The organism is Serratia sp. D1N4 (assembly GCF_054552755.1).
The window spans coordinates 3563859-3678767 of the sequence record NZ_CM137274.1 but is presented as its reverse complement, the minus strand read 5'-3'; the positions used below and the strand labels follow the sequence as shown (position 1 = coordinate 3678767).

Below are 114909 nucleotides of genomic sequence, written 5' to 3'. Positions count from 1 at the left end.
TATTCAACATCTTCTGGCCGGTAATCCCCTTTCTCTAAACGGCTGAGGATCTCTTCTGGCGTATCACCGAGCTTAATCCCCAGATGATTGACCAACCGCAACTGACCATCGGCATCCAGCTTGGCGTACAGCGCCATTTCGGTATAGGCCGGGCCGCGTTTCACCAGTGAACCGCCGGAGTTATTGCACACGCCGCCGATTACCGAAGCGCCGATGCATGAAGAGCCGATCACCGAATGCGGTTCACGGCCATAGGGTTTGAGCAACTTTTCCAGTTTGTTCAGCGTGCTGCCGGGGAAACCGATCACCTGTTTGCCCTGATCCAGCACCTGGATATGGTCGAGCCGCAGGGTGCTGACGATCACGATCTCGCGATCGTAATCATTGCCGCTGGGCGTGGAACCTTCGGTTAAACCGGTGTTGGCGGCCTGCATGATGACAATTTTATCGGCATCAACGCAGGCTTGCAGGATCTGCCACAGTTGCAGCAGGCGGGTAGGGAACACCACGGCTAATGCTTTGCCCTCGCCGGACCGGAAGCCCTTGCGGTAGCGTTCGGTGTTGCGTTCGCCGGTCAGCACTTGCATGTTGCCAACGATATTCTTGAGCCGATCGATAAATGCTTGGTTTGTGGACTGTGTCATGGCTAGCTCCCTGTTATTATCTCGTAGCGATCTGCATACCCGGCCTGGCGCTCTTCGTCACGCAGCGTCAGGATTTCTACCCCGCTAGCGGTAACCGCCACGGTGTGCTCCCATTGGGCAGACAGTTTTTTGTCGCGGGTGACCACCGTCCAGCCATCTTTCTTCAGCTTGATGCGGTGATCGCCTTGGTTAATCATCGGTTCGATGGTAAACACCATCCCTTCCTGCAAGACCGTGCCGGTTCCCGGCTGGCCGTAATGCAGCACCGCCGGGCCTTCATGCATGGCGCGGCCGATGCCGTGGCCGCAATATTCCCGCACGATGCTGTACCCGGCCTGTTCGGCGTGGCGCTGGATCGCGTGGCCGATATCCCCCAGCGTTGCCCCAGGTTTCACCGCGCGAATGCCTTGCCACATTGCCTCGTACACGTTGTTTACCAGCCGCTTGGCGACCGGAGTGATCTGGCCGATAGCGTACATTTTGCTGGAGTCGGCAATAAAGCCGCTGTTTTCCAGCGTAATATCCACGTTGACGATCATGCCGGAACGCAGAATTTTACTGGCCGAAGGCATGCCGTGACAGATCACCTCGTCGATCGAGGTATTCAGCACGTAAGGGAAATCATACTGGCCCTTGCTGGCGGGGCGTGATTTCAATTCATCGACGATAAACGCCTCGGTGCGATCGTTAATCTCCATGGTGGTGATGCCTTCGCGGATTGCCCCATCGAGCATAGCAAACACCTTGGCCAGCAGCGCACCAGAGTGGCGCATTTTGGCAATATCTTCCGGCGTTTTGATGACAATCTCTTTCACCCGATCATTTCCTTTAGTGTCAATCTGTAAGCGATTTGTCGGTGAATTATATACGCTTTGCAGGGGAGGAGTTTGCTATTCCTCGGCACAGGAATTTTCCTGACCGCAGGATTGCTGGCACCGGCCAATGCGTTTATTGTGATTAGCGGCTTTTGTGCCATGACTTTTCAGAAGGATTTCGGGCGTGACTAAACTACGTGTTGGGGTGATCTTTGGCGGTAAATCGGCGGAACATGAGGTTTCGCTCCAGTCGGCAAAAAATATTCTGGATGCAATCGACAAAGAGAAGTTTGACGTCACGCTGTTGGGGATTGATAAAACAGGGCAATGGCACATTAACGATGCCTCTAATTTCCTGCTGAATGCGGAAAACCCGGCGCTGATTGCGCTCAATCATTCCAATAAAAACGTCGCGCTGATACCGGGGCAGGAGAAACAACAGCTGATTGCCGCCGACGGTGCCGGTGCGCTGGGCCAGCTCGACGTGGTGTTCCCGATCGTCCACGGCACGCTGGGGGAAGACGGTTCGCTGCAAGGGTTGCTGCGCATGGCCAATATTCCCTTTGTCGGCGCTGGGGTGCTGGGCTCGGCGATCAGCATGGATAAAGACGTCACCAAACGCCTGCTGCGCGATGCCGGGCTGACGATCGCCCCTTTTGTGACGCTGACGCGCGCCAACCGCCACCAATACGGCTTTGCGCAATTGACAGAGGCGCTGGGGTTGCCGCTGTTTGTTAAACCGGCTAATCAGGGCTCTTCCGTTGGCGTCAGCAAAGTGCACGACTTGGCCGAATTTGAACAGGCGATCGCGCTGGCATTCAGCTTTGATCACAAAGTGTTGGTGGAGTCGGCTATTGTTGGCCGAGAGATCGAATGTGCGGTGCTGGGCAACGATCGGCCGCAGGCCAGCGTTTGCGGTGAAATCGTGTTGAGCGATGAGTTCTACTCTTACGACACCAAATACATTAACGAGCAGGGCGCGCAGGTGGTAGTGCCTGCGGCACTCGATCAGGCGACCAGCGACAAAATCCGCGATGTGGCTTTGCAGGCGTTCAAAGCCTTGGATTGCCTGGGGATGGCACGCGTCGACGTATTCCTGACGCCAGATAATCAGGTGATTATCAACGAGATCAATACGCTGCCAGGGTTCACCAATATCAGCATGTACCCGAAACTGTGGGGAGCCAGCGGGGTGAGTTATACCCAGTTGATTACGATATTGATCGAGTTGGCGTTGGAGCGCCATCAGCAGGATCGCGGCTTGAACAGTTCGGTGTTTGATCGACCTTGATATTTTTAGAAGCAGAGAGGTTAACCCTCTCTGCCTTATCTGTTGATCCAATTAGATTTTAGGCACCTTATCAAACATGCTTTTCATCTCCTCAGGAAAACCATTGGATAGGGTGGCCCGTAAGTCACTCATGGCGGTTTCGAAGTCTTTCGGCCGTTCTTCGCTTTGCATTTTCTGATGAGCATCCACATTATCCTGCACCCCACTCAGGATTTTGTTCATATCATCCATCATGGTCTGGCATGACTGGTTCACCGATTGCATGATACTGCGCGCAGCATCTGCTCCTGACATCTCCATATTTTGCATTCCTTTCACAAAAGGCTGCTGTAGATCAGACTGGGCTTGCTGACCAAGGCCTGAACTTGACTGCATAACATCTTTTATCGTTTTTGGATCAAGCATTTGATATCTCCTTTATTACGGTTACAGGTTTTTGGGGCACGAAAATTGACTCAGCGCCTGCGACCATAGCGGGTAGTCCTTCATGGTTGAGCTGAGTTCTACTTTGAAAAATCCACTGATTGCGTTCATGGCTATTGTGAGTTCGCGGCTATTGCTGCTGAGCCTCACAGGGTTACTGGCGTCATACATGCGGAAGATGGCCCAGGGGCCGTCAAAGCTGACCGTTTCGACTTTTCCGTTCTGTGTTTTGAACGTCAGGCGGATATAAACCCCGCCTTTGGGGCCTGGCCAGTCAACGCGCATCGGTTGGCTGTAGCCGTGGCTGTAGGTGAGCACCTGCCCATCCACATCCAGCACGGCTTCCAGAATGGTTGGCGACAAGGATATCGGTCTAATAATCATAGACATAGCCATGTTGCCAGAAGCGTCAAAGAACGAGTCACGAATCTGAGAGGCGTGTTCGAATGCGCCAAGGGTTTTTGATGTCACCACACCGGCACTCTCTGGCTTAACCTTCCAACTACTGCCACTGGTATCGACATAAGGTGCCAGATTCTGGTCGAAGAAGTTTTGCATGGCACCCGCCTGGCTGAACATCCTGCTGAAATCGGCGATGCCGATCTCCTCTCTGGCGGAACGGTTGAAAGGATAGCGGCCGCTGACGGTCTTATTGCATAAGTCCGAGGCGATAGAGGAAACGCCTTTACCCAGGTTTTCCTTGCTCTGCTGCAAGCTCTGGTTTTGACCGGTAGACAGCAGATCCATCATCACGCTGCGCACCGGTTCTGGCTGGCGGGCCATGTCGATCTGCAACCGGTTAAAATCACTGTTTTTGGGCAGGATTTGGCCCGCTCGCAGCGATACTGACAGCGTAATCAGTTGGTTGTAGATCTGCTCGAAGGCACCGGCGAGAGGATCGCTGTTACTGGTTGTGGCCTGTTGTAACTGGTTGCCCAGCCGCCGCAGTAGCTCGAAGCGGTCTTCCACACTTTTCTCTGGCGTCAAACGGAAGCGTGAACGTTCGCCGGACATCTGGTCAATCACGTTACGGCGCGTCTGGTTCAGCTTGTTGCGCTGGGTGTCGAACCAACCGGCCACATCTCCCTTACTGTCGGCGTTAAGCGTGGTTTCCCGCGTAGCGAAGCGCACCAGATTGGCGAGCGGGGAGGACGGATCGGAGAATTGTCGTGCTAACAGCGCCGCATCATCCAGATTATTGATTGGGCGGACGCGGATATCATTCAGGAAGGTATCCCATTGGTTGGCGTACTCCAGCAGGTAATACTTCCGCGCTTCATCGGATAGCTTCTGTGCTGCTGCCAGCAGGTTGACCTGGCTGACGGAGTCTTTGCCATCACTGAGCACCCAGCTTTGTTCCTGGATCATGGCCTCTGCGTCGTCTTGCAGTTGGGCCAGGAACACGTCGTGATAGCCGGCTCGGGTATAAAAACCTGGGATCGCCTGATCGGTCACGGTGCTTGGGCTTTTACGACGCAGCATCAGCGCGACGCTTGGGCCTGCCATATCCGCCAGCGTAATATTTTCAATGCGCGGCGGCAGCGGTTTGTCCTGAATGCCTTGTACGACCCGAATATGGATGGGGATCCTCATGGCTTTGATACGTGCCGTGCGGATCAACTCATCGTCCATTTTGGCTTTTGGCGCGCTGGCGGAGGTGTCGTCAAACAGTTCCCGCAGATGGTAACTGAACAATTTCTGCTCGCTGAGGGTATAGCCCTGCGGGGCAAAATCATTCCAACGGTTCATGAACCAGTTTTCCAGCGCTTCCGGCGAGCGGCGCTCCGGGTGGCCGAGCATCAGATAGATTTTCAGGGTGTCGTATCCGTCGTCGTTGCCAGACAGCATCTCTTTACGTAATTCGTTGGTGACGTAATTCTCTACCGCAGGCCAGAAGATCTTGTTCAGATGGCGATGATAGGTTTGCAACATTACCCGGTTGAGCAGGCGGTGTTCAAAGTAGGGGGTCAGCAGCGGAGGGGAGCTTTCCAGGAACTGCGTGCCGATATAGCCCAATTGCTCAAAGGCGGCGACCAGATCGTCATTGATTTGGCTGGTTAAAGGAATATCTCGCACGATACGTTTGGTCTCTTCAAACCGCGCCGAGGCGTAAGCAATATAGTCGTACTCCCAGAAGTAGCGGGCGCCCAGCATCAGCAACGTCATGCACAGCAGCAGGAGAACCAGCAGATAGCGGCCAATCAGCATCAGGCGATTACGCAACGGCAGCGGCCCTGAAGAATGCAGGATCCCACGTTCGGTAATGGCATGGCTTAGTGCGGGGTGGTAGATCGGCCCGATTGGACGCGTTTCTAAGGTGTCTTCCCAAGAAGACAGCGTCAGGGTACTGCCAAACCAGAATTGCCGCAGGCAACCGGAATAACCCATCGGGGTGGCGGGGAATACCTGTTCGAGTAAATGAAACAGTGGCTTTTGCAGTGCGCCCAGGCTTTCTGTAAACAACAGCAGTTGCTGGCGCACTTCAGCGTCTGGCGCATCATGGAGGATTTCCAGAACGTAGCGGCTGACTTTTGCCTGCAACTCACGGTAGCGGGCTTCATCGGCCGCAAAGTCATTATGATTCTGTTCGTTGCAGGTCAGGCTGATACCGAACCCTTCGGCCAGAATGTCTTCGCTCATCAGGGAAAGGAATGCCTCACTGCCTGGCAGGTTATCGATATTGTTCAGCAGAAGATAAACGGCGATATCCGTATGGAAACTGGCCGCCACTTCTTGAATGCGCACACGTAGCGTATCCGCCAACGACTTGCGCTCGGTCAGGGAAGCATGCAGCAGCATTTCGGCATCCAGGCACAGAATGATCCCGTCGATTCCGGGATAACGCCGATGCTTGCGGATCATCGAGAACAGTTTTTGCTTTGCGAGACCTGCTTCTTCACTCTGGCCGTGTAACAGGATCCATTCGCCAGCCGTATCGATATAAACCGCACGGTCTGTTAGCCACCAGTTACAGTCTTGAGTGGGCCCCACGTCGCTTGTTTGTGCCAGGCCATACTGTTCCGACAGCAAAAAGTGTTCGCCGCTTTCATAGATCAGCGAGGTTTTCCCGCATCCCGGTGGGCCCATGACCAAGAACCAGGGTTTCTCATCAATATAGTGGCGCTTCCTGCGTTCGCGCCAGCGTTGCCAGCGTGTTTTCTGGCCTGCCAGGCTGACATGTTGCAGTGTGCGCAGAGCATCATAAAAACGCGTGGAAACGCGATCCAACTGCACCGTTTTTTTCTTGCGCTGTGGCAGCGGCGCTCGGACATGGCGGAAAACCCAGCCCAGACAAACCGCGACGAAAGGCCACAATGCCCAACACAGGATAAGTATGATAATGATTTTACGAACCCAAACTCCGCCCAACGGGAAATAAGGGCCAATAGCAATCAGTGGGCCCACCCACCAAACGACATAGCAGAGCACCAGGGCGATCATCAAAATCAGAAGTCGGCGTATCATAACGATCCCTATTGTTGTCTATTGGTATCCAAGAGTACGGGGGTACTGCCATCGATGAATTCCTTCATCGCCTGTTCGGCATCGCGTTGGCCGATTTTCCACAGGATGTCGACACGCCGGTTGCGGCGGCGACCCTCTTCCGTGGCGTTGTCGGCAAGCGGCTCACTTTCACCACGCCCGATAGCGCTGATCTCACGTTGATGTGTCTGATTGATATTGGTGGACTCCCGCAGCTTGTCAGCCACCACGATGGCCCTGGCTTCAGAAAGTTTGATATTTGAGTTACCTGAGTTATTGCGGAAAGGCTTGTTATCCGTATGACCGATAACCTCCAAATCGCCAGGCCATGGCGCCAAGGCTTCACCCAGACGTTCGATATTGCGTTTGTTCAGGAATTCTTCTGAAAGCTGTGCCTGGCCAGTGCGGAATGCGCCGTCCGACGTAAAGATCAGCAGCCAGCCGCGGGGATCTTTACGTACTTCCAGCCAGCCTTCGCTCAGGATTTTTGACAGAGGATTGGGGAGTGTTTCCATAATATTGATCTTGCGGGGTTCCGGTGGCACCCACGCCAGGATATCGCTGCGGATCTTGCTCGATTGCTCGTGCAGATACCAGGCGCTGATACCGTAAGCGCACAGGCACACCATCAGCCCATAGCAGAGAATTTTTAACGCTTTGACGTAGGTTCGCCGTGGCGAGCCTACGTCGGCCTGCGCGATAGCCAGTGACTCGGTGGCATTCTGTGCATAGAGCAGGGTATGCAGACGGTTACGCAGATCCATCAACAGCATCGCACCGTGTTCAATCATCAGGAATTTGCCCTCAAATCCCATTGATAGGATCAGATCGTAAAACTCCAGTACTTGCCGGTTCTGTTTCGGTGATGCCAGATACCCTTGCAGATGTTCAAAGCAGTCCTCTCCGCCCCAGGCATCACGATGGAATTCCACCAGCAAACTTTGGTTGAACGATTCAGAGCTTTGCAGGCCCGAGAAAATACCGTCGATGTAGGTACAACACAGATAAGAGAGGTGGTGAATATCGTCCACCGGGCAGTTTTTTTTCTGCAAATGCTGCTGAAAATACTGAATTTCCCTGACGATAGGTGGCCTGATTTCGGCCACTCTGGTTTCGGAATGTGAACGGAAGCGTTCCACCAGCAAGAGCAGCGGCATCGCAGCGGCGATATAGGGGTTATCCCAGGTCCCGGATACCACGCCAGGGCGATCGGGGATCACCCGGTAGTTTTTGGCCTGCGACGGCGGCATTCTGGCGATGTTGCCGGTGGTGGCAACATCGTTATCGGCTGAATAACCGGCCATCGTCGGTTCCACGGCTTCGCTATCTTCTTCCCCTACGTCAGGCTGTGAACGTGAAGACTGGCTACTTTTCGGGATAATGCCGCTCAGCGATGACACGCTGCTTTTGGCTTGCCAGATCGGGTTGGTTAACGATTGTTCCGCATGCCGTGCGCCATTGCGCGCGGCTGAAATCGCCTCACGGATCTGGCGTTCAAAATCATTCATCCGATCCTCCCTTGCCTTAATCCCCAGGCTTCAAAACGTAATTCAGGGAAGTCACCAACGATACTGAGTGCGATGGCGGTGCCCGACATCATCTCCTGATAGATCGGGTCGGAATGGTCGACCTCAAAATAGACACTGTTGGGGTAATAAGGGATATGCCTTGGCGGCGAAGCCATTGGCATCATCCTGGCGCCGGGGAGTTGCAGGTCGATCAACTGGACGATTTTCTCGACGGGGCCCAGTTTGGTTTGTGCCGGGAAGTAGGTACGTATGGTGTCCGCGGGCAGTTTTGCGCTGACGGTAAAGACCAGTTTCTCCAGACGCAGTTGGGTATCGTTCTGGCACAGATAGATGTTATCGCCGCGTTCAACAAAGGGCAGAGCGACCGCCGGGGCTTCGATCACCAGCGACAGCGCGCGGCGCAGGGCGGCAAAGAGAGAGAAGTAGCCATTATGAGGTTCGTGATGAGCATAGAGCAAATCTGGCCGCGCCCAGGGTTTCTCCCCCCCCGGAATGGTACTCAACCGGCCAAGCAGCCCCAACAGTAGCTGGAATAGCCATTCTGGATGAATCTGGCGCTGCGTCAGAATATGCGAGAGTTTTAGATTGTATTCACTGAGGGTTTGCAGCAATAACAACTCCAGCAGTTCGGACAAACCGCCCATGGAGAGCGGGACATCCGGGCGGTAGACCGCTTCCAATCGTTGTACTATCAGGCCAAGGAGTTCGGTGGTGGCATTTTCCAGCCAGCCTGTCGCCCGGAAATCCAGCATCGGTGGCAGAAACTTGTCGTCCAGAATCAAGCGGCCATCCCGGGTACGTTCCTTGATAAAGGCGACCGGCAGCATGGACTCCGCATCACTGACCGCGCCGCGCAGATTCAGCCGGGTCTGGAGCTGCCCGAGCTGTAGGGTAGCGACCAGCGGTGTCCCCTCTGCGGCAATGCCATGGTTACGATCCTGGACTTCCGCATCCAATGCGGTAAATCGGCTGCCCTGTTTGCCCCCGGTCAGATCGATGTAGGTGTTGCCAGGGATATCCATCAGAACGGAAAGACAGATCACGTTGCCTTGGCAGTTCTCTCCGGGCTCAAAGGGCAGCGGCAGCGGCTCGCTGTCCCCCATATGGAAGGGGGTGCCGTCAGGGAACACACCACTGGCCTGGTTCAAGGCGAATTTGCCCTGATCCAGCAATCCTTGATTAATACTCAGCGCCTGGAACCCCCAGGCTAGCGCACCCATACTGCGTGCGCGCATATCGATGAGATGTTCCAGGTAACGTTCCTGCTGCTGGAAGTGCTGGGGTTCCATCAGCATCCCTTCTACCCAGGCAACACGTTGTTTAGGCAACATATTATTCTTCCTTTGAAACGTCTGTGGCCAGGTTCGGAAGCAGCGTCAAGTTACTGCCATCCACGCGGACCACGGGCTTGAAATCAGTACGGGCAACGGACTTCAATTGCATGAGGTTTTTCCCTTCGTTCATGTTTTGAAATTCAGCGGCAATCACCAGCCAGCGATCCTGATCGAAAGGGACTTCTCGCAGATATTGGCGCGTCTCCAAGGGCGCCAGGATGTATTGACTCACGCTGACAACCTCACCGCCGGTATTGATAGCGGTGCAGGGGGTCCCTTGGTACAGATCTGGTGGTGACCAACCATCGAGGTTGGTTTCGATGATGCAGATTTTTACCGGCTGTGCCCGGCCGTTTGGCCCAGGGTTAATGATAGGGGCGGCATTCAGTTGCATCACGATTTGCCGCTGCTGCGGCGGGATTTCCGGTGCGGAGGAAAACCAACTGCAACCGCTGAGTAGTGCCCATCCGGCCAGGGTGAATAAATGAAGAGGTCGTAATGGGTTATGCATTGATAAAGCACTTAGTTTGGCTGGGTACCATTTGAGTCGCCACAGCGTTGCAGTTGTTGGTGGTACCTGAGTCTCCCAGACGTGTGGCATAACTCCCTCCGTAAGTGACTTTTGCCGATCCATTAAGCGGCGTGTAAGTACTATCTCTTGTCCCACTAGCGGTACCCTGAACTGCGCCATAGTCCACGGTGGACGGGCGATTCGAAGTTCCAGTCAACGGATGTCCGCCTGATTGGTAATATTTTGTTGCACTGGAGACCGCCATAGTATTAGGGGCATCGTTTGGCCCCGGTGTTATGGTCATGGGAGAAACGGCGTTATGGCTCACCCCGGCTTTATCGTTATCGCTCGCAGTCATTTGGCTTACCCCATATGGATCTGCCCGCCGTCAATTCTCAGCACGGCAGAGGCATTTAATGAACCGATTCGGCTATTGATGATTAAGCTTTGCTCCGCCTGCTGGTTGATATGGCGGGCCTGGACTTCATCGGTATTTTCCACCTGTCGATGGGCATGTTTCGCCTTAACGAACAGGCTATCGACCACCTGATGCAGGGTTTTGGCTACCCATTGGCTGGTGTGCGCCAGCAAGGAGAAGTGACTGGTATGGATTTCGACGCGCTCAGGGCTGTGGATCTCCAAGGCCGGCACCAGCAGGTGCAACGGCACGTTGCCACTGTTCAGCATCAAGGGGGTTTCCGGCTGTTGGCGTTGCAGAACGGCGGTGACAAACGCTTGACGCTGACATAAAACGGCGCTCACCAGATCGCCAGCCTGCGGTTGCACCAGGCAACTGGCTGCCGTCACCAACGCTAACGCCGTATGATGCTGAAGACAGAGCTGGCCGCGATCGTCCTGCGTGACATGGTCTGTGACGATGATGGGCATCAGATGTACTCTGCCGATCCTTTTCCGCAGGCGTGAAGGCCGGGGAACGCTGTTGATATGACGGGGTGTGACAGTGGGAATCAGTTCAGACATAGCGGCTAGCTCCTGAAGGAATAGAAGATGATTGGGTTTGCGGCCCCGGTTGGTGTAGGTCATACCAACTGTCGATCTGCACCAGTAACGGATCCGGCAAGGCGAATGGCGTATCCAGCGTTTGTAGCTGTGCGCCGTGCAACCGGGTTGAGCGTATTTTGCAGGCTTGCAACGATGAGGTGCGCAGGTTGCAGCTGCGCAGATCGGCCCGGCTTAGATTGACCTGGGTTAAATCACACCGTTCCAACTGGGCACGCAGCAGTGAAGCCTGTTGCAAATTGGCGGCATTCAGGCTGCAAGCGCTCAGTTTGGCATCGACAAAGCGGGCTCCTTGCAGTTGTGCCAGCGTAAAGTCACAGTGTTCGAGGGTGGCTTCACTGAACCGTGCCGAGTTAAGGTTGCTCTCGCTCAGTTGGCACTTCATCAACAGGGTCTTGTGGAAGCTGGCATTTTGCAGGGGTAACTTGCGCAGATCGGTTTGCGTCAGTTGGCAATCGCTCCAGACCAGGGTCTCACCGCTGATCTCCTGGTAGCGGCACTGGTTCAGCGTGCAACACCCCATCACCTGGCGGAGAATATTCACCCGTTGCCAATCGGCCTGCGACAGCGCATTACCATACCAACTGGCGTCTTGCAGGCTGCCATCGAGCACCTTCAGATCGGTGATAAGCGTATTGGCAACGGTCAGATAGGAGAGTTGAAGATCCTGCCAGTGGATCTGCTCCATCTGGCAATTGGCCAACAGCCAGCTTTCAATCTGGCAGCGGTGCAGCGCACACTGCCGCCATTGGCTTTCTACATAGCTCAGTTGATAGGCAGACAAGTCACTGGCATCAATCTGGTGCAGATGGCTGTAGCGGAATGTGCAACGCTCCAGGCTGCCAGCCTGCAGTTTAATCTGGGTAAAATGGCAGTTTTCAAAATGGCAATCGCGGATTGTGCCGCCGTTGATGACGAGATCCGAGAAGCTGCAATCAGTAAAATTGACCTTTGAAAGCAGCAAGTGATTCAGCGTGCGCCCCTTGAAATGTTTGCCAACGATCCGCCGTGGTTCTTTCGGCGGGATCGCCGTATTTGCTAACTCGTTCATCCTGTTCTCCTGTCAGAAGGCCAATTTATGCGGGCACTTTGTAGCGCCGAGGAAGCCAATGGGTTTTCTCAAGCAGGCATTGTTCAAAGCGGGTGGCCAGGTTCTGGCTGGTCATGGCCAGGCTGGCACCGATCAGGTTGCAATGCTGAAAGCAGGTATCACGCAGATCGGCGTTATACAGCAAGCTCTGTTGCAGACTGGTGGCTTGCCAGAGGCTGCGCGTCAGACAGGCATCCTTCAGGCGCAGCAGTGCCATATCACAAGAGGTAATGGTGGCCTGATCCAGGTTGGCTTTATCGCAGCATCCTTCCAGCAGCGAGCAGTGGCTGAAGGTGCTGGCCTGTAGGTTGGCTTTAGTGAATCCCACCTTTTCCATACTGCATTGCTCAAAGCGGCTTTCTGATAAGTCGACCCCAAGGCCGGTGGTGAAGCTGTAGATCTGGCAGCGGGTGAAGCTTATTCCTCGCCAGTTACTGTCGATAAACGAGCTTTTCTCCAGCGTGCTGTCGACGAATTTGGCCTCTAAGCCGCTACATTGCTCGAAAATGCACGAGGTTAATAAACACCCGTTATGTTGGGATTGGTTGAACAGGGTCTCAGAGAAAAAGCTGCCGTCCAGCGTGCATTGCTCGAACTGGCTGCGAGTGAAATCCCCGTGTTTGACAGTGCAGTGCTGCCAGCGAAAATCGGTGAAACGGCACTGGAGGAACTGGGCGGATTCCATGGTGACCTTTTCATACAGACAATGGTCGAGGTGGGTATTTCTGAAGACGGTGTGGTTGATAAAACACCCGACCAGATGCACGTTGCGCCACTGCGCCTCTTCGATCTGACAGTATATGAACTGGCAAGACTCAAAGGTGCAATCGGCCAGCGTGGTACCCAGTAAGCGGCAGTGATTAAAGGTGCAATAGCGAAAACGCCGGTTTTGCAGCGTCAACGCCGAGAAGTCGGTGCCGCTGAAGGTGAGATTTTCTGCGCTGTCCTCATTGCGCTGTAGCCACAAGGTTCCTGCCTCTCCGTCTGTTGCAGGCGGTGCCTGGACGCTTTGAGGGAGTTCTGGTTGCTGTTGCTGCTGATTTTGCTCGATGGCTTCGCGTATCTCCTGATAAAAGCGTTGACTCACTTCTGCGGGTTGCGGGGTGGCTTGGTAACGTTTTGAATAGGGATGATCGGCCAAATCGCGGATGACGTTCAGCGGCATGTCAACGGGCATCAGTTCCTGATCGTTTAGGAAGGCAAAACCCTGCGCGCCTGTTACGCTACGGCGGGCGTAAACCTGTTGATAATGTTCAGCTTCACGCAACGACTGGACGCCATCCAGCCCGACCAGCAGGGTTTGCACCGGTTCATCAAACAGGTGGGTGAGTGGCACATTGCCGGTAAACACCAACAGGCCGACGTCCTGATCCGGCAGTAACCACAGGGTTTTGCGCTGTAGCGGCAGCTCCTGTGGCAGAGATTCGTTTTGCGGCCAGATAAAAGCTCGAGCCCGCACGGCAGGGAAGCTGCCTGCCAATACCGCGCCGTTGGGACGAAAACCCTGAAGTTCATAAGGAACGCTATCGGGCCATTCGGCGGTGTTCAGCCACTGTGACGGTGGTGCCAGCTGGAAATAACGGTGATCGATACCCGGCGGCAACCCAGGAAAATAGGTTTCCAGATAACGCTTATCCTGCATGGCAGAGGAGACGTTATCCAGATAGGTTTTACGTAACTGAAAATCATGGGGGATTGGGGTCGGTGCCGCCAGCGGAGAACGGACGATCGCTGCCCCGTCAAAGCCTATCGACATCAGCGTAGGGTTGCTGCTGTCGCTGTAGCCACGGCCCAATGGGTTTTCTTTACAGCCTTTTCCGCCCCAGCTCTGCGTATGATCCATTGGCATACGGCTAAACGGTTTGGTCTGTATGCCTGCTTTATGACTTTCGCCTTCAATACGCCAGCGACGCGACAGTGACCCTACCTTAACCTGAACATCCAGCGTTCGAACCTCTTCGCCAATACCGGCGTGCCCGGCCAATAAATATTCGGCAAACGGCTTGGGTTCCGCGCAGTCCAGCATCTGGAATGAACGGGGGGCGGTCTGCAAGGCATGCCAGATCTGAGGGGAAGTCACGAAGTGGCCGGGTTTTGATAAATAAAAACCGGCGACAACGCTGATACCCATATGGCTTTCCCGCCCGATCTGGTAGCTGTTTTTCAGTATCACCAACTGTTGTGGATAAATGGTGCGCATCTTTTTCCCTTGTTCAATTCTTCATCTGCATGCCGACGGTCTTCAGATCGACACCCTTGTCCGAGTACTGCATGCCGGTATAACTGATGCCCAACCCGGTATTACTGATGCTGCAACCGGTGTTGCTGATGCTGTTGCCGGTGTTGCTGATACTGCAACCGACCGCGCTCACGGTGCTCCCGGTGGTACTGATGCTGCTACCGACCATATTGACGACGCTTCCTGTGGTATTGACGGCACAACCGGTGGTATTGATGCTGCTACCGGTCATACCGACGCTGCAGCCGGTAACACTGGTAACAGATCCCGTAGTATTCATGCTGATACCGGTCTGGCTGGTGCTGCTTCCTACGCAGCTGAAAGCGACGCCGGTAAAGGAGGCGCTTTCACCGGTCATGCTGGTACTCTCGCCGGTCTGACTGGTATTTTTACCGGTGATGCTGCTGTTCATACCGGTGATGCTGTGGTTGCTGCCGGTGATGCTGTTACTGCAACCGGTAAAGGAGTTGCTATTGCCGGTCAGTGAGGTGTTCATGCCGGTCATGCTGGTATTCATCCCTGTGAAGGAGGTACTCAGGCCCGTGAACGACGTATTCACTCCGGTAAATGAGGTATTAACGCAGGTAAAAGAGGTATTAATCAGGGTTAGACTGGTATTCAGGCCGGTTAAAGAAAAATTGACGCCAGTGGCGGAAATACCCATCCCTTTGGCAGACACATCAAAACCGGTTACCGAAAAGTTGACGTCTTTATACGAGACATGATTGCTGAACCAATCGGTTTTGGTGCGCTCTACCGTTTCGTATTGATCCTGGCCAACGGCGGTGGCGCAGTTGCGCTCGATGGTTTTCTGTAAATCGCGCTCGGCATGCAGCATGACCCGCTCGCTACCGCGTTTATCATCGAAGGTCAGTTGGCTGGCATGTTGTGGCTGGCCAAAGCGCAGCGAACGGGAAACAAACCCCGAGTAATTGATCTGTTCAGGTAAGCGGTAAGGCGGTGGGTTTTCCCCGTTGTAGACGATCCCTGTGACCATTGGCCGATCCAGATCGCCATCGACATAGTTGATCAGCACCTCCTGGCCGACGCGCGGCATGGCCAGTACGCCCCAGCCTTTACCTGCCCAGGCCTGGACCACGCGGATCCAGCAGGAACTGTCTTCTTCGGTGGTTTTATAGCGATCCCAATGGAAGTGAACGCGGATGCGCGCAAACTTGTCGGTATGAACTTCCGATTCACGCGCGCCAACCACGGTAGCGCTCTGAACGCCGGGCACCTGCGGGCGAGGGGTAACACACAGCGGGCGATAGACGATATCGTCATTAAGCGCCATAAAGCGGCAGACAACATTGCGCCCATGGCTGCCGCTGTCAGGCCCGTCCTGTAGAAAACTGTAGTCACAGGCCAGTAACTTGAAGGCGCGGTTGCGGCTATTGTCTGGGTGCTGTACCAGTGAGAACGACTTTCCTGCCATCAGGCCGGTGGCGTTACTTTCACCGGAAAGCAGCTGACCGTGACTTTGCATTGCCTCCAAACGCAGACGGGCAATATTTTCGCCGTGCTGGGTATCGGTATAGCCAGCGGCATAGTCATACCATTCCAGAGGAACCCCTTGCAGGTGCTGGCGGGATTCTTCGATATGGGTCTGCAAGGTATTACGTGGGTTGAGAAAATCGAAATCACGCAGGACGACTTCGCTGGCATGGATGCGCTGCGAGCGCTGGAGACGTTGCACGCCTTCGCGAATAGCGCGCATTTCCTCGCTGTCCGGCAGGAAGCTCAATTGGGCATAGTTGCCTTCCAGCGCGGCAAACTGCTGCCGATCGGTAATAACCAGCGTGTGTTTTTCATCACTATGCTCGAAGTAATACCAGACCCCTTCGTCTTCCAGCAGCCGGTTGATAAAATCGAAGTCGGTTTCGGCAAACTGCACGCAATACTCGCGCAGCGGGTAGCTATCTGCCAGTTCAAAGCGGTAATCGGCAAAGTTATAGCGGGTAAATATCTGTTCAATAATGCTGACGATATTCAGGTCCTGAAAGATCCGGCAGTTACGGTTCTGCATCAGGAACCACAGCCAGGTGCTTAGCTCCAGCCGATAAACAAACTGATTCTGCCGCTGACCTTCATCGTTGCCCGCCACCACATAGGTGAAGAAAATTCGGTAACCGGCAGAATCAGGCAGTTCGATTCTGACCTTGATAATCTCGCCCAGCAGGCTGACCAGATCGATGTCTGAATCGGTAGCCTGAAATTCCAGGCTGTATACCGGATTCTTCGAAAGCCGTTCCTGTGTGGTAAAGCTGAGAGGGAAAGCATCAAACCCCGACAACAACTCATTTTCTATTTCGATTAAAGGCATAACGACCTCGTTTTCAAATAATGTTTACGTGATGGCCATGAGTCGCGATCAGGAAAATTCCAGACTCAGGTTGGCGTCTTCGATCATCAGCCTGATTTCTTTCAGTGGGCTGGCCTCATGCTGTCGTCGTAATACTTCGTTGCCGATCGCGGGCAATACCGTTTGGCGCAGCAACTCTTCGACGGCGCGGCCCCGGTTCGGATGGCTTGAGATCCGTTCGGCGATCCACGCAGGAATATCGCCCTCGGTTAACAGCGTGGCATCAAGCTCTTTCGCCAGGCGCTGTTGCAGGCGCGTGAGATAATGGGTGGCGATCTGCGCCAGAGCGCTTTGCTGTAGCGGCAGATAAGGGATGATATTGACCCGCGCCAGCAGGGCCGGAGCAAAGCGGGGCAATAGTGCGTCGTAAAGGATGGGTTTCAGGGCTGAAAGCTTGATGGCGCTGTCGGCCAGGCAGGCCTGCTCAATTTCCTCCGCCCCCTGATTGCAGGTCAGTAGAATGAAACACTGCCGGAAGCTGACGATGCGGCCTTCCGAATCTTCCATCCAGCCTTTGTCGAACACCTGATAAAAGGCGTCATGGATATCGGGGTGGGCTTTGTCAAACTCGTCCAGCAGGATCACCGAGTAAGGCTTGCGTCGCACGGCTTCCGTCAGCTTGCCGCCTTTGCCATAGCCGACGTAGCCGGGAGGGGCACCTTTCAGCGTTGACAGGGTGTGTGCTTCCTGGAATTCGCTCATGTTGAAAGTGATGAGATTGTGGGCTCCGCCATACAGCATATCTGCCAGCACGTTGGCGGTTTCCGTTTTGCCGGTGCCCGTCGGCCCCGCCAGCAGGAAGATCCCCAAAGGCCGTTCCTGCGACTGAATCCCGGCTCGCGCAATGCGGATGGCCTGAGCGATCTCCTTGATGGCGTTTTCTTGCCCGAAAATACAGCTCCCCAGGTGTTGTTCAAGATTCAGCACGCATTCAATGTCGTCTTGTAACATTTTGCCGCTGGGGATCCCTGTCCAGTCAGACAGAACTTCGGCGATGGTCTGTTCATCAACCCACGGGTAAACCAGCGGGGTATCCTGCTGTAATTCCACCAGTTCTGGCCAACGAGCATGCTCGGTAATCACGCAGCCCGAGCTCTCGTCCGGCAATAAGGCTTTAACCAATTCCTGTTCGTGCTGATTGCGTTGGCGTAGCACTGCCAACTCATCCTCCAGCCGTGGGATCGTCTCTTCAACTTCCGCTAACCGTTCATCAACGGCGGCACCCAATTGATGCTCTCTTTGCAGGTAGAGACGCTCTGTCTGTAGTACGCCAAGCCGGGCAGCCAACTGCTCGATGGCCTGGGGTTGGGCATGTTGGCTTAGCGCCACGCGGGCGCAGGCGGTATCCAGCAGGCTGATGGCTTTGTCCGGTAATTGGCGTGAAGGCAGGTTACGCAATGACAGACGCACCGCCGCCAGAATGGCGCTGTCGCGGATAGTCACATGGTGATGCTTGGCAAAATGGGGAGCGATGGCGCGTAGCATATCCACCGCAGTAGGCTCATTCGGTTCGCTAATCAGCACCCGCTGGAAACGGCGGGTGAGCGCCGAGTCCGGCTCAATAAACTGTTTATATTCCGACCACGTGGTGGCGGCGATCATGCGCAGCGCCCCTCTGGCCAGCATCGGTTTCAGCAGATTGACTGCATCACCGGTTCCCGCCTGTCCTCCGGCCCCCACCAGCGTATGGGCTTCGTCACAGAACAGGATGATGGGCGTATCACACTGGCTGATGCCATCGATCAACGCTTTCAGGCGCGACTCAAATTCGCCGCGCATACTGGCTCCTGCCTGCATGCGGCCGAGATCGAGCGAAAGCAGCCGGGCTTCACGCAGCAGCGGCGGCACATCGCCACTGGCAAGTTTTCTGGCCAGTGCTTCAACCACGGCGGTTTTCCCTACCCCCGCTTCCCCCACCAGAATGGGGTTGTTCTGGCGGCGGCGTGACAGGATATCGATCATCTGGCGTAATTCGGTCTCGCGACCAATGACGGGATCGATCTCACCGGCTACCGCCTGTTTCGTGAGATCGACACACCATTTATCCAGTGCCGCGCGGCCTTCTGCTGTCTGCTTGCCGAGGGGGGAGGCGGCCTGCATGACATCGTCTTGCAGCGCATCTTCGTGTTCTATCGAATCACGCAGCAGGCCTTCATATTCCTGCGCAATTTGCGGAATGGGCAATTTTTTAAATTCATCGCACAGGCGATAAAGCCAGCGTTGATGCTGTGTATCTTGCAGCAGCCCGAGCAGGATATGCGCAGTACGGATCGAGCGCTGGCTCCCCATTACTTTGCTCATCAGCAAACCGGACTCCACGGCAGACTCCAACCGTGAGGAAAGATCCTGCACCGCCGTATTGCTGTTGGGCATGTGCTGAATGATGTTGTCCAGCCGTGCAGCGATGGCCGCCTGATTAAGCCCGTAATGAGTAAGGAGAGCAGGGACATCCCCTTTCTGTTGGTCCACCAAGACTTTCAGCCAATGCTCAAGCTCGACGTATTCGTGTCGGTAGCTGCGGCACAGCCGGGTTGCCTCAACGAAGGTTTGATAGGCGAAAGCGCCGAGCTGGTTAAAAAGACGTTCACGCTGGTACATCGTTATCGCTCCTGAAGTTAAGTCGCCGTTCTATAAAGGGATTGGATACGTAAAGCCGAACCTGGTTTTAACCAGCAGTGACGGCTAAGGTTGCCTTTACCGAGACGGCAGGCCATCTCGGGGGTGGTCTGGATCAGCAAATTCACATCCAGTACCATTCGGTGCCGCACGAAGTCATGGCACAGGTGCACCAGGGTTTGCAGGCGCTCGCTGCCACGTTGGTAATTGAGATAGTCGGGCTCAGAGACCGGGCCAATGTTGACGACCAGGCTGTGCTGAACATCGAAAAAACGCCGACCCATCCGCGTTGCGCCCAGCTTTCCCATCCGTTGGTTTTCAGTGTTGAGAGCATCGTCGATCCACAATCCCTTGTGGGGTTCGAGGCGGATGGATACGGAAAAGTAATGCGTCAGGATTTCCTGCAGTTTCTGCAGTGAGCCGCGCCCCGGCAGATAAGCACCTGGAAACAGCGTGCGAACGCGCGCGACGTGCGGTGTCAGCGCCTGTTTAGAGGTGACACCGGCGATTTGACGTATATGGTGCAGGAACGGGTTAGCTGCGGAGCGATCGTGCCCTACCGCAACGTTTAGCTGCGCCCATGAGCGGTAATGCAGGATCGCCATCCGTTGGCTGAGGATGCTGGCAAAATCCTGAAAAGCCTGATTTCGCTTGGCCAAGGATTCATTACGCGCGTGTTCCGTCACATGAATAGGCAACGGCCCATAGGGGGCGAACAGCCCGAAATGGCGGCAAGAGATCGTCACCAGTGGCCCGTTGCCATTGTTACTTGGCCGTTGCCTGACATCGGCCACCTCGCGGGGCGCGAAGGCCATATCTGCGGGCTGGACGATCCTCAGTTGCCGATGACTACGCGCGCCCGACGTCCCCAGCCGCGGCTCTTGTGGTGTTGCCCGCTCAATGCGGCGCAGCAGTTCGAAGAAATCCTGACTGGCGGAGAGGCCAACGATCAATGCCGGTGTACTAGACATGGCTGATGGGCTCCCATTGTGCGAAGGTTTCGCCGTCAACGTTGACGTGCATCCGCAGGGTCTGCCCCAGTTCACAATATTCGGAGAGCGCGTGATGCAGGATCCTGGCGAACAGCAGAACGCCCTTATCGCTGTGGTGGTGGCTGTTGAGATCGAGAGTGGCTTTTACTCCGCGCCCCCAGGCAATCGGGCCGGGGAGGGTGTAACGCTCGAAGTTGTGACTGATGCTGGCATGGTTGAGGCTGGTAATGCGTTTATGTTGGCTGGCCTCACCGAATTGGCAAAACAGTGACAGCCAGTCTTTTAGCAGCGAAGAACAGTCTTTGACTTCCGGCAGTGCATAACGTAGCGGATTATTGGCAATCAGCTGTAGCGCGCGCCAGGCTTGGGCCAGATCGGGGACGCCTTGCGGCCGGGAAGGCGAACGCAGCATTTCGATAGGGCCAATCGGCAGGGCGATATCCAGTTGGAACTGTGAATGCTGTAATTGACTCGGGATCAAATGACGTTCACAGACCATGGTTTCGATCGACAGCGATTTTACGCGGTCGATATCAAAACCGGTGTTGCCGGGAGACAGGGAGATAAACAGGCTGTCATGTGGCATCGGTGACGCTTTCTGATGGTTTTTTTCTCTGAATTCGCGCCGCCGCCGGATGCTGTAACCGCCCAGGTTGTCATCGTCTTCAAAGCGTCCATGGCCGTAGAGGGGCGAAAAAGGCATAGTGCCGCCATCGGTCAGCAGCCCGTTGACGCTTAGTACGTGGTGAATTTCATACAGGCGCGGATTGAGTTGATCGACAATGATCGGGTATTCAATATGTTCATGGTTAACAAGCACCGGGCTACAGCGACGTTTATAGAGATTGATGATCGGGGTAGCAAACAGCCGGAAATCCTGTGGGTTGACCCGATCGATCAAATGGAGTGGCCGCTGGTTTAAGACGAACAGGATTTCGAAAGCATGTACCCGTTCACCCTGCTTTAAAAAGTCATTCAGCCCGTGTAACTCAAGGCTGAAAAAGCGCGAAGGCGCAGCAAAATACTCGCGCAACAGGCGGCTGCCCGGTAGCTCACTGATATTGGTGGGCAGCAAGGCTTCGTCCTCGTTTAACCCCCCTTGGCGCAGTTGCGCTTTATCGAGCACTTTTATCAGCGGACGATCTTCTGTTTTTGCCCAGACGACAATGCGCAGGGTGTTATTGAGCAGCGTGGTGATCACCTGATTCGAATGCACAATATCGCCCGCCAGCGTCAGGTTCAGCGGAGCGAGATCCAATTCGGACAAAGAGACGACGCCCTGAGTCGTGAGGCGAAGCGCCAGATGTGCCTGCCCATCGCTTAGCTGGTTGGCCACGGCATGGGGCAAATGCGCAGGGGGAGTGTTGCTACAGTTGGCATGTTCAATGGTGATCGGTTGAATTTTCAGATCACGGCCGGTAGAAAAATTGGCGCGTCGCTGGTTAAGCGAGTTATCGCTTAACGTAACCCGGCTTCCTTTGGGCAGCGTAACGTGCGAATGCCACTGAGGAGAGGTGAGGTCGGGCGTCATCGCAATGGTTGCGATGGACGGTAACGGGGTGTACCACAAGGGGGCCAGGCGTCCCAACATTTGCAGGGCGAATTCTGGATTTTCATTATTTAGACGCTCCTGAATGCGGGAACTGAGAAAAGCAGTGCCTTCCAGCAGGCGCTCTACGAAAGGGTCGAGCACGCCATCAACGTGCAGCCCAAGGTGCTGTGCGACCTGAGGATGCATTTGTGCGAAGCGTTGCCCATCCTCACGCAGATAGCGCAACTCTTCGTTGTATAAAGCGAGAAAACGTTCGCTGAGCATGACGGCCTGTTCCTTTTATCGGTCTGTGTTGTTCAGAGAACGCGTACCATTCCATAGGAGTAGTCGAGAGCGATGCGTAGGTTCATCAGTTGCTCTTCACCGGGCAAATTACACTTGGCGTGAATATCAAACAGAATGGCCAATACCCAGGTGTGGTCTTTGTCTATCAGCGGAACCACCTTGATCGAACGGGGATCAAGACGGGATTCAAACGTGGCAATAATGCGTTGTATATGACGTGCGAGCTCCATCAGATCGGTATTCATCGGAACTTGCTGGCTTAAGGAAGGCAGGCCGTAATTGATGACGGAGGTTTCACAATGAGGATGAGGCCCCAGTTTCAACGCGGCGCTGTGAGCCGAGTCATTCAGCAAAAACTCGATATCCCGCAACAGCACTTCGCGCCAGTGCGGCAGGCGAACATGCTCATGGCGCAGGCTCAGTTTGTCGAAAAGTATCGGGGTCGAAATGGTCATGTTTAGCCTTCCCAAGCACAGTGGAAAGACTGCCCTAGACTCTAGAGCAGCCTGGTGAGTATCGCTAAATTCGGGAGTTCAGTTTCAGGTCGTAACCTGACTTGATCACCGCGCCCATCGAACCGTCGTTCTTCTGTTCTTTGTATTCAATTTCAATGCGTGCAAAGTTCAGACTGATCACATCGGTTGGCAGGACCGTATCGGTATCGAGTTTTTCTCCCACGCCCAGCGGCAGGTTGCCGACGGTTTTGAAAGCAGAAACCAGACAGTTGCTGAAGGTGACGGTCAGGAAGTCCTGCTGACCGCTTCCTGACTTACGGCAGACCAGTTTGGCCTGTGGAACGTGTTCGCCGGTGGCGCACATCAGGAACAGTTTTGGTGAGGCTTTGTTGCTGACCATGCGGAATTCGAAATCTTTCATCTCGACTTTGCCGGAGCCACCACCGCTGCCAAAACCCCAGCGACCCGCGTTCTCTTCTGACCATTGCCAGGCTTGCAATTGGATCCAGCCGGCATAGTTCTGATCGGGAGATTCCCCGTCGACCCCTTCAATTTTTAGAAAGTAATCCACTAACGCTGCCATTGTTTCACTCCTGAATTAATGTCATTAAGGTTGGATGGGTATTTCTTATTAATGCATTGATTAATTTAAATAAAACTTCACCTCCTTAACGGATTGGGGGTATTCCCGTCTGCATGCCATGTTCAGTTCTAGGCTCATCAACCACGTTTTTAGGAGCCCGGTTTGGTTTTAGCCGCTACTTTTCTTTGCCTTCCTTACTGGATGGAAGTTTTGAGACCAACCGCAGAGACACTGTCATGCCTTCTAATTGGTAATGCGGGCGCAGGTAGAAGTGAGCCCGGTAAAAGCCCGGATCGTCTTCCACTTCTTCAACATGGACTTCTGCGGCAGCTAACGGCCTCTTGGCCTTGGTGGCTTCGGTGGAAATGGTTGGATCGCCGTCAACGTAGTTCATCAACCAGTCGTTCAACCAAATCTGCATGTCATCGCGGGAACGGAACGAACCGATCTTGTCGCGGACGATACATTTGAGGTAATGAGCGAAACGGCAGGTGGCGAAAATGTAAGGTAAACGTGCGGAAAGCTTGGCGTTTGCTGTCGCATCAGGATCTTCATACTCGGCGGGCGCATGCAGCGTGCATGAGCCGATAAATGCAGCAAAATCAGAGTGTTTTCTGTAGACCAGCGGTAAGAAACCGGCGTTGGACAACTCATTTTCACGGCGATCGGAAATCGCTAATTCAGTCGGGCAGGTCAGTTCGTACCCACCTTCGTCAGACGGGAAAGCATAGGCAGGCAGTTCCTCGACCGAACCGCCGGATTCGATGCCACGGATCCTCGAACACCAGCCGTATTCATTGAAAGCGCGGTTGATATTGACCCCCATGGCATAGGCCGCGTTGGCCCAGGTAAAATCTTCAATGGCGTAGGGGCTGACCACTTCTTCAAAGGCAAAATCATCGATTGGCAACGTTTTGGAGCCATAAGGCAAACGTGAAAGGAAACGTGGCAACGTCAGCACCAGATAACGGGAGTCATTGCTTTCACGCAACCGGCGCCAGGGCGCATATTCTGGCGTGGTAAAAATTTTGCCAATATCGCGAGGGTTGCCCAGTTCCTGCCAATTGTTCATCTGCATGATGGTGGGAGAGGCGGAAGCGATAAAAGGGCAGTGCGCGGCGGCCGCGACTTTGGCCAGTTCCGTTAACAGGGCGACGCTTTGTGGGCTGTGGTCGAACTCATAGTCGCCGATCATGCAACCAAAGGGTTCGCCACCAAACTGGCCATATTCATGTTCATAGATTTGCTTGAAGATCGGGCTTTGATCCCAGGCAGAACCCCGATAGCGCCTTAGCGTTTTCGCCAGTTCATCCTTGCTGATATTGAGCACGCGGATTTTCAGCGTTTCGTTGGCGTCGGTGTTATCCACCAGGTAGCTTAAGCCACGCCAGGCGGACTCGAGTTTCTGAAACTCTTTATGATGCAGAATATGGTTCATCTGCTCGGAGAGTTTTTCATCGATCTCGGCAACCAAGGATTCGATGGTCAGAACGACATCCCGGCTGACCTTGACTTTGCCTTTGTTGGCGTAGGCGGCAAGCGTACCTATTGCTCTGCGCACCGCAAAAGAAGCCTCGTCGGTACGCGGGCGGAATGAACGTTTAAGGATTTCGTCCAACTCATTGTCAACAAAGGCTACCTCAACGTCCGGTAAGCTATCGGCAGGTGCTTGTTGCATATTTTCCACTATTCATCCCCCTCAGTGGCTTCGTTATCCAAGTCCTTGCTGAGGCTCGTCACGGTACTTTGGGCATCAACAGCCAGGCGCTGTAAGAAATCGGGTTGTTCAAGCAGTCGCTTAACCACTTCTTCCGCGCTGGCCTTGCCGTCCATATAGGTAATCAGTTCAGCCAAGTGCGTTCGAGCTTCAAGCAGCTTTTCCATTTGAGGGATATGGCGAGCAACGGCACCCGGCGAAAAGTCATCCATCGATTCGAATTCAAGTTCGATATCCAACAGTTCTTCATCGTCGCTCAGTGTGTTATCCACATAGAATTTGAGCCGTGGTTTGATGGCGCGCATGCGGGCGTCAAAGTTATCTTGGTCAAACGTCAGAAATTTACGCTCTTCAATAGCGGCAAGCGGTTTATCACGGTGGCCCGAAAGATCGGCCATCACACCGGTAACAAATGGCAGCTCTACTTTTTTATTAGAGCCATAAATTTCGACGTCATACTCTATTTGCACCCGAGGGGCGTTATTTCTGCCAATAAATTTTTGTGAACTTGAATCTTTGGCCATCTCGATGTCCTCATTAAATCACTGGGGATGATTTTCCGGTAAACTGTTGTAACGTCATCACAGAATCAGGAAGCAGGTCTTCTACGATAGAAATAAAATCCATGCCAATCATCTGCTTGGTACGGCGTATAAATATCGGAGCGGGATGGCTGGGTTCGTAATGTTTGAAATACTCTAAAATGCGATCGAGCATAAGTATGATCTCTTGACGCGAGCGTATATTTGTCTTGTCAGCGTTAAGCGTTGTTTTTGACGGTGAGTCAAAAGAAATTGCCATATGATTGATATCAGTACTATTTACATTGGAAGCTGACTGTGAAAGGAACGTAATGCATTTGGCTAGAAAAATATGAAGTTGATCACAATCTAATTGGTAACCTTCGGAATACTGGTTGGCATAATCTTCAATTCTTTTTACTGTTTCCGCTACGGTAATGAATTGCTCTAACAAATCGGGGCGGCCGTTTTGTTGAAAGTAACTATTAACTGTCATTAATTGTGTGGATAATGCCAATTGAGTACTGTTTGATTCATCGGTGATAGATTCTGTATTGAATAACTCTTGTACACTATAAGGATGTTCTGTTGTTAAATGCGCAGATTTCAACTCTGCAATACATTGTGCAGTCGATAGCCAACCTAGTGCGGCAGCATGCCCACTATTTGCTGGGTTCTCCTCCGAAATGGGATAGATGGTGTCCTGATTTCTGGCAATCTGTTCATCCAGACTGACCAAGCCACGAAATAACGCATATACACCTTCCTGATGCATATCTGCTCTGATTAGCCACAGCGCGACCCGTAAATCGTAGCACTGCTCAAGCAGCTTTCCTGATTGTTCTGCAACCAGCGGCCAGTTGATTTTTGGGGGTTCATTCGGCATGGACAGCGGATCGGAAGACTCTTCCTGTTGTGCAAGAGTCGCCTCTATTTCGCTGTATAATGGGTCGAATTCAACACCGAATAAATTGGGGGTAAATGTATTATCCATATTTCCACCACTCCTTTTATTGCCATGCGCTAATTGTTGTTGTCTTGCAAGTAATCTAAGAATATTCCCTATGTGCCAAATTGAGATTCAGACATTAACACTTCTATTGTGAGGGGTTTAAATAGGTATAGTTAGGGTAGCGTGTGATGGGATTATGTGTAGGGACAAAATTTAGATTTTATTTTTTCACCCTTCTAATAGAAAAACATAAAATCATTACTATGCTTTGCTTGCAGTGGATATTTCAAATCAAAGGATGTCACCATGGAAGAAAAAGTATATACTGATTTTGCTTGGGAATGCTTGAGAAGAAATCCTCGATATATCAGTGATTGGAAATTAGCTATGGAAGGAGAGCGTGCTGATGAAAATGAAATATTTGACGATACAATAAGAGCTCAAAGTGCTTTAGACCTGATTGCTGAGAAAAAATGGGGTTTAATGAAGTATGTAGATCCTGAGAATCCGGATCCGATAGATGTTTTTTGGTCTATCCGCTTGAGCAAGCGATCTATTCGGTTAGCACTCAGCACCTGTGGTGATTTTACCTGGGGCCACATTGCCAGTAAACCAGGGGTACATCAACGTAAACTCAGACTGCTGGATGGCACACTCTGTATAAAAATATTCAATGACAACGGTTACTTTCAGTTTTTTACTGACAGTAATACCGTGCTAAATGATAACGCGAGTTTATTTTTGTACATTCCGTTGAGTTTGCAAACGGATATGATAAACAAGAATATTGATATTATAAAGAGCATTATTAATAACCGAGGCGAAATCGATGAATCCGATGATTTCGATGAAAAAGAAAAAAGTTACCTGGTTTTTCTGAAGTTTATTGATGATATAAAACAAGGGCTTACACATAAAGATATCGCTTCAGAAATATTTGGTGAGGAAGTGGTGAAAAATGAATGGTCATCAGATAGTTGGCTCCGCGCCAACATTCGCTATCGGTTGAAAAAAGCAAATAATCTGATTAACAACGGCTATCTTGATTATATCTAGTCTGTCATACCCTATGGGCTAAGGATGGCCTCTTGTAATTTGTACATTGATTGTTGCATTGGGGGGATTCGGCAACGTTGAACCCCGTTTTTTTGTCAGTGCTCCATATTACCCCTCTTGCTTTAACCGTCGACACCTCATCAGCCCCCGCAAGGGGGGCGACGAGGTTTCGCACCGTTCCGTTCAGGCGTAAATGTCTACTTCACCGTCACATCAATATCACCAAAATACTTCTTCGACAGCTCGGTAATGGTCCCTTGTTGCTTCACTTTGGCGATGGCTTCGTTCAGCTGTTTCAGCAGCGCAGCATCGTCTTTACGTAAGCCGAAAGCGATCCCTTCGCCCAGGATTTTGTCGTCCTGCACCGCATTGCCGACAAAGGCAAAGCCTTTGCCGTCCGGGTGCGCCAGGAAACCGCTCTGCCCGGCAGGAGCCATGATCAGCGTGGCATCCAGGCGGCCAGAGGTCAGATCAAGATACACCTGGTTCTGGTCTTGGTAAGACACCACGTCAACGCCCTGCGGAGCCCAGTGCGCATTGGCATAGTTTTCCTGAATCGAGCCTTGTAAAACCCCGACGCGCTTACCAGCCAGTGATTTGGCATCCGGTAGCAGGCCGCTGTCGGCTTTGGCGATCAACCGGTTAGGCACCTGATAAATCGAATCGGTAAAGGCAATCGCCTGGCGGCGCTGATCGGTAATGTTCATCGCTGAGTTGATCGCTTCGAACTTACGCGCCTGCAACGCCGGGATCAGGCTGTCGAACGAGGTTTCTACCCAGCTGCACTTCAGTTTTGCGGCGGTACACACGGCGTTGCCCAGATCGATATCAAACCCTTCCAACTGGCCGCTGGCGGATTTGGATTCGAACGGTGGATACAGCGCTTCAATACCAAAACGCAGGCTGTTTTCTGCCGCAAAGGTGGATCCAGCTGCCAACAGGCAGCCCGCAGCGATCAGCGTGTTCAATGTTTTTTTCATCAATGCCTTTTTCCCATGGTCAAAAATCAATGGATTACACCTGGCACAGGCGGCGTGCGCCTTCCAGCAGGGTGTCATTATCTTTCGAGAAACTCAGCCGGATAATGCCGGTATTGGTGCCATCGCTGTAAAACGCCGACAGCGGGATGGTGGCCACCTTGGCTTCACGGATCAAACGCACCGCAAAGTCATTGTCACTTTCGCTGCAAAAGCCGCTAAAGCGAGCCAGCATAAAGAAACTGCCATAGCTTGGCAGTAATTCAAAGCGCGAATTCTGCAAGGCGTTGGCCAGTAAATCGCGCTTCTGCTGGTAGAAATCTGCCAGCCCCAGATAGCTTTGCGGGTGATTCAACGCAGCGGCAAAGGCATACTGCATCGGGGTATCGGCAGAGAACACCATAAACTGGTGCACTTTACGGATCTCATCCATCAGCGCCGCCGGTGCCATGCAATAACCCACGCGCCAGCCGGTGACGTGGTAGGTTTTACCGAACGAGGAAACGATCACGCTGCGTGCCGCCAAGGCCGGGTGGCGCGCCATGCTGTGGTGGATACCGCCGTCGAACACCACGTGCTCGTAGACCTCATCAGACAGAATGACGATGTCGGTGTTACGCGTCAGCGCGGTCAGGCGTTCGATATCATGTTCGCCGAACACGCTGCCGGTGGGGTTATGCGGGCTGTTGACGATGATCATGCGCGTTTTGCTGTTGATCGCCGCGGCGACTTCGTCCCAATCGATCTGCAAATCTTGCAGCGAAAGCTTGATGGCGACCGGTGTCGCGTCCTGCAGGCGGACGATCGGCGCGTAGCTGTCGAAGGCCGGTTCAAAATAAATCACTTCGTCGCCAGGATGCACCAGCGCACTGATGGCGGAATACAGCCCTTCGCTGGCGCTGGCAATCACGGTGATTTCGTCGTCAGCGTCGTAACGCGCGCCGTACAGGCGTTCAACCTTTTCTGCCAGAGCATGACGCAACGCGGCGACACCGCTCATCGGTGCGTATTGGTTATGACCTGCGCGCATGGCTTGGGCAACGCCTTCCACCAGTAGCGGATCGCAGGCAAAATTCGGTGCGCCCTGGGACAGATTCAGGGCCTGGTGTTCGGCACTCAGTTGGCCAATCACGGTGAAAATGGTGGTGCCGACGTCTGGCAGTTTCGAGCGTTGAGAGCAGGCGCTCTGCATGATGGGCTCCGGGCAAAAGAATGAAGTGTGGAATGATTAAGCATGAGTTAGGATCGGCGAACAAGAGAAAGTTCATCATGCCAGCCATGCGTTTTGCTCATGCCTGAGCAGAGGTTTTGCGTTAATAAAGAGGTTAATGTATGCAGACATCGCTGCCGTCGCTGGACGTGCTGAAAACGTTTGTGGTGGTGGCGCAGCGCCTCAATTTCACCCATGCTGCGCAGGCGCTGCATCTGACGCAGGGCGCGGTCAGCCGTCAGATCCTTGGCCTGGAGCAGCAATTGGGCTATCCGCTGTTTAGCCGCAGAGCGCGTGGGCTGGTGTTGACCGCGCAGGGTGCGTTGTTGCTGACGCCGGTGCAACAGGCGTTGGAACAACTGGGTGAGGCATTGGTGCGTGTTGGAGCGCAACCGGGGACGCTGCGGATTAAATGCCCGACCTGCGCGATGCGCTGGGTGCTGCCGCGCATTATCCGCCTACAGAATGAGCGGCCGGAGATGCATATCGAACTGACCGCATCGGTATCGCACGGCGTGGATTTCGGCACCGAGCATTTTGATGCCGCCGTGGTGTTCGGTGAACCGCAGAGAAAACGGCTGGTGGTGCAGCATCTGTTTGACGAAATCCTGACCCCGGTTTGCACACCTACTTATCTGCCCGCGCTGGATCGGCCGCCGGTGCCCGCCGATCTGGTGCAGAAAACCCTGCTGCACCCAACGCGCGATCGCCGCGATTGGCTGCTGTGGCTGAAAGCGGCCGGGCATGAAGCGTTGCCTTCCGCCAAAGCACAGCATTTTGATACGCTCGATCTGGCGACGAGCGCGGCGTTGCAAGGGTTTGGCATTGCGATTGGCGATCTCAGCCTGCTGGAAGAGGACATTCAGGCCAACCGCATTGTCACACCGTTCCCGCTTAGCGTGCTCAGCGGCGCGGCCTACTATCTGGTTTATCCTGAACGCGCGGTAATACCCGCCGCATTGACCGAACTGGTGGATTGGCTTGGGCAAGAGGCGCAGGCCAGCCGCGCCAGATTGGAAAAATACCGCCCTGTAGCCTAATGCCGGTCAGTTAAGCGCAAAAGGGCATAATCATGCACAATGGCTAAAAGAGTCGCCCCCGTGGGAGAGGCCCGGGGTAAGGGGCTGGTAGTGCGGTGTTCATCCCCCCTAACCCCGAGAGAGAGGGAACTGGTTAGCCTTAACCGACCGGCATTACGCCCCGTAGCACTTTTGCTCTGACAGGGTAAAGAAGCCTATCAGCCGCTACTTCTTCATCATTGCTTTCAGATTGGCGAACGGGTTATGTGTTGCTAGGCCAACGTCTTTCTGCGCGTCTTCGCCAGCGATAACCGTTGTGCCGTACTGATCGGCTTCGGTGTATTTGGAGTGTTCGTGATCGTGGCAATACAGGCATAACATCTCCCAGTTGCTGCCATCTTCCGGGTTGTTGCTGTGGTCATGATCGATATGGTGAACCGTCAGTTCACGCAGGTTGGAATAAACAAACTCCCGCGAACAACGCCCGCATACCCACGGGAAAATCTTCAACGCTTTTTCGCGATAACCCACTTCCAGCTTCGCGTAGTTTTTTGGAATGTATGCCATGTGATGCCTGCTGTTGAGAACAAAGTTACGGTTAATATTATCACAAACCGTCGGATTGCCGAGCGTGGGCCGCTACGCACCTTTATAACCCTGGCGCTTTCCACAGCGAGGTGGTTAAACCGTGATCGACCAGCGTGAGCTGATCGGCATACACCTCTTGCCAGGTCAGGGTTTGCTGGCGATAAAGCTCGTGGTTGGCGCTATTGGGCTGATATTCACGCTCCCAGCGCACCAACCGCTCGCCGGTTTCTGCCAGCGATTCGTACAGGCCGGCACCGACACCTGCGGCAATGGCGCAACCCAGCGCGGTGGCTTCTTTTACCACCGGTACTTGTAGCGGCAGGCCGGTGACGTCGCTGAGGATCTGGCACCACAGTTTCCCATTCGAGCCCCCACCGGCGAACACCAATGAGCGTGGCTGCACGCCAGAAAATGCGGCGATTTGCGCCAGATTACAGGCGGAAACGATCGCGGCATTCTCCTCTAGCGCACGAAACAGCGTCTGTTTATTGCAGCGTTCCGGGTCGATCGACATATTGATAAACGACGGTGCGGCGTGATACCAGGTTTTAAAATGCATCGCGTCAGAGAAGATCGGCATTACGCCATAGGCCCCCGCTGGCACGCGTGCGGCCATCTCTTCTAGCAGGCTGTAGGCATCCACGCCGAGCCGTTCCGCCAGCAGTTTTTCTTCGGCACAGAAGGCGTCACGGAACCAGCGCATGGTCAGCCCGGTAAAGAAGCTGATGGATTCTGCCTGCACCATACCGGGGATCACGTGCGGGTTGATGCGGATGTTCATGTCTGGATCGGTGATCGGCTGCGGCAGGTTGACGATCTGCTGCCAGAACGTACCGCCCAGCACCGCCGTCTGCCCGGCGTGGACGATGCCCAAACCCAGGCAGCCAAGCTGCACGTCGCCACCGCCCATCACCACCGGTGTTCCGCACAGCAGGCCGGTTTGCTGCGCCGTCTTGGCGGTCACTTGGCCCAGTAGCATACCGGTTTCCTTCACCGGTGAGAGCAGGTCGGCACGCAGACCTGCCATGTCCAGCAGTTCCGGCCGCCAATTGCGGCTGACCAGATCCAGCATGCCTGTAGTGCCCGCGTTGGAAGGATCGACCGCCAGTTCGCCGCTGAGCATATTAGCCAGCCAGTCACTGATCATCGTCACGGTGGCGGCCTGGCGATAAATATCTGGCCGGTGATGGGCCAGCCACAGCAGGCGCGGCATGGCGCTAAGCGCCAGCGTCTGGCCGGAGTAGTGATAAACCTCTTGCTCGAAGGTGAAGTTATGCAGCTCTTTCAGTTCGCTGACTTCACGGCTGGCGCGGGCGTCGACGTTAGCGCAGGCCCAGATGGGCGTGCCTTGGCGGTCATACAGCACAATCCCCTCGCGCATCGAACAGCAGGCGATGGCGCGGATCTGTTGTGCGCTGGCATTGGCGCGTTGCAATGCCTGACGGATACATTGGCAAACCAGTTGCCAGTTATGGGCAAGATCGAACTCCATAGAACCGGGAACCCCCTCTACCGCCAGGTGTTGCCATTCCGCCTGGCCGTGCGCGATCTGGTTGCCCGCCAGATCAAAAATCACCGCGCGAATGCTGCCTGTTCCTGCGTCCAGTGCCATCAAATAGTTCTGCATAGTTCACACTCTCAGGGGTTCAGATCTTAACTATAGATGCCGCTCCTCAGGGATGCGGTGGCTGCGTGGCAACGATCTGTGAGCTGTGCTGCAAAATTGCCGCCAGAGAGAGGCAACGGGTGTAAATCCGCCCTAGGGTTGGTTTATCGGCAAGGTTGAAAAAAGGAGCAGTTATGCACGTTACGTTGGTGGAGATTAACGTTAAGCAGGACAAGGTTGACGAGTTTCTTGAGGTGTTCCGCGCCAATCATCTTGGTGCTATCAACGAGCCGGGTAACCTGCGCTTTGACGTACTACGCGATGAACAGGTGCCGACGCGGTTTTATATCTACGAAGCCTATAAGGATGAACAGGCGGTAGCCGCGCACAAGCAAACGCCACATTACCTGCTGTGCGTGGAAAAGCTGGAGGCCTTGATGACCAGCCCACGTAAGAAAACCACCTTTATTGGCATAATGCCGGTGACTTAAGCCAAGAAAAACACAACAATACGCTACGATCTTTAAGGTGTGAGGCAAGGATGACATTGCGCGATCGGTTGTTGGCGTTGCTGGTAGTGATTATCTGGGGGATGAATTTTGTCATTATCAAATACGGTTTGCAGGGGATGCCGCCGTTTTTGTTGGCCGGTTTGCGTTTCTTACTGGTGGCGTTTCCCGCGATATTCTTTGTGCCCAAGCCTAAACTGCCATGGAAATGGCTGGTACTCTACGGCCTGACCATGAGTTTTGGGCAATTTGCCTTTCTGTTTTGCGCCATCAAGGTGGGAATGCCTGCGGGGTTGGCCTCGCTGGTGCTACAAGCGCAGGTTTTCTTCACGTTACTGTTGGGGATGCTGGTTTTTGCCGAACGGCTGCGTGTGCATCAGGTTATCGGAATGGTAGTTGCCACCTTGGGGATGCTGTTGCTGGCACAGGCCAGCCTGCGCAATCAGGGGGCGTCTGCGGTGCCTTTGGCCGGATTATTGTTGACACTCGGTGCGGCCTTTTCATGGGCCATCGGTAACCTCACCAACAAAAAAATCATGGCGATATTTCCACAACAGGGGATCTTACCGCTGGTGGTGTGGAGTGCGCTGATCCCGATCGTGCCGTTCTTGGTTTGCAGTGCGCTGTTTGACGATCGCCAACAGGTACTTAACAGTTTGCTGCATCTGCAAATGAGCAGCGTAGCGGTGATCGTCTATTTGTCGTTTGCTGCCACCCTGTTGGGTTATTCCATCTGGGGCAGTCTGTTGGCGCGTTACGAAACCTGGCGTGTGGCACCGCTGGCGCTGTTAGTGCCTTTGGTGGGGTTGGCCAGCGCCTGGCTGCTGATGGGGGAGGCGCTGTCTTCCCTGCAAATTGGCGGAGCACTGCTGGTATTGATGGGAATGGCGGTGAATACCTTCGGCTTGCCGCGTTGGCGAGTGGCTGCCAGAAAATAATCGGCAGCAGGGCAATTCCGTTCAATACTCTCTCGCTGCGAAGCGGCACGCTGGCACCTGTGAATTTTTTACAGGTGCTGAATATGACGCTTTATCTTTCTATGGCCGCTTTTGCTCTGGCCTCTTCCATTACTCCCGGCCCGGTGAATATCGTGGCGCTCAGCAGCGGGGCGCAGTTTGGTTTTAACGCCAGCCTGCGCCACGTTACCGGATCGACATTGGGTTTTACCTTGCTGCTGGTGTTGATCGGCCTCGGTTTGCATGAGCTATTGGCGCTATGGCCGGGGCTGACGCGGCTGATCCTCTGGGCTGGCGTGGGTTTTCTGTTTTATATGGCCTATCAGCTTGCGGCTGACGACGGGCAACTGGGGCGGGGCGATCGGCAAAAAGCCCCTTCTTATTGGCATGGTGCGTTGTTGCAATGGCTGAATCCGAAGGCCTGGTTGGCTTCGATGGCCAGCATGGGGGCGTTTGTCGGTGACGGTGAGATGCAGTTGCTGTGGCAGTTTGCGGCGATCTACTGCGTGATTTGCTACGTTTCGGTGGCCTGTTGGGCCTATACCGGTGCGATGCTCAGCGGCCTGCTGCAAAGTGCGCGCAACGTGCAGCGTTTCAACCGTTTGATGGCGCTGCTGTTGGCGGCCAGCGCCTGCTACTTATTGGCCGAAGGGGTTTGATACTGGCCGGGTGTGGCCGCCAGCAGTTGTTTGAAGGTGCGCTGAAAGTGCGCCTGATCGGCAAAGCCGCTTTCGCTGGCGGCTGCGGCGATGGGGAAGCCGCGTTTCAACAGCCGGTGGCCATACTGGATGCGCTGATTGACCAGATAGGCGTGCGGCGTCATGCCATAGCGCTTCTTGAACGCGCGGATCAGGTAGGAGGGCGACAAGGTTGATGCCTGACAGATCGCCTCCAGCGTCAGCGATTGGGTGCAGTGGCTGCGGATAAATGCGGCGGCCGTTTCCAACTTGGGGTTGATCTCTAGCGCCGAGGCTGGTGCGCTTCCTAGGCGCAGCGGCAGTTCGCTGAAGTAATCCACCAACGCGATCTGTTTTTCCAAGTGGCTGCGCAGCGGATCGATCAGCAAGGCATAAAGGTGATTTAGGCCGTTGAATAAGATCGGATCCTGGCTGGCAATGGCAGTCAATGGGGTAAACCCTTGTTGCGTATCGCGCGCATTTTCCTGCTGTAAACTGGCGAGCCAATCGGTATCAATATAAAACATGATATAGGCCCAGCGCCGATCGCCAATCGGGTTACAGCCATGTGCTTGCTGTGGGTTGATGATCACCACGTCACCGGTTTTTACCTCCAGACGCTGTTCACCATTGAGGTAGCTACTGGTGCCAGCGGTAATAGCGCCGATAGAGAAAAACTCATGGCTGTGCATTGCATAACAAACTTTACGGCCATCGGCGATGGCACGCGCTTCAACAAATGGCAAGCGTGCGTCACGCCAGAATTGCGGGGAGTGATCGGCCATGCAGTTTTCCTTGGCTGCTGGAGAGGTGTGAACTGTTATAGCCTAAAGTGCCAGGGCAGGGGAATGATCATGTTAATCTTTGAGGCGTATTCTGTAAGCCTCTTCAAATTCACTGGATATAGGGAATGCGACACAATGAAAAAATGGACTCACTGGCTGACTCTGCCGCCGGTGGTGCTGGTGGCCTGCGCTGCGAGCATGTTGGGCACGCGTAGCCTGTCTGTTGAGGGCTGGCAGTGGCATCTTCCCACCCTGTTGGTAGCCACGGTGCTGTTGCTGGCCTCTGTAGCCATCACGTTCAGCGCTTGCCTGCATTTTTTCCGTGCAGGAACCACGCTGCATCCAGAAAATCCGCAGCAGGTTAATGCACTGCTGGTCAGCGGTATTTTCCGCTTTAGCCGCAATCCGATCTATCTGGGGCAGTTACTGCTGTTGGCCGCTTGGGCTGTGCTATTGGGAAGCATCGGCGTTTGGCTGTGGTGGTTACTGTTCTTCATCTATCTGCACAAGGTGCAGGTTCCGCGTGAGGAAGCGTTTCTCAGTACGCGTTTCGGGGCTGACTATGCGGCGTTTTGCCAGCGGGTGCGGCGCTGGCTGTGACGCTGCTCAGGCAGAAACTCCCCGGCGGTTTGCCGGGGGAATGGATTACTCTTCGTTTTCGTTACGCGCCAGCAACTGGCGCTGATGTTCATCGCTGGCGGCCTGGATTTCGTCCAGTACCGAGCCGACATCGGCGCGTTTGTCGCTTTCGATAAACTTACCGGTCAGTTCGGTTTCCGGCGTCAGATTCCCTTCCTGATAAAGCGCCCAAATCTCTTTAGCGTACTTGCTGCCCAGCAGTTCCGGCGCATATTGGCCGTAATACTGAGTCATATTGTTGATATCGCGCTCGAACATGCTTTTGGCATGATTGTTGGCAGCCGCGTCCACCACCTGCGGCAGATCGATAATCACCGGCCCGTTTTTATCCATCAGCACGTTGAACTCGGAAAGATCGCCGTGCACCAAGCCAGCGCACAGCATGCGCACCGCATAGTTCATCATCAGCGCGTGATCGTTGAGCGCCTGTTCAGGCGTTAAGGTCACGTCGCTCAGACGCGGAGCCACCAGGCCTTCGTCGTCGGTGATCAGCTCCATCAGCAGCACGCCATCCAGACAGATGTCCGGCTGTGGCACGCGCACGCCGGCTTTAGCCAGCAGGTACAACGCATCCACTTCGGTGTTCTGCCAGGCTTCTTCCTGCTGCTGACGGCCGAATTTTGAGCCTTTGTTCATGGCGCGTGCATCGCGGCTGTTGCGTACCTTGCGGCCTTCCTGGTAGTGCACGGCCTGCTTGAAGTTACGTTTTTCGGCTTCTTTATACACTTTGGCGCAGCGGATCTCTTCACCGCAACGCACGATAAATACGTCGGCTTCTTTGCCACTTTTCAAACGGCGGATGACATCGTCGATTAAACCATCATCTACCAATGGCTGGAGTCGTTTTGGAATTTTCATGCAGCCTTGTACCCTATTTAGGCTCTGGTGTGAATGGTTTTGCTTATGCTGATACCGTATTTATACCCTTTATACTTCAAGTTGCTTGGGTGTTGGCCGCGCTCTGTCGCCCCAGTCACATAGTGGCCTATGCTCCTGGGGTCTCCAGTGCTTGCCGCCTACAAGCAACTCGAATTATTTTGGGTATAGACCAGAAAGGCAAAAGTGAGTTTACCGCCGGTATGATATCAAATGCTGCCACACCGGCCAGAGTTTACATTGATTCTGCCAATACCCACAGGCTGACGCTGCCACCGTTGACCGGGAAGGCTGCGTTACCCTGTTCGTCGGTCATGATATCGTCCTGACGGTTACCGAGGAAGTCACGCCAGGATTTATGCGCAAAATTTTCGCCCAAGGCGATGGTTTTGCTGCTTGCTACCCCGTTAGTCAGTATCACCACGCAGCCCGGGGCTTCGGCAGTGCCACTGCGGCTGAAGGCGATGCAGTTTTTATCGTCAAAATAGTCGATCTGCGCGCCGTTGGCAAAACGCTGGCGCGCCTGGATCAGCTTCTCCAACTCTGGGATGACGGGGAGCTGGATATGATAATCATCGCCATCATCACCTTTGTCAGTATAACTGGCACCGTACAAATCCGGATAAAACACGCAGGGAACGCCTTGTTCACGCAGCAGGATCAGGGCATAGGCCAGCGGTTTGAACCAGGGTTCGACCGGTGTTTCCAGCGCCTGCAACGGCTGAGTATCGTGATTGGCGACCATTGTCACCGCATGGGTCGGATCGGCGGCGGTAAGCGTATCGGTGAAGATCTGCCTCATATCGAACCGATCGCTCTGTTTCGATGCCAGATGGAATTTCAGGTGCAGCGCCACATCGAACAGCATGACTTTACCATCTATCAGTTCCAAATACTGTTGCAGCGTCGCCAGATCGTGTGACCAGTACTCCGCCACGATAAACAGATCGCGCTGTGCCACGCTGCGCACGTGATCGACCCACTCCTTAAAGAACCAGGCCGGGATATGTTTGGCGGCATCCAAACGGAACCCGTCGCAGGGCAGCGTTTCCATCAGCCAGCGTGCCCAGTATTTCAGTTCCTCGGCGACGGAGGTGTTGCGCAGCTCTACGTTGGCTCCCATCAGGTAATCAAAATTGCCTTTCTCGCCGTCAACCTGATCGTTCCAGCCGGTATCGCCATAGTCATTGGCGATCTTGAATACGCCTTTTTCTTGCGGTTGTTCGATGTAATCGACACCGCTGAAGCATTTGTAATCCCAGATAAAACTAGAGTAAGCCCCTTTTCGCCCAGGGAAGGTGAAACGGGTATAGGCCAGAGCATCGATGCCTTCGTCGGCGATATCGTTACGATTATTGGGATCGACCTTATAGACATGCACTAATTCTTTTTCATCGGCGCCGATTTTGTGGTTGAACACGACGTCGTGAATCACCCGTATACCCTGATCACGCAGCACGGTGGCGGCATGAACCAGCGCCTGTTTATCACCATATTTAGTGGCGCGGGTGCCTTTTTGCTCAAACTCACCTAAGTCGAACAGGTCGTAGCTGTCATAACCCACAGAATAACCACCGGAGGCCCCTTTATAGGCCGGTGGCAACCAGAGATCCGTGATGCCCAACTCGGCCAGAGCGGGTGCCCGTTCGGCGGTCTCTTGCCACAATTTACCGCCACCAGGGTAATACCAATGGAAAAATTGCAGCAGCGTGGTTTTTTTTGTCATGAGCCAGCATCCCAGTTAGCCAAAAAATAAGCGCGGTTAAAAACCGCTATCAGGCTTTAGCATGAGCTAATTTAGGTCAAAGGGGAATAAGCGCATGGCTACTTGGCAGCACCAGGTTATTACGCCGGGCGAGATAAGAGCATTTGCACCAGAGGTAAAGCACTCTTTATCTATCATGGCCCACGCGTAATGTTATCTGACTTTAGCGGCGGTATGTTGGCCCGCTCAATGGCGCTATCGCCGAGGAAAACATTTTTTCACGATGAAATCCAGAATTTTACTCTCGTTTTCAAGCATTTTATTGGGGATGGTTTTTAACAGTTCCTCTTTCTCTTTGGTTCTTACAAAGAATAACGAGGTGTTTGAGAAGTAAGACGGTGTTACCAGATAAATAGAAACACCATCGTTGTACAGTTCCATATAGTTGCTACCGATAAGTGATTTCTTCTTTATGACTTCAGTGTATTTTTTAGTCAGAGTGGTACTGAGAATACCAAAGTAATCACTTTTAAATTGCATTTCTAACGCGATTAAATCCTTATTCTGATCAAACAAGACATAAACATTTCCGAGGTCTTCAAAAACGATGTCTCTACGTACATCCTTATTTTCGTTAGGTGACTCCCTGTAGACATTACCATTCAGGTCTTTATTAAAACCTATTCTTACGGCATTAGGGTGACTTTCCTTATATGAATCCTCCGTTGTCTGGCCAAATTTTACCGTAAGTGTACCTGTACTGACCGCACTTACGTCACCACAATAAAGGTAACTTAAGGAGAGAAGCAAAAGGGAGTTTAAAAAAAACCTCACATTCATAACAAAATCCTATGGTTATAATGAAATTTAATTAATCTTTATCAGTTTTTGGAAGTGGCGCAATCAGAATATTTGATACCACCGGTTCCACTATTTGGTTTTTAACTGCCCTATTATTTCGATTTAATCTGCTATGCATTCTCCATTAAGTAATATTGCTGACTAATGATTTCTGTCTAAGATGACTCTCTTTTTTCTGAATGAGCGTATCTATTTAGTTACGTTGGCATTAAAGATAGAGTGCTGTCAATATGGGGTTTATAAAATAACATTACTCGGTGCCTGGTAACGTGTTTAATACCAGTCTGATTGATTTCAGCGTCTAAATATTCCTTACGATAACCACTTGGGGTGCGCTAAAAATGGCGGCAGACCACTTTAATATGAGGCAGTATGGCTCGTCGAACTGTGAGCGCCTTCACCGAACGGCCGTTGTCCTTGTGTAAATATACAACCTATTGATAACAAAAGAACAACGTAAACAGGGAGTAACGGGCATGATGTGGCACCCGATGGGAGTTTCTGCGTTGGTCACCCTGCTGGTGATCGCGCTGTGGGCGACGTCCCGTCTGCCGGAATACCTGGTGGCGCTGCTGTTTTTTGCCGCAGTCATGCTGTTACAACTGGCACCCGCCGGTGTGGTGTTTTCTGGGTTTGCCTCTTCGGCATTTTGGCTGGTGCTGAGTGGCTTTGTTTTGGGTACTGCCATTCGCTCAACCGGGTTGGCCGACCGGTTTGCCAACCGCATTTTGCCTCATCTGGCCGGTTCCTGGTTACGCTTGGTGGGCGGCGTGGTGGCGATCAGCTATGCGCTGGCGTTTGTCATGCCATCGAATATGGGGCGCATTACCTTGCTGATGCCGATCATTATGGCGTTGGCAGAACGCGCCGGGCTGGCGGAAGGCACACGTGGCCGCTTTGGTTTGGCACTGGCGGTAGGTTTTGGCACTTTCCAGCTGTCTGCCAGCATCTTGCCTGCCAACGTGCCTAATCTGGTGATGAGCGGGGCGGCAGAAAGCGCCTTCGGCATTCATTTCACCTATATTGCCTACCTGATGCTGCACGCGCCCATACTTGGGGTAGCAAAGGGCGTGTTGTTGACGCTGTGTATCTGTTGGCTGTTTCCTGCTACCCCGCAGAAAGTGGAGAAAATGCCGGAGCAGACCGCGCTCAGCGCGGCGGAGTGGAGGTTAATCCTGTTGTTGTTGGCCACGGTACTGCTGTGGCTCACCGATCGCTGGCATGGTATCGCTCCGGCCTGGATTGGCCTGGCCGCTGCCTGTTTCTGTTTGTTACCGCGCATTGGTTTCCTGACCGGTGAGCAATTTGCTGCCGGGGCCAACATCCGCACCTGTATTTATGTGGCGGGTATCCTCGGGTTGACGGCGCTGGTGAGCCATTCCGGGCTGGGCGATTGGTTAGGGAATGCGTTGCTGGGCGTGATACCGCAAAATCCGGATCGGCCATTTGTCGCTTTTGCGTCACTGATTGGCATCACCACCATGCTGAATTTTGTTGTGACGGCCAACGGTGTACCTGCCTTGTTTACCCCATTGGCGCAGGTGTTGGCGGATGGCAGCGGCCTGCCGTTGATCACGGTGCTGATGACGCAGGTGATCGGTTACGCTACGCCGCTGCTGCCGTATCAGGCATCGCCGATTGTGGTGGCGATGGGCATGGGCAGAGTGCCGCCGCGTGAAGGATTGAAGCTGTGCCTGCTGCTGGCGGCATTGACCTTTGGGCTGTTGGTGCCGTTGGATTACCTGTGGTTCAGATTATTGGGCTGGATGGGCTGAACAGAGAAGGGCGGTGGGATGGAAGTGCTACGTGCTGCGATTGAAAAACAGGTGCTCAGCCTGACCGGGCTGGCACTCGGCGGAGTCGATTTTGAGAACCCGCCCGGCGATCCAGGGCTGTTTGGCCCGCAGTCGGTCACCTGGCAGGTTCACAGCGACTTTACCTCAATGCTGTGCGGTGGCGTCAGCGCGCTGCTGCTACAGATGCTGCATCCGCTGGCGTTGGCCGGAGTCTGGGATCACTCCAATTTCCGCGAGGATATGCTGGGCCGCCTGCGCCGCACCAGCCAGTTTATCTCTGTCACCACGTTTGGCCCGACGGCGGAGGCCGAACGTCTGATCGCCAAGGTCAAAGCCATCCATTTGCAGGTCAAGGGGACGGGGAGCCATGGTGAACCCTATGCCGCCAGCGATCCCTATTTGCTGACCTGGGTGCATGTGGCAGAGAGCAGCCGTTTTCTGGCTTCACACCTGCTTTACCGGAACCCGCATCTTTCCCTCACTCAACAGGATGAGTATTACCGCGAAGCCGCCCGCGTCGCCGAAGCCTTGGGCGCGCGTGAGGTTCCCACTTCCTGCGCCGCGGTGGCCGATTATCTGCAACAGATGCGCCCGCAGCTGGTCTGTGATGAACGTACCCTGGAGGTGGCACGTATTCTGTTGGCGGCACCGGCTCCCAGTGCGCTGGCGCGGCCGTTTGGTGCTTTGGTGATGCAGGCGGGCATCGATCTGCTGCCTGATTGGGCGCAGCAGCAACTGGGGTACAATCCGGGGAGTCTCAAACGGCGGCTGGTACGCGTTGGGATCCGCGGTGTCGGGCGGGTGTTGCGATCGGCGGTACGCAATGGCGCTTACCCGCGGGCGTTGCGGCGGATGGCGAAAACGGCGGGTTAACGCGAGTGACACTGAAACCATCTCGGCCAGCAGAATCTGTGCCACACCGCTATATTTGGGTATAGTGCACAGCATTATTCTGCGCCCTAATCTGATCGAGGTGATATGAACGAGTCAACCCTACTTGCTGAAGTGAGTAATGAGAACCAGACACTGGTCGCAGTGGTTCAGCAAGACAGTCGTGCCGCCTATTTTTATATCTACCCTACGGAGGAACAGGACGAGCGTTTTCAGGTGCGGGCCTGCTGGCTGCGTAACCTGGGTCTTGCTCCGTTGCAGGAAGATCGCGCTGCGATGGAAGCCGGACAGCCACCGATGCTGGCCGCAGAGTATTGCCGCAATCCGGCCGGTGAAGCGCCGCTGGAGGCAGAAGGGCTGACGGTGATCTGGACGGAAAGCGATGATGGTGCCGCATTGTGGTATCACGGTCAGTTGCTGGCGGTGATACCGGGTTGGAGCCTGTATATCGATCACTCAGTGTGCTACTCCGCCAGTTGTATCAAAGAAAGCGCGCTGGTTTACCCGCTGGGTTGTGCCTCGACCAATACCCAATATGCGCTGGCGGATAATACCCGGCAGTTCTGGCGTAGCTGGCAGCGTGAAGAGGGCAACCCGTGGCCGAAAATGCAAAGTGAGTATCAGGCGCGCTACGCACAGCATTTTGGCCCTTCGGTGAAGTATTACGCTATCGATCAGGGCAAGTGGCCGCCGATGGCCATCACCCAGCATGAGCGCGACGGTATTTACTATTTTCTGACCATTGGGGTCAGCATCCGGCCCATGCCGTGGGTGGAGATCCTGTTCAATGACGATGCCCCACAGCATCGCCGCATGGAAATGGGCATCGCCGTCGATGGGCAGTATCTGACCGAAGAGTATGCCATTCAGATGGCCAGTGCGTTGGCCGGTTTTGCTCATGTGCCTTGGGCGAAGCTCACCTGGTTTGGCGAAGGGCATACGCTGGTGTCTGAAGTGGCTCCGCTGGGCTATGAAGGTTATGTGCTTTCGTCCTCGTTTTACCCTGACAGTGAGCGTTTGGTGCTCCCACCGCAGTATGGCGATCCGGTGAATATTTTCTGGGCCAGCCCGGTGTTTGTCACCGAACGTGCACGGGCGCAGGCCACCCCGAACGGCGGGCACGAACTGGTGAACAAGCTGCGTGAGCAAGGGGTTGACCACATTTTCCGCCCACGCCAGCCGCTGGCGTGATCGCCTGAAGTGCAAGAATCACCAAATAAACCACCCGCCTGAGTGCCGGTGGTTTTTTACTTTCTGGCCGATCGTGATTTGGCATAGTATGAGGCAGGCATAAAACTAACGGAGAGGGTCATGAAATCAGCGCTGTTGATTATTGATGTGCAGAAAGGGTTGTTTGTGCCGCCACCGGCTGAAGCCGATGCGGTTATCGCGCGAATTAACCAACTGAGTGAACGTGCCCGTCAGGCTCGGGTACCGGTGATTTTTATTCAGCACCAGACCGCGCATGACGAACTGCTGCATGGCAGCGACGCGTGGCAAATTCATCCCGATTTGCAGGTGCAAGCCAGCGATCATCGCATAGAAAAAACCACGCCGGATTCATTCCTGCGTACTCATTTGGGCAAACTGCTGATTGCCAACGGCGTGACGCAACTGGTGATCTGCGGCTATTCCACCGAGTTTTGCGTCGATACCACCACCCGCCGTGCCGCTGGGCTGGGGTATCCGGTGGTGCTGGCGGCGGATGCGCACACCAGCCACGACAAACCGCACGCCAGCGGGCTACAGATCCGCGCTCATCACAACGCGACGCTGTCGAATATTCAAAGTTTTGGCATCCCGATCCGTGCGGTTCCGGCAGAAGAGGTCCGTTTCTGATCATCGGCCAGGTCATTATGGAGCAGTCGCGTAGGGCTATTGCTCCCAGTTTCCCGTTGCTCATGCTTGCTGTGTTTTTTATCGATAAAAAACGCCAAGAGTTCAGGCGATGTGCTGTTGAATAGAATTAATCATCGACTGCTTTGCCGTATCGAGGTGGCAGTGTAACTCGCGGGCCGCATCCTGATCGTTGCGACAGATCAGGGCGCTCAAAATAGCCATATGCTCTTCAATCGCAATGATATTTCTTTGTTTGAGATCGGACTCGTCCCACTGGTAGTGAAAATGGAAGATCATCGAGATGATTTCCAGCGACTGATTGAAAAACAGGTTATTGGCGGCTGACAGGATCAGCCCATGAAAATCCCGATCCAGCAGGGAGAACAGACGGTAATTGTCGCTGATGGTATCGCGCAACTGGCGGTGACGGCTCAATAACTCCTTGGCCTGTAACCAGCGTTCGTCATGCGCAGGCAGGTTGATAAAGCGTGAAAGGGCGTGGGTTTCCAGCATCTGGCGCAGTTCAAAAAGCTGCTCGGCATAGCTCCGGTCCAGCCTTTTCATGCACCATTGGCCGCGCCGCACGTTGTCGATCAGATTGTAGCGGCTAAAGCGCAGCAGGAACTCCCTGACCACCACCGGGCTGACGTTAACCGTGCGAGCAAGTTGCAGTTCGGTAAAGGAATCACCAGCCCGCAACTGCTTTTGATTAATCATCTGAAAGAAGGCTCTCTCAAAGACCTTGGCCTGATCGTCCAGAGAAGAGTTTATACATTCAAAGCCGTCTGCAACCTGGGGCATACGCCGGATCACATAGCTATCGTTAACCTTTTCCAGTACGCCCAACTGAGAGAAATAGGCCAGCGTGTGGCGCACCGTGGTACGGCTGATGTTGTACATCTCTGCCAGCGCGGCCTGGGAAGGCAGTGGCGAACGGATATGGCCCTGCACGATGCCATCAATCATCTGATTCACCACGTTCTGTCTTAAATTTTGTGTTCTGCTCACGCTGCTCTCGGCGGGGATGACTTTTTACGCATTTAAACCCTATTTAAACCGGTTTATTTTGTGCTGAATCACAAATACTTGCGATCGGGCAATCCTTCCCGCCGTTTTTCATTGATAACAGCTGCCAACTGAGCCGCTTCGGGGCAGAAATACCCAGTGGACGAGAATAATCACCGGTTGCAAGGAGCCACAATGAAACAGTTGAATCGCAAAGAATTTCCTGGCGCACAATATCCCGATCGTATTATCCAGTTTGGTGAAGGTAACTTTTTGCGTGCCTTTATCGACTGGCAAATCGACTTATTGAATGAGCACACCGGCCTCAATGCTGGCGTGGTGGTGGTTCGCCCGATCGACAGCGATCAGCCCCCTTCGCTGAATACCCAAGACGGCCTGTACACCACTATTATTCGTGGGCTGAACGAGCAGGGCGAGGCAGTTTGCGAGCCGCGCGTGATTCGCTCCGTCAACCGTGAAGTGAACGTTTATCAGGATTATGCGGGTTACTTGGCGCTGGCGCGTGATCCGGCGATCCGCTTTGTGTTCTCCAACACCACGGAAGCGGGTATCACTTACCTGCCGCAAGACCGCTTTGCGGATGCGCCTGCGGCCAGTTTTCCGGCTAAACTGACGCGCCTGCTGTATGAGCGCTTCAGCCACTTTGCCGGTGCCGCCGATAAAGGTTGGGTGCTGCTGCCATGCGAGTTGATCGACTATAACGGCGAAACGCTAAAAGAGTATGTGCTGCGCTATGCGCAACAGTGGGAGCTGCCGCAGGCGTTCAGCGATTGGCTGAATGAGTGCAACACCTTCTGTTCTACCCTGGTGGATCGCATCGTCACCGGTTATCCGCGCGGTGAAGAAGAGCAATTGCAACAGCAGTTGGGCTATCAGGATCGCTTCCTGGATACCGCTGAGCATTTCTATCTGTTCGTGATCCAGGGCCCGCAGTGGCTGGCGAAAGAGCTGCACTTGGATCAGCTTGATTTGAATGTGCATATCGTCGACGACATCAAGCCGTACAAAGAGCGCAAAGTGGCGATCCTCAACGGTGCACACACCGCGCTGGTGCCGGTGGCGTTTCTTGCCGGGTTGAATACCGTGGGTGAGGCGATGAGTGATAAGCAGGTGGGTGACTTTGTAGCACGTACCATTGCTGAAGAGATTATGCCGGTGCTCGATCTGCCGCAGGAAGAGCTGCTGCCGTTTGCCGAAGCGGTGCAGAACCGTTTCCGTAACCCGTTCATTCAGCACCAACTGTTATCCATTGCGCTGAACGGGATGACCAAGTTCCGCACGCGCATCCTGCCGCAATTGCTGGCTGGCCAGCAGAAGAACGGCGTGCTGCCAACGCGGCTGACCTTTGCGCTTGCGGCGCTGATCGCGTTTTACCGTGGTGAACGGCAACTGGGTAACTACCCGCTGCAAGATGATGCCCATTGGCTGGAACGTTACGCCACACTGTGGGCGGGGGTGAAGCACCGTGATATCCCGCTCACTACGCTGGTGGAAAGCGTGTTGGCTGATGAAAACCATTGGGGGCAAAACCTGAATGCGGTGCCGGGCCTGACCGCAGCCGTGACCGCCAATCTGCGGGTGATTCTGGAAGACGGGATGCGCACCGCGCTGTACAGTCTCGGAACGCATTAATCGGCACGCTTCACACAGGGAATGGCGTTTAGCGCCATTTCCTGGTCTAAATCGCTTCTGTTTATGGAAACAGCGGAACCATAGGATTCAGGCCCAGTAAACTGTCCGTGGAAATCCGATTGAGAAACCCCTGCCGGATCCCTATACTGCCGCACATGCAAGGTGTGGCAACATCTACACCTCCCCGGTTGATAAGCTAAAGGCAATTCCATGATCAATAATGATGTGTTGCGCAGCGTGCGCTACATGCTGAGTATTAACGATGCGAAGATGGTTGAGATCGTCAAGCTGGACGGTTTTGACGTCAGTGTTGCAGCCATGTCGGCCTACCTGATCAAAGAAGGTGAACCGGGTTTTGAGCAATGCCCAGACGAAGTGATGGCCCATTTCCTCAATGGCCTGGTGTTCTTCAAACGCGGTAAGGACGATAAATTCCCCGCTCCTGAGGTAGAACTGCCGATCACCAACAATCTGGTGCTGAAAAAATTGCGTGTGGCGTTTGAACTGAAAGATGTCGACCTGCACCAGATTTTCACCGCGGTGGAGTTCCGTATTTCCAAGCCGGAGCTGAGCGCATTGTTCCGCAAACAAGGCTCCAAAAATTATCGCCCGTGCGGCGATCAAATGCTGCGTTACTTCCTGAAAGGGTTGACCCAGCGCATCCGCGGCGCATAATTTTCCGCATTGCTGAATCAGGCGCCTTCATTGAGGGCGCTTTTTTTTGCCCGTTCACCGCTTGCCCTGTCTTTTGCGCACTGAGGTTTTGTGGATCATACTGTTTACGAGACGGGTTCAATGCTGAGCTTGATTAGCTGGGCACTGGGTAGAACATCGCATGATGACTGTGGAATTAAGATAATAATATGACAACTGCGCCAGTGGATATTCAGCAAAAACTACACAGTACTGAAATAGAACAAAAAATACTCAAACGCTCAATCTACTGCACGCTATTTATTGCCAGTGCTGGGATTGTGTTTGGCATTGTCTGCGGTTCCATGTCGATTGTTTTTGACGGCATGTTTTCTGCACTGGATGCCGGGATGTGTTCATTATCACTGCTGGTATCGCGCCTGCTCGGGCAACCCTACAGCCGCCGTTTTCAGTATGGATTCTGGCATGTCGAGCCGCTGGTACTGGCATTTAACGGCAGCTTGCTGACCTTGCTGTGCCTGTACGCCTTTGTGAACGCCATCAAAGGGATTGCCGACGGTGGGCGCGAATTGGAGCTGGGCTGGGCGATGGTGTATGCCGTCACCGTCAGTATTTTCTGTTTCACGCTCTATTTTAAACAGCGTCGGCTGAATAAAAAGGTGCAGTCAGAACTGATTGCGTTGGATACCAAAAGCTGGCTGATGTCGGCGTGCATCAGTTCCGCGCTATTGGTGGCATTTATCCTCACCTGGCTGATGGAAGGCACCCGCTACGAGTACCTGAATGTGTATACCGACCCCTTTGCGCTGGCGGTGTTGACCCTGGTGCTGATCCCGATCCCGATACAAACGGTCAGAGCAGCGGTAAAAGAAGTCTTGCAGATGGCTCCCGACAGCCTCGATTGCAAAATTGAATCCATTATGGCGCAGCTGACGTTGGAATATGGCTTCCTGGATTATTCCAACTACGCCACGCGCATGGGGCGCGGGCTGTTTATTGAGATCCACATCGTGATCCCTGAAAGCATGGAAGACAGCGGAATATACAAATTTGATCAAATCCGCGACAAAATTGCCGATGCCATCGGCGAAGATAGCCCTCACCGCTGGCTGACCATCTCTTTTACCCAAGATCCGAAGTGGCTGTGAGTGGCAGCGTTTTAGCCATATACCAGAGTTCAACCGACTGGCTGGCGGTGGTAAAGCGATCCTCGCCAACGATCGCCATCCCCTGCCGCTGATAAAAGCGCTGAGCGGCAACGTTGGTTTTCAGGACGTCCAGCCAGAGCAGGGTTTGCCTGTTTTCGATGGCCCGCCGTTGTACTTCGGCATATAAACGTTCGCCATAACCGCGCCCGGCAAATCCCGGCAGGAAATAGATTTTCTGCAGTTCAGCGCCGCGAGTGGCGGTTGCCGCCAGCGGGCTGTCGAGATTCAGCCGGGCGAAGCCCACCGGAGTTTCATCTTCATAAGCTAACAGCCAGCAAACCTGCTGGTCCTGCAAACTCTTGCTCAATGCAGAGACAGAAAAATCGTTAGCGAGAAAATCCGCCATTTCGCTCTGGTTGTGCCAAAGCGTGCCGAAATGGGCGATATAGCTGGCGATCCCAACGTCTCGCACGATAGTTAAATCAGCGAGTTGTGCCTGACAGACGGTGAACATAAGCGTATCCATACTAAGGGAAAGAGGGGGGAATTATACCCTCGGTTTCAGCGCTACGGTATCCAACGGCGCAGAGATATGCCCCACCGCGTAGCACTGCGTCTGAGCATTAAGGTGCTGCGGCAGTTGTTGCCACAGATGGAAACTGACCAACTGCCAGTGTGCCGGATCGAACGCCACGATGCTGGCTAAAGCCAATGTATTAGCCTGTTGCTGCGCGCGTAACAGGGTGAGATCGCTATAAGCAGCAATCGGCTGGCATTCCAGCGTGGCGTAACGGGCCTCGGCGAGGTTTTCTGACACCATCTTTACCACCCACGGCAGCCAATGGCTAACCTGTGGCCAACCAAACGCCTGACTGACTCCCCGGAATCCGTTACCGGTGAGGAAATCACTCATCCCGTCGCTGCTGTTCCACAGATAAAACGGCGCATAGCGATTATCGTTGCCGTGCCCGCCTTTCAGCGCATAAAGGTAGGCTTTCATGATTAACTGCGGATGGTTATCCATCAAATGGCCAAAGTCAGCGATGCGCTGGCGGATAATACCCATATCGTAGTCGGCGGGCAGGGGGAAAGTGTATTGCATGGCGATCATGGCGGTGCTCCTGAAAACAATTGACCGCCACAGAGTGGCACGGCATCTTTATCGATAAAATCGGTATTATTAAGATAAACGGTTCGAAAAATCAGGATGGTTAGCATGGGGCGAATAACCTTCGATCTCGACGACTTGCGCAGTTACGTGGCCGGCATTGAACTGGGCAGCTTTGCTAAAGCGGCGGAGCGCCTGGGGCGTTCGACCTCGGCGGTCAGTGCGCATTTGAAAAAGCTGGAACAGCAGGTGGGTGTGCCTATCTTGCGTAAATCCGGGCGTGGCATGGTGATGACCGAAGCGGGCGAAACGCTGCTGAGCTACGCTCGCCGCTTGCTGGAGCTGAATGACGAAGCGGCGGCAGCGGTGCGCGGGCTGGATTTGCAGGGCCGGGTGCGCCTGGGTCTGCAAGAGGATTTTGGTGAAACCTTTTTGCCGCAGGTGCTGGGCAGTTTTGCCCGCGCGCATCCAAAAGTACGTATTGAAGCGCGCATTGCCCGCAATGCGGAGCTGATCGACTGGGTGCTGAAAGGGCAACTGGATCTGTCGCTGGCCTGGGACGGTGGGAGCAGCACGCCGTTTCAGCAGGATTTGGGGCAGCGCCTGATGCAGTGGATCGCTGCACCCAACTTTGATTTGGCCCAGTGGCGTGCCAGCGGTGAAGCGTTGCCGCTGGTGATGTTCGATGCACCTTGCTTGATGCGCAGCGCGGCGACCAATGCATTGGATCGCGCCGGGATCCCGTGGCGTATCGCCTTTACCAGCCGCAGCCTTAACGGCATCTGGGCGGCGGTCAGCACCGGATTGGGCGTAACGGTGCGTACCGATGCCGGGTTGCCACCGGGGTTGGCCCAGTTGGCCCCCGAAGCACTGCCCGCGCTACAGCACATTGGCGTGAAACTACATCGGGCCGAGGAACAGCCGGATGATGCCATCCGGCAATTGGCGCAGATTATTATTGAGCGATTACGCGAGTAAGTTAAGCATCACCTAGTCTTGGGCTATGGGTTGGTTGCCGCTCAGCAAACCCCATTCGCTCCAGGCACCGTCATACAATTTCACCTGATGGGCATCCAGCGACTGTAGGCCCAATGCCAGCACGGCGGCGGTAACGCCAGAACCGCAACTGACGATGGTCGGCGCGGTGATATCCACCCCTTTATCGAGGAAAGTTTTTTTAAGCGCCGCCAGTGATTTGAAGCGGCCATCTTCCAACAGATCGCCATACGGAATATTGATGCTGCCGGGAATATGGCCACGGTGTAAACCGGGGCGCGGTTCCGGTGCTTCGGCATGAAAACGTGGTGCCGCGCGGGCGTCGAGGATCTGCACCTTATCATGCATGGCTTGTTCAACCTGCTGCATATTGACCACTGCATCGGCGTTAAAGCGGGCGTTGAAGGTGGCAGGTTTGGGATTAGCCGCGCCGGTTTCCAGCGCATTGCCACGGGCAACCCAGCCGTTTAAGCCTTGGTCCAATACGTAGACGTTTTGCACGCCAAAATTGCGGAATGTCCACCAGCCGCGCGGTGCGGAGAACTGGTTGCCTTCATCATAGAAAATCAGGGTATGTTGTTCACTGATGCCGAGCTTACCGACTACGGCGCTGAATTCTTCCGCCGTTGGCAGCATATGGGGTAGCGAAGTATTTTTATCGGCCACGTCATCAATATCGAAATAGACCGCGCCAGGAATATGGCCGCGTTCAAATTCGGCCAGCATATCCTTTTTGGGCACCAGGCCGACCGGAGACATACGGACGTCGACCACCGCCAGATTTTCATCATTAATATGTTGTTCAAGCCACTGCGCAGTCACCAAAAATGGAGAATTCATTGCTGTTATCCGCCTGTTATCAAATTGGGTTTTTACTATACACCAGCGCCAAGGCGACATGTGCAAGATGAAGAGGATATGATGTTTATGGATAGAAATTTGAGAGTAAATGCGGATGATTGACCACGACTTTGGCGGTGCGAAAATCGCACTGCTGTGCGGTGATAATGTGTTGGTCTACCAGCGTGACGAAAAGCCCGGTATTCCGTGGCCCGGCTGCTGGGATCTGCCCGGTGGCGGGCGCGAAGGGGGCGAAACGCCGCAGCAGTGCGTACAGCGCGAAACCCTGGAAGAGTTCGGCATTCGGCTCCCGGCGCGCCAGATTCTGTGGCAGCAGCGTTACGCCGGGATCTACCCTGGCTACCCACCCACCTGGTTTATGATTGGTGAAATCACGCTAGGGCAGATCGCCGCCATCCGTTTCGGCGAAGAGGGGCAGCGCTGGCAAATGATGCCGGTGAGCGAGTTTGTGCAGCACCCGCAAGGGATCGCTCATCTGCGCCAGCGGCTGGCGGACTATTTGGCACAACGCTAGGCGTGTTCAGCGGCCTCGACGCGGGCGATCAACCTTTCAACCTGATGTTCAGAAAAAACCTCAATGCCGTTCTGGCGCAACAATTCTGCGGTAACACCGCTGCCGGGCTGTGTCTGGCCGCCGAATGAACCGTCATAAATCGTCTGGCTGCCGCAGGAAGGGCTGCGATCGCTAAGCAGGGCGAAGCGGCAATTGTGCAGGCGTGCGGTATCCAGCGCCAGATGCGCTCCAAGCAGATAGGGTTCGGTCACATCGTTACCGCCAGCGTCGATCACGCTGGCCTTACCGGCAATCACCTCAGCACCGTTAGCTGCGGCAGCAATTTCAGCCGGTGGGCGCGGTGTGGAAAATCCTGCCGCCAGTTCGGGGCAGCAAACCACCAGCCGACCCTCCTGCTGCCAGCGTTCCAGCGTGGAATTGACTACCGTTTTATGGGATGCGTTATAACGCACGTTGAAACCGGCCAGGCAGGCACTGACTAATATCTTGGGGTGCATACTGATCTCCCGGTAAAAAAATGGTGATAATTTTTCACTCTGGCGCGCTGAAGTCCAGTTGTTTTACGGGCTCGGACTGGCTCTGCATAATCTGCGCAATGGTCATACCAATCTGCTGCACCGCGCGTTCAACGTCGGCGGTTAGTTTTTGGGCGTAGTTGATGCGCAGGCAGTTACGGTATTTGCCTGCGGCGGAAAAAATACTGCCGACGGCAATTTGTACCCCTTTATCTTCCAGGTAGCGGTTCAGACGCAGGGTATCAAACTCCTCATGCAGTTCGATCCACAGCATAAACCCGCCACGCGGTTGGCTGACGCGGGTACCGGCGGGGAAGTATTGGGTGATCCAGCAGGTCATCAGGTCGCGGTTTTGCTGATAGCGGATACGCATACGGCGCAGGTGCTGTATGTAGTGGCCGTGGCGGATAAATTCGGCAATCGCCAGCTGCGGCTGAGTGGCCGTTGCGCCGGTGCCGATAAATTTCATGTGCAGCACGCGTTCAAGATAGCGGCCGGGGGCGATCCAGCCAATGCGCAAACCGGGTGCCAGCGTTTTGGAAAACGAACTGCACAGCAGCACCCGCCCGTCATCGTCGAAAGATTTGATGGTGCGCGGCCGAGGGTAGCTGTAGGCAATATCGCCATACACGTCATCTTCGATAATCGCCACGTCGTAACTCTGTGCCAGCCTCAGCAGGCACTTTTTACGGGCATCCGGCATGATGTAACCCAGCGGATTGTTGCAGTTTGGGGTCAGCAGGATCACTTTCACCGGCCACTGTTCCAAGGCCATCTCCAAGGCTTCCAGGCTGATGCCGGTCAGGGGATCGGTTGGGATCTCCAGTGCTTTCATACCTAAGCCTTTCAACGTTTGCATGGTGCCGTGATAACAGGGGGAATCGACCGCGACGATATCCCCGGCTTGGCAAATAGCGCGCAACCCGGCGGAAATCGCTTCCTGGCAGCCGGTGGTGATCATCAGTTGTTCGGCATCAAGCTGGCAGCCGGAATCTAGCAACAAGCGGGCGATCTGCTCGCGCAGGCTGGCTACACCTTGAATGTTGTCGTAATACAAGCTGCGCAGATCGCCGTGGCGGGCGGTGTTGCTTAGCGCCTTAAGCAGTGGCTTGATCGTGGGTTCGCTGACGTCTGGCATCCCGCGCCCAAGTTGCACCAGATCGTTACGCGGTTCGTTACGGATTAGCTCCAGTACCTGCTCCCATTGTGAGATATCCACCGGCCGTTGCGCCGGGCGGCTAACCGCGGGCAGTTCTGCGATCAGATGCGGCCTGCGCACGAAGTAGCCTGATTTTGCCCGTGGCTCAACCAACTGATGCTCTTCGAGCAGGCGATAGGCCTGCTGCACGGTGCTGATACTGACGCCGTGCTCCAGGCTGAGCGTGCGTACCGAAGGCAAGCGCTCGCCTGCGGCATACAGCCCTTGTTCAATGCGTTGTCTGAGAATGGCGGCCAGGGTGGCGTAGCGTGTCATACAGATGTCCAGGATTGTGTTAACCAGCAAAAAACCGGTACAGATAGTTTTAAACTAGACCATTCAGCGGCCTGAAAACAGCCTTTGTATGGAAAAAATACCACTTTGTTGAATCTGTATTCTTTTCGGCTGGCGGCGCATCATCAACCCAGGTGATAAACATAGGGAGATCATGATGATGACAATATCCGCAGCACGGCAACCCGCTCAACGCATGACGCTACTGCGCCGGTTACAATCTTGTCTGCAACGTTACCAGACACGCCGAGCGCTGCTGCTATTGAGCGATGAACAGCTGGCTGATATTGGCCTAAACCGGGCGCAGGCGCGGCATGAAGGGCGTAAACCTTTTTGGCGCAAATAAGGGGGATCGATTAACGCTTTTGTCGCCAACACTAGGTATCTATTGCATAATTTGAAATAAATATTCAATCGACATCGTCTTCTGCGTTGTGTTTTGCAAGGCTAAATTCGCTGTTACATCAAAGTTGGCAGTGTTCTATGAGGGCTATCACGAATATCAGGTTAACTCTCTCTCGAGCTTGTTATTGAAATTTAAATTTCATATATATAAATATAAGAAAATTAATTCCATTAATGTGGTATCAGCGAAGAGTGGCCGAGGAGAAAGTGATGAAACAGGTGCGCGTTGGATTGATTGGCACTGGCTATATTGGCCGGTGCCATGCTATTGCCTATGCCCAGGTAAACACGGTGTTCCCGTTGAAAGGGGAACTGGTGCTGGATATGTTGGCAGAGGTCACCCCTGAACTGGCTGCACTGCGGGCAGCGGAGTTTGGCTTCTCGCGCTCAACCGCCGACTGGCGCGAACTGGTGGCCGATCCGGCCATTGACGTGGTGGATATCTGTGCGCCGAACTTCCTGCATAAAGAGATGGCGTTGGCCGCCATTAGCCACGGCAAGCACGTGTACTGCGAAAAACCGCTGGCGCTGAATGCGCAAGATGCCGCCGAAATGGAGCAGGCGGCACGGGCCAAAGGGGTAAAAACCCTGGTGGGTTTCAACTATATGAAAAACCCGACCAGCCAGTTGGCGCGGCAGATTATCGCCAACGGTGAGATCGGCGAAGTGGTGCATTTCTACGGGACTCATAATGAGGATTACCTGGCCGATCCGCGCACGCCGATCGACTGGCACTGCCGTAAGGCCACCGCCGGGCTGGGGGCATTGGGCGATCTGGCGGCGCATATCGTCAATATGGCGCATTATCTGGTAGGGGAGATTGTGGCGGTTTCTGGCGATCTGCAAACCTTCATTAAACAGCGGCCCGATCCTAAAAACCCGGCTGTGCTGTGTGAAGTTGAAAACGAAGATCAGGCCAGTGCGCTGCTGCGCTTTGCCAACGGCGCGATGGGCACCATCGAGACTTCACGCATTGCCTGCGGGCGCAAAATGGGCCTGGGCTATGTGGTTACCGGCACCAAAGGCACGCTGAGTTTTACCCAGGAACGGATGGCGGAGCTGAAACTGTACCGGCACGATGAGCCAGCGGAACGCCAAGGGTTCAAAACCATTCTGGTGGGGCCGCAGCACCCGGATTACGCCGCATTCTGCATCAGCGCCGGGCATGGCATCGGCTTTAACGATCAGAAAACGGTCGAGATCCGAGATCTGGTTAACGGCATCGCCGCCGGGGAGAAAATGTGGCCAGACTTTGCCGAGGGCTGGAAAGTCTCCTGCGTGCTGGATGCGATCGCCGCTTCTGCCGAACAGCGCCGCTGGCTGGAGATTAATCACGGCTGATGCATACGGGCCCAGCGTGCTGAGCCCGTAATGTTAGTCAAAACGCAAAACAAGAACAGCCAAATGCGCCCCAGAAGGCATTCTCATCAGAAACGGGAATGCTGGAGCGGCGGGCGACATCATGCTGATGGGCATGAACACCGCAAGGGCCGCAGCATTGGTGTGCCTGGCTCAAGATACCCACTCGGCTGGTGGCCGCTGGCGGTGCCGAGCGATAATGCCCCGGTACGTTGACCACCGGTGACCACTCCGGCAGCACCGGTAACGGCGGTGGAGAAAACGGGGAGAAGCTGCCAGCAGCATAGACAATTTTACCGTCTACCATCGTCATCACCGACTCAATCCCTTTGATCTGCTCTTCCGACACGCTGAAGTAATCTTGTGACAGCACCGCCATATCGGCCAGTTGGCCCACTTTGATCTGGCCTTTCTTACCCTGCTCGGTAGAGAACCATGCGCTACCCTGTGTCCACAGCATTAGCGCGGTTTCACGATCCAAGCGTGCGCTGTCGTCATACATCGCCATACCGCCAACCGTGCGGCCAGAAACCAGCCAGTACAAGGCGGTCCACGGGTTGTAGCTGGCGACGCGGGTGGCATCGGTGCCTAATCCTACCGGCAGTTCTGCCGCCAGCATTTTGGCCACCGGCGGAGTCTGCTTGGTGGCCTCAACGCCGTAGCGCTCGGCAAAGTATTCACCCTGAAACGCCATACGGTGCTGCACGGCAATGCCGCCGCCGAGGGCTTTCACCCGCTCGATATTACGTTCAGATATGGTTTCTGCATGGTCAAAGATCCAATGCAGACCGGCAAACGGTATCTCGCGGTTAACTTTCTCGAACACGTTCAGCATACGGCTGATGGATTCGTCGTAAGTGGCGTGCAGGCGGAATGGCCAACGGTGCTCTACCAAATGGCGTACTACGCGCTCCAACTCATCTTCCGTCCCCTGTGGCAAATCTGGCCGCGGTTGCAGAAAGTCTTCGAAATCAGCGGCGGAAAATACCAGCATTTCACCCGCGCCGTTATGGCGGTAGAAATCCGTGCCCTGGCCGGGTTTGAGCATATCGGTCCAGAGCTGAAAGTCCTCCAGTTCGTGCTTGGGCCGCTGGGTAAACAGGTTGTAGGCGATACGAATGGTCAGTTGCTGTTTCTGGTGCAGTTCCGCAATTACCTGATAATCTTCGGGATAGTTCTGGAAACCACCACCTGCGTCGATCGCACTGGTCAGGCCCAGGCGGTTCAGTTCGCGCATAAATTGGCGGGTCGAATTGACCTGTTGCTCCAGTGGCAAGCTTGGCCCTTTGGCTAAGGTGGCGTAGAGCAGCATGGCGTTGGGTTTGGCGATCAGCATGCCGGTTGGGTTACCGTTGCTGTCACGTTGAATTTCTCCTCCCGGCGGGTTTGGCGTGTCTTTGGTGTAGCCCACCACTTTCAGTGCCGCACGATTCAGCAGGGCGCGATCGTACAAATGCAGAATAAACACCGGCGTGTCCGGGGCTGCGGCGTTGATTTCATCCAGCGTCGGCATACGGCGTTCGGCAAACTGGAACTCGCTCCAGCCGCCGACCACTCTGACCCACTGCGGGCTTGGTGTGCGCAACGCCTGCTCTTTCAGCATCCGCAGGGCGTCGGCCAGAGACGGCACACCCTCCCAGCGTAATTCCAGGTTGTAATTCAATCCACCGCGGATCAGGTGCAGGTGAGAGTCGTTCAGGCCAGGCACCGCCGTGTGGCCGTGCAAGTCGATCACCTGGGTTTCTGGCCCGGCGTGCTGCATAACGTCGCTTTCGCTGCCGACGGCAACAAATTTACCGTCTTTGATCGCCACCGCTTGAGCGGTGGGGTTCTCGCGATCAACGGTATGAAATTTACCGTTGATGATGATCAATGAAGCTGTGTGACTCATAACGTTTTCCTTTAATGGCGAGTGAGCCATTGATGAAACAGGCGGGTGACGAGCGGCATCCACAGGAACACCACCAGGGCAACCACGCTGGCATCGTTCAGCAAATGCCCGGCCAGCGAACCGCTTAGCCCCGGTAATAGTTGATGCCAAAACCAGGGCACCAGATTGGTCGAAGGGAAAATCACCAGCAGGGTGATTAAAAACTGTTTCCACTTGGCGGGTGGGCGTACGTTGACGCTGGTTGGCGTGAACCAGAACTCGGCACCAGGGCGGATTTCGATATGATCGCTGCCCAGCAGCAACGGCGTGACTTGCTCGATGTACTGCAAGCGCTGCGGGGAGTGGATCCAGCGGTACAAATTGTCCAGATTATCGAAACGCACCAGTATCGTATAAGCCTGCTCGCTGCCGGAAGGGCGGATGACGTTCACCCCCAGGTGGCCGGTAAAGGTAGCCGCATCAGGCATAATGCGCTTTAGCCAGGCTTCATAGGCCTGTTCCTGGCCGTGTGCGAGATGGTGAGTAATAACCAGCGTAACGTGTTGCTGATGGGACATGGAACCGGCTCCTGAAAAATCCCGGCCGCTTGGGCCGGGTAAGGTTTATTTCACATTGCGCGCCGGGGCGTGATGCACCAGGGTATAGGCATAGTCAACGCCCATACCGTAGGCACCGCTGTGTTCGCGCACCAAATCCATCACTGCGTCGTAGGTTTCTTTGCGTGCCCAGTCGCGCTGATACTCAAGCAGCACCTGTTGCCAGGTTACCGGGATTGCGCCAGCCTGTACCATGCGATCGATCGCACGTTCATGAGCATCGACGGAAGTGCCGCCAGACGTGTCGGTGACCACATAAACTTCATAACCGGCTTCCAGCGCCATTAAGGCTGGGAAGGTCAGGCAGACTTCGGTCCACAGGGCAGAGATCACCAGCTTTTTGCGGCCGGTGGCTTCTACCGCTTTCACGAACGCGGCATCTTCCCAGGAGTTCATTGAGGAGCGCTCAATCGGCGTGATTTCAGGGTGAATCGCCAGCAGTTCCGGCCAGATATAGCCGCTGAAGCTTTCGCTTTCGACCGAGGTGAAAATCGTGGGTACATTAAAAATTTTGCCTGCTTTTGCCAGCGCAACCACGTTGTTTTTCAGTTGCTGGCGATCAATATTGGCAACGCCAAAAGCCATCTGTGGTTGGTGGTCGATAAAAAGCAGTGCGGAGTTTTTCGGATCAAGCAATTGAAACTTAGACATAATTTACCTTCCAAATAGGGTTTTCGTGAATAAGGCCGACAGGCTGTATCAGTGAAATGCATGGTAGGTAGATGCCGTTTTCAAAGATAGCGTAGAATTTTTGTCTTCTTGTTAAGTTTTTTTATACGCAGGGGAACGAAGTGAGAATAAACCTGGACGCATTGCTGATCCTGGACGCTTTGGAGCGTCACGGTTCATTTGCCGCAGCGGCGGCTGCGCTGTTTAAAACGCCGTCTGCCCTGAGCTATATGGTGCAGAAACTGGAGAGCGATCTGGATATCACGTTGCTCGATCGTTCTGGGCACCGGGCAAAATTCACCGATACCGGCAAGCTGATGCTGGAGAAGGGGCGGATATTGCTGCGCGCCGCGCAAGATCTGGAGCAACAGGCGCGCTATGTGGAAAGCGGTTGGGAGAGTGATCTCACCCTGGCCGTGGATGCGTCGTTTCCCTTTGAACGTCTATTGCCGCTGATCGACGAGTTTTACCGTCATCATCATCACACCCGGCTGCGTTTTAGTCATGAGGTGCTGGCTGGTTCCTGGGAGGCGCTGGTTTACGGCTGTGCCGATATCATTATTGGTGCGATCTGCGAGCCGCCTTCCCGCGCGGGTTTCTCTTTCAGCCCGCTGGGGCGTTTGGAATATATTTTTGTCGTCGCCCCGAACCATCCGCTGGCGACGATGCCGGAACCGTTATTGAAAACGACTATCCGCCAGCATCGCGCGGTAGTGGTACATGACACTTCGTGTGTTAATACGCCGCAAAATCTGCACGTGCTTGATGAGCAGGATCAACTGACGGTATTCAGCTTTGAAGCCAAGTTGCAGGCGCAACTGGCCGGGTTGGGCTGTGGCTATCTGCCGCGTTATCTGGCGGAGCCTTACCTGAAAACGGGCCAACTGGTAGTGAAAAATGTTGAGGCAGAACGTTACAGTGATACCGCGTATTTTGGCTGGCGCGAAAGCGCGACCGGCTTGGCGGCAGCCTGGTGGCGAGAGCGTTTGCAGGCCTATGTCGAGGCTGGCTCCATTTATTCGGGCCTATAAGGCAGAAAATAATGGGGACAGCTCGCTAATGCCAGTCAGTTAAGCACAAATCTGCATCATTATGCAGCAGGTGCTAAAGGTGTGGCCTCCCTCTCCCTGCGGGAGAGGGCCGGGGTGAGGGGCTTTAGTTCAGTGATATTCCCTTCACCCTAACCTTCCCCAAAGGAGAGGGAACTGGTTAGCCTTAACTGACAAACATTAGGACAGCTCGCTAAATTTTAACTTTGCTTTGCCACTTTGGTTATTTTGCCCGTCGAACCGGTTCGCAGATACTGAGGGAAATCTCTCACTGCGAGCCGGAAAATGTCTTCAAATCACTCACACAGTGTTTATCTGCACGGCGTACAGCGCGCCTGGATCCAACAGCTTGCCCGGCAATGGTCTTGGCGGCTGGAATTGCCAACCTGGGGCATCATCGCGCTGGTGTATGGCAGTTGGTTCGGCGTGGTGCATTACTGGCCACTGCTCGGCCCCTGGCTGGGCACGCCGCTGCTGATCGTCGCCACCGCTGGTTATATGTCGCTACAGCATGAGCTGATCCACGGCCATCCGACGCGCTGGCCGCGCCTGAATCATCTGCTTGGCCTGCTGCCGCTGGCGGTGTGGTATCCTTACGGGTTGTATCGCGATTCCCATCTAAAACATCATCGCGATCAACATTTAACCTTGCCGGAAGAGGATCCGGAAAGTTACTACTTCAGCCAGGCACAGTGGCAGCGTTGGCCCATATGGTTGCCGCTATTGACCAAGGTACGTAATACACTGATTGGGCGGATAGTGCTTGGCCCGGCATTGGATATTGCATCTACGCTGATCAACGCGCTGAGAGCCATTCTGGCGGGGAATGTGCGTACACTAGCGATGTGGCTGGTGCATGGCGCGCTGCTGGTACCGATGTTGTTCTGGCTGCAAGCGCACGGCCTTTCTGCCGGTTTTTATCTGCTGGTGGTGAGTTATCCGGCGCTGGGTCTGACGAAGGTCAGATCGTTTTTTGAACATCGAGCCGTAGAAGCCCCGCAGGCACGTTCTGTTATTAATGAAGCATCTTGGCCATGGCGCTTGCTGTTCCTCAATCTGAACTATCATTTAGTGCACCATGATTTACCCGGCTTGCCGTGGTACGGATTGCGCAAAGTGTATCTGGCGGAGCAAGAGGCTTACCGCCAGCGCAGCCAGGGGTTTGTGGTAGCAGGATACGGCGTATGGTTGACTGAAAATGCTTTTACGCCGATTGCCGTTGAGGTGCATCCGTTTGCCGCTAAGAATTTGGCAGAGGGTGTGCAGAACGGCTGGCCAACCCTATCGCTTGCGCGCTGGGCCGGTACTGCTCAGGATTTTCCAACCGATCCGGCGAAATAGCCGGAAAGTTTAATTGAAGAGGAACAGGCATGGCGATTAGCTCATTACGTGGACGTTTTCTGGCTTTGGCGCTGACCATGCTGACGGCGGGTGCCGCGCAGGCGGCGGATACGGTGCGCGTTGGCTCCAAGATCGATACCGAAGGATCGTTGCTCGGCAACATTATCGTGCAGGTGCTGGAAGCTAACGGCATCAAAACCACCAATAAACTGCAACTGGGCACTACCAAGGTGCTGCGCGGGGCGATCACCGCCGGCGAAATTGATATTTATCCGGAATATACCGGCAATGGGGCTTTCTTCTTTTCAGACGAAAAAGATCCGGCGTGGAAACAGGCCAACGCCGGATTTGAGAAGGTGAAAAAGCTTGATTACGACAAAAATCATATCGTCTGGCTGGATGCCGCACCGGCGAACAATACTTGGACCATTGCTGTCCGTCAGGACGTGGCGGAGGCGCATCATTTGAAAACCCTGGCGGATCTCAGCCAGTGGATCAACAGCGGCGGTAAATTCAAACTGGCTGCGTCGGCAGAGTTTATTGAACGCCCGGATGCCTTACCGGCTTTCCAGAGCGCCTATGGCTTTAAGCTCAATCAGGATCAGTTGCTGTCGCTGGCCGGTGGCGATACGGCGGTGACCATCAAGGCGGCGGCAGAGCAGACCTCAGGAGTGAATGCGGCGATGGCGTATGGCACCGATGGCCCGGTGGCGGCTTTGGGGCTGCAAACCCTGCAAGATCCAAAGGGTGTGCAGCCTATCTACGCACCAGCCCCAATTATCCGCGAAGCCACGTTGAAAGAGCATGCCAATATTGCCGAGTTGTTGAAGCCAGTTTTCGCTACGCTAGATGGCCCAACGCTGCAAAAACTGAATGCGCAGATCGCCGTGGAAGGGCAGGATGCCAAACAGGTAGCGGTAAACTACCTTAAAGAGAAAGGGCTGATTAAGTAGCCTTATCTTTCAGGAACTGGGCCGTTAAAACGGCCCTACGGGTAATGGAGCGGGGAGTCGCTTTGATTATTGCTTTAAAAAACCGCGTACTACTGACCTTATTTATCATGCTGCTGCTGGCGGCCTTTAGCCTGCCGTTTCTCAGTTATGCTCCCAATCGCCTGCTGTCTGGCAAAAGTCTTTCCCTGATATCGCTGTTACACGGCCCGGCGCTGTGGCTGCTGTTACCGCTATTGGTACTGGCCGCTCTCAGCCTGTTGGCCCCGGTGCGGCGCTATGCGTTGCTGACGGCGTTAACGGCCAGCGCATTGCTGGCGCTGATCTTTTGGCTGAGTGGCCATGCGGCGCAACAGTTGGCACAGCAGGGCTCACCGCTGGCGCGCACGTCGTGGGGCAGTGGCTACTGGCTGATGGCGGCGCTCTGCGGGTTGATTGCCGCCGATGCCATGACGCGAATTACCCCCTCGCATCTGTGGCGCATGCTGGGCAATCTGTTGGTGATGCTGCCTGCGCTATTGCTGCTGTTCAGCGGCCAGTTGGATCAGCTTTCGCTGCTTAAGGAGTACCACAACCGGCAGGAGGTGTTTGACGCGGCGCTGTTGCAGCATCTGACCATTTTGCTGGCCACCATGGTGCCAGCATTGCTGATCGGCGTGCCGCTGGGCGTGTTGTGCTTTCGCTCTGAACGCTGGCAAACGCCGATTTTCTCTACGCTGAATATCATTCAGACCGTGCCTTCTATCGCGCTGTTCGGCCTGCTGATTGCCCCGCTGGCCGGGTTGGCGGCGGCGCTGCCGTGGCTGGGGATCAGCGGTATCGGCCTGGCCCCGGCGATTGTCGCGCTGGTGCTGTATGCCCTGTTGCCGCTGGTGCGCAGCGTGGTGGCGGGTTTACAAAGCGTTCCCGCCAGCGTGATCGAATCGGCCAGCGGGATGGGGATGACACGTGGGCAGATTTTTTTCTGCGTGCAACTCCCTTTGGCACTGCCGCTGTTCCTCACCGGCGTGCGTATTTTGGCGGTACAAACCGTAGGTATGGCGGTGGTGGCCGCACTGATCGGTGCCGGTGGTTTTGGTGCCATCGTATTTCAAGGGTTGCTTAGCAGCGCGCTGGATCTGGTGCTGCTCGGGGTACTGCCGGTGATCGCCATGGCGGTGATCCTGGACTCGCTGTTCAAATTCATAATTTCACTGCTGGAAGTGACACGCTGATGATTCGCTTTGATCGGGTAAGCAAGATTTTTCAGGGTAAACCGGCGGTTGATGACCTGTCGCTGAATATCGCCGAGGGGGAGTTTACCGTGCTGATCGGTACCTCCGGCTCCGGCAAGTCCACCACGTTAAAGATGATCAATCGGCTGATTGAACATGACGAAGGCAAAATCTATTTCGCCGGTGAAGAGATCCATAAATTCAAACCGCAGGATCTGCGCCGCCGCATGGGCTATGCCATTCAGTCGATCGGCCTGTTCCCGCACTGGACGGTGGAAGAGAATATCGCCACCGTGCCGCAGCTCTTGAAGTGGCCACGGGCGCGCATTCGCGATCGGGTTACTGAACTGATGGAACTGCTGAATCTAGAGCCGGAACGTTTTCGCCGCCGTTATCCGCATCAGCTTTCTGGCGGGCAGCAGCAGCGGGTTGGCGTGGCGCGTGCGTTAGCCGCCGATCCTGAGGTCTTGCTGATGGATGAGCCCTTTGGCGCGCTCGATCCGGTTACCCGGCTGACTTTGCAAAATGAAATTGCGCGGATTCATCAGCTTTCTGGCCGCACCATTGTGCTGGTGACCCACGATATTGACGAGGCGCTGGGGTTGGCGAACCGCATTGTGTTGCTCGATCAGGGGCGGGTGGTGCAACAGGGCACGCCGTTGGCGCTGCTGACCGAGCCGGTGAATAATTTTGTGCGAGACTTTTTTGGCCGCAGCGATCGCGGCATCAAGCTATTGGCGTTGGGAACGGTCGCCGAACGGATGCGCCCAGGCAGCGTCGAAGGGGAACCGATTCAGGCGGCGATGAGCCTGCGCGATGCGCTGTCGGTATTTGTTGCCCGTGGCAGCGAACGCCTGCCGGTGATTGGCGAGCAGGGTGAAGCGCTTGGCGTGCTGCATTTCAGCGATCTGATCGCGCAAAAGGCACTGTCATGAAAGGTGTGTGGCGCGATCCGCTGCCGTGGACCTTTGCCCTGTTGCTGGCGCTGGTGTTTGGCATGAACCATCTGCACTGGCTGTTTGCTGCCTGGTTCCCCGAGCTGGACAGGCCGGTGTATCAGCAGGACAGCTTTTTCTCACTGGTCGAGGCGCATTTGCTGCTGGTGGCAGTATCGAGTTTTATCGCTGTGCTGATTGGCGTCACCGCCGGAATCGCCGTGACGCGCGAGGCTGGGCGTGAGTTCCGCTCGCTGGTGGAAACGGTAGTGGCCGTCGGCCAGACCTTTCCGCCGGTGGCGGTGCTGGCGATTGCGGTGCCGGTGATGGGCTTTAGCGAACAACCAGCGATCATTGCCTTGGTGCTGTACGGCCTGTTGCCGATCCTGCAAGGAACGCTGACCGGGATCGAGTCGGTACCAGCCGCCACGCGCGAGGTGGCGCAGGGGGTGGGCATGAGCCGCTGGCAGATCCTGTGGCGCGTTGAGCTGCCGCTGGCGGCACCGGTGATTGTGGCGGGCATTCGAACTTCGGTGATCATCAATATCGGCACGGCGGCGATCGCTTCTACTGTGGGCACCAAAACGCTGGGCTCGCCAATCATCATCGGGCTGAGCGGTTTCAATACGGCTTATGTGATCCAAGGGGCGGTGGTGGTGGCGCTATTGGCGATCATCACCGACATGCTGTTCGAACGCTGGGTGCGCTACCTGACCACTTGGCGTGCGGTGTCATCTTCTGCGGGGTAACTAAAATGCTGACAGTCTCTTTGCCCATGTATGGCGTCAATCATCAACAGGTTGAGCCCTTCTGGCTGGCGTTGCGTGATACATTGCAGCAGCTTGGGATGGCCGAGGTGCCGCAGGCATTGAGCTGGCCGCAGGATCTGTTGGCACACTGGCAGAGCCCGGATCTGTTGCTGAGCCAGACCTGCGGTTATCCGTTGGTGGCGATGCTGCCGCAGGTGCAACTGGTAGGCACCTACCATTATCGCGTGGAAGGGTGCAGCGGGGCGAATTACAGCAGTTGGCTGGTAGCGCGAGATAACGAGCCGGGGGAACGGCTGGAGGATTTCCGTGACCGGGTTGCGGCCTATAACAGCCTAGATTCGCAGTCCGGTTACAACAGCCTGCTGGCGCTGATTGCGCCGTTGGCGCGGCAAGGGCGGTTCTTCCGGCAGGCGATCGCTTCCGGTGCTCATTATGAATCAATAAAGATGATCCACAGCGGGCAGGTGGATATTGCGGCGATCGATTGCGTCAGCTTTGCCTTGCTCAAACGCGCACGGCCGCAGGCGGTGGCCGGGCTGAAGATTATTGGCCGCACCGCGGCGGTGCCAGGATTGCCGCTGATTACCTCAGCTAGCACAACGCCACAGCAACTCGCGCTGCTGCGCGCGGCGGCCAGCGCGATGGTCAGCGATCCGGCCAGTGAAAGCCTGTTGATTGGTGATTTCAGCCTGGTGCCGCGTGAGGCCTATCAGGTCATCACTGAACACCGACAGCAGGCGGCAGCGCTGGGCGTGACGGCGCTATAGCAGCACCGTCATTTGCTCTGAAGAGTGGCTGCCGGAGCAGTGCTGGTGGGTGCTTCGCTGGAGACCGGGGTTGCTTCAAGTGGGGTAGTGGACCGGGTATAGATATTCAGCCCGGCCAGGAATACGCCGCCCAGAGAACCAAAGGCGCACAGGGCGATGATGATGACGAACGCTTTTTTCAGCATGAGTTATATTTCGCAGGTGAGTCAGAACAGCGAGAATTATAGCCCCTTCCTCGGGTGAAACAATCATCGTTTATCTTACTCGGGCGTTTTCGCTGCCTCAACGCGCTGCACTTTGGCCGAGCGGGTGAACAGGTACTTGCCCAGCGTGACCAATACCACCGCAGAGACGATCACCACCAGAGCCAACCATTCACGCGCAGCCAGCGTCTCACCGGCAAAGCCGACGCCAAGCAATACCGCTACCACCGGGTTCACATAGGCGTAACTGGTCGCCACGGCCGGGCGCACATTTTTCAGCAGGAACATATAGGCGCTGATCGCCAGCATTGAGCCGAATACGATCAAATAACCGAGGGCCAGAAAGCTGCTGAGGCTGGGCATGCTATCAAGATGTTCGCCGCTCAGTTGGCTGGCAACCATCAGCACCACTCCTGCTACCAGCATTTCTGCCGCACCGGCCATTGGCCCGGCAGGAAGAGAAATACGCGAGCTGAGCACCGAGCCAAAGGCCCAACTGGCCGAGGCCAGCAGGATCAACAGTGCGCCGGTCGGGTTGCCCACCAGGTTGTTGCCGGTATTGAGCAGCACGATGCCCACCAGGCCGAGCGCGATGCCGGTCCACTCCAGCCTGGTATTGCGCATTCCCCATAACATGCTGAAACACAGGGTAAACAGTGGCACCGTTGCTACCATCACGGCGGCAATGCCGGAGGGCACGTTCTGATGTTCTGCCACCGTGACCAAGCCGTTGCCGACCGCTAACAACAGGATGCCGATGGTACCGGCGGCAATCCACTGTTTTAGCGATGGTAAAGCGTGGCCGCGCAGCACCAGGAAACTGAACAGGATAATGCCCGCCACCAGAAAGCGGATACCCGCCATCATCAGCGGTGGCCAGCTTTCAACCCCAACACGAATGGCAAAATAGGTCGATCCCCAGACAATATACAGCGTGAACAGCGCTCCAATTAATGGCAGGAGATGACGGTTTTTTTGGCTCAGCATGGGTTCTATATTCGGTAGGGGGTGATTTATTAGGGCACTCAGTAAACCCTAACGTGGGGAGGATAAGCAATGCATTTTTGTGCCTGCGGCAGGAGTGGGGAAAGGGGCGTTATTGGGGAGTCATGCCACATAAGGCAGCCCTCTCCCGGTAGGAGAGGGCCGGGAGTGACTATTGTTTTTCAAAAAATAGCGTCACTTTAGCGACTTCTAGCCCAAACTTGCGCAACGATGTCACGTTAAACAGACGCTTTTCATCCTGGCGAAACAGCCAGTCGTCAAAGTGCAATTTCACCGTGCCATTCTCGGTTTTCACGTCCATATCGTAGCGCCAGTTGAAGGCGTTGCCCGCGGTATTACCCTGCGCGACGCCGATGATATCGCCAGCCGTACCCTGATAGCTGCCATCCTCATTTCTGATGATGCGCCAGACGCGGGTTTGACGTTCGCCATCGTCATACACGAACTTTTCGTTCAACGTCAGGGTATTGCCGACGACATCACCCTGGATCACCACTTCAAAGCGGCGGATTTGTTTGTTCTGATAATCCTGCACCATGCCCCAGGCGCGAGTTTCGCCGCTGAAGTAGCCGAACAGGTCGAAAGTAGGCTTATCGTGCTGATAGTCACTGATCTCTGTGCTGCATCCTGCCAGCAAAAACAGCAACGCCAGTAGCAGATGTTTGATTTTCATTACGAATCTCCGGTCAGTTGTTGCCGTAAGTTGGGGTATTGGGTAGCGGGTGACAGCCATATTGCGAGAAAAGCGTCGCGGAAAGCACCGTCGAAGCGCTCGCCGATCGGTTGGACCGGGTGGTCCGGTTGTGGGCGATAATAGAAGCGGCCTCCGTCATGGTCGCCGACAAAGGTGAGCTGGCTACCGGGTTGCACCGAGGGCCAGATGGCACTCATCTGGCTGAGCCAGCGCTGCTGCTGCGCAGCTGGCACCGTTATTTTCATTGCCTGCCACTGTTCTTGCGTGGCTTTGACCAGTTCATCGGTGCTGATACTACGCTGATAATTAATGCTTAGCGCCTGCGGCCAGTTGCCTGCCTGATAACGCCCGTCTGGCGTGCGTAATACCGAAAAATAGATGTCAAACGGCCCCCAGCGCAGCGTGGCGCTACCTACCGTCGGCCACGCGGCCCAGTCGCTGGCCTGTGCCGCCAGGCTGCTCAGGCAAAACAGCAGGGTCAACAGTATCTTCATGGTGCTCTCCTAAGTAACATTAGCCAACTGATGGCGGGCAGATAAATTGCCCAACCGCAGGCCAGGGTGAGGATCATCATTTCCGGTGCCATCAGCGGTGTCATCGCGTTGAGCTTCCAACCGATCGTGTAAGCCAGTGGGCCGCTAACTGCGCCTAACAGCACCAATATTGGCAGCCTCAGCCTGATCCGGCTCAGCAACCAAGACCACCAGCAAGCGAACGTGAGCCACAATGCACACATCCACAGCGGCACGCCGGTTTGGCCGGTAAATTCGAATAGGCCGAGGTAGCACCACAGGGCATCCATGACAATGCCAAGCAGCGCCGCCAGCAGCACCCATTTGCGCCGCCAGGCTGGGGTGAAGGCCAGCGCCAGCGCTGCACCGACCAACAGCAAAGGAAGCCCGCGCTCGCGCCAGAGGATGGCCAGCGTCCAGTAGGCATTGAAGCCCAGGCTGGTCAGCCAGAATCCTGCACCTAATTTCATCGGCGTTCCGCGCTAAGCTGTACCGTGCTGATGGTGCGCGCCAGGAAACCTGCTTCGCAGTAGCACAGGTAAAAACGCCACAGCCGCTGAAAACGTTCATCAAACCCTTGGCTGTGCAGTGAAGGCCAGTGGTGTTCAAAGCGCTGCCGCCACTCTTGCAGCGTGCGTGCGTAGTCGCGGCCAATGTCGTGCAGATCGCACATCACCAGATCGCTGTGGCGCGTCAGGGTTTCGCATAACGCGGTGACGGAAGGCAAAAAGCCGCCAGGGAACACGTAACGCTGGATAAAATCCACGCTGCGGCTGTATTGCTGGTAGCGTTGATCGGTAATGGTGATCGCCTGCAACACCATTTTGCCTTTGGGTTTCAGCAACTGCTGGCAGCGCTTCACAAACAGCGGCAAAAAGCGTTTGCCCACCGCTTCGATCATTTCGACCGACACCAGCTTGTCATACTGGCCGGTGAGCTGGCGGTAATCCTCAAACAGCAAGGTGACGCGATCTTTCAGCCCGGCTTGCTCGATGCGCTGGCAGGCATAATCGTACTGCGCCTGTGAGATGGTGGTCGTGGTGACCCGGCAGCCGTACTCGCGGGCGGCAAATTCTGCCAGCGCCCCCCAACCGGTGCCGATCTCCAGCAGATGATCTTCCGGTTGCAGATCCAACTGTTCACACAGGCGGCGCATTTTGGCCTGCTGTGCCTGTTCCAGCGTCATTTCGGCTTCGCGGTATAACGCGCTGGAATACAGCATGTCGCGATCAAGAAACTGTTGATAAAAATCGTTGCCCAGATCGTAGTGCGCCGCGATGTTGCGCCGCGCCTGGCGGCGGCTATTGCTGCGTAGCAGATGCACCAGACCGTGCCACGGGGCGGTCAGCCAGCTCAAACGCGCTTCCAGCTTATCTACTACCTGCATATTGCTGGCCAACAGCTGTAGTAGACTGGTGAGATCGGGGCTGCTCCAGTCACCGTCGATATAGCACTCCCCTGCGGCGATGCTGCCGCCCAGCAGCATCCGCCGGTAAACGCGCAGGTCATACACTTCGACTTCCGCCTGTAGCGGTGCGTTGGCATCACCAAACTGGATTTCACCAACGCCGGATTCACGCAACAACAGGCCGCCGCCCTGCAACTGCTGCAATAAGGTAAAAATAATGCGGCGTGCGCCTTTACTGCGGCCGGAAATAGCCGTGTTGCTGCTCAGGGAGTATTCCGGTGAACTCATGGTTTGTCCTTGCCGCCAGAGGCGGGGTGAGGGTAGATGGGGGCGCGTTTTAGCCATAATTTTAGTGCCTGCCAGTAAATGGCAGCGGCAGTTTTCACCGTCATCAACGGCAAGCGCCACAGCTGCTGGCGCAGGGTGGCGCGCGTCAACGGTTGCCGGTAAAGCAGTAGGGTGGCGTCGAACTCGCGGCTGGCTCGGTGATTTTCGATATGCACACGCAGCCGCTGCGCAGGGGGGGAGAGCCGCCAGCGGTAGGTCATGTCCATCGGGTTGAACGGCGAAACGTGAAAGATTTTGTCCACCGGCAGCGTGCCGTCTGGCTTCACCGCGTAGGTATGACGCTCATTCCACGGGGTATTGCGCACCTCGGCCAGCAGCCAGCGCAGTTCGCCGTCAGCGTTATACAGGTAATAAAAGTTAACCGGGTTGAAGTAACAACCCAAATAGCGCAGCTGGCACAGCAGCATAACGCGGCCGTTCAGCTTTTCGCCGGTCAGTTCGGCAATCCGCTTCTGCGCCTTGGTTTTGATATCGCCGCCGCCCAGATAGTCGCGGCGATAAAACGACGCCGGAGCAAAGCGTTCCAGCGCAATGCCGAGAGCAGGCAGTTGCGCCAGTTCGTCGAGATCGATAAGCGGCATAAACAGGCGATAGTCAAAGCTGTGCAGCACCGGGCTGAAGCGGCGGTGGCGCACATGGCCGACGTACAGGGCGCTGTTCATGCGGCTTTCACCTGCAACAGCGCCTGCGTGACGTCTAGCGCGCTGCGTACGCCATCCTCATGAAAACCGTTGTACCAGTAAGCTCCGCAGAACCAAGTGTTTTGCTGCCCGTTTATCAGCGTGCGTTGCTGTTGTGCCAGCGCGCTGGCCTGATTGAATACCGGATGGTGGTAGCTGAAGCTGCGCAGGATCAGCTTGGGATCAATCGGCTGTTGCGGGTTGAGGGTCACGCAGAAGGTGTGCGGCGCGTTGAGGCCTTGCAGGATATTCATGTTGTAGGTCACGCTAGCCCTCTGGGTTTCTGCATGCTCGCTGTTGGCGGGCAGCAGATAGTTCCAACTGGCCCAGGCACGGCGCTGGCGCGGCAACAGGCGCACATCGGTATGCAAGATCACTTCATTGGCCTGATAGGGCAACTGAGTCAGAACGCGTTGTTCCAGCGGGCTGGCATCGGCCAGCAATTGCAATGCCTGATCGGCATGGCAGGCAAAGATCACCTGATCGAAATGCTGTTCACCTTGGGCGCTGTGGATCACTACCTGATGCGGCTGGCGTTCCACCCGCTGAACCGGCGTATTCAGATGCAGAGTCAGGTGGCCCGCCAGTGCTGCCAACATGCGGCGCACATACTCGCGTGAACCGCCGGGCACCACAAACCACTGCGGGCGATTGGCGATATCCAACAGGCCGTGGTGATCGAAAAAGCGCAGGAACAGCGCTAACGGGAACTGACGCATGTCCGCCATGGAAGAGGACCAGATCGCGGCCCCCATCGGTAGTAAGTAGTGTTGGGCAAAATAGTCGGTAAACCCAGCCTGTTGCAGGAAGTCGTCCAGCGTTTCGCTGCCGACGCCGCCAGCGGCCAGGCGTTTTTTACATTGGCGATTAAAGCGCACAATCTCTGCAAGCAGGCGATAAAAACGTAGGTTAAACAGGTTACGGCGCTGGGCGAACAGCGTATTGAGCGTATGGCCGTTGTATTCCAGCCCGCTGTGGGGATGGGTGACCGAGAAGCTCATTTCCGTCGGCTGGCCGCTGATGCCTAACTCTGCCAGCAGCGCAATAAATTGCGGGTAGGTGCGTTCGTTGTAGACAATAAACCCGGTATCGATGGCGTAGCTGCGGCCTTCCAGCGTGACGTCCACGGTAGCGGTGTGGCCACCAGGGTAATCGTTGGCTTCAAACAGCGTCACCTGATGTTCAGGGGCCAGTTTCCAGGCACAGGTCAGGCCGGAAATTCCGCTGCCAATAATGGCGATTTTCATTAAGTTACCTCACCATGCGCGTGGCGAGCCAGCGTTGCACGGCCTGTGGTAGTAAGGCTGCCAGCCGTAATAGCGCGGCGAACAGCGGGGGAAAGGCGATTTCGGCAGCCCCTTTTTCCAGGCCACGGCGGATATAGCCGGAAGCCTGCTGGGGCGTGATGATCATCGGCATGGCAAAATCGTTGCGATCGGTGAGCGGCGTAGCGACAAAACCGGGTAGCACCAGCGAAATACCGATACCGCGTTTCGTTAAGTCTACGGCCAGGCTGCGGGCAAAATAGGCCAGGGCGGCTTTTGAGGCTCCATAGGCTTCGGCGCGCGGCAGGGGGATCAGACTGGCGGTTGAACCCACTAGTGCAACCCGCGCACCGGCTGCCAGCTGCGGCAGCAGGGCATCCAGACAATTGACCGGCCCCAGCAGGTTGGTACTGAGCACGCGGGCCATCTTTTCCGCCTCCACCACACCGTTATCCAGATATTCACAGGTTCCGGCGCACAGGATCACTAACTCGGCCGGGCACTGCGCCAGTGCTTCTCGGGTGGCCGCCAGATCGGTAATGTCGAAACGACGCGAGACGATGTTGGGGTTTTGTACGCTGAGCGCTTCAAGCCGGGCAGCATCGCGCCCGCAGGCAATTACCTGCCAACCCTCGGCGGCATAGTCGAGCGCTAATTGCTGCCCAATACCCGAACTGGCGCCGGTGATCAGCACGCGTTTCATGATTGCAACCTCTTCTTGATGCTGAGCACGGCTTGGCCGAGCAGCGGTATGTGTTCATAAAGCATGGCACCCATATCATAGTAGTCACGTTGAAACACGATGCGCTGTTCGGCAAAGTGCAGTTGGCTGACGCCTTCCAGGGTGAGGACGCTGCCACGGCGCAGACGTGGGTGGGCATAGGTCATATGCCAGCACACGTAGGCCTGTTGTTCATTGTGCTGAATATCGGTGATGTTAAAGCAGCAATAGTTCAGATTGCTGAGCGAATGGCGAAAATAGGCATCCAACGCCTTTAGCCCCAGATGTTCACCAACCGGATCGATAAAACGGATGTCGCGGTGATAAACCTCGGGCAGATCGACCAGTTGGCCCTTATCCAGCCGGGTATAGAAGCGTGAAAACCGCGCCAACAGTGCCTCAGGGGTGCTCATGGTGCTGCTCCATGGGAATGGTTAGCAAAGCGTTGTTGTCGATCAGCGTGATATCCAGCCCGGCTTCACGCCAGGCGGCCAGTTGCCGCCGTTTGGCGGTATTGAGTACGCCTTCGGTATAAATAAAGTAGCGTTCGGCTTTGAGCATCGTCAGTTGCGGGTGTTCCAAGGGATCCGGCAGGATATCAACGCGCATATTGTTTTTGACCAGTAGGATGGCGACCATCCACAGTTCGGTGCGATCGGTGTTTCCCCAACTCAGCAGTAACGCGTTCACACCGGGTTTTTTACGTGCTCCGACCATGCAAAAGGCGGCGTACTCAATGATCACGCCATCCAGCAGGCTGTGCAGCATGTGCAACAGTTCGTGGTGATTTTTGAGCTGCGAGCGCAATGGCCGCAGAACATTTTCGATCAGGGCTTGGGGAGGATACTCGCGCCCTAGCTCAAAGATGCGGCTACGCAGTTTGGAGGGTGAAGGGATCTGCAACAGGGCCAGTAGCTCTCGTTGCAGCGTTGCCCAGTTAGTGCTGTGGTCGGGTACTGCGGAGCCGTCCAGCAAAGGTTTGATTTGGCTGACCGGTACGCCGCGCTCGATCCAACGGAGGATATTGTGGATACGGGCCACATCTTCTTCGTTGAACTGGCGATGGCCGCCTTCGGTGCGTTGTGGTTTCAGCAGTCCATAGCGCCGCTGCCAGGCGCGCAGCGTGACCGGATTAATGCCGCAAAGTTGTGCAACTTCGCCAATCGTGTATAACGCCATTTCATTTTCCCTGCTTGGAACACTCACTACATTAACCATAGCGGCTTAATGCAAAGTTGTACAAGAAAATAAAACTTGTACAACTTTATCAAAGCAAGAAACGACAGAAGCAGGGTTACTGCGGTAAAATCCGGTAAGCGCAGCGGCGTGCACCCGCTAGAATATGTTCGGAACGCTCAACCTGCGCTTGCAGCACCTCGGTGAACACATTCAGCTCTGCCCTGCAGAACGCTTGGCAAACCCGGGCGGCGGTGCAAATGGGGCAGTGGTTTTCCACCAGCAGAAAGGTACCGTCTTGCAACTCGCTCCATTCGGCCATATAGCCTTCGTGGCAGCGAATGGTCGCCAGGCGTGAAACGCGCTCACGTAAATCGCTAGCCCCGGCCATCGCCTGTTGATAATTGCTGCGGGTTTCCTGTTCGCGGCTGTCGATCAATAAGTCTAGTGCCTGTTCCCCCAGCTTGTTGCGTACGGTGCGCAGCAGTTGGGCCGTCAGTTCGGCATGAGCATCAGGAAAGTGGGCATTGCCTGCCGGGGTGAGATACCAGAGCTGCACCGGGCGGCCAACGCCACGCGTCTCGGCTTTCGCTTCAACTAACCCATCTTTCGCCAGTTTAACGAACTGCTGACGAGCGGCCTCGCCGGTAGTGCCAAGCACTTTCCCGGCTTCCGAAGCCTGCTGTGGGCCGCAGGTTTTCAATAGCTTCAGCAAACGGTCACTGACCGAATGGGCTGTGCATTCGCCATTTTCCAAGTTAATTCTTGACATATCACCTCACCTCGGTCTTACTTATTCCAAGATATTCCTTGTTAAATTTAACGCAATCACGCTGCTAACTCAATGTCATTCCTCTGAAAACAGGACGATAACGATGATATCCGACGATAAAAGCCAGTGGAGCGATCTGTTTCGCGGCAAAAATACCGCTATTACCTTTGCTCTGTCACTTGGTGTTGCGCTGCATGCGATCAATATTCTGGTAGCAACCACCATTCTACCCTCCGTAGTAAAGGATATCGGTGGGTTAGATCTCTATGCTTGGAATACCACACTATTTGTAGTGGCTTCAATATTAGGATCAGCGCTGTCGGCACGTTTGCTGAGCCACAACGGGGCGCGTAGTGCCTATCTGGTAGCATCACTGTTTTTCATCGTTGGTGCCATGCTGTGTGCGTTGGCCCCTTCAATGCCCGTGATGCTGATTGGGCGTACGATACAGGGCTTTGGGGGTGGGCTTATTTTCGCCTTGTCATACGCGATGGTTAATCTGGTGTTTGAACAGAAACTCTGGCCACGCGCCATGGCGTTGATCTCTGCCATGTGGGGGATCGCCACGCTGGTGGGGCCTGCGGTCGGTGGGATTTTCGCGCAATTGGATGCCTGGCGTTGGGCGTTCGGTATTCTGTTGCCGATCATGGCGCTGTATGCCGCCTTTACTTTCTTTGTTCTGCCGAAAAGCAAACCGCAGCAGCAGGTTGCTGCCCCGTTACCCTTGATGCAGCTTTTACTGCTGACAGCAGCCGTGTTGGTGGTTTCGGCAGGCAGTCTGGCAGAGAGTAGCTGGGTCAATATGGGCGGTATTGTCTTGGCTTTGCTGTTGATGGTGTGGTTGATGCGCCGTGAAAAATATTCCAGTGCGCGCCTGTTACCCTATGGAGCGCTACGCCGGGGTTCGGCACTTTCCTCTTTGTATGCCACGTTATCATTGCTGGTTATCGGTATGACCAGCGAGATTTTTGTCCCTTATTTCCTGCAAACTTTGCATGGTCAATCACCACTGATTTCTGGCTACATTGCTGCGACGATGGCAGCAGGCTGGACGTTAGCAGAAATCCTCAGCTCTGGCTGGCGCGGTGTGGGGATACGGCGGGCGATCGTCAGCGGGCCGATATTCGTCCTGCTCGGGTTGCTGGTGCTGGCGATGCTCATGCCAATACTCTCTGATGGTCATTGGCTGGCATTGTGGCCGATTGTGCTGGCCCTGACGCTGGTAGGTTTTGGTATCGGTCTGGGTTGGCCGCACCTGTTGACTCGCATTTTGCAGGCAGCGCCTCAGGCAGACAGAGATATCGCCGGAGCCTCGATCACCACCGTGCAGCTGTTTGCCACGGCGTTGGGTGCGGCATTGGCGGGTATGGTCACTAATATTGCAGGATTTAACTCACCAGGAGGGACTACTGGTGCGGCTTCTGCAGCCTATTGGCTGTTCCTGTTGTTTGCTGTGGCGCCATTACTGGCGATCTACAGTGCCTGGCGCAGTGCCGCGATGCCGGTACCCGAAAATGAGGTAGACCATGCCGTACAAACGCCTAATTCCAGCGAGTGCTAGGATGGCGTGAGGCTTGGCGATTTATATTGAAATAAATACGCAAGCAGATGCAATACTCATGGCCTTTCCTGCGTTATTCTGTTTCTTCGAATGAAGGAGAACAGAATAATGACTTATCAATCAACTCTCGCAGAGCCGCCAATGCTGCGTTTGCGCCCGGCGTTGCAGGGGGCGGTGGCGATCTTGCCGTTATGCCTGGCGGTGTTGCCCTGGGGGATCCTGGCGGGCTCAATGGCCATCCAGAGTGGCATGACGGGGGCCGAGGGGCTGGGGATGTCGGCGATTGTTTTTGCCGGGGCATCACAGTTGGTCGCTATGGGAATGATCAAGAGCGGAGCCGGTTTGCTGGCGATCCTGGTTTCCACCTTTTTTGTTACCGCCCAGCATTTCTTATATGGGTTACGCCTGCGCGAATGCATTGCTCCGCTGCCATTGAGATGGCGTGTCGTGCTGGCTTTTCTGCTGACCGATGAACTGTTTGCCCTGACCGGTAATCAGGGCCCAGCGCGCTTTAACCGCTGGTATGCGTTGGGAGCCGGGCTGGCGTTTTATCTGTGCTGGTTCTTTGCCACGCTGCTGGGGGTGGTTGCTGCCAGTAGCGTCAGCAATCTCGACAGCTACGGGCTTGATTTCTCGATCGCTGCCACCTTTATTGCCATTGTGGTGCCGATGATCCGTAACCTGCCGGTGCTCGCCTGCGTGCTGACGGCGCTGGTGCTGTCGATCGGCCTGCACCATTATCAGGTGCCGGGAGCGTTGATTATCACTACCGTGGCGGCCATGGTGGTTGGGCTGCTGTGCAGCAGGGGGCAGGCATGATTTGGCTGACCATTGTGCTGATGGGCGTGATCGTCTTTTTCAACCGTTATTGCTTTTTAGCGCCGAGCCTGCCAGTGCGTTTATCGCAACGCATGAGAACTCTGCTGAGTTTTTCTGTACCTGCGGTGTTGACGGCTATCTGCGGGCCGATCATTGCTTTCAACGGTGATGAATGGCGGGCGTTGCCAGAGAACCCTTATCTGTGGGCCGCGGTGTTCGCAGTTGTTCTGGCTTTCTTCCTGCGTAATATGCTGGCAGTAGTGGTGTTGAGTATGCTGATGTTTACTCTGTTACGTGCTTTGTTCTAAATTCTATGCATCTGGCCCTGAGCCAGCCCATTACACCCTTGTGATCTGTAGGCCATAAACATGATTGAGATACAGCAACTGGATGCTAACGCAGCGCAAATCGCCATTCCTGAATTGGCCGAGATATTACATGCCAGCGTCTTACAGGGAGCCAGCATTGGCTTTGTACAACCCTTCAGCCTTGAGCAGGCGGCCGCTTTCTGGTTGCGTCTGCTGCCAGCGATCGAGTGTGGCGATCGGGTGATGCTGGTGGCGTGCGAAGCAGGCCGGGTGGTCGGCACTGTCCAACTGTTGTTGGATATGCCGGATAATGGCCACCACCGGGCAGAGATCGCTAAATTGATGGTGCATCCGTATGCTCGGCGTAAAGGGATTGCCCGCCAGTTAATGCAGCAGGCTGAGCGCTTGGCGATTGCCCATCAGCGGCAGCTGTTGGTGCTTGATACCCTGAGCGGTGATACGGCTGAAGGGATGTATCGCTCGCTGGGGTACCAACTGGCTGGCATGATCCCGCACTACGCCCGCGCCAGCAACGGCGCGTCACTGGAATCGACCAGCTATATGTATAAATTGCTGTGATATTTAAGGACAGGGAATGAACATTGAAGTGATCAGGGCCGATTACGCTAACCCGCAGCACGCAGAGTTAATTGTCGAATTGCTGGATCACTATGCTCGTGACCCTATGGGGGGCGCGGAGCCGCTGAGTGACTATGCCCGTACCCATCTGGTGGCGGAGCTGGCAAAACGGCCGTTTGCTCTGACGCTGCTGGCGCTGGTTGATGGTAACGGAGCCGGGTTGGCCAACTGTTTTGAAGGTTTTTCCACCTTCAGTTGCCAACCGTTGCTGAATATTCACGATATGGCGGTTTCCTCTGCGTTCCGTGGTTTGGGCATCAGCCAGCATCTGCTGGCGGCGGTAGAGGCTGAGGCGCGCCAGCGTGGCTGCTGTAAGATCACGTTGGAAGTGCTGGAGGGGAATACTGTGGCGCAAGCCAGCTACCGCAAATTTGGTTTTGCCGGTTATCAATTACAGGAAGCGGCGGGGAGTGCTCTGTTCTGGCAGAAAACACTGTCATGAAAAAAACCGGGCGCAGCAGCCCGGTGAAATAATTCAATAAGAGAATTTGCAGTGGTGGTTAGGGATTAAAACTGATAAGTCAGAGCTACGGCAATCACATTATCCGTTTTCAGCCCCAGCTTATTATCGCTATTGAGTCGATTGATTTTATAATCCACATAGGTGGACATGTTTTTATTGAAGTAGTAATAGCTCCCGACATCAAAATATTTTACCAGATCGGTATCGCCGATATTTTCAATATCTTTAGCTTTGGACTGTACGTAAGCCAGTGACGGGCGCAGGCCAAAATCAAATTGATATTGGGCAACCATTTCCACGTTCTGGGTTTTATTGGCAAAACCACTCACTTTGCTGGCGGCATTATTAATAGTCGCGGTGCCTGAAATGGCCGTCAGGTTATGAGTCTCGGCATAGTTGGCCGCCAGATAGACGCTGTTGGCATCGTACTTCAAACCGGTAGCCCAGATTTCAGCCTTTTCACCCTTGCCGTAACTGCTCAACTTCTGGCCTTCGGTTCGGTTAGAGGCCGCATAAGCGGCAGCAAAAGTCAGGCCATCAATGATTTGATAGCTGGAGGACAGACCGAAGCCATCGCCGTTGGTTTTGCTGAGGTTGTCACTGCGATCATTCTCGTTTTTCCCCTGATATTGCAGGGCAAATTTCAGGTCATCGACCATGCCAAAGAAGTTGTTGTTACGGTAGGTAGCAACGCCGGTGGTTCGGCCGGTCATAAAGTTGTCGGTCTTGATAAACGAGTCTGCGCCAAACTCCGGCAGCACGTCGGTAAATGAGCCGACATCATAAATAACGCCGTAGTTACGGCCATAATCAAACGAGCCAAAATCTTTCATTTTCAGACCGGCAAAACCGAGGCGGGTTCTGGTGTCTCTTGTGCCATCAGCTTCGCTGTGGTTGGCCGCAATCTGATATTCCCACTGGCCGTAACCTGTCAGCAGATCGTTAATTTGTGTTGCACCTTTAAAACCGATACGGACGTAAGTTTTATCACCGTCGCTACCGGTATCATCAGAAAAATAATGCAGTGCTTTTACACGACCATAAAAATCAAGCTTATTGCCGTCTTTATTGTAGATTTCTGCTGCCTGTGCGGCCTGAGCAATTAAAAGTGCCGGAATAATAACGGCAAGAAGATTAGGTTTCATGGTTTTCCCTGCTTTATATGATTGAAAGACGCTTATCATCAGTTGTGTTACGGCTTTAATGTGCTGCTTGATCATTCGCAACGCAGCATTTTTACCGTAGTTGTGTGATCTATTTATGACAGATTATTTATATCTGTATGGCAGGGGGGAAATAACGCGTCGGGCGGTGTTTTTTTCATCGGATAAGAGGTGTTCTGGGTTGCTCAGTCAGCATCCTGTTTTTGGTGTTTCACCAGCCGATCTTACGCTGAAATCCGAAAAACATCGTGCTGCCTGAATGAAAGGAACTTGTCAGAATACGTAGCATCCAACGCTATGATTCAGGCAATTGACGCTGCTATTTTGCAGATATACAGGAGTTTTTCCGTTATGAGCACGACAAATCGTTTATTGCTGGCGCTAGCCATGACCACCGTGATGGCTGCAAATACCGCTCAGGCGGCCGGGTTGATGGATACCCTCAACAGTGCCGCCAGCCAACTGGGCAAGTCTGGGGGCAGTGCTAACAGTGAGGGCATATCCTTGTCTTCACTGACCGGGTTGCTTAACGGAGGGGATAAAGCGCTGAGCGCCGGTAGCATGACCAATGCGGCAGGGATCTTGCAATACTGCGTGAAAAACAACCTCCTTTCTGAGAGCGGCACCGAAACCGTAAAGGATACGTTGCTTGGTAAACTGGGCATCACCAGCACGGCTAACGCCAAGAGTGAGGATTATCAGCAAGGCCTTGGCGGTTTGTTGAATACCGGTGACGGCAATAAACTGGATCTGAACAGCCTGGGTACCTCGGAAATCACCGAGAAAGTGAAGCAGAAAGCCTGCGATCTCGTGCTCAAACAGGGCAAATCCTTTATTTCCTAATCCACTCGGTGCGTGCCAACGTTCGGTTTCGCTGCCAAGGTGTTATCAGTGTGATAGTCATTGCCTCCGGGTTAAAGCAGTTTTAACTTGGGGGTGATAGGCTGTTGCCCGCGATCCTGAACGACGTTTTACCCATTATCCCTAGCATTGCGCGTATCAACATAATGCAACTCTGGCATGAGCGGACACATAACGTTCGTCAGCGTCTGAAAAATTCACCTGTATGCCCAGGCTCTGATCGAAAGCCGTACTATGCTTGATATATCGAGCCATCGAATTCAGCCTCTAAAGGCGTGATATATCACACAGCCTTTTGTATATTCTCCACATTCAACACGGACTGATGATATGACGCATGCAGTAAAAGACACTAGAAAACGTTCGACCGAGCTGCTCGTACTGATTTATTTTCTTGTTGCAGTGGTCGGCATGGGATCGGTGCTTGGCGTTTTAATCGGCCCCGATGTCTGGTATGCCAATCTGGTGAAACCCTCCTTTAACCCGCCTAATGCCATATTTGCGCCCGTTTGGACGTTACTCGATATGATGATTGCGGTTGCTGGCTGGCGGATCTGGCGGCTTGCATCCAAGAGTCTCGCAATGCTTTTATGGGCGATGCAAATGGCACTGAACTGGCTGTGGTCCCCCGTGTTTTTTCTGGAGCATCAGCCTGATAAGGCACTGATTATTATCATGTTACTGCTGGTTACGGTGTTGCTTTTTATTATTCAGGCGCAAAAGCACGACAAAATAGCCTCATGGTTGTTTATTCCTTATGCGGTATGGGTTGGATTCGCCACGATCTTGAATGCAGCAATTTACTGGCTCAATTAAAAATGTTTCCACTTTGGGAATTATCTCGGGTCTGGGGCATGGAGCGAGCGCTTGCCGAATAATTCCTTTTAAAAAGAAAGACATCCTGCCCACTTGCGGATCACCGGAGGAGGTGGCGCTATTTACATGGGCTTGATATTCAGCTTATTTGAACTCAACAATGCTGATAATAAAAACATGTTCTTAAAAACAGTATTGACATACATAGAAAAGAACGTAGATTAACGTTCAACGGCGGCACATTAATGGTTCGCTGTTTATATAAAGAGTTTTTAATACGTGTTCCAATAATTTATTTAGTGTTTTTGCGATAAAGGCCACGAAACATTTTTTGTATGGGATAATTGCAGCTGAGTATAATTAACCTACTCACTCAATAATGTTCTAAGGCCATGGAGTCAGTATCGACAATCGCAGGGTGTGTACGATAACGCGATGATGTAAGGCTATGTTTTTATGGTTTGTTGATGTTGCGATTTGTTAAAGAGATGTTGTAAAAATATCGCAACGAAAGTAAGGCTATGCATCAAAAGTTTTATATCGCGATGGGGAATGTGCCAGTTTAACCTACTCTTTCTTTAGTTACCGTTCTGTGGTGAGTAGGAATTGTATCAATCAGCCAGTATATGGGAGGATGTAGTTAGTTTCTTAGTGCCCAATATTATCTGTGATAAACGAGTGCATTTTAAGTAGTATCGAAAGTAGTACGAAGTCAGTAAGTTGATTAATGTTAAAACTTAAATCTGTAGTACCCTAAAAGCCCTGACTGCAATGGTCGGGGCTTTTATCATTTATAGCTAAGCTGAACACAGTGTTCAGCGCATGCAGCTAAACCCTCCAGAGGGTTCATTTAGTGCGGGGCGCTGCGCATTGTTGGCAAACCTGCCGTAACTTGGGCTGACGCAGCTGGCAGTCTGTGGGACAATAGCTTCATCATTTCGTTTAGATAAGAGTTGAATGGCGCTCTCCTCCGCAGTTAAAGATCAGATCGGCCAATGGTACAAAGCCCTGCAACAACAAATACCGGACTTTATTTCCCGTGCCCCACAGCGGCAGATGATTGCCGAAGTAGCGAAAACCCTTGCCGGTGATTATCAACGCCATCTGGCGATCGAAGCCCCGACCGGCGTGGGTAAAACGCTCTCGTACCTGATTCCAGGCATTGCCGTTGGCCGTGCAGAGAGCAAACCGCTGGTGGTCAGCACCGCCAACGTGGCGCTGCAGGATCAGATCTACAGTAAAGATTTGCCGCTGCTGAAAAAGATCATCCCGGATCTGAAATTCACCGGCGCATTTGGCCGTGGGCGCTATGTTTGCCCGCGCAATCTTGCGGCGATGAGCACCGACGTGGCTGAGCAGGGCGATCTGATGCTGTATCTGGATGAGAATGAGCTGGCACCGTCCAATGGTGAAGAGCAGGCGCTGTGCCAGAAGTTGTCGAAAGCGCTCAGCCGCCATGAATGGGATGGCTTGCGCGATCATTATCAGTTATCGATCGACGATCCGCTGTGGGTCAAACTGAGTACTGACAAGGCCAACTGCCTGGGCCGCAACTGCCATTACATCCGCGAATGCCCGTTTTATATTGCGCGTAAAGAAATCGAAACTGCCGATGTGGTGGTGGCTAACCATGCCCTGGTGATGGCGGCGCTGGAAACCGAGTCGGTGCTGCCGAACCCGAAAGAGCTGCTGCTGGTGCTGGACGAAGGCCATCATCTGCCGGAAGTCGCGCGGGATGCGCTGGAGATGGAAGGGGAGATCACCGCGCTGTGGACCAACCTACAGCTCGATATGATCGTGCGCCAGGTGGAACAGTGCATGACGCAGTACCGACCCAAAAATCCGCCAGGGCTGGCGAACAGTGAACGCTTGAAAAACCACTGCGAAGAATTGCGCGAGTTAATCCAGATTTTTGAGCACCAGGCTAACGCTTATTTACCGCCCGACAGCAGTAATGCCGAGCACCGTTTCGAAATGGGTGAACTGCCTGCCGAGATGGTCGAGATCTGCGCGCGCCTGTTTAAACTCACCGACGGGCTGCGTGGCCTGGCCGAATTTATCCTTAACGATCTCACCGAGCAAACCGGCAAGCACGATATCGTGCGTTTGCACCGTTCGATCATCCAGATGAGCCGCACGCTGGGCTATCTGGAGGCAATGAGCAAGCTGTGGCGGCTGGCGGCGTTGGATAAATCCTCCAACGCGCCAATCTCCAAGTGGGTGGCGCGTGAGTTACGCGATAACGTCACGCATCTTTATCTGCACTGCGTGGGCATCCGCGTCAGCGATCAGTTGGAAAAACTGCTGTGGCGCAAAGTACCGCACGTGGTGATCACCTCTGCCACTTTGCGATCGCTCAACAGCTTTGCGCGCCTGCAAGAGATGAGCGGGCTGAGTGAGAAGGCGGGCGATCGCTTCGAAACTCTGGATTCGCCGTTTAACCATGTTGAACAAGGTAAGATCGTTATTCCCAAAATGCGCTTTGAACCGGCGATGGCCAACGAGGCCGAGCATTTGGAAGAGATGGCGCGTTTTTTCCGTGGAGAGCAGGCCAGCGGCAAGCATAAAGGGATGCTGATCCTGTTCAGCAGCCACCGGGCCATGCAGACCTTCTTGAGCTACGTGACCGACCTGCGCCTGATGCTACTCGTGCAGGGCGATCAACCTCGTTATCGGCTGGTGGAGGAGCATCGCAAACGGGTGGAAAAAGGTACCGCCAGCGTGCTGGTAGGGTTGCAGTCGTTTGCTGAGGGGTTGGATCTGAAAGGGGAACTGCTGACTCAGGTACATATTCACAAGATCGCTTTCCCGCCGATCGACAGCCCGGTAATCCTGACCGAAGGGGAATGGCTTAAATCGCTTAACCGCTATCCATTTGAAGTACAAAGCCTGCCGAGCGCGTCGTTCAATCTGATCCAACAGGTGGGGCGATTAATTCGCAGCAATGAATGTCACGGGGAAATCGTGATTTACGATCGTCGCCTGCTGACCAAAAGCTACGGTTCGCGGCTGCTGGCGGCGCTGCCGGTATTTCCGATCGAACAGCGCAACGTGCCGGAGGCCGATAAGGCGCATCTGGCGGCGCTGAAGTCCGCCGCCAGCGCAGCGAAAAAAGAGAAAAAGGGCAAAAACCCGTTCGCCCGCCGCCGCGCGCGTTGATTAGATCGGGGGTGGATCGGCTGGCGTTTGGTCACCACTTGGTAATGCTGCAGTTTGCCGGAGCGGCAATAATTCTGCTGGCCGCTGCTGGGATGAACCTTCTGGGGGATGGGCGTGCGCGGCGGCTTAAATATGATAAGCCGTCAGTTGAGTCGTAGAAATAAGCCGCTTTGGGGCTTTGGTAAAAAAACATAGCCCGGTTAATATTGGACTTTCGTTTTCAAGCTATATCATCTGCCAAGGTAAAATATGATTGACGCTCCCACATTGCTATTGTTTACGGGCGCCTGTTTGGCGCTGACGGTGACTCCTGGCCCGGATATGCTGCTGATCGCTTCTCGCAGCCTCAGCCAAGGGCGGCAGGCCGGTTTTGCATCGCTGGCGGGTATTCAGTTGGGGACTTATTGCCATGCGTTGGCGGCGGCGCTGGGTCTTTCGCAATTGTTTGTTGCCGTGCCGTTGGCCTATGATGCGCTACGTTTGTTGGGGGCGGCCTATCTGCTGTATTTGGCATGGAAAACGCTGCGTTCGGGCAGTAACTTGCAGCTATCCACTGGGTTACAGGCCATTCCAGCAAGCCGGATCTTCCAGCAAGGGCTACTGACCAATATCCTCAATCCTAAAATGGCGCTGTTTGTGCTGGCGCTGTTTCCGCAGTTTATCGATCCACGGGCGGGTTCGGTGGTGGTTCAGATGCTGGTTCTGGCAACTCTTCTTAACCTGATGGGTTTGGTAGTCAACGGAGCGGTGATCGTGGCGGTAAGCAGGATGAAAAGCCGCTTTGCTGGCCAGCGATTCAGCGCCCGCTGGCCAAATTATCTGTTGGGCAGCGTTTTTGTCGGGCTGGCCTGCAAGCTGATTTTTGATAGCCGCAAATAATCGTTTTGTAGGTAAAAGTGGATTGATTCAGCGCCACGCCGCTTTATTTTGGCGTGGCGCAATTTTTACCAGCCGCCGCCTCCACCTCCACCAGAACCGCCCCCTGACGATCCGCCGCCGGAAGAACCCGAACCACTGGAACCTGAGCTCGAACTCGAGCCTGAACGGCTGGTGGGGGTTGCCATAGAGGATGAACGGCAGGATTGGCTGAAGTGATGCACGTTATCCCAATCCGCATTGGCAAACACCTCCGACATGGCCCCGGTGCTGCTTAGGTATTGCGCGAAGGTATTTGCCCAGGTTTTACCCACACCGAGCGCCAACGCATAAGGGAGCATACGTTCAAAGTGGGAAACCAGTTTGTCGGGCGGGTAAAGTGCCTGATAGCGATGTTTTTCTGCCGCGCCAAGGTACAGTTTCAACCCTTGGGCCGTGGCTAAATGATTCAACCCTTGCTGTGTGTAACGCGGTACTGCACAGAAAAAGATCATGCAGAGCAGGATCGCGGCCAGCAGAGCACCAACGTACCCAGCAGGAAATTGCGTCAAAGGCAACATGGCAAACATGAAAATGCCACTAAAAAAGGTGGTGAAAGGCCCAAATACCAGCGCTAGAAACAGCGGGATACCGCCCCAGGTATTCAATATTTTCCTCGGGCTAAATAAGAATCTCAGCGGTAAAGAAAGTAATGTCATACCTAATAACAAGAGCAATAAGGCTGGAATGGTGACTATTGCCACGCCAAGGTTGAATAGCGAGCCGCAGATAACGGGTACCAGCAGCATGAGGTATATGCCGTGCCGTAGAGGTTTAGCCCATTTACTGAATAATAGATCCCGCTGCTCTTTACAGCGTTGCTCCAACTCCTTACGGGCGTTCTGCATTGGCCGCTGATAGGCCTTGCTGAGATTAATGTTTTTGCGATTACTGATAAACAGCGTACTTAGCAACTTTTTGTCATTAGCATTTAACCGCTCGCTACTTTCATCGGACTGTAGCGATAACCACTGTTCTTCCACAGTACGGCCTTTGGCAAACCAGAATCCTTTCGCTTGAGTTTGTTTTACCTTAATAGCCACCGCGCGTTTAGCCACGAGGTTCAGCAGATCGCTACTGAAAGCAACGTCATCGTACTTACGCCGAGTGATATAGCGCAGATAACCCGGCGACATATCGGCAGGGAGCGCGTACAGCGGCACAATTGGCGGCATTTTCAACCCGGTGGCAGTCACATTCTTACGCCACCAAAGCAGGTAGTAACCGACCAGAAGAAACGCTGGTATCCATAATGCGCTGGTTTTCGCGGTTGGTAACAACAAGTGCACCAACGGTGAAGCGGCTTCCGGTGCTGGCGCGCTGGCAAGAATGCTGCGTGGCCAGGTGTAGGCGACGGTCAGCCCTTCGCCCTGTTTTAGCGGTTGCACGGTTCGCACGCTGCCATCGGGCAGGATCCGAGCATTTTGCCCTTTGGCACCCCGCATACCGGTATAGATATCAATGGATCGCAACCGCGAGTCTTTACCTGCGCTGTTCAAAAATGCGCTGGCTTCGGGCAGTTCCAGATGAAAGCTGGCTTTAGTGATGGGATATGCCCAGTCGTTGCCGGTCACGTTCCAGTAAAGCTCATCCCAATCGGGGAAGCGGCTGAAGTGGTTACGAATTTGGTACTGGATCTCATAGTTGTAAATGCCGGGTTCCAAGAAATGTTCAGCATTGCCAATGCGGACGGTGAGCGTTTTTCCTTCTTTAACTACGCTGAAAGGTTCGGCTACGCCATCGCGTAAGACGTTCTTGATCTGGTAGTCGACGCTGAAAATTTTACCGTCCTGCCGGTTCCAGCTTAACGGCAGCGTACGGAAAATCCCCCGGCGTATTTGTTGGCCCAGAGACAGCACTTTGATGCTTTCGCTCATCAGCATGCTGCCGTCGGTATTAAAACGCGCACGGGCATCGAACGATAAAATATGCTCATAAGCACGTACGAGGCCTGAAGGATGCGGTGCCTCGCTCTCACTTGCTGCTGCGACGCTGATGTCAATATTATTGCTTGCAGCCTGAACGCTCCCTACAGCAAACACCAAAAACAGCCAGAAAAAGCGCAATCCTCTACTAAGCCAGCTTGCCATTCGGTTATTCCATCCGTGGTAACTTGGCATCTTCAGGGTCCTCAAGCTCAAAAAATGCGTCCACGTTAAAATTGAAGGCGCGGGCCAGCAGTAAGCTTGGGAAAGATTCCACCAGAATATTGAAATCGCGCACCGTACTGTTGAAATAACGACGCGCCATCTGCAACTGTTCTTCTATTTCCGCGAGGGATTGTTGCAGAGACAGGAAATTCTCGTTGGCCTTCAGCTCTGGATAGGCTTCTGCCAGGGCAAAGATACGCCCCAGAGTGCCGGAATATTGCCGCTCGTTCTCGGCAATCTGGCGCGTGTTGCCCATAAGGTTGCTACGTTGGCGGGTGATTTCTTCCAGTAACTCTTTCTCGTGCTGGGCGTAGCGTTTAACCAGGCTCAACAGATTCGGTGCAAGATCGTGGCGGCGCTTGAGTTGCACCGCAATCCCGCTCCAGGCTTCATCTTTGAAACGGCGCAGGGAGATAAAGCGGTTATAGGTGATGATTACCCAGATCGCTACCGCAGCAATGACGGCTAAACCGATATAAATTTCCATTTTTTTCAATCCATATTTGGCAGAAGCAACATAATTCCTTGGAATGTCTATGGATATTATCTCACTCGAGTATCTGCGGTAAATCGTGATACATATATAAAAACTCTCTTGATGATAAGGACGTTATCCGCCATGTATCAACCCGCCTCATTCCGTGAAGACGATTTCGAAACCCAACTGGCATTAGTGCGTGCCAACCCGCTGGGGCTGTTAATCAGCTACGGTTCTCAGGGGCTGTTGGCGGATCCGGTGCCTTTTCTTGCCTATGTTGATCCACAAGGGCAGGTGACATTGAGAGCCCATGTGGCACGTGCCAACCCTCATTGGCAGGCGCTGCAAACGGCGCAGGAGTGCCTGGTGGTGTTTCAGGGGGCGGAAGGTTATATCTCGCCGGGCTGGTATGAAAGCAAACGCCAGAACGGCAAAGTGGTGCCAACCTGGAATTATGCTGCGGTGCAGATGTGGGGCGTGCCAAGGGTGACGGATGATCCGCTCTGGCTGCGTCAGCAGTTAGACGGGCTGACGAACTTACACGAAAGTAAACAGCCGGAACCCTGGAGCATTGACGATGCCCCTGCCAACTATATTGCTGGCCAAATGAAGGGCATCGTCGGGATTGAAATTGTTGTTACGCGGCGGGAGGGCAAATGGAAAATGAGCCAGAACCGTAATGCTGAAGATGTCAGCGGTGTGATCGCCGGGCTGCGGGCAGGTGACAGCGCGCAGCAGCAGTTGGCCGATGAGGTTGAGCGGTGTCGTGAATAAGTTATGCTATGGCGAAATGAATCATACTCGTCATACTACGAGTTGCCTGGGTGTTGGCTGCGTCCGTTCGCACCCGCCACATAGTGGCCTATGCATCTTGCAACTCTCGCCTACATGCGACTCGAATTATTTAGAGTACTGCGGAACTGAATGATGGATTACACCAAAATTATTAAAGAAATAGGTCGTGGCAAGAATCATGCACGCGATCTGGATCGGGAAACCGCGTTTCAGCTTTATCAGGCGATGCTGGCGGGAGATGTCCCAGAATTGGAATTGGGCGGCATACTGATCGCCATGCGTATCAAAGGAGAGGCCGAGGCTGAAATGCTCGGTTTCTATCAGGCGATGCAGCAGCGGGTGATGCGCTTGCAGAAACCTCAAGGCCGCCCGATGCCGGTGGTGTTACCGAGCTACAATGGCGCGCGCAAACAGGCTAACTTGACCCCGTTGCTGGCTTTGTTGCTGGCTCGAGTAGGGTTACCGGTCGTGGTGCATGGCGTGTTGAATGATAATACGCGCGTCACCAGTGCGGAAATTTTCCGCCTGCTTGGCGTGCCGTGGTCTGAAGACTCTTGTCATGCACAGCAGCGGTTGGAGAGCGGTCAGCCGGTCTTTATCCCAATATCTGCGCTTTCCACCCCAATGGAAGCCCAGCTTGATCTACGCTGGAGGATGGGCGTGCGTAATAGCGCCCACACCTTGGCTAAATTGGCCACGCCGTTTGCTGATGAAGACGTGCTGCGTCTTGCCAGCGTTTCACACCCGGAATACGTTGGGCGTGTGGCGTCGTTTTTCCGTCAGATCGGCGCGCGTGGCTTGCTGATGCAGGGTACGGAAGGTGAAGCCTACGCCAATCCACAGCGTGGCCCACAGATTCATTATATCGTTGATGGCGAACAACGGATTCTGTTGGAGCGGCCGCAGCAGGATGTTCCGGTTGAGCTGCCTGCGGCTAAAGATGCGGAAACCACTGCACGCTGGATTGAACGCTGCCTAGCGGGTGAGGTAGCGATCCCAGAACCCATCTCTCGGCAGATCGCCTGTTGCCTGCTGGCAACCGGTGAGGTGAAGACTCTGGATGAGGGGTTGGCCCGCCTGCGCTGAGAAAATCACCTATTATTTTTGCGCACCCAGTGCCGAAAAATGAGCTGAGATACGGTAAGGCTCTGGGAGCAACGTCAAATAATGGTGAATTGAGACGGTATTTGCGGTGTTCTATGGTTTATCGGCAAGAAAACTTTAAAAACGCAGGTGTATAACTTTACAAAAGTGGATTACACTCAAAAAGCCATTTTGGGGTAGTAGGGGGTATCTGCCTGATGAAACTCGAAATACATCTACCTGACGAAGAGAAATCCCCCAGCGTTGAATCATTCAATGTTGTAAAACAGGGTTCGCAGACTAATATATCTAAAACGCATGAGAAGGGGCTCTTAAATGCTTGTGCAGTAATGTATGCGTATTTGGGATGGTGAATCACATTTTCAGCATGGGCTATTTGCATGCATTGCATAGAATGCGAAGTCTAATCTTATAGGTATGGATGATGAGCAAATATGATGATGTTCAGCAGTTCAAAAATAAAATCAATATGAAAGATATTGATTATAAAGAATTTCCTAAGGACGATGGCTCATCGGCTCTGCACCGTTGGGCTATCGTTGAGCAGGTGGCTGAAGGGGGTAATGGTATTTCTTCTGGCATCGAGCGCAGCATGCAACCGACGCCGGTGAGCGCCACCGAATTCTCTCCTGCTCCGTCATTGAGTTTGAATCAACCCTCGCAGCCGAATGTTGCTCCAACCCAAAATCAAGCATTGCCTAGGCATGCTTCCCATGATTTTAAACAGACGATCCCTCCGGTTTCTGAGCCAAATAGATCTGAACAGTTTGCAGCACCGGTAGTCTCCTCTGCGCCGCCGTCTTCTCAACCGCTGGATACTAAACGTTTTAAAAAAATGTTCAGCAAGAAAACGCCTTCTGCTGGAAATACTGGCCGTGATACGTTACTCAAGCCACTTTTAGAGATGATTGCCTCATGCCGTTAGTCTGCGTTTGTTCTCCCAAGGGAGGGGTAGGGAAAACTACCGTTGCCGCTAATCTGGCTTATGCTTTGGCTCGTAGCGGCAGTAAGGTGTTAGTGGTGGATTTTGATTCGCAGAATGCCTTGCGCCTGCATTTTGGCGTACCTATTGCCGATAATCGCGGCTTTGTTGCTCAATCAGGAACTTTGTCTGATTGGAGTCAATTTATCCTCAAAGTCGGGCCAAACCTGTTTCTTTTACCCTGCGGTGAAGTGACAGAAAACGAGAGGATCCTGTTTGAGGATAACCTGATGAATGAACCGATGTTCATTCAGCGTGGCCTCAGCGCAGTACTTCAAATTCCAGATATGGTGGTGATTGCCGATATGCCTCCGGGCCGTAATGCTGCGCTAAAAGCCATGGAAGCAGTGGCAGACATGCGCATCTTTGTCCTGTTGGCCGATACTGCCTCTCTCAGCCTGCTGCCGCTTATCGAACAGCATAAGTTTATGAACAAACCGCTCAATAATAAAATGGGCGAGTATTATGTGGTTAATCAGAGTGATATGAGACGCACTCTGAGCAGGGACGTCACGCATTTTTTTGAGCAGCGCTTACAGAATAAATTGTTGGGCACGATTCATCGCGATGAGTGTGTACCTGAAGCCAACGCATCACAGCGCGCGATAATGGACATCAGTCCTGTTTCGGCGGCCGCATTCGATCTTGATCAAATTAGTAAAAAAGTAGCAGTTATTTTAGGGCTGAGTGTGGGAGATGGTTCTTATCATCATACTGCGTCTATTTATGGTTCTTAGTAAGGACAGTTTGGTCAGCTATGAATAAATTACTTTTTTCTTTCTTACTGCTGTTGGCCTTACCCTTGATTGTTCTTATTATCATTGTGCCAATGAGCAGTGATAATCAATACATCTTTGGTTTCATTTGTATCGCCATCGTATTTATTCTCGGGGTGAGTAAAAGTAAAAAAATCACCCTGATCATGATCGTCATGTCAACGCTGATGTCATTGCGTTACATATATTGGCGTGCGACAGAAACCCTGCATTTCAATTCGACCCTGGAAGCAGTGCTGGGGATCGCCTTGTTTATGACCGAGTTGTACGCTTTGGTTATTTTGCTGTTTGGCTATATACAGACCACCTGGTCATTAAAAAGAACCATTGAACCGTTGCCTGATGATGTTTCACTCTGGCCGACGGTGGATATTTATATTCCTACCTATAACGAAAGCATGGATGTGGTGCGTGATACGGTGCTGGCAGCACAGTGCATTGATTATCCCAAAGACAAGATGAAGATTTATGTGCTTGATGACGGTAAACGTAATGAGTTTGCCGTATTTTGCGCCGACGCTGGTGTGGGATATATCACCAGAAATGACAACAAGCATGCCAAAGCGGGCAACCTTAATAGTGCAATGAAGGTGACTCAGGGTGAATTGATTACGGTGTTTGACTGTGACCACGTAGCCACCCGGGCTTTTTTGCAGGCCACGGTTGGCAGCTTTTTGATTGATGGGCGCTTGGCACTGATCCAGACCCCGCACTATTTTTATTCGCCCGATCCTTTCGAGCGCAACTTATCTGAAGCGAGCAAAGTGCCTAACGAAGGGGCACTGTTTTACGGGCCGGTACAGCAAGGTAATGACAACTGGAACGCGACGTTCTTCTGCGGTTCCTGTGCGGTTATCCGCCGGACGGCGTTGGAGGAAGTGGGCGGATTTGCTGTTGAAACCGTTACCGAAGATGCCCATACTGCACTGAAAATGCAGCGTCTGGGATGGGGCTCGGCTTTCCTGGCACTTCCTCTGGCCGCGGGTCTGGCGACAGAGCGTCTGGGGCTGCATGTGGTACAGCGAACTCGCTGGGCGCGCGGAATGACGCAAATTTTCCGGGTAGACAATCCTCTATTTGGGCGCGGCCTGACCTGGCAGCAGCGTTTGTGTTATTTGAATGCCATGCTGCATTTTCAATACGGTTTGCCTAGGGTGATATTCTGTACCGCACCGTTGATTTATCTGTTGTTCAACCTGAACATTATTGCGTCATCGGCGGGATTAATTTTCGCTTACGTGTTACCTCATTTGGTGATGTCGATTTATATCAACTCCAGAGCAACGGGCCGATACCGTTATTCATTCTGGGGGGAAGTCTATGAAACCGTCATGTGTTTCCATCTGGTTATTCCTACCATGCTGGCGATGATTTCGCCAAAACATGGCAAGTTCAACGTAACGGATAAAGGGGCATTGCTGGACGATAACTATTTTGACTTCCATATTGTGCGGCCACACATTATTGCCGTATCGCTGCTGCTTTTGGGTGTCACATGGGGTGTTATTCGCCTGTTTATGCCCGAACACTATGGTGCAAACCCCCAGGTTATTATGCTGAATATCGGCTGGGCCAGTTTCAGTATGATTATACTGCTCGCTTCCATTGCGGTGGCGCGGGAAACACGCCAGGTCAGAAAAACTATCCGTGTTGATGCCACCATTCCTGCCGTTCTCCATTTTGCCAGCGGTGCAGCGATGCGTACCGAGACGCTGGATCTTTCAATGGGCGGGGTCAGGCTCAAAACTCCGGATGAGCGTTTTCTGGATGATCCCATTGAAGAAGTTGAGCTGGCCCTGAAATCTGGCGTCGTCTCTTTCCCGGTGGAAGTGATTGATGTCGATAAGTCGGTTACCCGGCTGATGTTTCAGGAACTGCCGATCGAAAAACGCCGAGAACTGGTGAGAGTGGTTCTGGCCAGGGCTGATGCCTGGATCCGTGATAAGCCCCATGCGCCCGATCGGCCATTGCGTTCATTCCTTGGGATCCTTCGCTGTATTTTTGAGTTGTTCTATTTCTCTTGGCAGGATCGCCGGGCAAAGAAACAGCGGCGTAAGAACCAGCCTGATGTAAAACAGAGCCAGGAAAAGGAACAAATAATATGAGTGTAGTGGGAAGAACGCTACCAACCGCCATGGTTCTGGCAAGCAGTCTGTTTTTGTGGTTCTGCCTGTCTGATTCATTGAAGGCGGCGGAACCTGTGGTTCCCGCTCCACCTAGCAGCGAAATTCAGGGCTTGCCGCTGTTACCCCGGCCGGTTGATCCCCCTGTTCAGCCAGAAGGGGTGCCGGAGAGTGGGGATCAAACCGCCGCAGAGAGCACTCCGGCTGATGGTTCTGCGGTACAACCCGCTCTAGCTCAAGCTGCTTTAAATCAGTCGGTTGAATCGACTATCAGCATTACCGACATGGGGCAACCGGCTGGATTAACGCTGAGCAACTGGCAGCCGCAATCGGGGATTACGTTTACCTTGCCGTTGGATTCGGTGGTGACCGCTGCCAACCTGTTGCTGGATATTGAAGTCTCACCTGCTTTGATGGAGGGGGATACCGAACTGCATCTGATGCTTAACGGGCAACCTCTGAGCCAGCATTTGCTGAACAAACTTCATCAGGCCAAAGTGACCTATAAAGTCTCTATCCCGGCAGCCATGGTAGTGGCGCATAACAATTTGAGTTTCAGTATTAAAAATAGCAATGACGCCGCCATGCTGTGTGAAAAAGGCGTCTCCAATAAATACTGGATAAAAGTGTTGCCGACCAGCCGTTTGCAGATGGAAGGTCAGGTGTTGAATATCGGCCAAAACCTTGGCCGTTTCCCGCGCCCATTTTTCGATCCCCAGGCTATGCAACCTTCGGTGGTGAATATCGTCTTCAGCCAGGCCAAAAGGCCAGAGGATGTCGGCGCAGCGGCGATGGTCAGTTCTTACCTGGGTATATTAACGCGTCATGACAATCTTGATTTTCAGGTATTACAGGATGCACTTCCTGAGCACAACGGGATTATTTTCGCCCGACCAGGGGAGCAGATTGGCGAATTGACGTTACCGCAGGCCGATGGCCCCACGCTTCAGGTTATCGATAATCCGCTGAACCCGGTTTATAAGCTGTTGCTGGTGATGGGGAATAGCAGCGCCGAGATGCGTCAGGCTGCCTACCGCCTGGTCAGCCAGCCGTTGCCAGAGAAAACGCCACTGTTGGCGGTGAAACCGGTGACGATCCCTTTGCGTCTTCCTTATGATGCCCCGCGTTGGATCAACACCACTCATCCGGTCAAATTTAGTGAGTTGGTGGCGGATGTTGATGAACTGACCGTCAGCGGTGTCTCTCATGACGCGGTGCGCATTGCTTTCCGCGCGGCACCGGACCTGTTTATCTGGGACGGCAGAAACGTCCCGCTGCAAATCAATTACCGTTTCCCTACCGATAGTTGGATTGATGAAAGTAAGTCACAGTTGAGTGCTACGCTGAACGGAACTTTTTTACGTAACTTGCCGGTAAATAAATCGGGGTTGCTGGAACTGCTGTGGCGCGAATTTGGTGGGGATACCCGCCAAGAGAGCTACAGCCTGCCTTTGCCACCCTATCTGATTTACGGCGATAACATGCTGGAGCTCTATTTTTCTATCGTGCCTAAAGATAGCTCCTCTTGTAATCCCGCAGACAGCGACAGCATCAAGAGCCGTATCGGCCCCGATTCTTACATTGATCTGAGTAAAACGTATCATTTCACCGAGCTGCCAAACCTTTCTTATTACGTTGGTGCCACCTTCCCATTCACCAGGCTGGCTGATTTTTCTCAGACCGTCCTGTTATTAGCTGAAAAACCGACTATAAATGAGATTCGGGCTTTGCTTAATCTGACGGCTCGGGCAGGCGCTGCCACCGGAAATGCCATCAGCAATGCCGACATCAGATTCGGGTTGAAAGGCAATGAAGTGGACGATCCTGAATTCAAGGGGCGGGATGTGCTGGTGGTGGCCTCGCTGGTCCAGTCAGCGTTTTATCAGCGGCTGCTGCAAAATGTGCCGTTTGCCCTCGATCCCAGTGGGGCGCTGACGGTTAAGCCACAGCCAATGAGGGAAAAACTGCAAGCCTACCTGAAAGGCAACTGGCAGACGCAAGGCATCGATGCGGATCGCTACCTGTCCTCACTCTCTGACTGGCGTGGTTTCTTCAGCTTCCGCTCCGCTTGGGATCCGCAGCGGGTGGTGGTGGTGGTCAGTGCTACCGATGATGGTGGGATGAGCAAGATTTATACTGACTTGAAATCATTGAAGATTAACGCCGGGATCCGTGGCGATCTGGCGGTGATTACCGATCAGAACGGCGTGAACAGTTTTCAGGTTGGCGCTCAGTTCCCTAGCGGCGAGCTTCCTTGGTATCTGATCTTGATCTGGTACGCCAGTAAACACGTGGTGCTTTTGTCTCTGGTTGGCTTAGTGATTTCCGTGGTGTTGGGGTTGAGTCTTTATGTTCTGTTAAGAAGACATGCAGCCAAACGTTTAGGGAGAGATGCAGAAGATGAAAATTAAAACATGTCTCGCCCCAGAGTTATACAGGAGCTGTCCATGGAGTATAACCAATTGAACTTATTGCTGAAAAAGAAACTGTACTCGGTCTCTTTGGCCGGTTTGACGGTATTCTCAGTCTCTGCGATGGCCGATGACAGCAATCCGGCGCTGAAAGCCCTCTTTGAACAGGCCGCATATTGGCATGATAAATCTCATGACGATCTGGCCCAGGGGGCTTTGCAGAAAGTTCTGCTGATGGATGAGAACAATACCGAGGCGATGTACCTGTTGTCTTTGTATGCCATGCAGGGCGGAGATAAGGCCAAGGCTGAACTATGGCGGAAGAAACTGGGCACTGTAGCGCCCAACGATCCGCGCCTGAAGGCGCTTGATGGCAATACTGTGGCCCAGTCGCCAGCGGCTAAGAATTTGTTGGCTCAGGCTCGGCAGTATGCGGCGAAGGGGAATTTCCCCCAGGCGATTGCCAGTTATCAGGCCATTTTTAATGGCAAAACCCCGTTAGACAACCTGGCCAATGAGTATTACCTCACTTTGGCGGGAACGCCTGCGGGCAGGCAGGAAGCGATTGATGGCCTGAAGCAGCGCCTGGCTTTGCAGCCCAGCGACTCTCAAACCCAGGTGGTGCTGGGGAAAGTCATGACTTATCAGGAGTCGACTCGCCGGGACGGGATAAATCTGCTGGCTACCATTGCTCCTACCAATGCTGATGCCGATCAGGGCTTGAAGCAGGCTCTGCTGTGGTTGGCACCGCAACCTTCTGATAAGCCACTGTACGATGCCTATCAGCAACGGCATCCGGCAGATAAAGCCGTTGCGGCCTATTACCAGCAGAATATTGCCGGAGCCGCGAAGAGTGCCGGGTACGCCGAACTGAATAAAGGGGAGTTGGGGGGAGCGAAGAGCCAATTCGAAAGTATTCTGGCCAGTGACCCTAATGACCGGGATGCCTTGGCAGGCATGGGGTTTACCGCTATGCGCAGCGGTGACTTCAGCCAAGCGGAGAGTTATCTCACTCAGGCAGCGAAACAGGGCGGCCCGCAAAGTGCACAGTGGAGCGCCTTAGCCCAGGATGCCAATCTCTATGGCTCATTAGCCAAAGCCAAGCAGGCGGTCAGTGCGGGTAGGCTGGACGAGGCTTTGGCTCTTACCGCGCCGCTGGTCAATGCTACGGGCGATAAAGGCAATGCCATTACGCTGTTCCGAGCGGACGTTTCCCGTAGAAAAGGGGATTTCGCGGCGGCAGAACAGGATTATCGCGGGTTGCTGGCGCAGAACCCGCAGAATAATGATGCGAAGCTGGGGCTCTATTATCTGTTACTGCAACAGCGTAACAAGACGAAAGAGGCAGAACTGGTTCTGCAGACGATCCCGGCCAATCTACGGCCTAAAGTTATGCAGGCGGTTGCGGGTGTTAACGTCGAGCCATTGCGTAAAGAGGCCGCCTTGGCGGTGCAGAGCAATGATGCCCCGCGTGCGCTGATGATTTTGCAACAGGCTTTGGAAAAACAGCCATCGAACGTTTGGGTACGTTTGGATATGGCGCGCATTCTGTATAAACAAGGGCAAGAGCTTCAGGCGCAAACCTTGATTTCCCCCATGATGCAGATGGGAGCCCCGACAGACGGGCTCTACGCTGCTGCCTTGTTTGCTTCTGAGCGCAATGACTGGCTGAACGTTTCTACGCTGATGGCGCGCATTCCGGCCTCGAAGCAGACTCGTGATATGCGGGAATTAGCCGCAGTGGCCTCCGTCAATCAGCAGCGTGCCACTGCCGAAAACTACCTTCGCCAGGGCAATACCGCCAGTGCAGCCGTGATCCTGCGCCAGATGGCGCAAAAGCCGCCAACTGAGCCGGCAGCGTTAGGGGAGTTGGCTAAAGATCTGATGGCGGTTGGTGATACCTCTACGGCGGTGCAACTGGTGCGTGAGAATATGCGCCGCGGGGTTAAAGGCAGCGCTGGCGATTATGCTGCTCAGATCGCGGTGCTTAATCAGGCCGGGTTAAGCCAGGAAGCCGATGCATGGTTGAACAATCCGGCATTGCTGGCAAAAAGTTCTACAAGAGAGATTGGTCAGTTACGCAGCGGTGGCGTGATCAATGAAGCCGATAAACTGCGTCTGCAAGGGCAATATGGTGCCGCCTATGACAAATTGATCGCGGCACTGCAGAGCGACCCGCAAAATGCCGACCTCATGTTAGCCATGGGGCGTCTCTATCAATCCGGTAAAATGAATAAGGAAGCCGGGCAGGTCTATAACTATCTACTGAGCCGCAACAGCCTGAATCAGGGAGCACGTGAAGGTGCTGCCGGTATTGCTTTGGCTGATGGGGACGTCAGCAAAGCTAAACAGTTGGTCGGTGGATTACCGGCGGTAAAAACATCAGATCAACTGCTGCTCGCCGCTCGCGTTGCCAATGCTGATGGCAATTACACGCAAGCCATGTCCCTTCTACGCGAAGCGAAAAGCCGCTTAAATGGCGTGAGCACCCAGGCAGGTAGCGGGCAGGCGGCAATGATCGGCGGGCTGAGAATGGCCGATAACCCCTTCGCCGGGCAGACATTTTCGCCATCCAACCTGAGCACTACACCTTCTGCCTATGGTGAGGTGTTACCTTGGCAGGTAGCGGCACCTGGCCTTGCTGGCAGTTACGCGACTGGCGCACCACGCTTACCGGGAACCATAGCCGTAGCCAAGAATCCTACGTTGCAGCAGATCGAGCAGTTAATGGATGAGGTGCAAAACAAAACGGCGACCTGGGTACAGGGAAATCTTGCGCTGCGTGATAACAGCAGCGGCGAGAGCGGGCTCAGTAATATTACGGAAATAAAAAGCCCAATCAGCGTGTCGGGTATGCCAATCGATAATGGGCGAGTCACCTTTAATGTGACCCCGGTGATGCTGAAGTCAGGCACCCCGTCTAACAGCGCCAATGTTCGCTTTGGTACCGGTGCTTTGCAACAGGCCAAGGCCGTAGAGGCGGCGACGCAGGCATCGATTATTGCCTCGCAGAATTCAATTGCCGCAGCGCAAGCAGCCGACCTGCGTTATCAGGAAATTCATGCAACGCGAGATCATCTGTGCTCGATCGACTCTACCTCGGCAGAATGTGATGCTGCGACGATTGCGCAGGAACAAGCCTATGCGGATAAGCAATTGCTTGATGGCCAGATCACTCAGCCGCAGAAATATAACCCTAATGACTTCTATGCTGATTCCCCAGGGCAACAGCAGGAAACCGGCGTTGAATTGGCGTTGGCTCTGAGCGGCGACAGTTACAAAGTGGATGTAGGCAGTACGCCTCTTGGTACAGGGATCAGTTCGGTCATTGGTGGCTTGAAGTGGTCGCCCAAAGTCGGTGCTCACTCAACGTTGGATATGACGATTGAGCGGCGGGCGGTTGCCGATAGCCTGCTCTCTTATGTTGGTACTGAGGATGTCATCACCGGCAAAAAATGGGGGGCAGTCACCAAGAACGGCGGTAGCCTGAATCTGGGATTCGATGATGGTACTGTCGGTGCTTATGGCGGGGCGGGTTATTACAGCTATATGGGTGATAATGTTGCCAGCAACAAAAGTATCAATGCGATTTTAGGGGCTTATATTCGCCCTTATAAAGATGATGAAGATGAGCTGAAAGTTGGCGTCAACGTCAATTATATGAACTTTGACAAGAACCTGAGTTATTTCAGCTATGGTCAGGGGGGATATTTCAGCCCGCAGGATTATATCAGTATCTCGCTGCCGGTTGAATTTACCAAGAAGCAGAATGATTTCACTTATATGCTGGGTGGAAACGTGGGTTATCAGTCTTATCACAGTAAAGAAAGCGAGTATTTCCCCAATGACCCTGATCTCCAGTCACAATTAGAGGGCTTAGTCAGCCAAGGCTATGGTAAAGAAGCCATGTATGCCGCTGAAGATAAAAGCGGTATTGGCTACAGTGTGAAAGCTGGGGGAACTTATAAGGTTACGCCAGCTATGTTGGTCGGAGGGCAGTTGGGTTATGACACTTTCGGCAGCTATTCCGAGAGCTCTGCTTTGCTCTATTTTAAATATCTGTTAGATGGGAAATAACCATGCAAGATATTAATAATGCGTCCTATGAACTCGATTATTATCGTCGCCAGCAGTTTAAGCCGGGTTGGCAAAGCCTGACAGACGTGATTTTCACTGGCATTTTTGCTTCTGCCGATGATGTGGATGGTCGCGATTTTCTACGTTTGATGGGGAGTCATCTGGCGGAGAAAACACCTTTACCCGATGCACAAACGGTGGGTGAACTTGAGGACGGTATCAATGCGGTGCTGGGCCATTTCGATTGGGGGATGGTACAGGTTGAGGCAAGTGAGCAGGAAATAGTGCTGACGCATTATGCTTATCCGCAGGCGCCGGAACCTGACAATGAGCCGATGTGGAACCTGTCTTTTGCGACCGTGCTGGAAGGGGCGTATGCAACCTGGTTGCAGGCTCAGGGCGGCGCGCCCCATGTTTCTCTGCGCCAAAGCCACCAATCTGAAGAGCGTACCTTGGTGTTTAGCTACAGAAATGGGCAATAAAGGTGAATGTTTTGGCGAAATATCCTCAGGGTTGGATCAGAATATTGGTTGTGCTGACAGGGTTATTGTTTTCCTTCTGCACCCTTGCAGAAGATAGCGGTTGGGCACAGTATAAACAGCGATTTTTATTACCTGATGGACGAGTGGTTGATACCGGCAATAATAACATCAGCCATACCGAAGGGCAGGGTTATGCCATGTTGCTGGCGGTATATAATAATGACCGGCAGGCTTTTGACAGTATGTGGCAATGGACTAATGCGACGTTGTACCGCAAAGATATCGGGCTGTTTTCCTGGCGTTATGAACCTGGCAAAGCCGTTCCAATAGCGGATAAAAACAATGCCACCGATGGCGATATTTTTATCGCCTGGGCATTGTTAGAGGCAGGGAAAAAATGGAATATCCAGGAGTATCTCAGGAGCTCTTCTGACATACAGCGGTCATTGCTGCGGAATACGCTGGTAAAATATGCCGGTTATAACGTTTTGCTGCCGGGCGTCACCGGTTTTAAGCAAGCTAACTCGATAACCGTGAATCCGTCCTATTTTGCTTTTCCAGCTTGGGAAGCATTTTACGAATACACGCATCTGCTGGTGTGGAAAAACCTGAGTGACGATGGCCTGGCTTTAATCAATAAAATGTCATTTGGTAAAGCGCGGATCCCGACGGATTGGGTCACATTATTTGCCGACGGGCGAGTGGCCCCGGCGAATGGCTGGCCGGCCCGTTTCGGGTTTGATGCGGTGCGCATTCCCTTATATATCCACTGGTATCAGGACAATAACCCGGCGCTCGCCCCTTTTGTCAGGTTCTGGCAGGGCTATGATCATCAAGCCGTTCCCGCTTGGGTTGATGTGATGAGCGGTGCGCGTGCCGGATATAACCAAAGCCCCGGCATGATGGCGGTCAGGGATCTGGTGTTGGGTGCCGGAGGACAATTAACCAACCGTTTGGCCGCTGACGAAGATTATTATTCTGCCAGCTTGTATCTGCTGACCTATTGGTCGGTGGCCAGCCAGCGTTAACTCTGCTGAGTGTTCAGCCTGTAATGGCAGCAGGCTGAACGCTGAGCTCTAGGGTTTACGTACATCCGGGCGCACCAGATCAAAGCGGTGTTGTTCGGAGATGCCGTAATAGGCAGTAGGGCCTCCGGCGCGCAGTACCGGCTGTGCGGCTGCGGTTTGGTAAACGCCATGTTCATCCAGCAGCGCCGGGTCAATATGCACCGCCACCACTTCCCCCAAGATCAGCCAGGTTTCGATGTTTCCCCCAGCGGCATTTTGCAACTGAATGCACTGCGTTAAGCGGCATTCAAAATTCACCGGGCTTTCCGCGACCAGCTCTGCTTTTACGCGTCGCCCAGGGATTGGCGTTAATCCGGCGAAGGCAAATTCGTCTTCACCGCGCGGCAATGACGCCGAGCTGTTGTTCATGGCCTCTGCCAATGGCCGCGTTGTCAGGTTCCACACAAACTCACCGGTTTCCACGATGTTGGCAACGCTGTCTTTCCAGCCGGTGCTGGCAAAACCGATGATTGGCGGGCGATAGTTGAAGCAGTTGAAGAAGCTGTAAGGGGCCAGATTGCGTTGGCCTGCGGCACTGAGGGAGGAAATCCAGCCAATCGGGCGTGGGCCGACGATGGCGTTCAGCGGATCGTGCGCCAAGCCATGGCCTGCGGCGGGTTCATAGTAATAACGCGGTGTGCTGCTCATAATCGCTCTTGTAGGGAGGGGGCAAGACTCCATTTTGACGTTTTTCACCCCGGCTGCAAGCGCCTTGCCGCTCTTTTTAGCGGGCTTTGTGCTATCTTACGCGCCAGAAAACCCTTTCAGAGAGCCCTCCACGGTGGAAAAAAAGAAAAGCTTCCCGCAGCAGAAAAGCGGCCTGCACCCGCGCAATCGCCATCGTTCACGCTATGATTTCCCGGCGTTGATTGCCAGTTGCCCGGCGCTGGAACCTTTTGTGAAACCCAATGCCTGGGGCGATATCTCGGTAGATTTCGCCGATCCGGCGGCGGTAAAAATGCTTAACCGGGCGTTGTTGCAGCATTTTTACGGCATTGAGCACTGGGACATTCCTGCCGACTATCTCTGCCCGCCAATTCCTGGGCGTGCCGACTACGTGCATCATCTGGCCGATCTGCTGGCAACCAGCAACGGGGGCGAGATCCCACGTGGCAAAGGGGTGGCAATCCTGGATGTCGGCGTCGGTGCCAACTGTATTTACCCTATTGTTGGCCAGCGCGAATACGGCTGGCGTTTTACTGGTTCGGAAACCGATCCGGTTTCTTTGAATGCAGCCAAAATGATTGTCGCCATGAACCCGACGCTGAAGAACACGGTACGCCTGCGTCAGCAAAAGCAGCCGGAGTTTATTTTCACCGGCATCATTGGCGTTGCGGAACGTTTTGATGCCACGCTGTGCAATCCGCCGTTTCATGGTTCTGAACAGGAAGCGCGCGCCAGTACGCGCCGCAAGCTGCACAAACTGGGCAAGGGGGAGGTGGCGGATAAACCGGTGCAAAACTTTGGCGGCAAGAATAATGAATTATGGTGCGAAGGTGGGGAAGAAGCCTTTGTGCGCAAGATGGTGGAAGAGAGCGTCAGCAAAGCGCAAAACTGCCTGTGGTTTACTTCGCTGATTTCCAAGAACACCACGTTACCGGCGATCTACGCTGCGCTAAAGCAGGCCGGGGCGGTTGAGGTACGCACCATCGAAATGGCTCAGGGGCAGAAGATCAGCCGCTTTGTGGCCTGGACCTTCCAGAACAGCGAGCAGCAAGCCGCTTGGGCGGCAGAACGTTGGTAATAAAAAAGCGGGCACGTTGAGTGCCCGCTGGTTTGCTGTAATCGATCAGGAAACGTGTTGCAGGAACTCGCGCAGGCGCGGGCTTGGTGGGTGGTTGATCAGATCGTGTGGGTTGCCATCTTCGGCGATTCGCCCTTTATCGATAAAGATCAGGCGTGAGGCCACTTTTTCAGCAAAGCCCACTTCGTGCGTGACGATCACCATCGTCATGCCTTCTTCTGCCAGATCCTGCATCACCTTCAACACTTCGTGGCGCAATTCCGGGTCGAGGGCCGAGGTAGGCTCATCGAACAACATCATTTTCGGCTTCACCGCCAACGCACGGGCAATTGCCACGCGCTGCTGCTGGCCGCCGGAAAGCTCGGAAGGGTAGTGGTGAGCACGCTCGGCCAACCCAACCTTCGCCAACAGTTCACGTGCCAGCTTTTCAGCATCGGCCTTTTTCAGACCACGTACGCGGGTCGGGCCGAAAGCCACGTTTTCCAGCGCGGTCAGATGCGGGAACAGGTAGAACTGTTGGAAAACCATGCCCGCTTCCTGGCGGATCAGGCGATCGTCCACTTTCGGATCGTTAACCTTCAGGCCATCGACGATCAATTCACCGCTGGTGATTTCTTCCAGCTTATTGATGCAGCGCAGCAGGGTGGATTTGCCGGAGCCGGAAGGCCCGATAATCACGACCACTTCGCCCTGGGTAATATTCAGGTCGATATTGTGCAGCACCTGGGTTGGGCCAAAGTGCTTGGAGACGTTTTTAAATTCAATCACAGGATTTTCATCCTTCTTTCCAGCCGACGCAGAACGAAGCTCAGCACCAGGGTAATAATCAGATAAATAACTGCCACGGCGCTCCAGATTTCCAGCGCGCGGAAGTTACCGGCAATAATCTCCTGGCCCTGACGGGTCAGTTCCGCCACGCCAATCACGATAAACAGCGACGTGTCCTTAATACTGATGATCCACTGGTTACCCAGCGGCGGCAGCATACGGCGCAGCGCCAGCGGCATGATCACATAGCGGATGGTTTCACGGCGCGACAGCCCCAGCGCCAAACCCGCTTCGCGGAAACCGCTGTGGATCGACAGCACCGCACCGCGAGTGATTTCCGCAATATAGGCACCGGAGTTGATCATGATGGTCACCACGGCGGCGCTGAGCGGATCAATGCGTAAATTGCTGAACGCCATCGGCAAGGCGAAGTAGATAAACATCACCTGTACCACAATCGGCGTACCGCGAATCACTTCAATGAACACCAGCGCCACGTGGTTGGCAATCCAACCGCCGTAGGTACGGGCAAAACCGGCAACCAGGCCGATGAACAGGCCACCAATCAGACCGAGGACCGAAATCCACAGGGTCATTTTGGCGCCTTCTAACAGAATGGGGATGGCAGGCCAGATGGCACTCCAATCGAACTGCATGGTATTTTCTCCCGGTGATCCCAAATGAGGGAATCAGATACAACAAAGCGCAGGGGTGGGTACACCTCCCCTGTGCTTAACTTAATGACTAACCAATTTAATCAATTATTTAGGCTCGGTACCAAACCATTTTTTGTAGATTTCGTTGTAGGTGCCGTTGTCACGCAGGGTTTTCAGCGCGGCGTTCACTTTTTCACGCAGCTCGTCGCTGCCTTTCGGGAATGCGATGCCATATTGCTGAGCTTCCAGCGATTCGCCTACGGTTTTGAACTTGCCAGCGCCAGCGGTTTTGATGAAGTACAGGATGTTTGGCGTGTCGTGCAATACGGCATCAGCACGCTGGGTACCCAGTTCCATATAGGCGTTGTCGATGTTCGGGAACTGACGCAGGTCTTTGGTTTTGATGTGCTGCTTGGCGTAATCCACTGAACCGGTACCGCTCTTCACCGCCACTACTTTGCCATCCAGATCGGCAATGCTTTTCACGCTATCGTTATTAGCATTAACCATCAACAGCAGGCCGCTCTTGTAATAGCCATCGGAGAAGTCGATCGCTTTCTTACGTTCGTCGGTGATGGTGATCCCGGCCAGAGCCAGATCGATATTCTTGGTTTGCAGCGCAGGAATGATGCCGCTGAAGTCCATTGGCTTCAGGGTGTAATCCAGCTTCAGCTCTTTGGCGATTGCGGCCCAAAGGTCGATATCAAAGCCAACATATTGGTCACCCTGCTTGAATTCGAATGGAACGAAAGCGGTGTCAGTGGCGACAACCAGTTTGTCTGCGGCGTGGGAGCTTACGGCGAAGGCCAGGGAAAGTGCGGCCAGGGAAACTTTAAAAATTGACTTCATGAGAGGAATTCCTGTACAGGTTGCGGATTACCCATTTTTTATGTTGCATTTAGTGCTATGGAAGAATCGTGCCAAGTTTGCAATCATTTCAAAAACAAATGGTTATGTCGTAATATTATATCCAGAAGGATATATCTTATTATTATGCACCATTATTGGGCACCAAAAAGGTGCAATGTAACTACTATGGTGCGCCGGGCTATCATTAACCAAAGAATGGGTGTGAAACAACCTATAATTAACAGTTATGCTTCAATATTGATAACTAACTCTAACTTTGCCCCTGCAACATGTTTATCTCTGGTGCAGGAATGTTCGAACCGCACGGCAAATGGGATCGGATATAGCCGCCCACCTTTCAGTGTAATGTGGGTTGTTTATTATACAATCCAGGCTTCAGATAAAAGAAAAGCCAGCGGAAAATGGCCCACAAGTGCTTATTCTCGCGTGGTATTTTCCTTTGTGGATCCATATTGATAGCGAATGACCACTCCGATAAAATTTCCTGCCCTCCAACAAGCAGGCCAAAGAGATGAAAGTTAACGTAGTGGGCACCAGCGGCAGTGGTAAAAGCACCGTGGCGCGTCAGTTGGCGCAAAAACTGGCGGTGCCTTATATCGAAATGGACAGGCTCTACTGGCGGCCTGACTGGCAAGGGACACACGGCGACGAGTTTCTGGCGCGGGTTAACGCGGCGTTGGCAGAAGCCGCTGCGGGCTGGGTGCTTGATGGCAACTATACCCGCACCAAAGCGATCAAGTGGCGCGAAGTCGACTGGGTGGTCTGGGTGGATTACGGTTTCTGTCGCACGCTGTGGCAAGCCGTGCGCCGAGCGATACTGCGGTCTTGGCGGCAGACTGAATTGTGGCCTGGAACCGGAAACTGCGAGAGTTTCCGTCGTTCCTTCTTCAGCCGGGAATCGATCCTCTGGTGGACGTTAAAGACCTATCACCGAAATCGTAGAAAGTATCTGGCTGAAATGCAGGATACCGGTAACCGCCGCATTCGTTTTATCCGCCTGCGCTCACCTGCTGAAACGGCCACCTTTCTCGCTAACCTACCTTAATTGGCTTTATCGTTTCAGCTTTAGCTGAGCGCTTTCATTACACCGCTTGCTCTAGCTGAAATACTTCAGCTTTCTTGCGTGACAATCACGATCAAAATCAAATTATTCTGCAAGTATAAAAATCATTTCACTAGTAAACGTGATAGTGGCTAAAAAATTCACGTTATCCATAAACGCACCATGGGAAAAGTGACCCATCTCGCATTTTAATCTGAGCATAAAATCTACTTTGTAACGGCATTAGCTAAAACCATTCAGCTAGACAAAAAGGATTGATAAATGAAAAAGCTTGTTGCAGTTGCGATTGCTATCTCTTTGATTTCTGGATATGCCGGTGCACAGACTATCGTGTTGACCGACGGTGAAAACGGTATTGAATTGGGCAACTGGCAGATAAACAGCCAGAAGCTGAACATTCCGGGGCCAAGCTTCAGCTTACAGCAGCAAGTATTGCATGGTGGCAAGCAGGAAGGCTCCAAGGTGATCACTCTGACTAGCCCTGGGTTGACCATTGCTCTCAGCCCGACACGCGGTATGGATATCTTGCACGTGAACGGCTCAGGCGTCAGGTTGGGGTGGGATTCACCGGTGGATGAGGTGGTCAACCCGGCCTATATCAACCTGGAAAGCCGTAATGGCTTGGGTTGGCTAGACGGTTTCAACGAAATGATGGTGCGTTGCGGTTATGAATGGACCGGGCACCCAGGCGTGGAGAACGGCACGCTGTACACGCTGCATGGCCGTGCCGGTAATACTCCAGCCTCGAAAGTAGTGGTGGAGATTGGCGAAAAAGCGCCTTATGAAGTTCGCATTCGCGGTTTGCTGAAGGAGAATACCTTCAAGAAAAGCAATTTAGAAACCTGGACTGAATTGCGCTATGTACCCGGAACCCAACAGTTCACGGTTCACGATCGCCTGACCAACCGCGCCGACTATCCACGTGATTACCAGATCATTTATCACAGCAACTTCGGGAAACCTTTGCTGGAGCAAGGGGCGACATTTAGCGCGGCAATCAAAGAGATCTCACCGTTTAATGATTATGCCAAGAGTGGCCTGAAGGATTGGCATACCTATCTGGGGCCGACCAAAGGCTTCGACGAAATGGTGTTCAATATCGTGCCGTACGCCGATGCTCAGGGGAAAACCCTGGCGATGATGAACAACAAGAATGGCGATCGCGGCGTGGCAATTGGTTTTGATACCCACCAACTGCCGGTGCTGACGTTGTGGAAAAATACCGATGCCGATCGTCAAGGCTATGTGACCGGTATTGAACCGGGCACCAGCTATGCCTATCCGGTAAAAATTGAGCGTGAGCAGGGGCGCATCAAACAGTTGCAGCCGGGGCAGAGCACCGATTTCGAACTGACCTACACCTTGCTGAACAGTGCTGAAAAGGTGAAAGAGTACCAGAACAAGATCAAAACGTTGCAGGGCGATCGTGAGGTGAAACTGGTGGAAACCCCGATTGCTGTCGAGTAATTTCCAAAGGGGAGTGAGCCGGCCAACCGACCGGCTCAATACCGCTACAGCAGTAACTCGTAATGCACTTTCACCACCACTTTCTTGATGTTTTTTGCCCCATGCACCTGGCATCCGGGCTTATGCGGTTCCAGCGGGAAGAAAATCACATACATACCGGGGGTGAGGTTTAAAATTTGCGGGCTGCGTTTGATGTCCAGCATTTGCAGGTCTTTACTGGCATCGTAGGGGTCATCGCTATCCCAACTGCCTGGCAGACCATAGTCAATCCTTTCCTCGCCACCGATCAGAATTTGAATGTCCAGATACTCCTGGTGAATCTCTGCGCGTTTGCTTTCAGCGGGTTCTGTCACTACTTCCATCACATTCATAAAAACGCGGTCGCCATCGATCTCGTGCCGCCCCAGCGCTAGGCCGGGTAAGTCGTATTGGCGAACGGTATTGAGGATATTGGCTAAAACGGGTGAAAGGCCGCGTCCAAAGCGGGGATTGTACAAACTACCGTATATCATCCTGATTCTCCGTAATGAATTATACCCTCCCTTCTCTAAGCTGCGGCGTCGTTGTTGTTGGCGCAACTTGCAAGCTCTTGGGCATATAACGTAATGAAATTAGAAAATTACCACAAAGGTCCTGCTGCAAGTATGTCCATTGTCAAATTCAAAAACAGTTAAGCCGATTGCAATCATGCAACAGAATCAGGATTTATTTTCCCGCAGCAAAAGGTTAAGAGAGGCTCTCAATCTGCGGCTTGGGTTTAATGGTCAAGGTCGCACCTATTGAAGCGGCAATAATGGCGGCCAGTGCCAGCCATTGCACATTGGTGAGATGCTCGTTGAGAAAGATCATGCCCGAAAGCGCGGCCAACGCGGGTTCCAGGCTCATCAGCGTACCAAAGGTGCGTGCAGGGATTCTTGGTAGCGCGATAATTTCCAGCGAATAAGGTAGTGCGGTAGAGAGAATGGCTACGGCTAGCGCCACAGGCAGAATATCCACGTTCAGCAGCGCGCTACCGGCCTGCCAGGCACCGATTGGGCAAAACACGATGGCCGCGACTAACGACCCGACAGCCACGGTGCCAGGCCCGTGATCTCCCCCGGCTCTCTGGCCGAAGATAATGTATACCGCCCAACAGGCACCGGCACCCAGAGCGCATGCGGCACCGAGGAGATCGATACTGCCCATGTCGTGGCCGAACGGCAACAGGAACGCCAGGCCGATAACCGCCAGTGCCACCCAGACAAAATCCACAGGGCGGCGTGAAGAAAACATCGCCACCGCCAGCGGGCCGGTAAACTCCAGCGCCACGGCGATGCCGAGCGGAACTGTGCGCAGGGAAAGGTAAAACAGGTAATTCATTGCGCCCAGCGACAGGCCATAGATCAACAACGGTAGACGGCTGCCGGCAGCAAAACGCATCCGCCAAGGGCGGAAGATGATAAACAGAATCAACGTACCGATGCCCAGGCGCAGGGTGGTGATCCCTTCGGCACCCACCAGCGGGAACAGGCTTTTCGCCAGCGAAGCACCGCTCTGGATCGAAATCATCGCGATGATAAGCAAGCAAACAGGCAGCAGCGTGGAAGACGCTTTAGCAGTGGCAGAAGAAGACATCCATTCAAGCCTTGTGGGGGCTTCCCAACTCTTGAGAAAGCATAACGAAAACAGGTGAGCGTAAGTGTAAATGAATTGGTGTCGAGGTGTCTGAGAAAAGCATGTTATCGCAGTGAAACTGTCAAAATTTTGCACAGAGATTGAGCTAATGTGTAAGAAATAACCTCACCTCAAACGTTTTATCACGATTGAATAGGTGATTTTTGTCACAAAAACGCGTAGGATGCGATTGAAAATATAGGCAAATTAAACGTATGCAGTGTTCTTGTAATTTTCTGTTACACGATACAAAGCTTTAGACACTGTTTTAAAGGCAGAGTTTCACGCTGATTTTTGCTATATTTTCAATGTATGAACAAATGGTAGTACTTAATAATAAAACGTGTTTGAGGTGGTTTATGAAAAAAATTGCATGTCTTTCCGCAGTAGCAGCTTGTGTATTAGCAGTTAGCGCCGGTACCGCATTCGCCGGTGAGAGCACTGTGTCCGCTGGTTATGCTCATGGTGATTTCCAAGGCGTTGCTAACAAAGCCGATGGTTTCAACCTGAAATACCGTTACGAGTACGACAATAGCCCGCTGGGTGTGATCGGTTCCTTTACCCATCTGGAAAAGAACGGTACTGAAAGCGGTTTCTACGATAAAGTTCAGTACAGCGGCATCACTGCTGGTCCTGCTTACCGTTTCAACGACTGGGCAAGCATCTATGGCGTGATCGGTGTGGGTTACGGTAAATTCACCAGCAACGCTAAAGACGGTTCTAACAACAACAGCACCAGCGATTACGGTTTCTCTTACGGCGCAGGTCTGCAATTCAACCCAATGCAACAAGTTGCTCTGGACTTCGGTTACGAGCAGAGCCGCATCCGTAGCGTTGACGTTGGTACTTGGATGGTTGGTGCTGGTTACCGCTTCTAAGTTTTATCCACGCCGTTGGGCGTGAGCGTGTGGCCTTATGCTGCACCTGTTGAAAAATCCGCCTCTGGGCGGATTTTTTTTACCGAAAAATTATATAAAAGGGGGGATTTACTCAGCGCTGGTGGGTGCAGACGGGCGTTAATGAGAGATCGAGCTCGGCATTAGCCATCGCTGCATCACCACAACGGGTCGTTGGTGATACTCACTGCGGTGGTTTTCCACAAAGCCAGCCTTTTTGGCCAGCCCAAGCGACGGACGGTTTTCTGGCGAGATAATGCAGACCGTTTTCCCCTGCGGGAAATGATCTGTTGCCCAAGCCAGCGCGGCCAGCAGTGCTTCGGTGCCATAGCCTTTACCCTGAGCGGCGGAGTTCAGCACCCAACCCATTTCTGGCGCATCCAGCGCGGGATCGATCTCGCGATGAAAATCGGCAAAACCAATATCGCCAATATAGTTGCCACTGACTTTTTCACGTACCGCCCAATAACCGTAACCTAACAATTGCCAGTGGCCAATGTAACGCAACAGGCGGCCCCAACTGTCTTCCTGGCTGCGCGGTGTGCCGCCGATATAGCGAACAACGGCAGGATCGGCCCACATGGCCGCCAGATCGGCAAAATCCTCTCGCCGGTGGGCATCCAGTATCAGGCGTTCGGTAATCAGCGTTGGTGCGGTAGTGATGGGGGTCATGATAATCTTCCTGAACAAGGGATGTGGCTTAAGCGTAGGGGCGAATAGATTCGCCCCATTAATTTACCTCATATAGCGTTTTGGCACATCATCAGCACGTGGTTAGACCGCCAGCCACAGCAGCCAGGTGAAGACGAAGCCGCTCAGGCCGAGCAGGGTGGTCAATACCGTCCAGGTTTTCAGGCCATCAGCCACCGAAAGGCCCAGGTATTTGGTGACAATCCAGAAACCAGAGTCATTAACGTGGGATAGCCCCAGGCCGCCAAAGCAGGTGGCGAGCGTGACCAGCACCAGCTGTAGCTGATTAAGGCCGGTAACCGCTTCGGAAAGCAGCCCGCCGGTGGTCAGGATCGCCACGGTGGCAGACCCCTGCGAAGCGCGCAGCGCCAGGGAGATGATAAACGCCGCCGGGATCAGCGGCAGGCCGATGGTGGTGAGTACTTCCGCCAACGCTTTACCCACGCCGGATTCCACCAGCACTTTACCGAACACGCCACCGGCACCGGTGACCAGGATCACCACCGCCGCAGTAGGCAACGCAGCGCCCATGACGTCACTGGTGTGTTGCAGGCTCCAGCCACGGCGCATTGCCAGGAAGTAGAACGCCAGCAGCAGGGCAATCATCAGGGCCACGGCCGGTGCACCGATCAAAGAGAGCACGTCACGCAGTGCCGAACCCGGTTCCAGCAGCGTGGCTGAAACGGTGCCGAGCATAATGATAGCGATAGGAATGACGATCAGCGCAGCAATCAGCCCGGCACTTGGCGGGTTGATGCGATCGCTGAGCGGTGTTTTGCTGTCAGATGTGGATTCAGGCGCAGCCAACTGCAACTGCTCCAGCACTTCAATGGAAAGCGGATAGGCTTTACGGTTCAGGTATTTCGCCGCGAAGTAGCCAATAATCCCTACAGGAATACAGATCAGCAGGCCAATAATGGTCAGCCAACCGATATCCGCGTGCAGCAACCCTGCCGCCGCCACTGGGCCGGGGTGCGGCGGCAGTGCAACGTGTACCGTCAGCATTACGCCAGCCATCGGCAGGCCGAATTTCAGCGGCGAGACTTTGGCCACTTTGGCAAAGCCGTAGATAATCGGCGCCAGAATAATAAAGCCGACGTCGAAGAACACCGGAATGCCAAGGATAAAGGCGGCAATGGTCAGCGCGGCGATGGTGCGTTTTGGCCCCAGCGCTTTACTGAAGCGTTGTGCCAGCGATTCGGCACCGCCAGAGTGTTCGATCATCCTGCCGAGCATCGCACCCAGGCCGATAATGATGGTTACCGAACCCAGCACGCCGCCCATACCGGCGGTCATCACTTTCATCACTTCACCGGTTGGAATGCCGCTGGCCAGTGCGACCAACAGGCTGACGACCAGCAGGGCGACAAACGGCTGAACTTTGGCCTTGATCACCATCAGCAGGAGCAGCAAGACACCTAATAAGGCAATGATCAGTAGCATAGAGGTAGACATGGTATAGCCTTTATTCTGATAAGAGTCCGGCACCGCGATCGCCCTGAGGCGATACGGGTGCGTTTGATTTTTATGTTGTTAATCACTGGTGTTGGTGAGGTTCCTGCCTTACAGGTACGGCTTCACCCAACCGAGCCCGGCGTTGGTTTCACCACGTGGTTTATATTCGCAGCCGATCCAACCCTGATAGCCCACCTCGTCCAGCAGCGCGAACAGCCAAGGGTAATTCAGCTCTCCGCTATCGGGTTCATTGCGATCCGGCACCGAAGCAATCTGGATATGGGCATAGCGCCCGGCCAGCGAGGTGACCAGATTGCTGATGTTGCCGTCCACCAATTGCGCATGGAAGAAATCGAACTGGATAAACACGTTTGGCCGGTCGATCGCAGCAACCAGATCCGCTGCCTGATGCTGGCTCGAGAAAAGATAGTTGGGTTTCACCGGCGGGCTGAGCGCTTCGATCAACACCTTGATGCCATGGGGAGCGAAGCTATCGGCGGCATAGCGCAGATTGCTGATGAAGGTTTCCCGGTAACGGGCGCTCTCCTCACCCGGCGGCACCACGCCCGCCATCACGTGTACGCACGGGCATTGCAATGCAATAGCGTACTCCAGTGCCCGGTCAATATCTGCGCGGGCATCTGCTTCGCGCCCGGGCAGCGCCGCTAGCCCCCACTCACCGGCAGCAGTATCGCCAGGGGCGGTATTGAACAGCACTTGCTGAAGCACATGCTGGCGCAGCTTTTCTGCCAGCAGATCGGCAGGATATTCATAGGGAAACAGGAATTCTACCGCTTTGAATCCGGCTGCCGCTGCGGCGGCAAAGCGATCCAGAAACGGCAGTTCGGTAAACATCATCGATAGGTTGGCAGCAAATTTTGGCATTTTTCAGCTCCGTAATTCGGCAATTTCATCATCGGTTAAATAACGAATTGGGCGGTCGCCGAGGGTGAAAATCAGCTTCGCCGCATCTTCCATTTCTTCGGTATTGTTTGCTGCTTCGCGCAGGCTTTCGCCAGTGACGACCGGCCCATGGTTGGCCAGCAGGAACGCTTTATACGCCGGTGCCAGCTTGGCGAGATCCTCCGCCAAACGTTGATCGCCGGGGCGGTAGTAAGGCACTACCGGCACTTTGCCGACGCGCATCACCACATACGGGGTAAAGGGCTTGATGGCATTTTCCGTATCCAATCCTTGCAGGCAGGAGAGGGCGGTAAGGTAAGTGCAGTGCAGATGCACCACGGCCTTGCAAGCCGGGTTGTGCTGATACAGCGCACGGTGAAAGCTGATCTCTTTCGAAGGCTTATCACCAGAGATCCACTCACCGCTCAGGCTGACTTTTGACAGCCTGTCAGCCTGCAACTCCCCTAAGCAAGAGCCGGTGGGGGTAGCCAGCAGGGTGCCATCCGGCAGCAGCA

The 114909-nt window shown here is 53.9% G+C and carries 108 protein-coding genes (2 of these 108 running past the window's edge); 47 read left to right on the top strand and 61 right to left on the bottom strand.

Annotation, left to right across the window (positions count from 1 at the left end; translation table 11 throughout):
- Positions 1-644, bottom strand: the 5' end (the start) of a protein-coding gene (gene dld, locus ACX1CU_RS16400) for a D-lactate dehydrogenase (protein WP_459399336.1). 1063 nt of this gene lie to the left of the window's left edge; 644 of the gene's 1707 nt are visible here — the first part of the coding sequence; it begins with the start codon at positions 642-644; its stop codon lies beyond the left edge, outside the window.
- A gap of 2 nt (positions 645-646) precedes the next feature.
- Positions 647-1459, bottom strand: a complete 813-nt coding sequence (gene map, locus ACX1CU_RS16395) for a type I methionyl aminopeptidase (RefSeq protein ID WP_459399335.1) — start codon at positions 1457-1459, stop codon at positions 647-649.
- Between the two features lie 184 nt (positions 1460-1643).
- Between map and ddlA the strand changes: the two genes are divergently transcribed.
- On the top strand, positions 1644-2750 hold the full coding sequence (gene ddlA / locus ACX1CU_RS16390) for a D-alanine--D-alanine ligase (RefSeq protein WP_459399334.1): 1107 nt from the start codon (positions 1644-1646) through the stop codon (positions 2748-2750).
- Positions 2751-2801: 51 nt separating this feature from the next.
- Here ddlA and ACX1CU_RS16385 read toward each other — a convergent pair whose 3' ends face one another.
- The 17 genes from ACX1CU_RS16385 to ACX1CU_RS16305 all read right to left on the bottom strand — a co-directional run bounded on the left by ACX1CU_RS16385 (position 2802) and on the right by ACX1CU_RS16305 (position 26456).
- On the bottom strand, positions 2802-3155 hold the full coding sequence (locus ACX1CU_RS16385; RefSeq protein ID WP_459399333.1) for a DUF6277 family protein: 354 nt from the start codon (positions 3153-3155) through the stop codon (positions 2802-2804).
- 21 nt (positions 3156-3176) lie between these two features.
- Positions 3177-6638, bottom strand: coding sequence for a type VI secretion system membrane subunit TssM (gene tssM / locus ACX1CU_RS16380; protein WP_459399332.1), 3462 nt, complete (start codon positions 6636-6638; stop codon positions 3177-3179).
- A gap of 8 nt (positions 6639-6646) precedes the next feature.
- The gene (icmH, locus tag ACX1CU_RS16375) at positions 6647-8164 is read right to left on the bottom strand and encodes a type IVB secretion system protein IcmH/DotU (RefSeq protein WP_459399331.1); all 1518 of its coding nucleotides are present in this window, start codon (positions 8162-8164) and stop codon (positions 6647-6649) included.
- Entirely contained in the window at positions 8161-9516 is a 1356-nt protein-coding gene (gene tssK / locus ACX1CU_RS16370; RefSeq protein WP_459399330.1) for a type VI secretion system baseplate subunit TssK, read from the bottom strand. Before tssK ends, icmH begins: the two co-directional genes overlap by 4 nt.
- Position 9517: 1 nt before the next feature.
- Positions 9518-10120 carry a type VI secretion lipoprotein TssJ gene (locus ACX1CU_RS16365; protein WP_459399329.1) on the bottom strand — a complete coding sequence of 201 codons (603 nt, stop codon included), beginning with the start codon at positions 10118-10120 and terminating at the stop codon, positions 9518-9520.
- A 273-nt stretch (positions 10121-10393) separates the two neighbouring features.
- Positions 10394-11011, bottom strand: a complete 618-nt coding sequence (locus ACX1CU_RS16360; protein ID WP_459399328.1) for a DUF3540 domain-containing protein — start codon at positions 11009-11011, stop codon at positions 10394-10396.
- On the bottom strand, positions 11004-12101 hold the full coding sequence (locus ACX1CU_RS16355; protein WP_459399327.1) for a pentapeptide repeat-containing protein: 1098 nt from the start codon (positions 12099-12101) through the stop codon (positions 11004-11006). The genes ACX1CU_RS16360 and ACX1CU_RS16355 overlap by 8 nt, the downstream gene beginning before the upstream one ends.
- Positions 12102-12126: 25 nt before the next feature.
- Positions 12127-14340 carry a DUF2169 family type VI secretion system accessory protein gene (locus tag ACX1CU_RS16350; RefSeq protein WP_459399326.1) on the bottom strand — a complete coding sequence of 738 codons (2214 nt, stop codon included), beginning with the start codon at positions 14338-14340 and terminating at the stop codon, positions 12127-12129.
- 13 nt (positions 14341-14353) lie between these two features.
- Positions 14354-16702 (bottom strand): type VI secretion system tip protein VgrG, encoded by a 2349-nt coding sequence (gene vgrG, locus ACX1CU_RS16345; RefSeq protein WP_459399325.1) that lies wholly within the window; start codon positions 16700-16702, stop codon positions 14354-14356.
- Positions 16703-16750: 48 nt separating this feature from the next.
- Entirely contained in the window at positions 16751-19339 is a 2589-nt protein-coding gene (gene tssH / locus ACX1CU_RS16340; RefSeq protein WP_459399324.1) for a type VI secretion system ATPase TssH, read from the bottom strand.
- Positions 19340-19356: 17 nt separating this feature from the next.
- Positions 19357-20328 carry a type VI secretion system baseplate subunit TssG gene (gene tssG / locus ACX1CU_RS16335; protein WP_459399323.1) on the bottom strand — a complete coding sequence of 324 codons (972 nt, stop codon included), beginning with the start codon at positions 20326-20328 and terminating at the stop codon, positions 19357-19359.
- A complete protein-coding gene (gene tssF / locus ACX1CU_RS16330) occupies positions 20321-22165 on the bottom strand; it encodes a type VI secretion system baseplate subunit TssF (RefSeq protein ID WP_459399322.1) in 1845 nt (614 codons plus the stop codon). The genes tssG and tssF overlap by 8 nt, the downstream gene beginning before the upstream one ends.
- A 32-nt stretch (positions 22166-22197) precedes the next feature.
- A complete protein-coding gene (locus ACX1CU_RS16325; RefSeq protein WP_459399321.1) occupies positions 22198-22641 on the bottom strand; it encodes a type VI secretion system baseplate subunit TssE in 444 nt (147 codons plus the stop codon).
- A gap of 64 nt (positions 22642-22705) precedes the next feature.
- On the bottom strand, positions 22706-23224 hold the full coding sequence (locus ACX1CU_RS16320; RefSeq protein ID WP_459399320.1) for an Hcp family type VI secretion system effector: 519 nt from the start codon (positions 23222-23224) through the stop codon (positions 22706-22708).
- A gap of 175 nt (positions 23225-23399) precedes the next feature.
- Complete coding sequence (tssC, locus tag ACX1CU_RS16315) at positions 23400-24902, bottom strand: type VI secretion system contractile sheath large subunit (protein ID WP_459402837.1); 1503 nt, start codon at positions 24900-24902, stop codon at positions 23400-23402.
- A gap of 8 nt (positions 24903-24910) precedes the next feature.
- Positions 24911-25465: a type VI secretion system contractile sheath small subunit gene (tssB, locus tag ACX1CU_RS16310; RefSeq protein ID WP_459399319.1), complete on the bottom strand. Its 555-nt coding sequence runs from the start codon at positions 25463-25465 to the stop codon at positions 24911-24913.
- 13 nt (positions 25466-25478) lie between these two features.
- Positions 25479-26456 carry a type VI secretion system protein TssA gene (locus tag ACX1CU_RS16305; protein ID WP_459399318.1) on the bottom strand — a complete coding sequence of 326 codons (978 nt, stop codon included), beginning with the start codon at positions 26454-26456 and terminating at the stop codon, positions 25479-25481.
- Positions 26457-26720: 264 nt separating this feature from the next.
- Here ACX1CU_RS16305 and ACX1CU_RS16300 point away from each other — a divergent pair, with 264 nt between their 5' ends.
- The gene (locus tag ACX1CU_RS16300) at positions 26721-27470 is read left to right on the top strand and encodes a transcriptional regulator domain-containing protein (RefSeq protein WP_459399317.1); all 750 of its coding nucleotides are present in this window, start codon (positions 26721-26723) and stop codon (positions 27468-27470) included.
- Between the two features lie 197 nt (positions 27471-27667).
- On the opposite strand, the gene ACX1CU_RS16295 is transcribed toward ACX1CU_RS16300, so the two are convergent.
- Positions 27668-28450, bottom strand: a complete 783-nt coding sequence (locus tag ACX1CU_RS16295; RefSeq protein WP_459399316.1) for an ABC transporter substrate-binding protein — start codon at positions 28448-28450, stop codon at positions 27668-27670.
- A gap of 34 nt (positions 28451-28484) precedes the next feature.
- The gene (locus ACX1CU_RS16290) at positions 28485-29639 is read right to left on the bottom strand and encodes a methionine aminotransferase (RefSeq protein ID WP_459399315.1); all 1155 of its coding nucleotides are present in this window, start codon (positions 29637-29639) and stop codon (positions 28485-28487) included.
- Positions 29640-29779: 140 nt separating this feature from the next.
- Here ACX1CU_RS16290 and ACX1CU_RS16285 point away from each other — a divergent pair, with 140 nt between their 5' ends.
- Entirely contained in the window at positions 29780-30697 is a 918-nt protein-coding gene (locus ACX1CU_RS16285; RefSeq protein ID WP_459399314.1) for a LysR substrate-binding domain-containing protein, read from the top strand.
- A 204-nt stretch (positions 30698-30901) separates the two neighbouring features.
- Here ACX1CU_RS16285 and yajD read toward each other — a convergent pair whose 3' ends face one another.
- Positions 30902-31243: an HNH nuclease YajD gene (gene yajD / locus ACX1CU_RS16280; RefSeq protein ID WP_459399313.1), complete on the bottom strand. Its 342-nt coding sequence runs from the start codon at positions 31241-31243 to the stop codon at positions 30902-30904.
- An 82-nt stretch (positions 31244-31325) separates the two neighbouring features.
- On the bottom strand, positions 31326-32891 hold the full coding sequence (gene lsrK / locus ACX1CU_RS16275) for an autoinducer-2 kinase (RefSeq protein WP_459399312.1): 1566 nt from the start codon (positions 32889-32891) through the stop codon (positions 31326-31328).
- Between the two features lie 173 nt (positions 32892-33064).
- Between lsrK and lsrG the strand changes: the two genes are divergently transcribed.
- From lsrG to ACX1CU_RS16260, 3 genes are all read left to right on the top strand, one after another.
- Positions 33065-33361, top strand: coding sequence for a (4S)-4-hydroxy-5-phosphonooxypentane-2,3-dione isomerase (lsrG, locus tag ACX1CU_RS16270; protein ID WP_459399311.1), 297 nt, complete (start codon positions 33065-33067; stop codon positions 33359-33361).
- A 50-nt stretch (positions 33362-33411) separates the two neighbouring features.
- Complete coding sequence (locus ACX1CU_RS16265; RefSeq protein WP_459399310.1) at positions 33412-34317, top strand: EamA family transporter; 906 nt, start codon at positions 33412-33414, stop codon at positions 34315-34317.
- An 83-nt stretch (positions 34318-34400) separates the two neighbouring features.
- The gene (locus ACX1CU_RS16260) at positions 34401-34994 is read left to right on the top strand and encodes a LysE family translocator (RefSeq protein WP_459399309.1); all 594 of its coding nucleotides are present in this window, start codon (positions 34401-34403) and stop codon (positions 34992-34994) included.
- Here the strand turns inward: ACX1CU_RS16260 and ACX1CU_RS16255 are convergent.
- The gene (locus ACX1CU_RS16255) at positions 34970-35797 is read right to left on the bottom strand and encodes an AraC family transcriptional regulator (RefSeq protein WP_459399308.1); all 828 of its coding nucleotides are present in this window, start codon (positions 35795-35797) and stop codon (positions 34970-34972) included. The genes ACX1CU_RS16260 and ACX1CU_RS16255 overlap by 25 nt on opposite strands.
- A 135-nt stretch (positions 35798-35932) precedes the next feature.
- Here ACX1CU_RS16255 and ACX1CU_RS16250 point away from each other — a divergent pair, with 135 nt between their 5' ends.
- Positions 35933-36397, top strand: a complete 465-nt coding sequence (locus tag ACX1CU_RS16250) for a methyltransferase family protein (RefSeq protein WP_459399307.1) — start codon at positions 35933-35935, stop codon at positions 36395-36397.
- Positions 36398-36442: 45 nt separating this feature from the next.
- Here ACX1CU_RS16250 and ACX1CU_RS16245 read toward each other — a convergent pair whose 3' ends face one another.
- From ACX1CU_RS16245 to ACX1CU_RS16235, 3 genes are all read right to left on the bottom strand, one after another.
- Positions 36443-37294, bottom strand: coding sequence for a PA4780 family RIO1-like protein kinase (locus tag ACX1CU_RS16245; RefSeq protein ID WP_459399306.1), 852 nt, complete (start codon positions 37292-37294; stop codon positions 36443-36445).
- Between the two features lie 253 nt (positions 37295-37547).
- Positions 37548-39038: an alpha-amylase gene (amyA, locus tag ACX1CU_RS16240; protein ID WP_459399305.1), complete on the bottom strand. Its 1491-nt coding sequence runs from the start codon at positions 39036-39038 to the stop codon at positions 37548-37550.
- A gap of 234 nt (positions 39039-39272) precedes the next feature.
- Complete coding sequence (locus tag ACX1CU_RS16235; protein WP_459399304.1) at positions 39273-39857, bottom strand: hypothetical protein; 585 nt, start codon at positions 39855-39857, stop codon at positions 39273-39275.
- 497 nt (positions 39858-40354) lie between these two features.
- Between ACX1CU_RS16235 and ACX1CU_RS16230 the strand changes: the two genes are divergently transcribed.
- The 4 genes from ACX1CU_RS16230 (at position 40355) to ACX1CU_RS16215 (ending at position 44404) form a co-directional block, all read left to right on the top strand.
- A complete protein-coding gene (locus ACX1CU_RS16230; RefSeq protein ID WP_459399303.1) occupies positions 40355-41653 on the top strand; it encodes an SLC13 family permease in 1299 nt (432 codons plus the stop codon).
- Positions 41654-41671: 18 nt separating this feature from the next.
- Positions 41672-42547, top strand: coding sequence for an oxygenase MpaB family protein (locus tag ACX1CU_RS16225; protein ID WP_459399302.1), 876 nt, complete (start codon positions 41672-41674; stop codon positions 42545-42547).
- A gap of 105 nt (positions 42548-42652) precedes the next feature.
- Positions 42653-43756 (top strand): suppressor of fused domain protein, encoded by a 1104-nt coding sequence (locus ACX1CU_RS16220; RefSeq protein ID WP_459399301.1) that lies wholly within the window; start codon positions 42653-42655, stop codon positions 43754-43756.
- Between the two features lie 120 nt (positions 43757-43876).
- Positions 43877-44404 carry a cysteine hydrolase family protein gene (locus tag ACX1CU_RS16215; protein WP_459399300.1) on the top strand — a complete coding sequence of 176 codons (528 nt, stop codon included), beginning with the start codon at positions 43877-43879 and terminating at the stop codon, positions 44402-44404.
- A gap of 102 nt (positions 44405-44506) precedes the next feature.
- On the opposite strand, the gene ACX1CU_RS16210 is transcribed toward ACX1CU_RS16215, so the two are convergent.
- The gene (locus tag ACX1CU_RS16210; RefSeq protein WP_459399299.1) at positions 44507-45412 is read right to left on the bottom strand and encodes a GntR family transcriptional regulator; all 906 of its coding nucleotides are present in this window, start codon (positions 45410-45412) and stop codon (positions 44507-44509) included.
- A gap of 192 nt (positions 45413-45604) precedes the next feature.
- On the opposite strand from ACX1CU_RS16210, the gene ACX1CU_RS16205 reads away from it, so the two are divergent.
- From ACX1CU_RS16205 to ACX1CU_RS16195, 3 genes are all read left to right on the top strand, one after another.
- Positions 45605-47062 carry a tagaturonate reductase gene (locus tag ACX1CU_RS16205; RefSeq protein WP_459399298.1) on the top strand — a complete coding sequence of 486 codons (1458 nt, stop codon included), beginning with the start codon at positions 45605-45607 and terminating at the stop codon, positions 47060-47062.
- Between the two features lie 210 nt (positions 47063-47272).
- Complete coding sequence (locus ACX1CU_RS16200; RefSeq protein ID WP_459399297.1) at positions 47273-47737, top strand: YehS family protein; 465 nt, start codon at positions 47273-47275, stop codon at positions 47735-47737.
- Positions 47738-47925: 188 nt separating this feature from the next.
- The gene (locus tag ACX1CU_RS16195; RefSeq protein WP_459399296.1) at positions 47926-48864 is read left to right on the top strand and encodes a cation diffusion facilitator family transporter; all 939 of its coding nucleotides are present in this window, start codon (positions 47926-47928) and stop codon (positions 48862-48864) included.
- Here ACX1CU_RS16195 and ACX1CU_RS16190 read toward each other — a convergent pair.
- Together ACX1CU_RS16190 and ACX1CU_RS16185 are read right to left on the bottom strand one after the other, a co-directional pair.
- Positions 48839-49378, bottom strand: coding sequence for a GNAT family N-acetyltransferase (locus ACX1CU_RS16190; RefSeq protein WP_459399295.1), 540 nt, complete (start codon positions 49376-49378; stop codon positions 48839-48841). The two genes, ACX1CU_RS16195 and ACX1CU_RS16190, sit on opposite strands and share 26 nt — an antisense overlap.
- 33 nt (positions 49379-49411) lie before the next feature.
- The gene (locus tag ACX1CU_RS16185; RefSeq protein WP_459399294.1) at positions 49412-49975 is read right to left on the bottom strand and encodes a DUF4865 family protein; all 564 of its coding nucleotides are present in this window, start codon (positions 49973-49975) and stop codon (positions 49412-49414) included.
- Between the two features lie 105 nt (positions 49976-50080).
- Here ACX1CU_RS16185 and ACX1CU_RS16180 point away from each other — a divergent pair, with 105 nt between their 5' ends.
- A complete protein-coding gene (locus tag ACX1CU_RS16180; RefSeq protein WP_459399293.1) occupies positions 50081-50950 on the top strand; it encodes a LysR substrate-binding domain-containing protein in 870 nt (289 codons plus the stop codon).
- 12 nt (positions 50951-50962) lie between these two features.
- Here the strand turns inward: ACX1CU_RS16180 and sseA are convergent, their stop codons facing one another.
- A complete protein-coding gene (gene sseA, locus ACX1CU_RS16175; protein ID WP_459399292.1) occupies positions 50963-51808 on the bottom strand; it encodes a 3-mercaptopyruvate sulfurtransferase in 846 nt (281 codons plus the stop codon).
- Positions 51809-51923: 115 nt separating this feature from the next.
- On the opposite strand from sseA, the gene ACX1CU_RS16170 reads away from it, so the two are divergent.
- Positions 51924-52343, top strand: coding sequence for an NUDIX hydrolase (locus tag ACX1CU_RS16170; protein WP_459402836.1), 420 nt, complete (start codon positions 51924-51926; stop codon positions 52341-52343).
- Here the strand turns inward: ACX1CU_RS16170 and ACX1CU_RS16165 are convergent.
- On the bottom strand, positions 52340-52840 hold the full coding sequence (locus ACX1CU_RS16165; RefSeq protein WP_459399291.1) for a 2-thiouracil desulfurase family protein: 501 nt from the start codon (positions 52838-52840) through the stop codon (positions 52340-52342). The two genes, ACX1CU_RS16170 and ACX1CU_RS16165, sit on opposite strands and share 4 nt — an antisense overlap.
- A gap of 34 nt (positions 52841-52874) precedes the next feature.
- Entirely contained in the window at positions 52875-54332 is a 1458-nt protein-coding gene (locus ACX1CU_RS16160; protein ID WP_459399290.1) for an aminotransferase-like domain-containing protein, read from the bottom strand.
- Between the two features lie 172 nt (positions 54333-54504).
- Between ACX1CU_RS16160 and ACX1CU_RS16155 the strand changes: the two genes are divergently transcribed.
- Positions 54505-54696, top strand: coding sequence for a DUF1127 domain-containing protein (locus tag ACX1CU_RS16155; RefSeq protein WP_459399289.1), 192 nt, complete (start codon positions 54505-54507; stop codon positions 54694-54696).
- Between the two features lie 269 nt (positions 54697-54965).
- A complete protein-coding gene (locus ACX1CU_RS16150; RefSeq protein ID WP_459399288.1) occupies positions 54966-56096 on the top strand; it encodes a Gfo/Idh/MocA family protein in 1131 nt (376 codons plus the stop codon).
- Positions 56097-56133: 37 nt separating this feature from the next.
- Here ACX1CU_RS16150 and ACX1CU_RS16145 read toward each other — a convergent pair whose 3' ends face one another.
- The 3 genes from ACX1CU_RS16145 to ACX1CU_RS16135 are packed head-to-tail and all read right to left on the bottom strand — an operon-like array spanning position 56134 to position 59252.
- The gene (locus ACX1CU_RS16145) at positions 56134-58005 is read right to left on the bottom strand and encodes an amidohydrolase (RefSeq protein WP_459399287.1); all 1872 of its coding nucleotides are present in this window, start codon (positions 58003-58005) and stop codon (positions 56134-56136) included.
- Between the two features lie 11 nt (positions 58006-58016).
- A complete protein-coding gene (locus tag ACX1CU_RS16140; RefSeq protein ID WP_459399286.1) occupies positions 58017-58562 on the bottom strand; it encodes an antibiotic biosynthesis monooxygenase in 546 nt (181 codons plus the stop codon).
- Positions 58563-58607: 45 nt separating this feature from the next.
- Positions 58608-59252 (bottom strand): hydrolase, encoded by a 645-nt coding sequence (locus tag ACX1CU_RS16135; RefSeq protein ID WP_459399285.1) that lies wholly within the window; start codon positions 59250-59252, stop codon positions 58608-58610.
- Positions 59253-59392: 140 nt separating this feature from the next.
- On the opposite strand from ACX1CU_RS16135, the gene ACX1CU_RS16130 reads away from it, so the two are divergent.
- The 7 genes from ACX1CU_RS16130 to ACX1CU_RS16100 all read left to right on the top strand — a co-directional run bounded on the left by ACX1CU_RS16130 (position 59393) and on the right by ACX1CU_RS16100 (position 66296).
- Positions 59393-60301, top strand: coding sequence for a LysR substrate-binding domain-containing protein (locus tag ACX1CU_RS16130; RefSeq protein WP_459399284.1), 909 nt, complete (start codon positions 59393-59395; stop codon positions 60299-60301).
- Between the two features lie 303 nt (positions 60302-60604).
- Positions 60605-61660 (top strand): fatty acid desaturase, encoded by a 1056-nt coding sequence (locus ACX1CU_RS16125; protein ID WP_459399283.1) that lies wholly within the window; start codon positions 60605-60607, stop codon positions 61658-61660.
- Between the two features lie 29 nt (positions 61661-61689).
- The gene (gene osmF, locus ACX1CU_RS16120; protein ID WP_459399282.1) at positions 61690-62613 is read left to right on the top strand and encodes a glycine betaine ABC transporter substrate-binding protein OsmF; all 924 of its coding nucleotides are present in this window, start codon (positions 61690-61692) and stop codon (positions 62611-62613) included.
- 62 nt (positions 62614-62675) lie between these two features.
- Positions 62676-63824, top strand: a complete 1149-nt coding sequence (locus tag ACX1CU_RS16115; RefSeq protein WP_459399281.1) for an ABC transporter permease — start codon at positions 62676-62678, stop codon at positions 63822-63824.
- Positions 63824-64759 carry an ABC transporter ATP-binding protein gene (locus tag ACX1CU_RS16110; RefSeq protein WP_459399280.1) on the top strand — a complete coding sequence of 312 codons (936 nt, stop codon included), beginning with the start codon at positions 63824-63826 and terminating at the stop codon, positions 64757-64759. The genes ACX1CU_RS16115 and ACX1CU_RS16110 overlap by 1 nt, the downstream gene beginning before the upstream one ends.
- Entirely contained in the window at positions 64756-65508 is a 753-nt protein-coding gene (locus ACX1CU_RS16105) for an ABC transporter permease (RefSeq protein ID WP_459399279.1), read from the top strand. The genes ACX1CU_RS16110 and ACX1CU_RS16105 overlap by 4 nt, the downstream gene beginning before the upstream one ends.
- A 5-nt stretch (positions 65509-65513) precedes the next feature.
- Positions 65514-66296 (top strand): phosphate/phosphite/phosphonate ABC transporter substrate-binding protein, encoded by a 783-nt coding sequence (locus tag ACX1CU_RS16100; protein WP_459399278.1) that lies wholly within the window; start codon positions 65514-65516, stop codon positions 66294-66296.
- A gap of 8 nt (positions 66297-66304) precedes the next feature.
- On the opposite strand, the gene ACX1CU_RS16095 is transcribed toward ACX1CU_RS16100, so the two are convergent.
- The 12 genes from ACX1CU_RS16095 to ACX1CU_RS16040 all read right to left on the bottom strand — a co-directional run bounded on the left by ACX1CU_RS16095 (position 66305) and on the right by ACX1CU_RS16040 (position 75080).
- Positions 66305-66481, bottom strand: a complete 177-nt coding sequence (locus tag ACX1CU_RS16095; protein ID WP_459399277.1) for a hypothetical protein — start codon at positions 66479-66481, stop codon at positions 66305-66307.
- Positions 66482-66556: 75 nt separating this feature from the next.
- On the bottom strand, positions 66557-67486 hold the full coding sequence (gene yedA / locus ACX1CU_RS16090; protein ID WP_459399276.1) for a drug/metabolite exporter YedA: 930 nt from the start codon (positions 67484-67486) through the stop codon (positions 66557-66559).
- Positions 67487-67655: 169 nt separating this feature from the next.
- On the bottom strand, positions 67656-68177 hold the full coding sequence (locus ACX1CU_RS16085) for a DUF3833 domain-containing protein (protein WP_459399275.1): 522 nt from the start codon (positions 68175-68177) through the stop codon (positions 67656-67658).
- Positions 68177-68692: a hypothetical protein gene (locus ACX1CU_RS16080; RefSeq protein WP_459399274.1), complete on the bottom strand. Its 516-nt coding sequence runs from the start codon at positions 68690-68692 to the stop codon at positions 68177-68179. Before ACX1CU_RS16080 ends, ACX1CU_RS16085 begins: the two co-directional genes overlap by 1 nt.
- Complete coding sequence (locus tag ACX1CU_RS16075; protein ID WP_459399273.1) at positions 68689-69180, bottom strand: DUF2878 domain-containing protein; 492 nt, start codon at positions 69178-69180, stop codon at positions 68689-68691. The genes ACX1CU_RS16080 and ACX1CU_RS16075 overlap by 4 nt, the downstream gene beginning before the upstream one ends.
- The gene (locus tag ACX1CU_RS16070) at positions 69177-70406 is read right to left on the bottom strand and encodes a class I SAM-dependent methyltransferase (RefSeq protein WP_459399272.1); all 1230 of its coding nucleotides are present in this window, start codon (positions 70404-70406) and stop codon (positions 69177-69179) included. The genes ACX1CU_RS16075 and ACX1CU_RS16070 overlap by 4 nt, the downstream gene beginning before the upstream one ends.
- Complete coding sequence (locus tag ACX1CU_RS16065) at positions 70403-71128, bottom strand: DUF1365 domain-containing protein (RefSeq protein WP_459399271.1); 726 nt, start codon at positions 71126-71128, stop codon at positions 70403-70405. The genes ACX1CU_RS16070 and ACX1CU_RS16065 overlap by 4 nt, the downstream gene beginning before the upstream one ends.
- On the bottom strand, positions 71125-72393 hold the full coding sequence (locus ACX1CU_RS16060) for an NAD(P)/FAD-dependent oxidoreductase (RefSeq protein ID WP_459399270.1): 1269 nt from the start codon (positions 72391-72393) through the stop codon (positions 71125-71127). Before ACX1CU_RS16060 ends, ACX1CU_RS16065 begins: the two co-directional genes overlap by 4 nt.
- Before the next feature lie 4 nt (positions 72394-72397).
- The gene (locus tag ACX1CU_RS16055; RefSeq protein ID WP_459399269.1) at positions 72398-73114 is read right to left on the bottom strand and encodes an SDR family NAD(P)-dependent oxidoreductase; all 717 of its coding nucleotides are present in this window, start codon (positions 73112-73114) and stop codon (positions 72398-72400) included.
- Complete coding sequence (locus tag ACX1CU_RS16050) at positions 73111-73545, bottom strand: nuclear transport factor 2 family protein (RefSeq protein WP_459399268.1); 435 nt, start codon at positions 73543-73545, stop codon at positions 73111-73113. Before ACX1CU_RS16050 ends, ACX1CU_RS16055 begins: the two co-directional genes overlap by 4 nt.
- The gene (locus ACX1CU_RS16045; RefSeq protein ID WP_459399267.1) at positions 73532-74311 is read right to left on the bottom strand and encodes a MerR family transcriptional regulator; all 780 of its coding nucleotides are present in this window, start codon (positions 74309-74311) and stop codon (positions 73532-73534) included. The genes ACX1CU_RS16050 and ACX1CU_RS16045 overlap by 14 nt, the downstream gene beginning before the upstream one ends.
- Before the next feature lie 115 nt (positions 74312-74426).
- Positions 74427-75080, bottom strand: a complete 654-nt coding sequence (locus ACX1CU_RS16040) for a helix-turn-helix transcriptional regulator (RefSeq protein WP_459399266.1) — start codon at positions 75078-75080, stop codon at positions 74427-74429.
- 103 nt (positions 75081-75183) lie between these two features.
- On the opposite strand from ACX1CU_RS16040, the gene ACX1CU_RS16035 reads away from it, so the two are divergent.
- From ACX1CU_RS16035 to ACX1CU_RS16015, 5 genes are all read left to right on the top strand, one after another.
- Positions 75184-76641, top strand: a complete 1458-nt coding sequence (locus ACX1CU_RS16035; RefSeq protein ID WP_459399265.1) for an MFS transporter — start codon at positions 75184-75186, stop codon at positions 76639-76641.
- A 108-nt stretch (positions 76642-76749) separates the two neighbouring features.
- The gene (locus ACX1CU_RS16030) at positions 76750-77460 is read left to right on the top strand and encodes an AzlC family ABC transporter permease (protein ID WP_459399264.1); all 711 of its coding nucleotides are present in this window, start codon (positions 76750-76752) and stop codon (positions 77458-77460) included.
- Positions 77457-77768: an AzlD domain-containing protein gene (locus ACX1CU_RS16025; protein WP_459399263.1), complete on the top strand. Its 312-nt coding sequence runs from the start codon at positions 77457-77459 to the stop codon at positions 77766-77768. The genes ACX1CU_RS16030 and ACX1CU_RS16025 overlap by 4 nt, the downstream gene beginning before the upstream one ends.
- A gap of 60 nt (positions 77769-77828) precedes the next feature.
- Positions 77829-78347 carry a GNAT family N-acetyltransferase gene (locus ACX1CU_RS16020; protein ID WP_459399262.1) on the top strand — a complete coding sequence of 173 codons (519 nt, stop codon included), beginning with the start codon at positions 77829-77831 and terminating at the stop codon, positions 78345-78347.
- Between the two features lie 16 nt (positions 78348-78363).
- Positions 78364-78849, top strand: coding sequence for a GNAT family N-acetyltransferase (locus tag ACX1CU_RS16015; RefSeq protein ID WP_459399261.1), 486 nt, complete (start codon positions 78364-78366; stop codon positions 78847-78849).
- Positions 78850-78914: 65 nt separating this feature from the next.
- Here ACX1CU_RS16015 and ompC read toward each other — a convergent pair whose 3' ends face one another.
- Entirely contained in the window at positions 78915-80015 is a 1101-nt protein-coding gene (gene ompC / locus ACX1CU_RS16010; protein WP_459399260.1) for a porin OmpC, read from the bottom strand.
- A 369-nt stretch (positions 80016-80384) separates the two neighbouring features.
- Between ompC and ACX1CU_RS16005 the strand changes: the two genes are divergently transcribed.
- The 4 genes from ACX1CU_RS16005 to ACX1CU_RS15990 all read left to right on the top strand — a co-directional run bounded on the left by ACX1CU_RS16005 (position 80385) and on the right by ACX1CU_RS15990 (position 85748).
- Positions 80385-80876, top strand: a complete 492-nt coding sequence (locus ACX1CU_RS16005) for a YjjA family protein (protein WP_459399259.1) — start codon at positions 80385-80387, stop codon at positions 80874-80876.
- Between the two features lie 348 nt (positions 80877-81224).
- Positions 81225-81710 (top strand): TspO/MBR family protein, encoded by a 486-nt coding sequence (locus tag ACX1CU_RS16000; protein WP_459399258.1) that lies wholly within the window; start codon positions 81225-81227, stop codon positions 81708-81710.
- 957 nt (positions 81711-82667) lie between these two features.
- Positions 82668-84869 carry an ATP-dependent DNA helicase DinG gene (gene dinG / locus ACX1CU_RS15995; protein WP_459399257.1) on the top strand — a complete coding sequence of 734 codons (2202 nt, stop codon included), beginning with the start codon at positions 82668-82670 and terminating at the stop codon, positions 84867-84869.
- 249 nt (positions 84870-85118) lie between these two features.
- On the top strand, positions 85119-85748 hold the full coding sequence (locus ACX1CU_RS15990) for a LysE family translocator (RefSeq protein WP_459399256.1): 630 nt from the start codon (positions 85119-85121) through the stop codon (positions 85746-85748).
- 65 nt (positions 85749-85813) lie between these two features.
- Here ACX1CU_RS15990 and ACX1CU_RS15985 read toward each other — a convergent pair whose 3' ends face one another.
- Positions 85814-87874, bottom strand: coding sequence for a DUF2207 domain-containing protein (locus ACX1CU_RS15985; RefSeq protein WP_459399255.1), 2061 nt, complete (start codon positions 87872-87874; stop codon positions 85814-85816).
- 4 nt (positions 87875-87878) lie between these two features.
- Positions 87879-88421 carry a LemA family protein gene (locus ACX1CU_RS15980; protein WP_459399254.1) on the bottom strand — a complete coding sequence of 181 codons (543 nt, stop codon included), beginning with the start codon at positions 88419-88421 and terminating at the stop codon, positions 87879-87881.
- A 132-nt stretch (positions 88422-88553) separates the two neighbouring features.
- Here ACX1CU_RS15980 and ACX1CU_RS15975 point away from each other — a divergent pair, with 132 nt between their 5' ends.
- The 9 genes from ACX1CU_RS15975 (at position 88554) to ACX1CU_RS15935 (ending at position 102190) form a co-directional block, all read left to right on the top strand.
- Positions 88554-89186: an FMN-binding negative transcriptional regulator gene (locus tag ACX1CU_RS15975; RefSeq protein ID WP_459399253.1), complete on the top strand. Its 633-nt coding sequence runs from the start codon at positions 88554-88556 to the stop codon at positions 89184-89186.
- A gap of 153 nt (positions 89187-89339) precedes the next feature.
- Positions 89340-90293 carry a DNA-binding protein YbiB gene (gene ybiB, locus ACX1CU_RS15970; RefSeq protein WP_459402835.1) on the top strand — a complete coding sequence of 318 codons (954 nt, stop codon included), beginning with the start codon at positions 89340-89342 and terminating at the stop codon, positions 90291-90293.
- Positions 90294-90732: 439 nt separating this feature from the next.
- Positions 90733-91236: a hypothetical protein gene (locus tag ACX1CU_RS15965; protein WP_459399252.1), complete on the top strand. Its 504-nt coding sequence runs from the start codon at positions 90733-90735 to the stop codon at positions 91234-91236.
- Positions 91227-92030, top strand: a complete 804-nt coding sequence (bcsQ, locus tag ACX1CU_RS15960) for a cellulose biosynthesis protein BcsQ (protein WP_459399251.1) — start codon at positions 91227-91229, stop codon at positions 92028-92030. Before ACX1CU_RS15965 ends, bcsQ begins: the two co-directional genes overlap by 10 nt.
- A 20-nt stretch (positions 92031-92050) precedes the next feature.
- The gene (gene bcsA / locus ACX1CU_RS15955) at positions 92051-94174 is read left to right on the top strand and encodes a UDP-forming cellulose synthase catalytic subunit (protein WP_459399250.1); all 2124 of its coding nucleotides are present in this window, start codon (positions 92051-92053) and stop codon (positions 94172-94174) included.
- Entirely contained in the window at positions 94171-96603 is a 2433-nt protein-coding gene (gene bcsB / locus ACX1CU_RS15950; protein ID WP_459399249.1) for a cellulose biosynthesis cyclic di-GMP-binding regulatory protein BcsB, read from the top strand. The genes bcsA and bcsB overlap by 4 nt, the downstream gene beginning before the upstream one ends.
- Before the next feature lie 36 nt (positions 96604-96639).
- Entirely contained in the window at positions 96640-100680 is a 4041-nt protein-coding gene (locus ACX1CU_RS15945) for a cellulose biosynthesis protein BcsC (protein ID WP_459399248.1), read from the top strand.
- Positions 100681-100682: 2 nt separating this feature from the next.
- Positions 100683-101162, top strand: a complete 480-nt coding sequence (gene bcsD, locus ACX1CU_RS15940; RefSeq protein ID WP_459399247.1) for a cellulose biosynthesis protein BcsD — start codon at positions 100683-100685, stop codon at positions 101160-101162.
- An 11-nt stretch (positions 101163-101173) separates the two neighbouring features.
- Positions 101174-102190: a glycosyl hydrolase family 8 gene (locus ACX1CU_RS15935; protein WP_459399246.1), complete on the top strand. Its 1017-nt coding sequence runs from the start codon at positions 101174-101176 to the stop codon at positions 102188-102190.
- Positions 102191-102238: 48 nt separating this feature from the next.
- Here ACX1CU_RS15935 and ACX1CU_RS15930 read toward each other — a convergent pair whose 3' ends face one another.
- Positions 102239-102877, bottom strand: a complete 639-nt coding sequence (locus tag ACX1CU_RS15930; RefSeq protein WP_459399245.1) for a flavin reductase family protein — start codon at positions 102875-102877, stop codon at positions 102239-102241.
- A 133-nt stretch (positions 102878-103010) separates the two neighbouring features.
- On the opposite strand from ACX1CU_RS15930, the gene rlmF reads away from it, so the two are divergent.
- Positions 103011-103973, top strand: coding sequence for a 23S rRNA (adenine(1618)-N(6))-methyltransferase RlmF (gene rlmF / locus ACX1CU_RS15925; RefSeq protein ID WP_459399244.1), 963 nt, complete (start codon positions 103011-103013; stop codon positions 103971-103973).
- 45 nt (positions 103974-104018) lie between these two features.
- Here the strand turns inward: rlmF and glnQ are convergent, their stop codons facing one another.
- The 3 genes from glnQ to glnH form a co-directional block, all read right to left on the bottom strand.
- Positions 104019-104741 (bottom strand): glutamine ABC transporter ATP-binding protein GlnQ, encoded by a 723-nt coding sequence (gene glnQ / locus ACX1CU_RS15920; RefSeq protein WP_459399243.1) that lies wholly within the window; start codon positions 104739-104741, stop codon positions 104019-104021.
- Positions 104738-105397: a glutamine ABC transporter permease GlnP gene (glnP, locus tag ACX1CU_RS15915; protein ID WP_459399242.1), complete on the bottom strand. Its 660-nt coding sequence runs from the start codon at positions 105395-105397 to the stop codon at positions 104738-104740. The genes glnQ and glnP overlap by 4 nt, the downstream gene beginning before the upstream one ends.
- Positions 105398-105502: 105 nt before the next feature.
- Positions 105503-106246, bottom strand: coding sequence for a glutamine ABC transporter substrate-binding protein GlnH (gene glnH / locus ACX1CU_RS15910; RefSeq protein WP_459399241.1), 744 nt, complete (start codon positions 106244-106246; stop codon positions 105503-105505).
- A 532-nt stretch (positions 106247-106778) separates the two neighbouring features.
- Between glnH and ACX1CU_RS15905 the strand changes: the two genes are divergently transcribed.
- Complete coding sequence (locus tag ACX1CU_RS15905; RefSeq protein ID WP_459399240.1) at positions 106779-107312, top strand: shikimate kinase; 534 nt, start codon at positions 106779-106781, stop codon at positions 107310-107312.
- Positions 107313-107591: 279 nt separating this feature from the next.
- Positions 107592-108797 (top strand): aldose 1-epimerase family protein, encoded by a 1206-nt coding sequence (locus ACX1CU_RS15900; protein ID WP_459399239.1) that lies wholly within the window; start codon positions 107592-107594, stop codon positions 108795-108797.
- A 44-nt stretch (positions 108798-108841) separates the two neighbouring features.
- Here the strand turns inward: ACX1CU_RS15900 and nanQ are convergent, their stop codons facing one another.
- On the bottom strand, positions 108842-109309 hold the full coding sequence (gene nanQ / locus ACX1CU_RS15895; RefSeq protein WP_459399238.1) for an N-acetylneuraminate anomerase: 468 nt from the start codon (positions 109307-109309) through the stop codon (positions 108842-108844).
- A gap of 214 nt (positions 109310-109523) precedes the next feature.
- Positions 109524-110411, bottom strand: a complete 888-nt coding sequence (gene rhtA / locus ACX1CU_RS15890) for a threonine/homoserine exporter RhtA (RefSeq protein WP_459399237.1) — start codon at positions 110409-110411, stop codon at positions 109524-109526.
- 398 nt (positions 110412-110809) lie between these two features.
- Between rhtA and ompX the strand changes: the two genes are divergently transcribed.
- On the top strand, positions 110810-111328 hold the full coding sequence (ompX, locus tag ACX1CU_RS15885; RefSeq protein WP_459399236.1) for an outer membrane protein OmpX: 519 nt from the start codon (positions 110810-110812) through the stop codon (positions 111326-111328).
- A 138-nt stretch (positions 111329-111466) separates the two neighbouring features.
- Here the strand turns inward: ompX and ACX1CU_RS15880 are convergent, their stop codons facing one another.
- The 4 genes from ACX1CU_RS15880 to otnC all read right to left on the bottom strand — a co-directional run.
- Positions 111467-112018, bottom strand: a complete 552-nt coding sequence (locus ACX1CU_RS15880; protein ID WP_459399235.1) for a GNAT family N-acetyltransferase — start codon at positions 112016-112018, stop codon at positions 111467-111469.
- Positions 112019-112120: 102 nt separating this feature from the next.
- Positions 112121-113491, bottom strand: a complete 1371-nt coding sequence (locus ACX1CU_RS15875; protein WP_459399234.1) for a GntP family transporter — start codon at positions 113489-113491, stop codon at positions 112121-112123.
- Positions 113492-113599: 108 nt separating this feature from the next.
- The gene (locus tag ACX1CU_RS15870; RefSeq protein WP_459399233.1) at positions 113600-114376 is read right to left on the bottom strand and encodes an HPr family phosphocarrier protein; all 777 of its coding nucleotides are present in this window, start codon (positions 114374-114376) and stop codon (positions 113600-113602) included.
- Between the two features lie 3 nt (positions 114377-114379).
- A protein-coding gene (otnC, locus tag ACX1CU_RS15865) for a 3-oxo-tetronate 4-phosphate decarboxylase (RefSeq protein ID WP_459399232.1) crosses the window boundary here: on the bottom strand, positions 114380-114909 show its 3' portion. It continues 121 nt past the right edge of the window; 530 of the gene's 651 nt are visible here — the last part of the coding sequence; its start codon lies off the right edge, out of view; its stop codon occupies positions 114380-114382.

Coding starts and splice junctions, on each gene's coding strand:
- ACX1CU_RS16385 (WP_459399333.1), bottom strand. CDS start 3,155: ATGCTTGATCCAAAAACGATAAAAGATGTTATGCAGTCAAGTTCAGGC.
- tssM (WP_459399332.1), bottom strand. CDS start 6,638: ATGATACGCCGACTTCTGATTTTGATGATCGCCCTGGTGCTCTGCTAT.
- icmH (WP_459399331.1), bottom strand. CDS start 8,164: ATGAATGATTTTGAACGCCAGATCCGTGAGGCGATTTCAGCCGCGCGC.
- tssK (WP_459399330.1), bottom strand. CDS start 9,516: ATGTTGCCTAAACAACGTGTTGCCTGGGTAGAAGGGATGCTGATGGAA.
- ACX1CU_RS16365 (WP_459399329.1), bottom strand. CDS start 10,120: ATGCCACACGTCTGGGAGACTCAGGTACCACCAACAACTGCAACGCTG.
- ACX1CU_RS16360 (WP_459399328.1), bottom strand. CDS start 11,011: ATGTCTGAACTGATTCCCACTGTCACACCCCGTCATATCAACAGCGTT.
- ACX1CU_RS16355 (WP_459399327.1), bottom strand. CDS start 12,101: ATGAACGAGTTAGCAAATACGGCGATCCCGCCGAAAGAACCACGGCGG.
- ACX1CU_RS16350 (WP_459399326.1), bottom strand. CDS start 14,340: ATGCGCACCATTTATCCACAACAGTTGGTGATACTGAAAAACAGCTAC.
- vgrG (WP_459399325.1), bottom strand. CDS start 16,702: ATGCCTTTAATCGAAATAGAAAATGAGTTGTTGTCGGGGTTTGATGCT.
- tssH (WP_459399324.1), bottom strand. CDS start 19,339: ATGTACCAGCGTGAACGTCTTTTTAACCAGCTCGGCGCTTTCGCCTAT.
- tssG (WP_459399323.1), bottom strand. CDS start 20,328: ATGTCTAGTACACCGGCATTGATCGTTGGCCTCTCCGCCAGTCAGGAT.
- tssF (WP_459399322.1), bottom strand. CDS start 22,165: ATGCTCAGCGAACGTTTTCTCGCTTTATACAACGAAGAGTTGCGCTAT.
- ACX1CU_RS16325 (WP_459399321.1), bottom strand. CDS start 22,641: ATGACCATTTCGACCCCGATACTTTTCGACAAACTGAGCCTGCGCCAT.
- ACX1CU_RS16320 (WP_459399320.1), bottom strand. CDS start 23,224: ATGGCAGCGTTAGTGGATTACTTTCTAAAAATTGAAGGGGTCGACGGG.
- tssC (WP_459402837.1), bottom strand. CDS start 24,902: ATGCAACAAGCACCTGCCGATAGCTTACCGGACGTTGAGGTAGCCTTT.
- tssB (WP_459399319.1), bottom strand. CDS start 25,465: ATGGCCAAAGATTCAAGTTCACAAAAATTTATTGGCAGAAATAACGCC.
- ACX1CU_RS16305 (WP_459399318.1), bottom strand. CDS start 26,456: ATGGATAATACATTTACCCCCAATTTATTCGGTGTTGAATTCGACCCA.
- ACX1CU_RS16300 (WP_459399317.1), top strand. CDS start 26,721: ATGGAAGAAAAAGTATATACTGATTTTGCTTGGGAATGCTTGAGAAGA.
- ACX1CU_RS16295 (WP_459399316.1), bottom strand. CDS start 28,450: ATGAAAAAAACATTGAACACGCTGATCGCTGCGGGCTGCCTGTTGGCA.
- ACX1CU_RS16290 (WP_459399315.1), bottom strand. CDS start 29,639: ATGCAGAGCGCCTGCTCTCAACGCTCGAAACTGCCAGACGTCGGCACC.
- ACX1CU_RS16285 (WP_459399314.1), top strand. CDS start 29,780: ATGCAGACATCGCTGCCGTCGCTGGACGTGCTGAAAACGTTTGTGGTG.
- yajD (WP_459399313.1), bottom strand. CDS start 31,243: ATGGCATACATTCCAAAAAACTACGCGAAGCTGGAAGTGGGTTATCGC.
- lsrK (WP_459399312.1), bottom strand. CDS start 32,891: ATGCAGAACTATTTGATGGCACTGGACGCAGGAACAGGCAGCATTCGC.
- lsrG (WP_459399311.1), top strand. CDS start 33,065: ATGCACGTTACGTTGGTGGAGATTAACGTTAAGCAGGACAAGGTTGAC.
- ACX1CU_RS16265 (WP_459399310.1), top strand. CDS start 33,412: ATGACATTGCGCGATCGGTTGTTGGCGTTGCTGGTAGTGATTATCTGG.
- ACX1CU_RS16260 (WP_459399309.1), top strand. CDS start 34,401: ATGACGCTTTATCTTTCTATGGCCGCTTTTGCTCTGGCCTCTTCCATT.
- ACX1CU_RS16255 (WP_459399308.1), bottom strand. CDS start 35,797: ATGGCCGATCACTCCCCGCAATTCTGGCGTGACGCACGCTTGCCATTT.
- ACX1CU_RS16250 (WP_459399307.1), top strand. CDS start 35,933: ATGAAAAAATGGACTCACTGGCTGACTCTGCCGCCGGTGGTGCTGGTG.
- ACX1CU_RS16245 (WP_459399306.1), bottom strand. CDS start 37,294: ATGAAAATTCCAAAACGACTCCAGCCATTGGTAGATGATGGTTTAATC.
- amyA (WP_459399305.1), bottom strand. CDS start 39,038: ATGACAAAAAAAACCACGCTGCTGCAATTTTTCCATTGGTATTACCCT.
- ACX1CU_RS16235 (WP_459399304.1), bottom strand. CDS start 39,857: ATGAATGTGAGGTTTTTTTTAAACTCCCTTTTGCTTCTCTCCTTAAGT.
- ACX1CU_RS16230 (WP_459399303.1), top strand. CDS start 40,355: ATGATGTGGCACCCGATGGGAGTTTCTGCGTTGGTCACCCTGCTGGTG.
- ACX1CU_RS16225 (WP_459399302.1), top strand. CDS start 41,672: ATGGAAGTGCTACGTGCTGCGATTGAAAAACAGGTGCTCAGCCTGACC.
- ACX1CU_RS16220 (WP_459399301.1), top strand. CDS start 42,653: ATGAACGAGTCAACCCTACTTGCTGAAGTGAGTAATGAGAACCAGACA.
- ACX1CU_RS16215 (WP_459399300.1), top strand. CDS start 43,877: ATGAAATCAGCGCTGTTGATTATTGATGTGCAGAAAGGGTTGTTTGTG.
- ACX1CU_RS16205 (WP_459399298.1), top strand. CDS start 45,605: ATGAAACAGTTGAATCGCAAAGAATTTCCTGGCGCACAATATCCCGAT.
- ACX1CU_RS16200 (WP_459399297.1), top strand. CDS start 47,273: ATGATCAATAATGATGTGTTGCGCAGCGTGCGCTACATGCTGAGTATT.
- ACX1CU_RS16195 (WP_459399296.1), top strand. CDS start 47,926: ATGACAACTGCGCCAGTGGATATTCAGCAAAAACTACACAGTACTGAA.
- ACX1CU_RS16190 (WP_459399295.1), bottom strand. CDS start 49,378: ATGTTCACCGTCTGTCAGGCACAACTCGCTGATTTAACTATCGTGCGA.
- ACX1CU_RS16185 (WP_459399294.1), bottom strand. CDS start 49,975: ATGATCGCCATGCAATACACTTTCCCCCTGCCCGCCGACTACGATATG.
- ACX1CU_RS16180 (WP_459399293.1), top strand. CDS start 50,081: ATGGGGCGAATAACCTTCGATCTCGACGACTTGCGCAGTTACGTGGCC.
- sseA (WP_459399292.1), bottom strand. CDS start 51,808: ATGAATTCTCCATTTTTGGTGACTGCGCAGTGGCTTGAACAACATATT.
- ACX1CU_RS16170 (WP_459402836.1), top strand. CDS start 51,924: ATGATTGACCACGACTTTGGCGGTGCGAAAATCGCACTGCTGTGCGGT.
- ACX1CU_RS16165 (WP_459399291.1), bottom strand. CDS start 52,840: ATGCACCCCAAGATATTAGTCAGTGCCTGCCTGGCCGGTTTCAACGTG.
- ACX1CU_RS16160 (WP_459399290.1), bottom strand. CDS start 54,332: ATGACACGCTACGCCACCCTGGCCGCCATTCTCAGACAACGCATTGAA.
- ACX1CU_RS16155 (WP_459399289.1), top strand. CDS start 54,505: ATGATGATGACAATATCCGCAGCACGGCAACCCGCTCAACGCATGACG.
- ACX1CU_RS16150 (WP_459399288.1), top strand. CDS start 54,966: ATGAAACAGGTGCGCGTTGGATTGATTGGCACTGGCTATATTGGCCGG.
- ACX1CU_RS16145 (WP_459399287.1), bottom strand. CDS start 58,005: ATGAGTCACACAGCTTCATTGATCATCATCAACGGTAAATTTCATACC.
- ACX1CU_RS16140 (WP_459399286.1), bottom strand. CDS start 58,562: ATGTCCCATCAGCAACACGTTACGCTGGTTATTACTCACCATCTCGCA.
- ACX1CU_RS16135 (WP_459399285.1), bottom strand. CDS start 59,252: ATGTCTAAGTTTCAATTGCTTGATCCGAAAAACTCCGCACTGCTTTTT.
- ACX1CU_RS16125 (WP_459399283.1), top strand. CDS start 60,605: ATGTCTTCAAATCACTCACACAGTGTTTATCTGCACGGCGTACAGCGC.
- osmF (WP_459399282.1), top strand. CDS start 61,690: ATGGCGATTAGCTCATTACGTGGACGTTTTCTGGCTTTGGCGCTGACC.
- ACX1CU_RS16110 (WP_459399280.1), top strand. CDS start 63,824: ATGATTCGCTTTGATCGGGTAAGCAAGATTTTTCAGGGTAAACCGGCG.
- ACX1CU_RS16105 (WP_459399279.1), top strand. CDS start 64,756: ATGAAAGGTGTGTGGCGCGATCCGCTGCCGTGGACCTTTGCCCTGTTG.
- ACX1CU_RS16100 (WP_459399278.1), top strand. CDS start 65,514: ATGCTGACAGTCTCTTTGCCCATGTATGGCGTCAATCATCAACAGGTT.
- ACX1CU_RS16095 (WP_459399277.1), bottom strand. CDS start 66,481: ATGCTGAAAAAAGCGTTCGTCATCATCATCGCCCTGTGCGCCTTTGGT.
- yedA (WP_459399276.1), bottom strand. CDS start 67,486: ATGCTGAGCCAAAAAAACCGTCATCTCCTGCCATTAATTGGAGCGCTG.
- ACX1CU_RS16085 (WP_459399275.1), bottom strand. CDS start 68,177: ATGAAAATCAAACATCTGCTACTGGCGTTGCTGTTTTTGCTGGCAGGA.
- ACX1CU_RS16080 (WP_459399274.1), bottom strand. CDS start 68,692: ATGAAGATACTGTTGACCCTGCTGTTTTGCCTGAGCAGCCTGGCGGCA.
- ACX1CU_RS16075 (WP_459399273.1), bottom strand. CDS start 69,180: ATGAAATTAGGTGCAGGATTCTGGCTGACCAGCCTGGGCTTCAATGCC.
- ACX1CU_RS16070 (WP_459399272.1), bottom strand. CDS start 70,406: ATGAGTTCACCGGAATACTCCCTGAGCAGCAACACGGCTATTTCCGGC.
- ACX1CU_RS16065 (WP_459399271.1), bottom strand. CDS start 71,128: ATGAACAGCGCCCTGTACGTCGGCCATGTGCGCCACCGCCGCTTCAGC.
- ACX1CU_RS16060 (WP_459399270.1), bottom strand. CDS start 72,393: ATGAAAATCGCCATTATTGGCAGCGGAATTTCCGGCCTGACCTGTGCC.
- ACX1CU_RS16055 (WP_459399269.1), bottom strand. CDS start 73,114: ATGAAACGCGTGCTGATCACCGGCGCCAGTTCGGGTATTGGGCAGCAA.
- ACX1CU_RS16050 (WP_459399268.1), bottom strand. CDS start 73,545: ATGAGCACCCCTGAGGCACTGTTGGCGCGGTTTTCACGCTTCTATACC.
- ACX1CU_RS16045 (WP_459399267.1), bottom strand. CDS start 74,311: ATGGCGTTATACACGATTGGCGAAGTTGCACAACTTTGCGGCATTAAT.
- ACX1CU_RS16040 (WP_459399266.1), bottom strand. CDS start 75,080: ATGTCAAGAATTAACTTGGAAAATGGCGAATGCACAGCCCATTCGGTC.
- ACX1CU_RS16035 (WP_459399265.1), top strand. CDS start 75,184: ATGATATCCGACGATAAAAGCCAGTGGAGCGATCTGTTTCGCGGCAAA.
- ACX1CU_RS16030 (WP_459399264.1), top strand. CDS start 76,750: ATGACTTATCAATCAACTCTCGCAGAGCCGCCAATGCTGCGTTTGCGC.
- ACX1CU_RS16025 (WP_459399263.1), top strand. CDS start 77,457: ATGATTTGGCTGACCATTGTGCTGATGGGCGTGATCGTCTTTTTCAAC.
- ACX1CU_RS16020 (WP_459399262.1), top strand. CDS start 77,829: ATGATTGAGATACAGCAACTGGATGCTAACGCAGCGCAAATCGCCATT.
- ACX1CU_RS16015 (WP_459399261.1), top strand. CDS start 78,364: ATGAACATTGAAGTGATCAGGGCCGATTACGCTAACCCGCAGCACGCA.
- ompC (WP_459399260.1), bottom strand. CDS start 80,015: ATGAAACCTAATCTTCTTGCCGTTATTATTCCGGCACTTTTAATTGCT.
- ACX1CU_RS16005 (WP_459399259.1), top strand. CDS start 80,385: ATGAGCACGACAAATCGTTTATTGCTGGCGCTAGCCATGACCACCGTG.
- ACX1CU_RS16000 (WP_459399258.1), top strand. CDS start 81,225: ATGACGCATGCAGTAAAAGACACTAGAAAACGTTCGACCGAGCTGCTC.
- dinG (WP_459399257.1), top strand. CDS start 82,668: ATGGCGCTCTCCTCCGCAGTTAAAGATCAGATCGGCCAATGGTACAAA.
- ACX1CU_RS15990 (WP_459399256.1), top strand. CDS start 85,119: ATGATTGACGCTCCCACATTGCTATTGTTTACGGGCGCCTGTTTGGCG.
- ACX1CU_RS15985 (WP_459399255.1), bottom strand. CDS start 87,874: ATGGCAAGCTGGCTTAGTAGAGGATTGCGCTTTTTCTGGCTGTTTTTG.
- ACX1CU_RS15980 (WP_459399254.1), bottom strand. CDS start 88,421: ATGGAAATTTATATCGGTTTAGCCGTCATTGCTGCGGTAGCGATCTGG.
- ACX1CU_RS15975 (WP_459399253.1), top strand. CDS start 88,554: ATGTATCAACCCGCCTCATTCCGTGAAGACGATTTCGAAACCCAACTG.
- ybiB (WP_459402835.1), top strand. CDS start 89,340: ATGGATTACACCAAAATTATTAAAGAAATAGGTCGTGGCAAGAATCAT.
- ACX1CU_RS15965 (WP_459399252.1), top strand. CDS start 90,733: ATGATGAGCAAATATGATGATGTTCAGCAGTTCAAAAATAAAATCAAT.
- bcsQ (WP_459399251.1), top strand. CDS start 91,227: ATGCCGTTAGTCTGCGTTTGTTCTCCCAAGGGAGGGGTAGGGAAAACT.
- bcsA (WP_459399250.1), top strand. CDS start 92,051: ATGAATAAATTACTTTTTTCTTTCTTACTGCTGTTGGCCTTACCCTTG.
- bcsB (WP_459399249.1), top strand. CDS start 94,171: ATGAGTGTAGTGGGAAGAACGCTACCAACCGCCATGGTTCTGGCAAGC.
- ACX1CU_RS15945 (WP_459399248.1), top strand. CDS start 96,640: ATGGAGTATAACCAATTGAACTTATTGCTGAAAAAGAAACTGTACTCG.
- bcsD (WP_459399247.1), top strand. CDS start 100,683: ATGCAAGATATTAATAATGCGTCCTATGAACTCGATTATTATCGTCGC.
- ACX1CU_RS15930 (WP_459399245.1), bottom strand. CDS start 102,877: ATGAGCAGCACACCGCGTTATTACTATGAACCCGCCGCAGGCCATGGC.
- glnP (WP_459399242.1), bottom strand. CDS start 105,397: ATGCAGTTCGATTGGAGTGCCATCTGGCCTGCCATCCCCATTCTGTTA.
- glnH (WP_459399241.1), bottom strand. CDS start 106,246: ATGAAGTCAATTTTTAAAGTTTCCCTGGCCGCACTTTCCCTGGCCTTC.
- ACX1CU_RS15905 (WP_459399240.1), top strand. CDS start 106,779: ATGAAAGTTAACGTAGTGGGCACCAGCGGCAGTGGTAAAAGCACCGTG.
- ACX1CU_RS15900 (WP_459399239.1), top strand. CDS start 107,592: ATGAAAAAGCTTGTTGCAGTTGCGATTGCTATCTCTTTGATTTCTGGA.
- nanQ (WP_459399238.1), bottom strand. CDS start 109,309: ATGATATACGGTAGTTTGTACAATCCCCGCTTTGGACGCGGCCTTTCA.
- rhtA (WP_459399237.1), bottom strand. CDS start 110,411: ATGTCTTCTTCTGCCACTGCTAAAGCGTCTTCCACGCTGCTGCCTGTT.
- ompX (WP_459399236.1), top strand. CDS start 110,810: ATGAAAAAAATTGCATGTCTTTCCGCAGTAGCAGCTTGTGTATTAGCA.
- ACX1CU_RS15880 (WP_459399235.1), bottom strand. CDS start 112,018: ATGACCCCCATCACTACCGCACCAACGCTGATTACCGAACGCCTGATA.
- ACX1CU_RS15875 (WP_459399234.1), bottom strand. CDS start 113,491: ATGTCTACCTCTATGCTACTGATCATTGCCTTATTAGGTGTCTTGCTG.
- ACX1CU_RS15870 (WP_459399233.1), bottom strand. CDS start 114,376: ATGCCAAAATTTGCTGCCAACCTATCGATGATGTTTACCGAACTGCCG.